Annotated in this window: 104 protein-coding genes and 2 tRNA genes (1 of these 106 running past the window's edge); 45 read left to right on the top strand and 61 right to left on the bottom strand. The window is 61.8% G+C overall.

All coding sequences use genetic code 11. From position 1 onward, the window contains the following. Window positions 1-985 carry the 3' portion of a tRNA guanosine(34) transglycosylase Tgt gene (gene tgt, locus LC343_RS14250; RefSeq protein ID WP_223477820.1) on the top strand. 146 nt of this gene lie to the left of the window's left edge, so 985 of the gene's 1,131 nt are visible here — the last part of the coding sequence; the start codon falls outside the window, past its left edge; the stop codon is at window positions 983-985. On the opposite strand, the gene LC343_RS14245 is transcribed toward tgt, so the two are convergent. Further along, entirely contained in the window at window positions 982-1,410 is a 429-nt protein-coding gene (locus LC343_RS14245) for a DUF4864 domain-containing protein (protein ID WP_223477819.1), read from the bottom strand. The two genes, tgt and LC343_RS14245, sit on opposite strands and share 4 nt — an antisense overlap. A gap of 107 nt (window positions 1,411-1,517) precedes the next feature. On the opposite strand from LC343_RS14245, the gene LC343_RS14240 reads away from it, so the two are divergent. From LC343_RS14240 to eno, 3 genes are all read left to right on the top strand, one after another. Further along, complete coding sequence (locus tag LC343_RS14240) at window positions 1,518-2,429, top strand: VOC family protein (protein WP_223477818.1); 912 nt, start codon at window positions 1,518-1,520, stop codon at window positions 2,427-2,429. Further along, the gene (gene kdsA, locus LC343_RS14235; protein WP_223477817.1) at window positions 2,426-3,256 is read left to right on the top strand and encodes a 3-deoxy-8-phosphooctulonate synthase; all 831 of its coding nucleotides are present in this window, start codon (window positions 2,426-2,428) and stop codon (window positions 3,254-3,256) included. The genes LC343_RS14240 and kdsA overlap by 4 nt, the downstream gene beginning before the upstream one ends. A gap of 284 nt (window positions 3,257-3,540) precedes the next feature. Continuing rightward, window positions 3,541-4,815, top strand: a complete 1,275-nt coding sequence (gene eno / locus LC343_RS14230) for a phosphopyruvate hydratase (protein WP_223477816.1) — start codon at window positions 3,541-3,543, stop codon at window positions 4,813-4,815. A gap of 25 nt (window positions 4,816-4,840) precedes the next feature. Here the strand turns inward: eno and LC343_RS14225 are convergent, their stop codons facing one another. Continuing rightward, complete coding sequence (locus tag LC343_RS14225; protein ID WP_223477815.1) at window positions 4,841-5,446, bottom strand: AAA family ATPase; 606 nt, start codon at window positions 5,444-5,446, stop codon at window positions 4,841-4,843. A gap of 143 nt (window positions 5,447-5,589) precedes the next feature. On the opposite strand from LC343_RS14225, the gene LC343_RS14220 reads away from it, so the two are divergent. The 11 genes from LC343_RS14220 (at window position 5,590) to LC343_RS14170 (ending at window position 14,687) form a co-directional block, all read left to right on the top strand. Continuing rightward, the gene (locus tag LC343_RS14220; RefSeq protein WP_238484313.1) at window positions 5,590-5,829 is read left to right on the top strand and encodes an FtsB family cell division protein; all 240 of its coding nucleotides are present in this window, start codon (window positions 5,590-5,592) and stop codon (window positions 5,827-5,829) included. Window positions 5,830-5,974: 145 nt separating this feature from the next. Next, the gene (gene pdhA / locus LC343_RS14215) at window positions 5,975-7,015 is read left to right on the top strand and encodes a pyruvate dehydrogenase (acetyl-transferring) E1 component subunit alpha (protein WP_223477813.1); all 1,041 of its coding nucleotides are present in this window, start codon (window positions 5,975-5,977) and stop codon (window positions 7,013-7,015) included. Between the two features lie 13 nt (window positions 7,016-7,028). Further along, window positions 7,029-7,307: a hypothetical protein gene (locus tag LC343_RS14210; protein WP_223477812.1), complete on the top strand. Its 279-nt coding sequence runs from the start codon at window positions 7,029-7,031 to the stop codon at window positions 7,305-7,307. Window positions 7,308-7,337: 30 nt separating this feature from the next. Further along, window positions 7,338-8,777, top strand: a complete 1,440-nt coding sequence (locus tag LC343_RS14205; protein WP_223477811.1) for a pyruvate dehydrogenase complex E1 component subunit beta — start codon at window positions 7,338-7,340, stop codon at window positions 8,775-8,777. 14 nt (window positions 8,778-8,791) lie between these two features. After that, complete coding sequence (locus tag LC343_RS14200) at window positions 8,792-10,168, top strand: pyruvate dehydrogenase complex dihydrolipoamide acetyltransferase (protein ID WP_223477810.1); 1,377 nt, start codon at window positions 8,792-8,794, stop codon at window positions 10,166-10,168. A 13-nt stretch (window positions 10,169-10,181) separates the two neighbouring features. After that, window positions 10,182-10,820: an SGNH/GDSL hydrolase family protein gene (locus tag LC343_RS14195; protein WP_223477809.1), complete on the top strand. Its 639-nt coding sequence runs from the start codon at window positions 10,182-10,184 to the stop codon at window positions 10,818-10,820. 75 nt (window positions 10,821-10,895) lie between these two features. Beyond that, a complete protein-coding gene (locus tag LC343_RS14190) occupies window positions 10,896-11,159 on the top strand; it encodes an HP1242/YdcH family protein (protein ID WP_223477808.1) in 264 nt (87 codons plus the stop codon). Between the two features lie 84 nt (window positions 11,160-11,243). Beyond that, on the top strand, window positions 11,244-12,689 hold the full coding sequence (gene lpdA, locus LC343_RS14185) for a dihydrolipoyl dehydrogenase (protein ID WP_223477807.1): 1,446 nt from the start codon (window positions 11,244-11,246) through the stop codon (window positions 12,687-12,689). 84 nt (window positions 12,690-12,773) lie between these two features. Continuing rightward, a complete protein-coding gene (locus LC343_RS14180; protein ID WP_223477806.1) occupies window positions 12,774-13,022 on the top strand; it encodes a GlsB/YeaQ/YmgE family stress response membrane protein in 249 nt (82 codons plus the stop codon). 22 nt (window positions 13,023-13,044) lie between these two features. After that, complete coding sequence (gene lipA, locus LC343_RS14175; RefSeq protein ID WP_223477805.1) at window positions 13,045-14,013, top strand: lipoyl synthase; 969 nt, start codon at window positions 13,045-13,047, stop codon at window positions 14,011-14,013. A 200-nt stretch (window positions 14,014-14,213) separates the two neighbouring features. Continuing rightward, entirely contained in the window at window positions 14,214-14,687 is a 474-nt protein-coding gene (locus LC343_RS14170; RefSeq protein ID WP_223477804.1) for a type II toxin-antitoxin system RatA family toxin, read from the top strand. Here the strand turns inward: LC343_RS14170 and LC343_RS14165 are convergent. Continuing rightward, complete coding sequence (locus tag LC343_RS14165) at window positions 14,684-15,235, bottom strand: CinA family protein (RefSeq protein ID WP_223477803.1); 552 nt, start codon at window positions 15,233-15,235, stop codon at window positions 14,684-14,686. The two genes, LC343_RS14170 and LC343_RS14165, sit on opposite strands and share 4 nt — an antisense overlap. Before the next feature lie 4 nt (window positions 15,236-15,239). Continuing rightward, window positions 15,240-16,457, bottom strand: coding sequence for a bifunctional 2-C-methyl-D-erythritol 4-phosphate cytidylyltransferase/2-C-methyl-D-erythritol 2,4-cyclodiphosphate synthase (locus LC343_RS14160; protein ID WP_223477802.1), 1,218 nt, complete (start codon window positions 16,455-16,457; stop codon window positions 15,240-15,242). A 162-nt stretch (window positions 16,458-16,619) separates the two neighbouring features. On the opposite strand from LC343_RS14160, the gene dusB reads away from it, so the two are divergent. The 10 genes from dusB (at window position 16,620) to hflX (ending at window position 29,577) form a co-directional block, all read left to right on the top strand. Further along, window positions 16,620-17,636, top strand: coding sequence for a tRNA dihydrouridine synthase DusB (gene dusB, locus LC343_RS14155; protein WP_223477801.1), 1,017 nt, complete (start codon window positions 16,620-16,622; stop codon window positions 17,634-17,636). Between the two features lie 41 nt (window positions 17,637-17,677). Next, a complete protein-coding gene (locus tag LC343_RS14150) occupies window positions 17,678-18,787 on the top strand; it encodes a two-component system sensor histidine kinase NtrB (RefSeq protein ID WP_223478093.1) in 1,110 nt (369 codons plus the stop codon). Beyond that, window positions 18,784-20,244 (top strand): nitrogen regulation protein NR(I), encoded by a 1,461-nt coding sequence (gene ntrC / locus LC343_RS14145; protein WP_223477800.1) that lies wholly within the window; start codon window positions 18,784-18,786, stop codon window positions 20,242-20,244. Before LC343_RS14150 ends, ntrC begins: the two co-directional genes overlap by 4 nt. 90 nt (window positions 20,245-20,334) lie before the next feature. Further along, the gene (locus tag LC343_RS14140) at window positions 20,335-22,671 is read left to right on the top strand and encodes a sensor histidine kinase NtrY-like (RefSeq protein WP_223477799.1); all 2,337 of its coding nucleotides are present in this window, start codon (window positions 20,335-20,337) and stop codon (window positions 22,669-22,671) included. Further along, a complete protein-coding gene (ntrX, locus tag LC343_RS14135) occupies window positions 22,668-24,029 on the top strand; it encodes a nitrogen assimilation response regulator NtrX (RefSeq protein ID WP_223477798.1) in 1,362 nt (453 codons plus the stop codon). Before LC343_RS14140 ends, ntrX begins: the two co-directional genes overlap by 4 nt. A 27-nt stretch (window positions 24,030-24,056) precedes the next feature. Beyond that, on the top strand, window positions 24,057-25,433 hold the full coding sequence (gene trkA, locus LC343_RS14130; protein ID WP_223477797.1) for a Trk system potassium transporter TrkA: 1,377 nt from the start codon (window positions 24,057-24,059) through the stop codon (window positions 25,431-25,433). A gap of 40 nt (window positions 25,434-25,473) precedes the next feature. Then, window positions 25,474-26,958 carry a potassium transporter TrkG gene (locus LC343_RS14125; RefSeq protein WP_223477796.1) on the top strand — a complete coding sequence of 495 codons (1,485 nt, stop codon included), beginning with the start codon at window positions 25,474-25,476 and terminating at the stop codon, window positions 26,956-26,958. 15 nt (window positions 26,959-26,973) lie between these two features. Next, window positions 26,974-27,837 carry a D-amino-acid transaminase gene (locus LC343_RS14120; RefSeq protein WP_223477795.1) on the top strand — a complete coding sequence of 288 codons (864 nt, stop codon included), beginning with the start codon at window positions 26,974-26,976 and terminating at the stop codon, window positions 27,835-27,837. Between the two features lie 130 nt (window positions 27,838-27,967). Further along, on the top strand, window positions 27,968-28,219 hold the full coding sequence (gene hfq, locus LC343_RS14115) for an RNA chaperone Hfq (RefSeq protein WP_223477794.1): 252 nt from the start codon (window positions 27,968-27,970) through the stop codon (window positions 28,217-28,219). A 68-nt stretch (window positions 28,220-28,287) separates the two neighbouring features. Continuing rightward, a complete protein-coding gene (gene hflX / locus LC343_RS14110; RefSeq protein WP_223477793.1) occupies window positions 28,288-29,577 on the top strand; it encodes a GTPase HflX in 1,290 nt (429 codons plus the stop codon). A gap of 18 nt (window positions 29,578-29,595) precedes the next feature. Here hflX and LC343_RS14105 read toward each other — a convergent pair whose 3' ends face one another. From LC343_RS14105 to LC343_RS14050, 12 genes are all read right to left on the bottom strand, one after another. After that, window positions 29,596-30,291, bottom strand: coding sequence for a hypothetical protein (locus LC343_RS14105; protein ID WP_223477792.1), 696 nt, complete (start codon window positions 30,289-30,291; stop codon window positions 29,596-29,598). A gap of 162 nt (window positions 30,292-30,453) precedes the next feature. Next, entirely contained in the window at window positions 30,454-30,672 is a 219-nt protein-coding gene (locus tag LC343_RS14100; protein WP_223477791.1) for an alkylphosphonate utilization protein, read from the bottom strand. Between the two features lie 90 nt (window positions 30,673-30,762). Then, entirely contained in the window at window positions 30,763-31,596 is an 834-nt protein-coding gene (mazG, locus tag LC343_RS14095; protein WP_223477790.1) for a nucleoside triphosphate pyrophosphohydrolase, read from the bottom strand. A gap of 69 nt (window positions 31,597-31,665) precedes the next feature. Beyond that, window positions 31,666-32,733: a D-alanine--D-alanine ligase family protein gene (locus tag LC343_RS14090; protein WP_223477789.1), complete on the bottom strand. Its 1,068-nt coding sequence runs from the start codon at window positions 32,731-32,733 to the stop codon at window positions 31,666-31,668. A gap of 72 nt (window positions 32,734-32,805) precedes the next feature. Beyond that, window positions 32,806-33,300 carry a YbaK/EbsC family protein gene (locus LC343_RS14085; protein WP_223477788.1) on the bottom strand — a complete coding sequence of 165 codons (495 nt, stop codon included), beginning with the start codon at window positions 33,298-33,300 and terminating at the stop codon, window positions 32,806-32,808. 4 nt (window positions 33,301-33,304) lie between these two features. Then, entirely contained in the window at window positions 33,305-34,126 is an 822-nt protein-coding gene (locus tag LC343_RS14080; protein ID WP_223477787.1) for an MBL fold metallo-hydrolase, read from the bottom strand. After that, window positions 34,119-34,913, bottom strand: a complete 795-nt coding sequence (locus tag LC343_RS14075; RefSeq protein WP_223477786.1) for a TatD family hydrolase — start codon at window positions 34,911-34,913, stop codon at window positions 34,119-34,121. The genes LC343_RS14080 and LC343_RS14075 overlap by 8 nt, the downstream gene beginning before the upstream one ends. Before the next feature lie 10 nt (window positions 34,914-34,923). Further along, window positions 34,924-36,462, bottom strand: a complete 1,539-nt coding sequence (gene metG / locus LC343_RS14070; protein WP_223477785.1) for a methionine--tRNA ligase — start codon at window positions 36,460-36,462, stop codon at window positions 34,924-34,926. 83 nt (window positions 36,463-36,545) lie between these two features. Continuing rightward, window positions 36,546-37,580: a DNA polymerase III subunit delta' gene (locus LC343_RS14065; protein WP_223477784.1), complete on the bottom strand. Its 1,035-nt coding sequence runs from the start codon at window positions 37,578-37,580 to the stop codon at window positions 36,546-36,548. A gap of 4 nt (window positions 37,581-37,584) precedes the next feature. Then, on the bottom strand, window positions 37,585-38,307 hold the full coding sequence (gene tmk / locus LC343_RS14060) for a dTMP kinase (protein ID WP_223477783.1): 723 nt from the start codon (window positions 38,305-38,307) through the stop codon (window positions 37,585-37,587). Next, on the bottom strand, window positions 38,294-39,448 hold the full coding sequence (locus LC343_RS14055; protein WP_223477782.1) for a D-alanyl-D-alanine carboxypeptidase family protein: 1,155 nt from the start codon (window positions 39,446-39,448) through the stop codon (window positions 38,294-38,296). The genes tmk and LC343_RS14055 overlap by 14 nt, the downstream gene beginning before the upstream one ends. A gap of 96 nt (window positions 39,449-39,544) precedes the next feature. After that, on the bottom strand, window positions 39,545-40,456 hold the full coding sequence (locus tag LC343_RS14050; protein ID WP_428982557.1) for a septal ring lytic transglycosylase RlpA family protein: 912 nt from the start codon (window positions 40,454-40,456) through the stop codon (window positions 39,545-39,547). Window positions 40,457-40,651: 195 nt separating this feature from the next. On the opposite strand from LC343_RS14050, the gene LC343_RS14045 reads away from it, so the two are divergent. Continuing rightward, window positions 40,652-40,741, top strand: a tRNA-Ser gene (locus tag LC343_RS14045). 94 nt (window positions 40,742-40,835) lie between these two features. Here LC343_RS14045 and LC343_RS14040 read toward each other — a convergent pair. Next, window positions 40,836-41,387 (bottom strand): hypothetical protein, encoded by a 552-nt coding sequence (locus LC343_RS14040; protein WP_223477781.1) that lies wholly within the window; start codon window positions 41,385-41,387, stop codon window positions 40,836-40,838. Between the two features lie 90 nt (window positions 41,388-41,477). Here LC343_RS14040 and LC343_RS14035 point away from each other — a divergent pair, with 90 nt between their 5' ends. Next, window positions 41,478-42,053: a Crp/Fnr family transcriptional regulator gene (locus LC343_RS14035; RefSeq protein ID WP_223477780.1), complete on the top strand. Its 576-nt coding sequence runs from the start codon at window positions 41,478-41,480 to the stop codon at window positions 42,051-42,053. Between the two features lie 69 nt (window positions 42,054-42,122). Here LC343_RS14035 and LC343_RS14030 read toward each other — a convergent pair whose 3' ends face one another. The 13 genes from LC343_RS14030 to chvE all read right to left on the bottom strand — a co-directional run bounded on the left by LC343_RS14030 (window position 42,123) and on the right by chvE (window position 57,840). Further along, window positions 42,123-42,869, bottom strand: a complete 747-nt coding sequence (locus LC343_RS14030) for a FadR/GntR family transcriptional regulator (protein WP_223477779.1) — start codon at window positions 42,867-42,869, stop codon at window positions 42,123-42,125. Window positions 42,870-42,935: 66 nt separating this feature from the next. Next, on the bottom strand, window positions 42,936-43,898 hold the full coding sequence (gene yjfF, locus LC343_RS14025) for a galactofuranose ABC transporter, permease protein YjfF (RefSeq protein WP_223477778.1): 963 nt from the start codon (window positions 43,896-43,898) through the stop codon (window positions 42,936-42,938). Continuing rightward, window positions 43,895-44,938, bottom strand: a complete 1,044-nt coding sequence (locus LC343_RS14020) for an ABC transporter permease (protein ID WP_338018593.1) — start codon at window positions 44,936-44,938, stop codon at window positions 43,895-43,897. Before LC343_RS14020 ends, yjfF begins: the two co-directional genes overlap by 4 nt. Continuing rightward, entirely contained in the window at window positions 44,925-46,451 is a 1,527-nt protein-coding gene (locus LC343_RS14015; RefSeq protein ID WP_223477777.1) for a sugar ABC transporter ATP-binding protein, read from the bottom strand. Before LC343_RS14015 ends, LC343_RS14020 begins: the two co-directional genes overlap by 14 nt. A gap of 111 nt (window positions 46,452-46,562) precedes the next feature. After that, entirely contained in the window at window positions 46,563-47,480 is a 918-nt protein-coding gene (locus LC343_RS14010) for an ABC transporter substrate-binding protein (protein ID WP_425420051.1), read from the bottom strand. 269 nt (window positions 47,481-47,749) lie between these two features. After that, window positions 47,750-49,255, bottom strand: coding sequence for an aldehyde dehydrogenase (NADP(+)) (locus tag LC343_RS14005; RefSeq protein ID WP_223477775.1), 1,506 nt, complete (start codon window positions 49,253-49,255; stop codon window positions 47,750-47,752). 23 nt (window positions 49,256-49,278) lie between these two features. After that, a complete protein-coding gene (locus tag LC343_RS14000) occupies window positions 49,279-50,175 on the bottom strand; it encodes an SMP-30/gluconolactonase/LRE family protein (protein ID WP_428982571.1) in 897 nt (298 codons plus the stop codon). Between the two features lie 21 nt (window positions 50,176-50,196). Further along, window positions 50,197-51,114, bottom strand: coding sequence for a dihydrodipicolinate synthase family protein (locus LC343_RS13995; protein WP_223477773.1), 918 nt, complete (start codon window positions 51,112-51,114; stop codon window positions 50,197-50,199). Between the two features lie 105 nt (window positions 51,115-51,219). Continuing rightward, complete coding sequence (locus tag LC343_RS13990) at window positions 51,220-52,164, bottom strand: Gfo/Idh/MocA family protein (protein ID WP_428982570.1); 945 nt, start codon at window positions 52,162-52,164, stop codon at window positions 51,220-51,222. Beyond that, window positions 52,161-53,903 (bottom strand): L-arabinonate dehydratase, encoded by a 1,743-nt coding sequence (gene araD, locus LC343_RS13985; RefSeq protein ID WP_223477771.1) that lies wholly within the window; start codon window positions 53,901-53,903, stop codon window positions 52,161-52,163. The genes LC343_RS13990 and araD overlap by 4 nt, the downstream gene beginning before the upstream one ends. 5 nt (window positions 53,904-53,908) lie before the next feature. After that, window positions 53,909-55,153 carry a multiple monosaccharide ABC transporter permease gene (gene mmsB / locus LC343_RS13980; protein ID WP_223477770.1) on the bottom strand — a complete coding sequence of 415 codons (1,245 nt, stop codon included), beginning with the start codon at window positions 55,151-55,153 and terminating at the stop codon, window positions 53,909-53,911. Window positions 55,154-55,163: 10 nt separating this feature from the next. Beyond that, window positions 55,164-56,681, bottom strand: a complete 1,518-nt coding sequence (gene mmsA / locus LC343_RS13975; protein WP_223477769.1) for a multiple monosaccharide ABC transporter ATP-binding protein — start codon at window positions 56,679-56,681, stop codon at window positions 55,164-55,166. 91 nt (window positions 56,682-56,772) lie between these two features. After that, on the bottom strand, window positions 56,773-57,840 hold the full coding sequence (gene chvE / locus LC343_RS13970; protein ID WP_223477768.1) for a multiple monosaccharide ABC transporter substrate-binding protein: 1,068 nt from the start codon (window positions 57,838-57,840) through the stop codon (window positions 56,773-56,775). A gap of 159 nt (window positions 57,841-57,999) precedes the next feature. Between chvE and LC343_RS13965 the strand changes: the two genes are divergently transcribed. From LC343_RS13965 to LC343_RS13955, 3 genes are all read left to right on the top strand, one after another. Next, the gene (locus tag LC343_RS13965; RefSeq protein WP_223477767.1) at window positions 58,000-58,932 is read left to right on the top strand and encodes a LysR family transcriptional regulator; all 933 of its coding nucleotides are present in this window, start codon (window positions 58,000-58,002) and stop codon (window positions 58,930-58,932) included. A 176-nt stretch (window positions 58,933-59,108) separates the two neighbouring features. Continuing rightward, window positions 59,109-59,945 (top strand): universal stress protein, encoded by an 837-nt coding sequence (locus LC343_RS13960; RefSeq protein WP_223477766.1) that lies wholly within the window; start codon window positions 59,109-59,111, stop codon window positions 59,943-59,945. A 96-nt stretch (window positions 59,946-60,041) separates the two neighbouring features. Then, window positions 60,042-62,756, top strand: a complete 2,715-nt coding sequence (locus LC343_RS13955; RefSeq protein WP_223477765.1) for a cation-translocating P-type ATPase — start codon at window positions 60,042-60,044, stop codon at window positions 62,754-62,756. A 15-nt stretch (window positions 62,757-62,771) separates the two neighbouring features. On the opposite strand, the gene LC343_RS13950 is transcribed toward LC343_RS13955, so the two are convergent. After that, a complete protein-coding gene (locus tag LC343_RS13950) occupies window positions 62,772-63,455 on the bottom strand; it encodes a Crp/Fnr family transcriptional regulator (protein WP_223477764.1) in 684 nt (227 codons plus the stop codon). A 247-nt stretch (window positions 63,456-63,702) separates the two neighbouring features. Here LC343_RS13950 and LC343_RS13945 point away from each other — a divergent pair, with 247 nt between their 5' ends. Further along, window positions 63,703-64,554 (top strand): universal stress protein, encoded by an 852-nt coding sequence (locus LC343_RS13945; protein WP_223477763.1) that lies wholly within the window; start codon window positions 63,703-63,705, stop codon window positions 64,552-64,554. Window positions 64,555-64,796: 242 nt separating this feature from the next. Next, window positions 64,797-65,765, top strand: a complete 969-nt coding sequence (locus LC343_RS13940) for a glucokinase (protein WP_223477762.1) — start codon at window positions 64,797-64,799, stop codon at window positions 65,763-65,765. Between the two features lie 31 nt (window positions 65,766-65,796). Here the strand turns inward: LC343_RS13940 and LC343_RS13935 are convergent, their stop codons facing one another. From LC343_RS13935 to LC343_RS13925, 3 genes are all read right to left on the bottom strand, one after another. Continuing rightward, window positions 65,797-66,732 carry a 1-phosphofructokinase family hexose kinase gene (locus LC343_RS13935; RefSeq protein WP_223477761.1) on the bottom strand — a complete coding sequence of 312 codons (936 nt, stop codon included), beginning with the start codon at window positions 66,730-66,732 and terminating at the stop codon, window positions 65,797-65,799. A 102-nt stretch (window positions 66,733-66,834) separates the two neighbouring features. Then, complete coding sequence (ppsA, locus tag LC343_RS13930; protein WP_223477760.1) at window positions 66,835-69,231, bottom strand: phosphoenolpyruvate synthase; 2,397 nt, start codon at window positions 69,229-69,231, stop codon at window positions 66,835-66,837. A 125-nt stretch (window positions 69,232-69,356) separates the two neighbouring features. Further along, window positions 69,357-69,671, bottom strand: coding sequence for a c-type cytochrome (locus LC343_RS13925; protein ID WP_223477759.1), 315 nt, complete (start codon window positions 69,669-69,671; stop codon window positions 69,357-69,359). 360 nt (window positions 69,672-70,031) lie between these two features. Here LC343_RS13925 and LC343_RS13920 point away from each other — a divergent pair, with 360 nt between their 5' ends. The 4 genes from LC343_RS13920 (at window position 70,032) to LC343_RS13905 (ending at window position 74,764) form a co-directional block, all read left to right on the top strand. After that, window positions 70,032-71,174: an NAD(P)H-dependent glycerol-3-phosphate dehydrogenase gene (locus LC343_RS13920; RefSeq protein ID WP_223477758.1), complete on the top strand. Its 1,143-nt coding sequence runs from the start codon at window positions 70,032-70,034 to the stop codon at window positions 71,172-71,174. Further along, window positions 71,171-71,959 (top strand): HAD-IIB family hydrolase, encoded by a 789-nt coding sequence (locus LC343_RS13915; protein ID WP_223477757.1) that lies wholly within the window; start codon window positions 71,171-71,173, stop codon window positions 71,957-71,959. The genes LC343_RS13920 and LC343_RS13915 overlap by 4 nt, the downstream gene beginning before the upstream one ends. Continuing rightward, window positions 71,959-73,482: a glucosylglycerol-phosphate synthase gene (gene ggpS / locus LC343_RS13910; protein WP_223477756.1), complete on the top strand. Its 1,524-nt coding sequence runs from the start codon at window positions 71,959-71,961 to the stop codon at window positions 73,480-73,482. Before LC343_RS13915 ends, ggpS begins: the two co-directional genes overlap by 1 nt. 61 nt (window positions 73,483-73,543) lie before the next feature. Next, entirely contained in the window at window positions 73,544-74,764 is a 1,221-nt protein-coding gene (locus tag LC343_RS13905; RefSeq protein ID WP_223477755.1) for a glycosyltransferase family 87 protein, read from the top strand. Between the two features lie 46 nt (window positions 74,765-74,810). Here the strand turns inward: LC343_RS13905 and LC343_RS13900 are convergent, their stop codons facing one another. The 4 genes from LC343_RS13900 to LC343_RS13885 form a co-directional block, all read right to left on the bottom strand. Continuing rightward, window positions 74,811-75,881 (bottom strand): BMP family ABC transporter substrate-binding protein, encoded by a 1,071-nt coding sequence (locus LC343_RS13900; protein ID WP_428982556.1) that lies wholly within the window; start codon window positions 75,879-75,881, stop codon window positions 74,811-74,813. A 72-nt stretch (window positions 75,882-75,953) separates the two neighbouring features. Continuing rightward, on the bottom strand, window positions 75,954-76,880 hold the full coding sequence (locus LC343_RS13895; RefSeq protein WP_223477754.1) for an ABC transporter permease: 927 nt from the start codon (window positions 76,878-76,880) through the stop codon (window positions 75,954-75,956). Window positions 76,881-76,892: 12 nt separating this feature from the next. Continuing rightward, the gene (locus LC343_RS13890; RefSeq protein WP_223477753.1) at window positions 76,893-77,969 is read right to left on the bottom strand and encodes an ABC transporter permease; all 1,077 of its coding nucleotides are present in this window, start codon (window positions 77,967-77,969) and stop codon (window positions 76,893-76,895) included. Further along, window positions 77,969-79,567 carry an ABC transporter ATP-binding protein gene (locus tag LC343_RS13885; RefSeq protein ID WP_223477752.1) on the bottom strand — a complete coding sequence of 533 codons (1,599 nt, stop codon included), beginning with the start codon at window positions 79,565-79,567 and terminating at the stop codon, window positions 77,969-77,971. The genes LC343_RS13890 and LC343_RS13885 overlap by 1 nt, the downstream gene beginning before the upstream one ends. Before the next feature lie 230 nt (window positions 79,568-79,797). On the opposite strand from LC343_RS13885, the gene LC343_RS13880 reads away from it, so the two are divergent. Beyond that, window positions 79,798-81,033, top strand: coding sequence for a UbiH/UbiF family hydroxylase (locus tag LC343_RS13880; protein WP_223477751.1), 1,236 nt, complete (start codon window positions 79,798-79,800; stop codon window positions 81,031-81,033). On the opposite strand, the gene LC343_RS13875 is transcribed toward LC343_RS13880, so the two are convergent. After that, the gene (locus LC343_RS13875) at window positions 80,993-81,961 is read right to left on the bottom strand and encodes an AEC family transporter (protein ID WP_223477750.1); all 969 of its coding nucleotides are present in this window, start codon (window positions 81,959-81,961) and stop codon (window positions 80,993-80,995) included. The genes LC343_RS13880 and LC343_RS13875 overlap by 41 nt on opposite strands. A gap of 121 nt (window positions 81,962-82,082) precedes the next feature. Here LC343_RS13875 and hspQ point away from each other — a divergent pair, with 121 nt between their 5' ends. Further along, a complete protein-coding gene (hspQ, locus tag LC343_RS13870; protein ID WP_223477749.1) occupies window positions 82,083-82,430 on the top strand; it encodes a heat shock protein HspQ in 348 nt (115 codons plus the stop codon). 3 nt (window positions 82,431-82,433) lie between these two features. Here the strand turns inward: hspQ and LC343_RS13865 are convergent, their stop codons facing one another. Beyond that, window positions 82,434-83,096 carry a DsbA family oxidoreductase gene (locus LC343_RS13865; RefSeq protein ID WP_223477748.1) on the bottom strand — a complete coding sequence of 221 codons (663 nt, stop codon included), beginning with the start codon at window positions 83,094-83,096 and terminating at the stop codon, window positions 82,434-82,436. Beyond that, entirely contained in the window at window positions 83,093-84,907 is a 1,815-nt protein-coding gene (locus tag LC343_RS13860) for an extracellular solute-binding protein (protein ID WP_428982555.1), read from the bottom strand. The genes LC343_RS13865 and LC343_RS13860 overlap by 4 nt, the downstream gene beginning before the upstream one ends. A gap of 223 nt (window positions 84,908-85,130) precedes the next feature. Here LC343_RS13860 and LC343_RS13855 point away from each other — a divergent pair, with 223 nt between their 5' ends. Beyond that, window positions 85,131-85,745 carry an invasion associated locus B family protein gene (locus tag LC343_RS13855; protein ID WP_223477747.1) on the top strand — a complete coding sequence of 205 codons (615 nt, stop codon included), beginning with the start codon at window positions 85,131-85,133 and terminating at the stop codon, window positions 85,743-85,745. A 66-nt stretch (window positions 85,746-85,811) separates the two neighbouring features. Here LC343_RS13855 and mfd read toward each other — a convergent pair whose 3' ends face one another. Further along, entirely contained in the window at window positions 85,812-89,339 is a 3,528-nt protein-coding gene (gene mfd / locus LC343_RS13850) for a transcription-repair coupling factor (protein WP_223477746.1), read from the bottom strand. Further along, window positions 89,336-89,626, bottom strand: coding sequence for an FAD assembly factor SdhE (locus tag LC343_RS13845; protein ID WP_223478089.1), 291 nt, complete (start codon window positions 89,624-89,626; stop codon window positions 89,336-89,338). Before LC343_RS13845 ends, mfd begins: the two co-directional genes overlap by 4 nt. A gap of 100 nt (window positions 89,627-89,726) precedes the next feature. Here LC343_RS13845 and recG point away from each other — a divergent pair, with 100 nt between their 5' ends. After that, the gene (recG, locus tag LC343_RS13840; RefSeq protein ID WP_428982569.1) at window positions 89,727-91,835 is read left to right on the top strand and encodes an ATP-dependent DNA helicase RecG; all 2,109 of its coding nucleotides are present in this window, start codon (window positions 89,727-89,729) and stop codon (window positions 91,833-91,835) included. Here the strand turns inward: recG and glmU are convergent. Both glmU and LC343_RS13830 read right to left on the bottom strand, forming a co-directional pair. Beyond that, entirely contained in the window at window positions 91,832-93,190 is a 1,359-nt protein-coding gene (gene glmU, locus LC343_RS13835; protein ID WP_223477744.1) for a bifunctional UDP-N-acetylglucosamine diphosphorylase/glucosamine-1-phosphate N-acetyltransferase GlmU, read from the bottom strand. The genes recG and glmU overlap by 4 nt on opposite strands. An 86-nt stretch (window positions 93,191-93,276) precedes the next feature. Further along, window positions 93,277-94,035 carry a cytochrome c biogenesis CcdA family protein gene (locus LC343_RS13830; RefSeq protein WP_223477743.1) on the bottom strand — a complete coding sequence of 253 codons (759 nt, stop codon included), beginning with the start codon at window positions 94,033-94,035 and terminating at the stop codon, window positions 93,277-93,279. A 208-nt stretch (window positions 94,036-94,243) separates the two neighbouring features. Between LC343_RS13830 and LC343_RS13825 the strand changes: the two genes are divergently transcribed. Then, window positions 94,244-94,319: transfer RNA gene (locus tag LC343_RS13825), tRNA-Lys, on the top strand. A gap of 179 nt (window positions 94,320-94,498) precedes the next feature. Further along, window positions 94,499-95,080, top strand: a complete 582-nt coding sequence (locus LC343_RS13820; RefSeq protein ID WP_223477742.1) for a hypothetical protein — start codon at window positions 94,499-94,501, stop codon at window positions 95,078-95,080. On the opposite strand, the gene LC343_RS13815 is transcribed toward LC343_RS13820, so the two are convergent. The 13 genes from LC343_RS13815 to LC343_RS13755 form a co-directional block, all read right to left on the bottom strand. Next, entirely contained in the window at window positions 95,077-95,844 is a 768-nt protein-coding gene (locus tag LC343_RS13815; protein ID WP_223477741.1) for a hypothetical protein, read from the bottom strand. The two genes, LC343_RS13820 and LC343_RS13815, sit on opposite strands and share 4 nt — an antisense overlap. Beyond that, the gene (locus LC343_RS13810) at window positions 95,844-96,206 is read right to left on the bottom strand and encodes a hypothetical protein (protein ID WP_223477740.1); all 363 of its coding nucleotides are present in this window, start codon (window positions 96,204-96,206) and stop codon (window positions 95,844-95,846) included. Before LC343_RS13810 ends, LC343_RS13815 begins: the two co-directional genes overlap by 1 nt. Before the next feature lie 28 nt (window positions 96,207-96,234). Further along, window positions 96,235-96,831, bottom strand: coding sequence for a hypothetical protein (locus LC343_RS13805; protein ID WP_223477739.1), 597 nt, complete (start codon window positions 96,829-96,831; stop codon window positions 96,235-96,237). Continuing rightward, complete coding sequence (locus tag LC343_RS13800; protein ID WP_223477738.1) at window positions 96,831-100,016, bottom strand: phage tail tape measure protein; 3,186 nt, start codon at window positions 100,014-100,016, stop codon at window positions 96,831-96,833. The genes LC343_RS13805 and LC343_RS13800 overlap by 1 nt, the downstream gene beginning before the upstream one ends. Window positions 100,017-100,040: 24 nt before the next feature. Continuing rightward, the gene (locus LC343_RS13795) at window positions 100,041-100,364 is read right to left on the bottom strand and encodes a hypothetical protein (protein WP_223477737.1); all 324 of its coding nucleotides are present in this window, start codon (window positions 100,362-100,364) and stop codon (window positions 100,041-100,043) included. Then, window positions 100,361-100,621, bottom strand: a complete 261-nt coding sequence (locus tag LC343_RS13790) for a hypothetical protein (RefSeq protein ID WP_223477736.1) — start codon at window positions 100,619-100,621, stop codon at window positions 100,361-100,363. The genes LC343_RS13795 and LC343_RS13790 overlap by 4 nt, the downstream gene beginning before the upstream one ends. Window positions 100,622-100,746: 125 nt before the next feature. Beyond that, complete coding sequence (locus tag LC343_RS13785; protein WP_223477735.1) at window positions 100,747-102,654, bottom strand: terminase gpA endonuclease subunit; 1,908 nt, start codon at window positions 102,652-102,654, stop codon at window positions 100,747-100,749. After that, window positions 102,651-103,247 (bottom strand): hypothetical protein, encoded by a 597-nt coding sequence (locus LC343_RS13780; RefSeq protein WP_223477734.1) that lies wholly within the window; start codon window positions 103,245-103,247, stop codon window positions 102,651-102,653. Before LC343_RS13780 ends, LC343_RS13785 begins: the two co-directional genes overlap by 4 nt. A gap of 398 nt (window positions 103,248-103,645) precedes the next feature. Continuing rightward, the gene (locus tag LC343_RS13775) at window positions 103,646-103,873 is read right to left on the bottom strand and encodes a hypothetical protein (RefSeq protein WP_223477733.1); all 228 of its coding nucleotides are present in this window, start codon (window positions 103,871-103,873) and stop codon (window positions 103,646-103,648) included. After that, window positions 103,873-104,490: a hypothetical protein gene (locus tag LC343_RS13770; protein WP_223477732.1), complete on the bottom strand. Its 618-nt coding sequence runs from the start codon at window positions 104,488-104,490 to the stop codon at window positions 103,873-103,875. Before LC343_RS13770 ends, LC343_RS13775 begins: the two co-directional genes overlap by 1 nt. Before the next feature lie 62 nt (window positions 104,491-104,552). Then, window positions 104,553-105,305 (bottom strand): coiled-coil domain-containing protein, encoded by a 753-nt coding sequence (locus LC343_RS13765; RefSeq protein ID WP_223477731.1) that lies wholly within the window; start codon window positions 105,303-105,305, stop codon window positions 104,553-104,555. 352 nt (window positions 105,306-105,657) lie between these two features. Next, on the bottom strand, window positions 105,658-106,605 hold the full coding sequence (locus LC343_RS13760) for an FRG domain-containing protein (protein WP_223477730.1): 948 nt from the start codon (window positions 106,603-106,605) through the stop codon (window positions 105,658-105,660). Window positions 106,606-107,187: 582 nt separating this feature from the next. After that, the gene (locus LC343_RS13755) at window positions 107,188-111,312 is read right to left on the bottom strand and encodes a bifunctional DNA primase/polymerase (RefSeq protein ID WP_223477729.1); all 4,125 of its coding nucleotides are present in this window, start codon (window positions 111,310-111,312) and stop codon (window positions 107,188-107,190) included. A 370-nt stretch (window positions 111,313-111,682) separates the two neighbouring features. Here LC343_RS13755 and LC343_RS13750 point away from each other — a divergent pair, with 370 nt between their 5' ends. Next, on the top strand, window positions 111,683-112,102 hold the full coding sequence (locus LC343_RS13750; RefSeq protein ID WP_223477728.1) for a head-tail joining protein: 420 nt from the start codon (window positions 111,683-111,685) through the stop codon (window positions 112,100-112,102). Window positions 112,103-112,526: 424 nt separating this feature from the next. Here LC343_RS13750 and LC343_RS13745 read toward each other — a convergent pair whose 3' ends face one another. Both LC343_RS13745 and LC343_RS13740 read right to left on the bottom strand, forming a co-directional pair. Then, complete coding sequence (locus LC343_RS13745) at window positions 112,527-112,958, bottom strand: hypothetical protein (protein WP_223477727.1); 432 nt, start codon at window positions 112,956-112,958, stop codon at window positions 112,527-112,529. Continuing rightward, on the bottom strand, window positions 112,955-113,128 hold the full coding sequence (locus LC343_RS13740) for a hypothetical protein (protein ID WP_223477726.1): 174 nt from the start codon (window positions 113,126-113,128) through the stop codon (window positions 112,955-112,957). Before LC343_RS13740 ends, LC343_RS13745 begins: the two co-directional genes overlap by 4 nt. A gap of 593 nt (window positions 113,129-113,721) precedes the next feature. On the opposite strand from LC343_RS13740, the gene LC343_RS13735 reads away from it, so the two are divergent. Both LC343_RS13735 and LC343_RS13730 read left to right on the top strand, forming a co-directional pair. Beyond that, window positions 113,722-113,889: a hypothetical protein gene (locus tag LC343_RS13735; protein WP_223477725.1), complete on the top strand. Its 168-nt coding sequence runs from the start codon at window positions 113,722-113,724 to the stop codon at window positions 113,887-113,889. Window positions 113,890-113,981: 92 nt separating this feature from the next. Beyond that, window positions 113,982-114,440 (top strand): hypothetical protein, encoded by a 459-nt coding sequence (locus LC343_RS13730; protein WP_223477724.1) that lies wholly within the window; start codon window positions 113,982-113,984, stop codon window positions 114,438-114,440. A gap of 396 nt (window positions 114,441-114,836) precedes the next feature. Here LC343_RS13730 and LC343_RS13725 read toward each other — a convergent pair. Then, window positions 114,837-115,043 (bottom strand): hypothetical protein (locus LC343_RS13725; protein ID WP_223477723.1); only part of this gene is annotated, 207 nt, incomplete at its 5' end.

Genomic DNA, 115,043 nt, shown 5'->3' with positions numbered 1-115,043 from the left:
GGTGCGCGACGCCGGCGCCGATATCATTCTGGGTAACACCTACCATCTGATGTTGCGTCCCGGCGCCGAACGGGTGGCTCGGCTCGGCGGATTGCACGAATTCATCCGCTGGCCCTATCCGATCCTGACGGATTCCGGCGGATTCCAGGTCATGTCGCTTGCCGGTCTGAGAAAGATGAGCGAGCAGGGCGTCGTCTTCCAGTCGCATATCGATGGAAAGCGCCACGAAATGAGCCCGGAACGGTCCATCGAGATCCAGGGCCTGCTCGGATCCGATATCCAGATGCAACTCGATGAATGCGTGGCTCTGCCGGCGGAACCGGACGTCATCCGCAAGGCCATGGAGCTCTCGCTTCGTTGGGCCGAACGCTGCAAGACCGCATTCGGCGAGCAGCCCGAGAGGGCGATGTTCGGGATCGTTCAGGGCGGCGATGACGAGAAACTGCGCGAGGATTCCGCGAAGGCGCTCACCGGGCTCGACCTGAAGGGCTATGCGATCGGCGGTCTTGCGGTCGGCGAACCGCAGGAAGTCATGCTCGCCATGCTGGATGTCACCTGTCCGATCCTGCCGGCAGATCGGCCGCGATATCTGATGGGGGTTGGAACGCCTCAGGATATCCTTCGCTCGGTCGCGCATGGCGTCGACATGTTCGATTGCGTGATGCCCACGCGCTCCGGGCGCCATGGACTGGCCTTCACGCGCCGCGGACGTGTGAATCTCAGGAATGCACGTCATGCCGAAGATCATCGGCCGCTCGACGAGGAGTCGACCTGTCCGGCAGCGCGGGACTATTCACGCGCCTATCTGCATCATCTGATCCGCTCCGGCGAGGCGCTCGGCGCGATGCTGCTGTCATGGAACAACATCCATTACTACCAGCAATTGATGCAGGGCATCCGGGATGCGATCGCGTCGCGGAACTACGCCGCGTTCAGCGCGCAAACCGAAGCGGCGTGGGAACGCGGCGATATCGACCCGCTCTAGGTCATGCCGGCCGCGCCCCTGCGCATCGTGACGGCATCGACCTTCCACGATCCGTCGGGCTGCATTTCCATGAAATAGGCAGCGGTGTAGTCGGATCCATCGGGGCCATTGATCATGACCTCCCAGACGAGTCGCCCGTCGGCAAGGCGTTCGACGCGGCCGAAGGCGTAGTTGCCTGGCCGCAGCACCGGCAGATAACCAGTCTGAACCATCGCCATGAAACGGTCGAGCGTCGGAAAAATCTTCCGGATATCCGGAGACGCGTAGGAATATGCCTGTTCGAAATCGCCGGACAGGAACGCTTCCAGTTGTCGCGTCACCACATCCTGCGCCTGTTGTTCATCCGCCGATTGCGCCTTGGCCGGGAATGTACTGATTGCCAGCGCCGCCATAAGCGCCAGTGCGAACCCCGATCGCGATTGCATCGCCACCTCCATTTTCACCGTCCCCGCTGCCTGTTGCATCTAGGACAGACATGCGCGGTGGTAATGAAGCGCTTGAACGCCCCCGGTAAATGATGCAAATCACGCCAATGTCGAAAGCGATCAAAAAGCCGCGCAAGGCGCGCATCCTCGACCACGCGGTCCTGCCGGTGGAAAGCCTCGAAATGGCGCGCGCGCGGTTTTCCGCACTGGGGTTCACGGTCGCGCCGGACGGCTTGCATCCGTTCGGCACCGAAAACGCCTGCATCTACTTTGCAGACGGCACGTTTCTGGAGCCATTGGGTATCGCCCAACGCGAGGATTGTGAGGCGACAGCGCGCAAGGGCAATGTCTTCACCGCGCGCGATCAGGCGTTTCGCTTTCGCAACGGCGATAACGGCTTTTCCGCAATCGCTTTTCTGACCGATGACGCGAAGGCCGATCACAAGGCGTTCCGCAAGACCGGCTTTTCCGCCGGCAAGAAGCTTTCGTTTTCGCGCAAGTTCATCAATGCCCAGGGTGATAAGGACAAGGCGGAATTCCTGCTGGCGTTCGCGGCGGACCTGCGGTCTCCCGATTCCTTCTTCTTCACCTGCGAACGTGTCGCCCAACCCAAGGTCGATCGCAGTGCGCTCGAGGTTCACGAAAACGGCGTGTCCGGCATCGTCGAGATCGTGCTCAGCGAAGCGAATCCGACCGACTTCCAGTATCTCCTGCAAGAGGTGGTCAACAACCGGGACGACGAGGCGCACTCGTTCGGACTGGAAATCGCCGCGGAAAACGCGCTCGTCAATGTGATGACCCCGGAAGGCCTGTCCGCCTATTTCGGCGTCAAGCGCTCGGTGGCCGGTCGGGGTTTGCGGCTGGAGGGGATCATCCTCTCGGTTCGCTCGCTTGCAGCTGTGCGCCGGACGCTCGAACATCACGCGACAGCGTTTCGCGAGATGCACAATCGTGTCGTCGTCGACGCCTCTGCGGGGCAGGGCTGCTTCATCGCGTTTCAGGAACAGGCGTCGGCATGACCCCCAACAGCTCCGTTACGGCCGGCAACGTCGCGTTCGGCAATGATGCGCCGCTATCGCTGATCGCCGGTCCATGCCAGATGGAAAGCCGGGACCATGCTTTCGACATGGCGGGCGCGCTGAAGGAAATATGCGAAAAGGCGGGTATCGGTCTCGTTTACAAATCGTCTTTCGACAAGGCCAACCGCACGTCGCTCTCGGGCCGACGCGGATTGGGCATCGACAAGTCCCTGCCGGTCTTCGCAGACCTGAAAGCCGAGTTCGGTTTTCCGGTGCTGACCGACATTCATACCGAGGCGCAATGCGCCGACGTGGCCGAGGTGGTCGATATCCTGCAGATTCCGGCCTTCCTGTGCCGGCAGACGGACCTGCTGCTTGCGGCGGCCCGCACGGGACGCGTCATCAACGTGAAGAAGGGGCAGTTCCTCGCGCCTTGGGACATGACAAACGTGCTCGCCAAGGTGGTCGAGGGCGGCAATCCGAATGTGCTCTTGACGGAGCGCGGCGTTTCCTTCGGTTACAACACGCTCGTTTCCGACATGCGCTCACTGCCGATCATGGCCGGGACCGGTGCACCGGTGATTTTCGACGCAACGCATTCCGTTCAGCAGCCGGGCGGGCAGGGCGGCTCTTCCGGTGGTGAAAGGCGCTTCGTGGAAACGCTGGCGCGGGCGGCGGTCGCTGTGGGTGTCGCCGGCGTCTTTGTCGAGACGCATCAGGATCCGGACAATGCGCCGTCCGATGGTCCCAACATGGTGCCGCTTGCTGATATGCCGCGCCTGATCGAGACGCTGGTGGCGTTCGACAGGATCGCGAAATCCCGCTGATCAGTCTCCGGCGACGATTACCAGTTCCTCGGCACCGACCGTATTCTGCGGCGCATGGCCTGACGTCAGCAAGCCAAGCGTGATGAAGGCGAAAGTCAGTGCTCCTGCGATCCGTGTCATGGTGTCCTCCACGGGTTGCGCCCCCAAAGCAAATGCGACGCTGGACGCCGATTCGGGCCTGACAATGATTTTCGGGATGAATTTGTTCGCCGCTCCTGTTTTACTTTGTGAGTGGCTCGGCTAAGGCACAGCCGAGATTGTTACCAGGCAAAGGGACCTTTGGCATGAGCGCTATCGTGGATATTATCGGCCGGCAGATTTTCGACAGCCGGGGAAATCCCACCGTGGAGGTCGATGTCGTGCTGGAAGACGGCACGCTCGGACGCGCCGCCGTGCCTTCCGGCGCGTCGACCGGTGCGCATGAAGCGGTCGAACTGCGCGACGGCGGTGAACGCTACAAGGGCAAGGGCGTCACCAAGGCGGTCGGCGCGGTGAACGGTCCGATCTTCGACGCGATCGGTGGCATGGACGCGACGCAGCAGGCCAAGATCGACGCGACCATGATCGAGCTCGACGGCACGGCCAACAAGGGCAAGCTCGGCGCCAATGCGATCCTCGGTGTCTCGCTCGCCGTCGCAAAGGCGGCCGCGATCTATTCCGGCATGCCGCTGTATCGTTACGTTGGCGGCACCAATGCGCATATTCTTCCAGTTCCGATGATGAACATCATCAATGGCGGTGCGCATGCCGACAACCCGATCGACATCCAGGAATTCATGATCATGCCGGTCGGCGCGGAAAGCATTGCCGACGCGGTGCGGATGGGATCTGAAATCTTCCACACGCTGAAATCGGCACTCAACAAGGCCGGGCACAATACGAGCGTCGGCGACGAGGGCGGTTTTGCGCCGAACCTTCGCTCGACGACTGAAGCGCTCGACTTCATCATGTCGGCGGTCTCGGCGGCTGGCTACACACCCGGCGAGGATGTCCGTCTCGCGCTCGATTGCGCGGCGTCCGAATACTACAAGGACGGAAAGTACGAACTGGCGGGCGAGGGCAAGTCGCTGTCGTCAGAGGAAAATGCGGCCTATCTGGACAATCTCGTGTCGAATTACCCGATCATCTCGATCGAGGACGGCATGCATGAGGATGACTGGGACGGCTGGAAGGTGATGACGGAAATGATGGGCGACAAGTGCCAGCTCGTCGGCGACGACCTTTTCGTCACCAACACGATCCGGTTGCGCGACGGCATCAAGATGGGCGTCGCCAATTCCATTCTCGTCAAGGTCAACCAGATCGGCTCGCTCACCGAGACGCTGGATGCCGTCGAGACCGCGCACAAGGCCGGCTACACGGCAGTCATGTCGCACCGCTCCGGCGAAACCGAGGATGCGACCATCGCCGACCTGGCGGTGGCTACGAATTGCGGGCAGATCAAGACCGGCTCTCTCGCGCGCTCCGACAGGTTGGCGAAATACAATCAGTTGATCCGCATTGAGGAAGAACTCGGCGCGCAGGCGGTCTATGCCGGTACGTCTATCCTGAAGGCCTAGCCAGCTTCGCGCTGTCCAGCACGCTTCATACCGCCGCCGGCCAAAGCCGGCGGCGTTTTAGTTCCTGCTCGATGAAATCCGCCCGTTCGGTAACGGTGATCCTTGGAAGGATGACCGGGAGATAGCCATGGCGGGGATAGGCCTCAGCGAGGCGCTCATATTCCCCGGCGGCGGCTTCAAAGTCGTGCTGTCGTTCGCGATCGGAGAGGAACAGTTCCTCCCAGGGCGGGGCAAGAAAGACGATCGGTGCGTAGCGGCAGCGATCGATTGCCCGGTAGTAGCATGACGGGACCGGCGATTGGGTCGTTTCGAAAGCCGCAACGGCATCGATCATCGAACGGTCGAAGAATACCGGACCCGCATTGGGTTGCGCCAATGTGTGGAAGTGAATGGCGCGAATGACGCACTGTTCCAGAAATCCGGCCATGTCGTCCCATGGCACGGAGGTGCCGCCGATCAGTTGCTGTTCGCGCACGATCTGGCGGCCCGGTTCCGCGAATGTTGCGTAGCCGCGTTGCGCAAGTTCGGCCATCAGGGTGGATTTCCCGCCGCCGGAGCAGCCCGAAATGACGATCATCCGGTCTGTGTCGCGCCCGGATTTCGAGCCAGGGCGGTAGTCGTCTTCGATCATATGAACGCTCTCCGTTTAGCGCCGCTTAACCAAAAGCGCGTAGTGTCAAAGGTCCGATCCAGGGCTTTTGTATTATGTGGACCCGTCATCGTCGCCGTTCTCCTCTCCGTCATCTCGTGTTGCCGATCTTCGCGACCGGGGTCTTGGCCTATTTCGGCCACCACGCAATCAACGGCTCATTGGGGCTGACGTCCGGGCAGCAGTATGAAGAGCGCATCGCTAAGCTCGAGGCCGAGTTGCAGAGCCTCGAGACACGTCGTGCGGCGCTCGACAAGAAGACGGCGATGCTGCGCGACGGTTCGCTGGAGAGGGACATGATCGACGAGCAAGCGCGGCGGCTTTTGGGTCTCACACGGTCGAATGAAATTGTAATTCTGCAATAGCGCCCAATTAACCGAATTTCGGTTAATTCGCATTTTATCCTGCGATTTGAGCCGCTTATCGTATGACAGCCATGCGGTTTTAGGCATTGCCTTCCGGCATTCTTACGCTACTCTATTTCCCAACAAAAAGCTAGGGAGTGAGTGCATGGCAACGCGTGCCAAAAAGACCCCCGCCGCGTCGGCGAGGGGCAAAACCTCATCAACAATCAAAGCCCCCAAGCCAGCCGAATTCAGCAAGGACGATGAACTTCTCGCCTATCGCGAGATGCTGATGATTCGCCGTTTCGAGGAAAAGGCCGGTCAGCTCTACGGCATGGGATTCATCGGCGGGTTCTGTCACCTCTATATCGGTCAGGAAGCTGTCGTCACCGGGATGCAGATGGCGGCAAAAGAGGGTGACCAGGTCATCACCGGTTACCGCGATCACGGCCACATGCTCGCTGCCGGAATGGAATCGCGCGGCGTGATGGCCGAACTGACCGGACGACAGGGCGGCTATTCCAAGGGCAAGGGCGGCTCGATGCACATGTTCTCCAAGGAGAAGAACTTCTACGGAGGCCATGGCATCGTTGGCGCACAGGTGTCCTTGGGAACCGGTATCGCTTTCGGCAACAAGTATCGCGAGAACGGTGCCGTCACGATGACCTATTTCGGCGACGGCGCCGCCAACCAGGGCCAGGTCTATGAGAGCTTCAACATGGCTTCGCTGTGGAAGCTGCCGGTCGTCTATGTGATCGAGAACAACCGCTACGCGATGGGCACCTCAGTCAGTCGCGCTTCGGCCGAAACCGATTTCTCGCATCGCGGCACGTCTTTCCTTATCCCCGGCTTCCAGGTCGACGGGATGGATGTCCGCGCGGTGAAGGCCGCTGGCGAACTCGCGCTCGAACATGCCCGTTCCGGCAAGGGGCCGATCATCGTCGAGATGCAGACCTACCGGTATCGCGGCCACTCCATGTCCGACCCGGCGAAATACCGCTCAAAGGACGAAGTGCAGAAAATGCGCTCCGAACACGATCCGATCGAGCAGGTGAAAGCCCGTATTCTCGAGAAGGGTTATGCCGACGAGGCGGAACTCAAGGCGATCGACAAGGAGGTGCGCGACATCGTCAGCGACGCTGCCGAGTTCGCACAGACCGATCCGGAGCCGGATGCATCCGAGCTCTACACGGACATTCTGCACTAGGCGGTCCGGGTCGATGCAGGCTTCGCCGGATATCTGGGTCTATGTGTTGGGGGCGGGTGTCGTCGCCCTCTTCGGCCTGTTTTTCTGGCATGTCTTCAAATCGTTCATCGGCGCCGGCCGGAAAGTCGCTGACTATCTCGACAACTCTTCGGCGCGCCGGCGTGCGGCGCTGGATCGCGAGATCAGGTTCGGTCCGGATCCGCTTTGGCTGCGCGCCATTCGTTTCATGTTCATCGCGGCGGCAGTTTGCCTCGCAGCGGTGCTGTTCTGGAAAAGATTCCGGCTCCAATAGGGCCGGCAAGAAAACACAGGTGAGGAAACCATGCCCGTTGATATTCTGATGCCTGCGCTCTCCCCGACGATGGAAGAGGGCAATCTGGCCAAATGGCTGGTCAAGGAAGGTGACAACGTCTCGTCAGGTGACGTGATCGCCGAAATCGAGACCGACAAGGCGACGATGGAAGTCGAAGCCGTCGATGAAGGTGTGATCGGAAAGATCCTCATCGACGAAGGCGCCGAAGGCGTGAAGGTCAACACGCCGATCGCGGTTCTGCTTCAGGAAGGCGAAAGCGCCGATGACATCGGCAAGTCCGCGCCACCCTCCGGCGATCCGCATGGCGAGCGAAGCGCCGATGGCGCGGCCGGCGAGGGTACCGCGACCGATGGCAATGCCGTCGAGGACATGGATGCGCGCCGGGTGCCTGCCGAAGGCAAGGTCCATCCCGAACCGTCGGCGCCGGATGTCGGTTCCGACCCGGACATTCCCGACGGAACCGAAATGGTCCCGACAACGGTCCGCGAAGCATTGCGCGACGCGATGGCCGAGGAGATGCGCGCCGACGAGACCGTCTTCGTGATGGGCGAGGAAGTCGCCGAATACCAGGGCGCCTACAAGGTCACGCAGGGCCTGCTCGACGAGTTCGGTCCGAAGCGTGTCGTCGATACGCCGATCACCGAACACGGCTTCGCCGGTGTTGGTGTCGGCGCGGCAATGTCCGGGTTGCGGCCGATCGTCGAGTTCATGACGTTCAACTTCGCCATGCAGGCGATCGACCAGATCATCAACTCCGCGGCCAAGACGCTTTATATGTCCGGCGGCCAGATGGGCGCGCCGATGGTCTTCCGCGGCGCCAGCGGCGCGGCGGCCCGCGTTGCGGCCCAGCACAGCCAGGATTATGCGGCGTGGTACAGCCACGTGCCCGGCCTCAAGGTCGTCATGCCCTACACCGCGGCGGACGCGAAAGGCCTCTTGAAGGCGGCGATCCGCGATCCCAACCCGGTGATCTTCCTCGAAAACGAGATTCTCTACGGACAGACATTCGACGTTCCGAAACTCGACGATTTCGTGCTGCCGATCGGCAAGGCGCGCATCCATCGCTCCGGGTCTGACTGCACGATCGTGTCTTTCGGGATCGGCATGACCTATGCCATCAAGGCGGCCGAGGAACTGGCGGGAGCCGGTATCGAATGCGAGGTGATCGACCTGCGCACGATCCGTCCCATGGACTTGCCGACGGTGATCGAAAGCGTGAAGAAGACCGGTCGTCTCGTAACCGTCGAAGAGGGCTTCCCGCAGAGTTCGGTCGGCGACTTCATCGCCAACCGCGTGCAGCGCGAGGCGTTCGACTATCTCGACGCGCCGGTCGTCACCATCGCCGGCAAGGATGTCCCGATGCCTTACGCGGCCAATCTGGAAAAACTGGCGCTGCCGAATGTCGGCGAAGTGGTCGACGCGGTCAAAACCGTCACCTACGCGTCCTGAGGGGGAGGAGCACTATGCCCATCAATATCACAATGCCTGCGCTCTCCCCGACGATGGAAGAGGGCAATCTCGCCAAGTGGCTGGTCAAGGAAGGCGACAGCGTTTCCGCCGGCGACGTGATCGCGGAGATCGAAACGGACAAGGCCACGATGGAAGTCGAGGCTGTCGATGAGGGAACGGTCGCCAAGATCGTCGTTGCCGAGGGCAGCGAAGGCGTCAAGGTCAATGCCGTCATCGCCATTCTCGCCGCCGAAGGCGAGGATGTGAGCGAGGCGGCGTCCTCCGGCGGTGCGTCGCCGGCACCGGCCAAGGAAGAGCCGAAAGCCGAGGCCGCGCCGGCCAAAGAGGAACCGAAGGCGGCCGCTACGCCGGCTCCGGGCCCTGCCAAGGCGGCGCAGACGCAAGCAATCCCGGATAACGTCAAGGCCGGGCCTGTGCCGGTCAAGGACGGCGAAAGGGTTTTCGCCTCGCCGCTGGCGCGTCGCATCGCCAAGTCCGAAGGCGTCGATATCACGGCGGTTTCGGGCACCGGGCCGCATGGCCGTATCGTCAAGCGCGACGTGGAAGCCGCGATCGCCGGTGGTGCGAAGGCTTCCGCCGCTGCCGACAAGTCCCCGGTCACGCCGGCGCCTGCGGCTGCAATGGCGACCGGATCGTCCACCGATGCGGTGCTCAAGCTGTTCGAGGAAGGCTCCTACGAACTCGTCAAGCATGACGGCATGCGCAAGACCATCGCGAAGCGGCTGCAGGAATCGAAGCAGACGATCCCGCATTTCTACGTCTCGGTCGATTGCGAGCTGGATGCGCTCCTCAAGCTGCGTTCCGAGTTGAACGCCGCCGCACCGCGCAAGGACGATCGTCCGGCCTACAAGCTGTCGGTCAACGACATGGTCATCAAGTCGCTCGCGCTTGCACTGCGAGACGTGCCGGACGCCAATGTCTCGTGGACCGACGAGGCGATGGTCAAGCACAAGCATGCCGATGTCGGCGTTGCGGTTTCCATCCCGGGCGGGCTGATCACGCCGATCGTTCGCCAGGCGGAAATGAAGTCGCTTTCGGTCATCTCCAACGAGATGAAGGATCTCGGCAAGCGCGCCAAGGAACGCAAGCTGCAGCCGCAGGAATACCAGGGCGGTACGACGGCGGTCTCCAATATGGGCATGATGGGCGTGAAGGACTTCGCCGCTGTCGTGAACCCGCCGCATGCGACGATCCTTGCGGTCGGCGCGGGCGAGAAGCGCGCGGTGGTCAAGGACGACGCGATCGCCATAGCACAGGTGATGACGGTGACACTGTCGACCGACCACCGTTGTGTCGATGGCGCGCTCGGCGCGGAACTCCTCGCGGCCTTCAAGGGCTACATCGAAAACCCGATGTCGATGCTGGTCTAGGGCCGATCGCGCGATGAAAACCGTTCTTGCCTTCGGCGATTCGCTGACCTGGGGCTACGATCCGGAAAGCGGGCGACGCCACCTGAGCGAAAATCGCTGGCCGGTGGCGCTCGCCGATGCACTTGGCGGGCGCGTCGAGGTGATTGGCGAAGGACTGAACGGCCGGACGACAGCGTTCGACGATCATCTCGGTGGAAGTGACCGAAATGGCGCGCGGACGCTGCCGATGGTGCTCGATACGCACAAGCCTATCGATCTCGTCGTCATCATGCTGGGCACGAACGACCTGAAGCCGTCGGTTCACGGCCTCGCCTTCACCGCGCGGCAGGGGATCGAGAAACTGGTCAGCCTCGTGCGCAATCACGACTGGTCGTTCGAGATGGAGACGCCCGCGGTCCTGATCGTCGCGCCGCCGCCATTCTGCGAGACCGCAAATCCGGATTACGCGGCGATGTTTGCGGGCAAGATATCGGAATCGCGGATGCTCGGGTCGATGTATGCGGATGTCGCGGACGATCTGGAGTGCGGTTTCTTCGACGCATCAACGGTTGCATCGACGTCGCCTGTCGACGGGATTCATCTCGACGCAGAGAATACGAGAGCCATCGGAAAGGCGCTTGCGCCGGTCGTTTCGCTGATGCTCGGACTATAAATTGATACGGATCAAGGAGGGACTGGCAACAGGGCTTAGGGTCGGATACACGACGGATAAACTGGAGGTATCCCAATGTCCCATGTCCCGCATGAACTGGCCGACGAATTCCCGGAACTGGTCGCCGAAATCCACCACTTGCGTGAGAAGGATGGCCACTTTCACCGGATCTCGAACGAGTATCACGAGCTGAACCGGGCCATTCATCGCGCAGAGACCGATATTGAACCTTGCGATGATGCGCGTCTGGTCGAGATGCGCAAAAAACGCATGGCACTGAAAGACGAAATCTACGGGATGCTGGTCAAGCCGGAACCCACCGCAGAAGACCCTGCATAAGGGGCGGCAAAAGGCTTCCACTCCCGCAACCGGTCGCCGGCGTCTCGCGCCGTCGGGCCGATATAACAAGGAGTGGAAGCGCCCATGTCGAACGTATACGACATCATCATCATCGGTTCCGGCCCCGGCGGCTATGTCGCCGCAATCCGGGCCGCGCAGCTTGGCCTCAAGACCGCCATCGTGGAGCGTGAGCATCTCGGTGGCATCTGTCTCAACTGGGGCTGCATCCCGACCAAGGCGCTGCTTCGGTCGGCCGAAGTCATGGACTTCGCCAGCCACGCCAAGAACTACGGACTGAAAATCGACGGCACGGTGAGCGCGGACGTGAAGGCCGTGGTCGATCGGTCGCGCGGTGTCTCCGGGCGTCTTAATGGCGGCGTCGGCATGCTGATGAAGAAGAACAAGATCGACGTGATCTGGGGCGAGGCGAAACTCGCCGGCAAGGGCAAGATCACTGTCGGCAAGCCTTCCAAGAAACCGATGGAGCCGCAGCACCCGGTGCCCAAGGGCGTCAAGGGCGAGGGCGAGTACACGGCGAAGAACATCATCGTCGCGACCGGCGCGCGGCCCCGCGCTCTTCCGGGCATCGAGCCGGACGGCAAGCTGATCTGGACCTATTTCGAGGCGATGGTGCCGCAGGAAATGCCGAAAAAGCTTGTCGTCATGGGCTCGGGCGCGATCGGCATCGAATTCGCCAGCTTCTACAATTCCATGGGTGTGGATGTGACGGTCGTCGAGCTTATGCCGCAGGTCATGCCGGTCGAAGACGAGGAAATCTCCAAGATCGCCCGCAAGCAACTGGAGAAGCACGGCCTGAAGATCATCACCGAAGCGAAGGTATCGAAGGTCGAGAAAAAGTCGAACTCCGTTGTTGCCCATGTCGAGAAAAAGGACGGAAAGACCGAGGCCATCGAGGCCGACCGGCTGATCTCCGCCGTCGGCGTGCAGGGCAATATCGAGAATCTCGGTCTTGAGAGCCTCGGCGTAAAGACCGACCGCGGCTGCATTGTCATCGATGGGTATGGCAAGACCAATGTCGAGGGCATCTACGCCATCGGCGATGTCGCCGGGCCGCCGATGCTGGCGCACAAGGCCGAGCATGAAGGCGTCATCTGCGTCGAGAAGATCGCCGGCGTGCCGGGCGTGCATCCGATGGACAAGTCGATGATCCCCGGCTGCACCTACTGTCATCCCCAGGTCGCATCCGTCGGTCTGACGGAAGCCAAGGCGAAAGAGGCCGGCCACGAAATCCGCGTCGGGCGTTTCGCGTTCGTCGCCAACGGCAAGGCGATCGCGCTTGGCGAGGACCAGGGCCTGATCAAGACGATCTTCGACAAGAAGACCGGGCAGCTTCTCGGTGCACACATGGTGGGCGCGGAAGTGACCGAACTGATCCAGGGCTTCGTCGTCGCGATGAACCTCGAGACGACTGAGGAAGAACTGATGCATACGGTCTTCCCGCATCCGACCCTCTCGGAGATGATGAAGGAAAGCGTTCTGGACGCCTATGGGCGCGTGCTGAACGCGTGACCCGGGTCGTCCGCAAGGCCGGTATCGGCCTTGCAATCCCGACCCCGCAAACGCATCTGTGAATTAGAATAAGGAGCAGGACAAATGGGCTTCATCATCTGGATCATCATCGGCGGCCTTGCCGGCTGGCTTGCCGGCATCGTCATGAAAAACCAGTCGGGCCTGCTGATGAACATCGTCATCGGCATCATCGGCGCTTTCGTTGGCGGCTGGCTGTTCAATGTACTCGGCATCATGCCGAGCGGCGGCTTCGTCGGCTCGCTCATTACTGCCACGGTCGGCGCCATCGTGTTGTTGTTCGTGGCGGGGCTCGTCACCGGCAAGCGTCGTTAAAAAGACAGAAAAGCAGACAGTCATGGTCACAGTGCTCGATACGACCGCGCCCGCACAAAGGGTGCGCCATCCCGAAAAGGCGCACCGGCCGGACCAGCCCGTCCAGGCGCGCAAGCCGGACTGGATCCGCGTGAAGGCGCCGACATCGGCCGGCTTCCGGGAGACGCACGGCATCGTGAAATCGCACAATCTCGTGACGGTGTGCGAGGAAGCGGGCTGCCCGAATATCGGCGAGTGCTGGGACAAGAAGCACGCCAGCTTCATGATCATGGGCGAGATCTGCACCCGCGCTTGCGCCTTCTGCAATGTCTCGACCGGCCGGCCTGCGCCACTCGATTCGAAGGAGCCGGAAAACATCGCCCATGCGGTCAAGACGATGGGTCTGACGCATGTCGTCATCACCTCCGTCGACCGCGACGATCTCGACGATGGCGGCGCGCAGCATTTCGTCGAGGTCATACAGGCAATCCGCGAGGAAGCACCGGACACGACGGTCGAGATCCTGACGCCCGACTTCCTGCGCAAGGAAAAGGCAGTGGAGAAGGTCGTCGCCGCCAAGCCGGATGTCTTCAACCACAATCTGGAAACGGTGCCGTCCAACTACCTCACGGTGCGGCCGGGTGCCCGTTACTTCCATTCGATCCGGCTTCTCCAGCAGGTCAAGGAGATCGATCCGACCATGTTCACGAAGTCAGGCATCATGGTCGGGCTTGGCGAAGAGCGGAACGAAATCCTTCAGCTTATGGACGACCTGCGCACCGCCAATGTCGATTTCCTGACGATCGGGCAATATCTGCAGCCAACCAAAAAGCACCATCCGGTCATCCGGTTCGTTCCGCCGGACGAGTTCAAGTCGCTGGAGACCATCGCGTATTCCAAAGGCTTCCTGATGGTATCCGCGAGCCCGCTGACGCGGTCTTCGCACCACGCCGGAGACGATTTCGCGCGCCTGAGGGAAAACCGGGCAAAGAGACTGGCGGCAGCCGGGTAGGCCAGGCGGGCCTTGCGAGGGCTCGCCGACCTTCTATCTCCGTTTGCCGCGCACGGAGCTCGTCTTGTGGATGCGACTACCGCGGCGTGTTTCGCTTTTCGGTGTTATCTGGCGGCGGCATTTCCGTATGCACATTGAAATTCTTTGCGGATGCGGATCGCCTACTTGCCATGTGGGAGCGTGATCCTTAGCTGTCCGGCATGCCGAAGTTTCAGGACATAACGACCGTTCCGCACAGCGCGGCGCAGATGTTCGATCTTGTTGCAGATGTCGAGCGATATCCGGAGTTCCTGCCGATGTGCGAGGCATTGCGTGTTCGCGAGCGGCGCGAACGCGAAGATGCCACTATGCTCGTTGCCGACATGACTGTCGGCTACAAGATGATCCGCGAGACCTTCACGTCACGCGTCGTACTCAAGCCCGGGCAGAATGCGATCGACGTTTCCTATCTCGAGGGGCCGTTCCGCTACCTGGACAATCGCTGGCGCTTCGAAGAGCGGCCGGATGGCGGCTGCGACGTACATTTCGCCATCGACTACGAGTTCAAGAGCCGGACGCTCGGCATAGTGATGGGCGCCATGTTCGACAGGGCGTTTCGCATGTTCTCGGAGGCATTCCAGAAACGTGCATTCGCGGTCTATGGCGATCCGCGACGTGATGACGCCACGGCCTAGTCTTCGGCTTCAACCTCGGGCTCCGCTTGGCGGTCCGGAGCGAGCTTCACCGTTTCCGTCAGGATCTCGATAGCCGTCATCACCGTTGCCTGTCGGATGAAGGCGCGGCCGTGATCCGGAAAGACCGTCTTGTGCACGAATGTCGGCGCCCAACTCGCGGCGCATCCAAACCAGACGAGACCGACCGGTTTGAGATCGGTGCCGCCATCGGGACCGGCGACACCGGTGACCGCGATCGTGATATCGGCGTCGGCGCGGGCGAGGGCGCCCTCCGCCATCGCGCCCGCCACTTCGCTGGACACCGCGCCGTTGCGCTCGATCATGTCGGCGGGAACGCCGAGCAGGTCGGATTTTGCGCCGTTCGAATAGGTGACGAAACCACGGTCGACCACGGCGGACGAGCCTGGGACTTCCGTCAGGGTGGCCGCAATCAGGCCGCCGGTGCAGGATTCTGCCGTCGCGATCATGATGTTCTTCTGTTTGCAGAGATCGAGTAGGGCGCCGATACGTTCTGCAACCTCGTCTTGCACTTCGCTGTTGTCATTCATCGCATTATTCTCCTTCCATCGGAAAGACCGCTGTCGCGGTTGCCAGCGCGACGATACCTTCTTCGCGGCCGATGAAGCCGATCTTCTCGTTTGTCGTCGCCTTGACCGAAACCCGGTTCACGCCGATTCCGATGACATTGGCGATCGACTCGCGCATGGTTTCGCGATGCGGGCCGATCTTCGGTCGTTCACATAAAAGCGTCACGTCGCAATGAGTCACGCGGCCGCCTGCATCCTGAACCAGCGTTGCCGCGTGTTTCAGGAAAACATGGGACGCCTGGCCTTTCCACTGCGGATCGCTCGGCGGAAAATGGCTGCCGATGTCGCCCTCACCGATCGTCGCCAGAAGAGCGTCGGTCAATGCATGGAAACCGACATCGGCATCGGAGTGTCCCGAGAGCATGCGGTCATGGGCGATCTCGACGCCGCAAAGGACGATCCGGTCTCCGCGGACGAGCTGGTGCGTGTCATATCCATGGCCGACGCGAACATCTGGCAGGACGGGAGCGGTCTCGTCTTTCAGCATGCGTTCTGCTTCCTCGAAATCCTGCGGCCATGTCAGCTTGATATTGCGGGAATCGCCGGCAACGACACGCACCGGCAGATTGGCCCACTCGTACAGCGCCGCGTCGTCGGTGAACTCCTCGGCCGCCGTTTTTGCCGCCTGTTTGTGAACATCCAGTATTGAGGCCAGCGGGAATGCCTGAGGCGTTTGCGCCCGGTACAGCCCTGCGCGGGGCACCGTCGCGTGTATCCTGCCGGTGTCGTCCGTGGCCTTCAATGTCTCCGAGACCGCAAGGGCGGGAATGACGCCGCTCTCTGGGGCATTAGCCAGAGACTCCGCGATCTTGTCGAGAACGGCTGATGTAATGAAAGGGCGCGCGGCGTCGTGGATCAGCGCGAATTGCGGCGCGGGATCGATTGCGGCGAGTGCTTCCAGGCCGCGCAGGACGGATGCCTGCCGCGTCGTGCCGCCGGTGACCACCGTAATCCCTTCGAGATCCCCGGAAAGCGCTTCGCGCAGCAGCGCCTCGTCATCTGCGTGGCGGACGATCACCACCGGGCATTCCGGATTCCATTCCCGGAAAGCTCCCAGTGTTCTCGCTATCACGGACTTCGCGCCGAGGCGTCTGTATTGCTTGGGACCATTGCCCGCGCCGGCGGCTCTTTCGCCGCGCCCCGCCGCGACAATGACCACTCCGTAACGCTGCCCGGTTTGCATTTTCGACTTTTCTTTCGGCACTTATGCAGGCAAAAGCGCCATGTTCCTGAAAAAACGCCTATCGGGCTCGCTTTAACACACCGCGCCGATTGCACAAGGCACGCATAGTGTCTAGTAAATAGGCATAGTGTGTATATGCCCATTATTCAGTCAAAGGCATTCATGACCGATATCCACGCACCTCTGAAGATCGGATCTGTCGAGTTGCGCAACCGGGTCTTCCTCGCTCCGATGTCAGGCGTGAGCGACTGGCCGTTTCGCCAGCGCGCATTCCGTCACGGCGCGGGGCTTGTCGTGTCGGAGATGATCGCGAGCGAAGAATACTGCCGTGCCCGCAAGGAAAGCCGGGTGCGTGCGCAGACGGACGGGTTGCCGGTGCGCATGCTGCAACTGGCAGGGCGTGAGGCGCGCTGGATGGCAGAGGCGGCACGGATCGCGCAGGGCGAGGGCGCCGATATCCTGGATATCAATATGGGGTGTCCCGCGAAGAAGGTGACGGGCGGATACTCCGGTTCGGCCCTGATGCGTGATCTCGATCATGCGCTCACCCTAATCGAGGCCACCGTGAATGCGGTCGATATTCCCGTCACGCTCAAGATGCGGCTCGGCTGGGACGAGCACAGCATCAACGCTCCCGAACTCGCGAAACGCGCAGAGGATGCGGGTGTGCGGATGATAACGGTTCACGGCCGGACACGCGCACAACTCTACAATGGTCATGCCGATTGGCGTCGGGTGCGCGATGTGAAAGAGGCGATTTCCATTCCGCTGGTTGTCAATGGCGATATTGCCCGGTTGCAGGACGCGCGTGCTGCGCTGTCGGCCTCCGGGGCCGATGCGGTGATGGTCGGACGCGCAAGCTATGGTGCACCGTGGCTGCCGGGAGAAATGGCGCGGGAGGCAGGCTTCGACGAGGCCGGAACGGTCGCCGCGCCGTCGGCGCGGGAATTGCCTGACTATGTCGCCGGCCATTACCAGGACATGCTGTCTCATTACGGGCGCGAGACCGGCGTCCGCCATGCGCGCAAGCATCTTGGCTGGTATCTCGATCGGCATGGTGTGCAGGCCGACCACACGGCGCTCCGCCGCCGGGTCATGACGAGCAACGATCCGGACGAGGTCATGCGCATGACAGGCGAGATCATCTCAAATTCCGATTTCAGGGCGGAGGCTGCATAGTGGCGTTTACATTGCGCAAAAAACAGTCCGCGCCGGATCCGATGCGCGCATTGAAGGTTCTCGATACGCTGCGCGATCCGGTGGTGCTTCTGGATGCGGAGGATACGATTGCCTTCGCCAACCTCGAGGCGGAGTACTTCTTCTCTTCATCGCAGAGCCAACTCGCCAAGTCCAAGATTCAGGATTTCGTCGCATTTTCAAGCCCCTTGCTGGCGCTTGTTCAGCAGGTGCGTGAGCATGAATCCCCGGTCAACGAGTATCGGGTCGATTTGTCGTCGCCGAGGCTTGGTGCCGATCGGATCGTCGACGTCCATGTGACGCCGGTTTCGGATGAACCCGGCTCGATGGTCATCGTCTTCCGGGAGCGTTCGATGGCCGAGAAATTCGACCGGCAGATGACCCATCGCGGGGCCGCTCGATCGGTCACCGGCTTGGCGTCGATGCTCGGTCACGAGATCAAGAACCCGCTGTCCGGCATTCGCGGCGCGGCGCAACTGCTCGAGGCTGCGGTCAGCGACGAGGACCGCGCACTGACCGGTCTTATCCGCGAGGAGACCGACCGGATCGTATCGCTGGTCGACCGGATGGAGGTTTTCTCCGACGAACGGCCGATCGAACGCGAACCGGTCAATATCCATGTCGTGCTCGACCGGGTGCACCAGATCGCGGTGTCCGGTTTCGGACGCGACATCAGTTTCGTGAAGCAGTACGACCCGTCGCTGCCGATGGTCCTGGGCAACAAGGATCAGCTGATCCAGGTTTTTCTGAACCTCGTGAAGAATGCCTGCGAGGCCTGCGAAAACAACGAGCACGCCCAGATCAAACTGCGTACCGCGTTCCGGCCGGGTATCCGCTTGTCCATTCCGGGTGCCAATGAACGCGTCGCATTGCCGCTGGAATTCTGTGTCGAGGACAACGGCTCGGGTGTTCCCGAAGACATACAGATGCACATGTTCGACCCCTTCATCACAACCAAGCAGAACGGATCGGGCCTCGGCCTGGCGCTGGTCGCCAAGATCGTCGGCGATCATGGCGGTGTGATCGAGTGCGACTCGCAGTCGAGCAAGACGGTGTTTCGCATTCTGATGCCGGCCGCGCCGGCAACACCGATCGAATTGATACAGCCCGCTAGCGGAGACAACGAACAATGAAAGGCACCGTTCTTGTCGCTGACGACGACGCCGCCATCCGGACAGTGGTCAGCCAGGCGCTTTCGCGCGCCGGTTACGACGTCCGGCTGACCTCCAATGCATCGACGCTCTGGCGCTGGGTGACCGCCGGGGACGGCGATGTTGTCGTCAGCGATGTCGTCATGCCGGACGACAATCTGTTCGATCTCCTGCCGCGCATGCGCAAGGTCCGTCCGGAACTGCCGATCATCGTGATGAGTGCGCAAAACACTTTCATGACGGCGATCCGCGCATCCGAAAAAGGCGCCTACGAATATCTGCCGAAGCCTTTCGACCTTGTCGAACTGACCGGAATCGTGGGCCGCGCGCTGGCGGAATCGCGCCGCAAGAACGGAGACGACCAAGCCTCCAAGGCCGCCGCGCAGAAAGACCATGAGGGTATGCCGCTGGTCGGACGGTCCGCGGCGATGCAGGATATCTATCGTGTGCTCGCACGCATGATGCAGTCGGATCTGACCGTGCTGATCAACGGCGAGTCGGGTACCGGCAAGGAACTTGTCGCAAGCGCGCTGCACGAATACGGCAAGCGGAAGAACGGCCCATTCGTCGCCATCAACATGGCGGCTATCCCGCGTGATCTGATCGAGTCCGAGTTGTTCGGCCACGAAAAGGGGGCCTTTACCGGCGCACAGGCGCGCTCCAGCGGCCGATTCGAGCAGGCCGAGAACGGAACGCTGTTTCTCGACGAGATCGGCGATATGCCGATGGACGCCCAGACGCGGCTTCTTCGCGTGCTTCAGCAGGGCGAATACATGACGGTCGGTGGGCGCACGCCCATCAAGACCAATGTCCGCATCGTCGCGGCGACCAACAAGGATCTTCGCTCGCTGATCAACCAGGGCCTGTTCCGCGAGGACCTCTATTACCGTCTCAATGTCGTTCCGTTGCGCATGCCGCCACTGCGGGAAAGGCTCGAGGATATCGGCGATCTCGTGACCCACTTCCTGACCAAGGTTCAGGGCGAGGGGCTTGAGGCGAAGCGGATCCTGCCGGAAGCGCTGCAACTGATGAGCCGCTATCACTGGCCGGGCAATGTGCGTGAGCTCGAAAACCTGATCCGCCGGCTGAGCGCTCTGTATCCGCAGGAGGAAATCACCCCGGAAATCGTCGCGGCCGAACTGGATGCCGGCGAGGGGGGCGAACAGTCCCCGTCGGGTCTCCTGGCCGGCGACGTGACGATCTCGCAGGCGGTCGAGCATAACATGCAGGACTACTTCCGTTCCTTTGGGGAGAACCTGCCGCCGCCGGGCCTGTATCAGCGTGTTTTGGCCGAACTGGAACAGCCGCTGATTCTCGCCACTCTGGCGGCGACACGCGGCAATCAGATCCGCGCGGCCGAGGTGCTTGGCCTCAACCGGAACACGCTGCGCAAGAAAATCAAGGAACACGGCCTGAGCGTCTTCAAGGGCGGGGCATAAATCGTTGGGGAGGGTGGCGACATGTTGTAAAGTCGCCACATTCTGTTGCATATTCAGCACTCCGATCCGTCGGATATCAGCGATTTACTCATGCCCTTTCTCCAGAGCGCCAAGGTCGCACTCGATTTCGGTATCCACGACCGGTCGAGCGCTCGCAGGGCGCAGTATCGCGGCATAGCCGTCATCATCGGCGCTCTCCTGACGGCGGGCGTTTCTTTTGCCGTCCTGATCGGGCTGACGCCGATCCAGCCTGACAATACCGTCACGCTGTCGGCCATCGTCATCAACGGGTTTTTCGTCTTCGCGCTGCTGTGGCTGATCGGCGTGGAGCTGCGGCGCATATATGTGGCACGCAAGGCCGGGAAGGCCGCGTCGCGACTGCATGTGCGCATCGTCAGTCTGTTCACGATCATTGCCGTCATTCCGGCCATCGCGATCGCCGTCGTCGCCAGCATCACGCTCGATCTCGGGCTGGACCGCTGGTTCGAGATTCGTACGAAGACAATCGTCGATTCTTCGCTGCAGGTGGCGGAATCCTATATCAACGAAAACGCCATCAACCTGCGCGACGCGACGATCAACATGGCGTTCGCCTTGGACAGCCAGCGTCGGCTCTACAACCTCGATCGCGCCGGCTTCAGCCGCTACCTGACGCAGCAGGCGCGTGGGCGCGGCATGCTGGGCGCATTCGTCATTCGTCCGGACGGCAGTGCGATCCATAGTGCGGACATAGAGGTCGAGCGCGCATTGCCGCAGCCCCCGTTGGACGCTCTCAAAACGGCAGCCGACGGAAGACCTGTCATAATCCCGCCGGGCGTGACCAATCTGGTCGGGGCGATCATCAAGTTGCGCGAAATTCCGAACGCGTATGTCTATACGATCCGGACCGTTGACGCAGATGTCCTGGAAGCGGTTCAGCTGATGCAGCAGAACCGGGCCGAATATGTCGGCCTGGAACGCAACAGGACGAATGTGCAACTCGCATTCGCAATCCTCTATTTCGGCCTCACCCTGATCATGGTCCTGTCGGCGATCTGGACCGGTATCGCGGTCGCCAACAGGCTGGTTCGCCCGATCCGGCAGTTGATCGGCGCGGCTGAGGAAGTATCCGGCGGCAATCTGGATGTTCGCGTTCCGGTCCGCGCTTCGGATGGCGACGTCGGTTATCTCGGCGAGACGTTCAATGGAATGCTTGGTCAGTTGAAGGAACAGCGCGACGAAATCCTCCATGCGACCGACCTTATCGACCAGCGCCGCCGCTTTTCGGAAGCCGTCCTTTCCGGGGTTTCGGCAGGTGTCATGGGGGTCGACGACAATGGTGTGATCACGGTCGCGAACCGATCCGCCGCTCTCATTCTCGGGACGGGAGAAACGATCGAGCCGGGGACGCAGTTGTCCGATCTGTCGTCGCATGTCGCCGAAGCACTGGACGAGGTTCGTCGAAGCGAACGCGAAGACGCGCGAAAGCAGGTGAATTTTCTGGATCGCAATGGCCGCGAACGCGTTCTCAACGTTCAGGTCACGGTCGATCGCGAAGTGGGCGGCATCCATGAGAATGCGAGCGATGAAGCCGAGGATGCGCCTGCCGAGCATACGCATGTCGTTACGATCGACGATATCTCCGACCTCGTCGAAGCGCAGCGTTCGACGGCCTGGGCGGACGTCGCGCGCCGCATTGCCCATGAGATCAAGAACCCCCTGACGCCTATCCAGCTTTCCGCCGAACGGCTCAAGCGCCGATACGGAAAGATGGTCGGCGAAGACAGTGCGGTGTTCGACCAGTGCACGGATACGATCATTCGGCAGGTTGGCGACATCGGGCGCATGGTCGATGAATTCTCGTCATTTGCGCGCATGCCGAAGCCGGTCATGGAGAAGAAGGATCTGCGAGAGACGCTGCGCGAGGCGACATTCCTGGTGGAGGTCAGCCGGAGCAATATCAGTTTCGAACGCGATTTCGATGACGAGGAACTCGTCTGCATGTTCGATGACAGGCTCGTCGGGCAAGCTATCGGAAACATTATAAAAAATGCGTCTGAAGCGGTGGAGGCCCGGCAGGCCGCCGAGGCGGAAGGCCGCGGGGACGGCCGCATCAAGGTGCGCGCCTACAGGCAGGGGTCGGAGGAGATCGCGGTCGATGTGATCGACAACGGAAAAGGGCTCCCGCGCGCGAACCGGGCCAAGCTTCTCGAACCGTATATGACGACCCGCGAGAAGGGGACGGGCCTCGGCCTCGCCATCGTCAAGAAGATCATGGAAGACCATGGCGGGCGACTCGAATTGCACGATGCGCCGGCCGATTTCGACGATGGCCGTGGAGCGCTGGTGCGCCTGGTGTTTCCCGTCGCCGCCGGAGTGGAGATAGAGGAAGTGGGGCAGAATGAGATAACGGACGACATGCGTCCGTTAGCCGAGAGGACAGTATGAAAGCGGACATTCTGATTGTTGACGATGAACAGGATATTCGGGAGATCGTCGCCGGCATTCTGGAAGATGAGGGCCATGAGACACGCATGGCGCATGACAGCGACAGCGCGCTCGCGGCAATCTCGGACCGCGCGCCGCGGCTGGTCTTTCTCGATATCTGGCTTCAGGGCAGCAAGCTGGACGGCTTGGCATTGCTGGACGAGATCCAGACGATCCACCCCGGCATGCCTGTCGTCATGATTTCCGGTCACGGCAATATCGAGACTGCAGTCTCGGCCATCAAGCGTGGCGCTTACGACTATATCGAGAAGCCGTTCAAGGCCGACAGGCTCGTCCTCGTCGCGGAGAGGGCGCTCGAAACATCCTCGCTCAAGATGCAGGTGAAGGATCTCAAGCGGCGCTCGACCGAGACGACGGAACTGATCGGCAATTCGGCAGCAATCAATTCGCTGCGCCAGACGATCGCGAGGGTAGCGCCGACCAACAGCCGTATTCTGATCTCGGGTCCGTCGGGATCCGGAAAGGAACTCGTCGCACGTTCCATCCACATGCAGTCAGGCCGCGCGGGCGGGCCGTTCGTGGTCATCAACGCGGCAGCCATCACGCCGAGCCGTATGGAGACGGAGCTGTTCGGAACAGAGCCGAATGGCGGCGAGCGCAAGGTCGGTGCGCTGGAGCAGGCCCATGGCGGCATTCTCTATATCGACGAGGTCGCCGATATGCCGCTGGAGACGCAGACGAAGATTCTGCGCGTTCTGGTCGAGCAGGAGTTCGAACGGGTGGGTGGTGTGCGCCGGGTCAAGGTTGACGTGCGGATCATCTCGTCGACGGCGTTCAATCTGGAAGCCTTGATCGAGGCGAAGACGTTCCGGCGCGACCTGATGAATCGTCTTTCGGTCGTCCCGATCGACGTTCCCCCGCTCGCCGAACGGCGCGAGGACATCCCGCTTCTGGTTCAGACATTCATGACCCAGATCAGCGAGCATACGGGTATCCGTCCCAAATTCATCGGCGACGATGCGATGGCCGTGCTGCAAACTCATGACTGGCCGGGGAACATTCGCCAGTTGCGCAACAATATCGAGCGCCTGATGATCCTGACGCGCGACGAGCCGGAAGACACGGTGATCGGCGTGGACATGCTGCCGTCGGAGATCGGAGAGAACCTGCCACGCGCGCCGACATCGGAGGACGCGCACATCATGGCGTTGCCGCTGCGCGAGGCGCGTGAGCGGTTCGAGCGCGACTATCTGCTGGCGCAGATATCGCGTTTCGGCGGAAACATCTCGCGTACGGCGGAATTCGTTGGTATGGAGCGATCCGCATTGCACCGGAAGCTCAAGTCGCTCGGTGTCTGAGGCAAACGAAACCGGACGGGGAAGCGAATGCGGGTCATAATATGCGGCGCCGGCCAGGTGGGGTACGGCATCGCCGAGCGCCTCGCAGCCGAAGCCAACGACGTCTCCGTGATCGACATGTCGGCGACGCTCGTTCAGAGGATCCGCGACACGCTCGACGTGCGCGGGTTTGTCGGTCATGGCAGCCATCCGGATGTCCTTGCCGCCGCTGGCGCGGACCAGGCGGACATGATCATCGCCGTCACGCTTTACGACGAAGTCAACATGACCGCGTGCCAGGTGGCGCATTCGCTGTTCGATGTTCCGACCAAGATCGCCCGCATCCGCTCGCAAAGCTACCTGCAGGCGCATTACAACAATCTGTTTTCGCGCGATCATCTCCCAATTGACGTGATCATTTCCCCGGAGCGGGAAGTGGGCGATGTGGTGTTGCGGCGGATTGCTTCGCCGGGCGCCAATGACATCGTGCAGTTTGCCGAGGGCAAGGTCACGATGATGGCGATCGAATGCCGGGAGGACTGCCCGGTCATCAACACGCCGCTCAGCCAGCTCACGGAACTCTTTCCGGACCTCTCCGCAACGGTGGTTGGCGTCTGGCGCGACGAGCGGCTTTTCGTCCCCCACTCGGCCGACCAGTTGCTGGCCCGCGACCTCGTCTATGTCATTTCGAACCGGAAGCAGGTCAAGCGTACGCTGAGCCTGTTCGGTCACGACGAGGCCGAAGCGCGCAGGATCATCATTGCCGGTGGCGGCAATATCGGCCTCTACGTCGCGGCCCAAATGGAGGCGCGGGACTCGCGCACCAAGGTCAAGATCATCGAGGCGGAGCACACGCGTGCGGTCCATGTCGCCGACCAGTTGCGGCGTACTGTCGTCCTGCACGGCAGCGCGCTCGATCAGCAGGTGCTGGTCGAAGCCGATATCGAGGATAGTGAGTTGATGGTGTCGCTGACCAATGACGACCAGGTCAACATCCTGTCGTCGGTGATGGCCAAGCGGCTCGGATGCCAGTCGACACTCGCACTGATCAATGATCCGGCCTACCAGGGGTTCACCGACACGTTGGGGATCGACGCGCATATCAATCCTCGTGCGGTCACGATTTCCCGGGTTCTCCAACATGTTCGCAGAGGACGCATTCGTCAGGTCCACAGCGTGCAGAAGGGGTCGGCCGAAGTGATCGAGGCCGAGGCGCTGGAGACCTCTCCGCTGGTCGGTGCGCCGCTGAAGGAACTGGATCTGCCCGAAAATATCCGTATCGGCGCGATCTACCGCGACGGCGAGGTGATCAAGCCGGACGGGACGACCAGAATCAAGGCGAAGGACCGCGTCGTCATCTTCGCGCAGTCCGACGCGGTTCGCCGCGTGGAGCAGATGTTCCGCGTCAGCCTCGAATTCTTCTGATGAAGTCGCCGGTTCCCGACAGGACGGTTCGGGGGACGTCGTGCGGACCGTAGTCTTTCTCCTTGCCTTTGCGAGCGCCCTGTTCTTCGTCTCGATGGCGGCGCCGATCCTCGTCGGTTTCGCGCATGACGAGACAGAGGAGGTGTTGCGGCTTTCCGTCCTGGCATCGACCGGCGCGTTCGTTTCGATCCTGACCATGATCGCCTCGCTCGGCAGCCGTCATGTCGTGACGCCCAATCGTCTGATCCTGTCGATGGTCTTCGTCTGGGCGGCCCTGTCCCTGCTCGGCACGCTGCCCTTCGTGCTTGCGGAGGATACGCCCTTCGAGCGCGCGCTGTTCGAAAGTGTTTCCGGTCTCACCACAACCGGCGCGTCGACCTTCACGGCACGCGAGGCAATGCCGCGCTCCATCATCTTCTGGCGGCTTCAGCTTGAATGGATCGGCGGTTTCCTCACGCTGGCGTCTCTGTTTCTCGTCCTTTCTCCGCTTGCGATCGGCGGTCTGCCCAAGCGGGCGATGGCGCCGGAATGGAATATCGAAACGGGTGGCGAGCGCGATGCGGGTGCACAGCATCTGCGGCGATATCTGCCTTTGCTCGCCTATTATGTCGCCGCGTCCGTGATTGCGTTCTTTCTCTTCATCGCCAGCGGCACCGACAGTCTCGGGGCGGCGCACCTGACGATGACGAGCCTGTCGACCGGGGGCTTCAACCCCTACGACACGGAACTGGAAGCACACCATGGTGTGCCGACACTTGCGATCATGGCGACGGTTCTGACGATTTCCGCCACCAGTCTGTTCTGGCAGCGCTATGACCTCTCCAATCCTTTCCGCGTCATCTGGCGCAACCGGGAAGCCTGGTGGGTCATGTTTCTGGTCGCTGTCATGACCATCCTCTATCTCGTGGCATTTCTGGAGATTGGCGCGGTGACGGGACGCGGCGATGCAGTGCCGGTACTGGTCGAGAGCTTTTTCGCCGCCGCGTCGATTGTGGCGACGTCTGGCCATGAGCCTCGGCCCGGCGTGATCGCGCTCTTGCCGGAGATTTTCGTTTTTGCCATCGCGTTCATCGGTGCGGCCGTCTTCTCGACCTCGTCCGGCCTGAAAATCCACCGTCTCGGCGCGATGCTGGTTCAGTCGTTCCGGGAACTCAATCTTCTGATCTATCCGAGTTCTGTCATTCCGACGCGGATCGCACGGGCGGATTATGACGAGCGTTCCATCGTCGAATCCTGGCCGGTCATGGTGCTGCTTCTTGCGGTGGTCGCGTTCGCCATGTTCACGCTTGCAGGCGGGCAGGGCAATTTCGAAGCCTCGATGCTGGCGGCAATGGCGCTTCTCGTGAATGCCGGGCCGCTCTATGACGCTTACATTCCCGTCGCCGCGACGCCCGATCTGTGGCCCGAGTACCGTGACTTCGGAAGCCTTGAACGTCTGATCGGTTGCGTGGTCATGCTTCTCGGCCGATTGGAATTCGTCGCCGTCTTTGCAATTCTGAATTTGAGATACTGGCTGAGTCGCTGAAAACCGGAGAATCGAGTGTCGCGCATTACCTATGTCAACGGCCGATATTCGCGCCACCGGGACGCCGTGGTTCATGTCGAGGATCGCGGCTACCAATTCGCCGACGGCGTCTACGAAGTTTGCGAGATCGCGCGTGGCTATATCATCGACATGACCCGGCATCTGGACCGGTTGGCGCGGTCCCTGAGTGAGTTGCAGATCGCGTGGCCTGTCGATCGCGACGCTCTCGTTGCGATCCTGCGGGAAGTGGCGCGGCGAAATAGGGTGAGCGACGGCATGGTCTATATACAGGTTACGCGCGGCGTCGCCCGGCGCGACCACGTTTTTCCTTCCGCCACCACGCGCCCGTCTCTGGTCGTTACCGCACGAAGCAGCGATCCGCAGGCCGCAAGGGCGAAGGCGGGCGAGGGCGTCGCCGTCCTGACCGTACCGGAAAGCCGCTGGGATCGCGTCGATATCAAGACTGTCGGCCTTTTGCCGAATGTCCTCGCGCGTCAGAAGGCGAAGGAAACGGGGGCCGCCGAGGCCTGGTTCGTCGATGCCGACGGTATCGTGAAGGAAGGCGCGGCGACGAATGCCTGGATCGTGACCGCCGACGGCACGCTGGTCACACGGCCTGCGGATTTCGGTATACTGCGCGGGATCACGCGCGCTACGGTGATGGACATCGCCGCCGGGCAGGGCCTCAAGGTTGAGGAGCGCGGGTTTACCGTTGAGGAGGCAAAGCACGCGCGGGAAGCTTTCATTACGGCGGCCACAACACTGGTGATGCCTGTCGTGCGTATCGACGAGACATCAGTCGCCAATGGACACCCCGGATCAGTTTCGCTTGCGCTAAGAGACGCATTCTTTGAAACAGCGGAGAAAACGCCCATTTGATCACGAAAGAGTGAGACGAAAGCCCAATTAGTTTCCGCATTGAAAAAATCACTAGGAATTTTACGTTACTCGCATTGCGGCAAAACCATATCGCGACTAATTCATTGATACCTGTACAGACGGAAAAAACATGGCTGAACGCTCCCAAAATCTGCAAGATCAGTTTCTGAATGCAGTTCGCAAACAAAAAATTCCGCTGACGATCTTCCTCGTCAATGGGGTGAAGCTTACGGGCGTCGTCACTTCGTTCGACAATTTTTGTGTTTTGCTGCGGCGCGACGGACATGCGCAACTGGTCTATAAACACGCGATATCGACGATCATGCCCGGCCAGCCGGTCAGTTTGTATGAAAACGACGACGCGACGTCCAAACCCGATTGACGAAACACTCTGAAAATCAGCACGACCCCGTCCGTGCGCGAAAGCGCAAGGGTCAGGATCATGCGCCGGTGCCCACGGTCGCCGTGGTTGTCGAGCCGGACCTGCGCCAGCAAGGGCAGGGCACGGACAGCGCACCGTTGCGCGCCGCCGCCGAGCGCCTGATCGAAGCGGAAGGCCTCGCGCGCGCCATCGATCTCGATATCGCGCACAGCATGATCGTTCCGGTCTCCAAGCCACAGCCCGCGACATTGCTTGGCACGGGCAAGGTCGAGGAGATCAGGGGCATCATAGAGGCATGTCATGCCGGGCTTGTCATCGTCGACCATTCCTTGACGCCGGTTCAGCAGCGCAACCTCGAGAAAGAGTGGAACGCCAAGGTTCTCGACCGGACAGGCCTGATTCTTGAAATCTTCGGCGAGCGTGCGCAGACCAAGGAAGGCTCCCTGCAGGTCGAGCTGGCGCATCTGAATTATCAGAAGGGCCGGCTGGTCAGAAGCTGGACCCACCTCGAACGCCAGCGCGGCGGCGCGGGCTTCCTCGGCGGACCGGGCGAGACCCAGATCGAGGCGGACCGGCGTATTCTCCAGGACAAGATCAAGAAGCTGGAGCGCGAACTCGAAGGCGTGCGCCGGACCCGCACCCTGCACCGCTCCAAGCGCAAGAAGGTTCCGCTGCCGATCGTTTCTCTTGTCGGCTACACCAATGCCGGAAAGTCGACCCTGTTCAACCGGCTGACCGGCGCCGAGGTGATGGCCGAGAACATGTTGTTCGCGACGCTCGATCCGACCTTGCGGCGGGTGCGATTGCCGGGCGGCACATGGATTATCCTTTCGGACACGGTCGGGTTCATCTCCGATCTGCCGACCCATCTGGTCGCTGCCTTCCGGGCGACGCTGGAAGAGGTGCAGGAGGCCGATGTCGTGCTGCATGTGCGCGACATGTCCGGCGCGGCCAGCAAGGAAGAGGCCGCAGACGTGGCGGAGATTCTGCGCGATCTCGATATCGACCCCGACGATGAGGAGCACGTTATCGAGGTCTGGAACAAGATCGACGCGATCGCGCCTGAAGAACGGGCCGAATTGATCACGCGGGCAGAGCGCTCTGCCACCGGCCCGTCCATCGCTGCCGTGTCGGCGATCACCGGCGAGGGGGTCGACCGGCTTCTGGCCGAGATCGAGACGCGGATCGCCGGCAAGCTCGTCGCGCGGCGGTTTTCCATTCCGCCGGAGCGCGGGGCCGATCTCGCCTGGCTCTACGACCACGGTCAGGTGCGCCGCCGCGAGACCGCGGACGACGGTACGGTGACGGTCGATATCGAGATGACAAGCGACAACGCCGCCGCATTCGAGCGTCGCTGAATTTTTCCAATCGCCGATCTATCGCTGCCCCGGCGGCTTATTCGCCCAGCCGACCAGCCCCTGGCATTCGCGCAGAATGCTGTCGACCTCATGAACGGGCCGGCCCCTGCGATAGCCGGGCGGGAAGCCGGGTCGCAGCGATGACAGTCTGCGCGGGCGCCGCCGTGTGAGCCGCCACCGGGCAAGACGTCTGGCCTGTGCCGGCAGATCGTCGAGTGCGTCGATCAGCGCCCGGACGCGGCGGCCGAGCGATTTTGCGTCGCGCGGTTCGTCGAGCCGAAAGACTTCAGAGCCGGGAAGGGCGTCAGGCTCATCTTCGTGCTCTTCTCCCTCCGTGATCCACGGATTGTCCGGCAGCGGCTTGAACGGGTCGAAAAGCTGGAATGCGGGGTCCGCTTTCGGCTTGCTGTGCGAGCCGGATTGAGTCTTTGCGCGGGTGGTTCCGTTGTCGGGGGCCTTTCGGGGGATTCCCGGCTCATCATCGAGCCCGATCGCTTCCAGAACAATGAGACGGCGCACCGCGGACTCGGCGGGACGCAGGATGCGCAGGACCCGGAAATAGATTGCGGCCGGCAGACTGTCCTTCATACCGCCGCCGGGCAGGCGGAGGACGGCGACGAGATGCGCCGCGATCCGCAGAAGCGCGTCGCAGTTCAGCTCGATTGCCCTGGCCAGCCATGCCCTGTCGTCCATATCGTCTCGCTGTCTCCGCATTCATTTTCGCGGGGCGTTCGAATGCAAGGACAAGGTGACCGATCATGAGGGTCGGTGGACAGGCGTATTCAGAGAATCAAGAAACTATAGATATTTCAGATGGATAGGAAAATTTCCTGAGATTTCTCTCACCCGGAATCGATGCCGGGCTGTCAGAAGTCGTCAGGCCTTTTTCAGAAACTCGGTGCGCAGGACGAGGCCCTTGATCTTCTCGACCCGGCACTCGACTTCGTCCGGATTGCCGGTGAGGCGGATTCCCTTGACCAACGTGCCGCGCTTGATGGTCGAGGACGTGCCCTTGACCTTCAGATCCTTGATGACCGTAACGTTGTCGCCATCGGCCAGGATCGTGCCGTTTGTGTCGCGGGTTTCATCGCTCATGGAAGCAGCCTTTCGTGGATGTGCCAAACGGCAGTAGCGGCCAGCGGGCGAAATGGAAAGAGGCCGCTAACGCGTCTCCATGTCGCGCAGCTATTTCGCTGTCTTCGCTTCCTGCCAGAGGGCTTCCATCTCGTCGAGCGTGGCGTCGGCGGGATTGCGGTCCTGTTCGCCGAGGCGGCGTTCTATGTGGCGAAAACGGGTGAAGAATTTGTGGTTGGCGGCTTCGAGCGCGGCCTCGGGTTCGACATCGAGATGGCGGCCGAGATTGACCAACGCGAAGAGCAGGTCGCCATATTCCTCGCGGACCTTGTCCTCCTGGCCAGACGCCATGACCTCGCGCAATTCGCCGATTTCCTCCTCGATCTTGTCGAGGATTGGCGGGGCGGTGTCCCAGTCGAAACCGACGCGGGCGGCTTTGCGCTGCAGCTTGATCGCGCGGATCAGGGCGGGAAGGGCGCGCGGCACATCGTCCAGAAGCGACAGGTGTTCGACCTGCTCCACGCCTGCGGCTTTCTGCGTTTCCGCGTGTTTTGCGGCCTTCTCGGCCTTTTCTTCCGCCTTGATCTTTTCCCACATGCCCTTGGCGAGCTTCTTGCCGCGCACGGAATCGTCGCCGAAGACATGCGGATGGCGGCGGATCATTTTCCTTGTGATCGCTTCGACCACATCGCCGAAATCGAACTGGCCGGCTTCCTCGGCCATGCGGGAATGGAAGACGACCTGAAGCAGGAGGTCGCCCAACTCGTCGGGCAGATCGACCATGTCGTTCCGCTCGATCGCGTCGGCAACTTCGTAGGCTTCCTCAATCGTATAGGGCACGATGGTAGAGAAGGTCTGCTCGACATCCCACGGGCAGCCGGTCTCGGGATCGCGCAGCGCCGCCATGATTTCGAGAAGCCGGGAAATGTCGCGGGAAGGGGTCATGCCAGCATACTATGCATAAGCGTGACGGGACGAATGTGCATCGTTGCTGCGTCCACAGAAACTGCGTTGTCAGCGACCAGCGCGAGCGAGACCATGCTCGATCAGGCGATCCAGCAGTTCCTCGTAGGGGATGCCGGATGCGGCCATGGCCTTGGCATACATGGATATGTCGGTGAAGCCGGGGATCGTGTTGATCTCGTTGACGAGGCATTTCATGTCGGGCGTGACGAAGAAATCGACGCGGGCCATGGCGTCACAGCCAGCAGCGCGAAAGGCGTCGGCGGCCAAGGTGCGCATTCGTGTCTCGATGTCTTCCGGCAGTTCTGCCGGGACAGTCAGGGCCGCGCCATCGGCGTCGACATATTTCGCATCATAGCTGTAAAAGCCGTGGCTCTCGGATGGGGCGATTTCGCCGGGGCGAGACACGATAAGGGTACCGTCCGGCTGTTCCAGTACGGCGAACTCGATTTCGCGGCCGTCGACAAACTCCTCAACCAGGAGCCTGCTGTCATGCCGGAAGCCTTCGGCGAGCGCCGTATCGTAGTCGCCGGCATTTGAGACCTTTGTGACGCCGACCGACGAGCCCTGGCGTGCCGGCTTGACGAAGACGGGCAGTCCCAGTTTCTTTTCGAGATCTGCGAGGGTCGGAATGTCGTCCTTTCGGATGACGACCGAGCGGGCCACAGGCACGCCGGCATCGCGCAGCAGGCGCTTGGTCATGTCCTTGTCGATCGATGCCGCCGAGCCGAGAATGCCGCAACCGACAAGTGCCACGCATGCGACTTCAGCCAGCCCCTGGACCGCGCCGTCTTCGCCGTGCAGGCCATGCAACACCGGAAAAAGCAGATCCGCCGGCGGAAGCTCTTCCATACGGTCCGTGCCGGCGGCAAGCATCCGGCCGTGGCCGCCAGGAACGAGCGCGACTTCGACGCCGCGTTCGGGCCGCGTCAGTTCGCGGTCTTCGAAGGCGGCCAGCAACCAGCGGCCGTCGCGTGTGACATAGACGGGTACGACATCATACGTCTCGGGATCGAGCGCGCGCACGACATTCGTCGCCGACATGAGCGAGACATCGTGCTCGGCTGAGCGTCCGCCATAGAGGACGAGGATACGGAGGCGTTGGGAGGAGGCGTTCATCGATTCTCCAATTCAAAGCATATCCGCGACACTCCATCTAATTGTCGCATAAGATGGATTATGGAACTGCGATTAGCCCGATACCGTGATGAGCTGTGGCTTTACGGCGTCGACCAGAGCCCTTGGATCGACGCTGAAGACGCTGTCCGGCCGCCCTGCGGCAGCCCAGACCGTCTCATAGTCCAGCAGGCTTTCGTCCAGCCATGTTGCGACTGGAGCCTTGTGGCCGATCGGTGCGACGCCGCCAATGGCGAAGCCTGTCTCGTCGCGCACGCGACGGCCGTCACATCGCTTGAGGTTCAATCCGTATCTGCTTGATATGTATTCGAGATCGGCGTTGTGCGAACCGGATACGAGCAGCAGCGCGAGCGCACCGGTATCGGCATTCTCGAAGACCAGAGACTTGACGATCTGGCCGACGGTGCAGCCGCAGGCCTCGGCCGCGTCTTCGGCCGTGCGCGTCGACTGATCCATCACGCGCAATTTGATTTGCAGTCCGAGCCGCTCGGCGTCCTGAGCGACGCGCTCCATGCTCGATCCGGGTTTCGGGACGACGGGATTGCTCATGGCGTCAGGCTCCGGTTTCGATGACAAGGCCGTCATAGGCCGGCTCGACGTGGTCAGGCGTCTCGCGCTTCACCGTTTCATAGTCGAGCGGCGTATGCATGTGGGTCAGAAATGCGCGTTTCGGCGCCAGTTCCATAATCACGGCCAGTGCCTGTTCCAGCGAAAAATGGCTCACATGCTCGCGATACTGCAGCGCGTCGATCACGAGGACATCGAGATCCCGCAGCTGGTCGAGCGTGGCGTCGGGATAGGCGCTGACGTCCGAACAATATGCGAAATCGCCGATGCGAAAGCCGAGCGAATGGATTGCGCCGTGCGTCTGGAGGAGCGGCTCAAAGCGGATCGGACCGCCCGGCCCGTTCACTTCGAATGGCGACCCGATCTCGATCGGATGGCGTCGAAGGATCGGCGGATAGCCGCTGCCCGGCGGCGTCTGGAAGCAGTAACCGAACGCATCGTCCAACCGTTCGAATGTCGAGTTGTCCGCCCATATGTCCATCAGCCGTTTCTGCCAGAGGACAAAAGTCCGAAGGTCGTCGATGCCGTGGATGTGGTCGGCATGCGGATGCGTGTAGACCACGCCGTCGAGCTGTCGGACCTGCGCGGCGAGCATCTGCTGGCGGAAATCCGGCCCGGTGTCGATAACAACGCAGGTGCGCTCGCCGTCGGGCGCGAAGCGTTCCACCAGCAAGGACGCACGCAGGCGGCGGTTTTTCGGATTATGCGGGTCGCAATTGCCCCAGTCGCCGTTGAGACGCGGCGTGCCGGGTGATGAACCGCAGCCCAGCACGGTGAACTTCATGGCGGCCGCTTGCCCGTCAGCCATCGTGCCGCGTCACCCTGGAAAACAGGCGGTAGAAGTTTTCCGTCGTCGCCATTCCGATTTCGTCCAGCGAAACGCCGCGCGTATCGGCCAGCACCTGCGCGGTGTTCTTTACATAAGACGGCTCATTGCGCTTTCCGCGATGCGGCGGCGGTGCGAGATACGGCGAATCCGTTTCCACCAGAATCCGGTCCGCCGGCATGTCTTTCGCAATGGCGCGGATGTCTTCGGATTTCTTGAAGGTCAGAATGCCCGAAAAGGAAACATAGCCGCCGAGCGATATCCCGGTTTCGGCGAGCGCGCGGCCGGACGAGAAACAGTGCAGAACGAAGGGGAAGGCCCCCTTCCCTTCGGTTTCCTCCGTCAGGATTCGCGCCATGTCGTCATCGGCATCGCGGGCGTGGATCACCAGCGGCAGTCCGGTGCGCCGTGCGGCGTCGATATGGCGGCGAAATCCTTCCGCCTGCGCCTCGCGCGGCGCCTTGTCGTAGAAGTAATCCAGACCGGCTTCGCCGATCGCAACGACCTTGTCGCCCTCGGCCAGCCGGACGAGATCATCCGCCGTGATGTCGAGTTCCTGATCGGCATTGTGCGGATGCGTGCCGACCGAACAGAAGACATCCTCATAGGTGTCGGCGATGGCGCGGATCGTGTCGAACTTCCTGACATGCGTCGAGATCGTGACCATGCGCACGAGCCCGGCCTCGCGGGCGCGCGCGACGATTTCGTCGCGTTCGACTTCGAAGTCGGGGAAATCCAGATGACAATGGCTGTCGACGAGTACGGTCATGAGCCCGCGATCAATCTTCCTTGTCCACATATCGCGGGAAAACGCCGGATGGCGCGGGCAGTTCCGTTCCGGGAACCAGCATCGCGTCGAGGCTGTCGAAATCGCGGGCGTCGGCCGGCGCGGCGACGAGATCGAGCAGTTTTCCCGTTGCGTCCGGCATGTAGGGCTGCGCGAGGATGGCGATGCGGCGCACCGTCTCGGCAACGACATAGAGAACCGTTTTCATGCGATCCGGGTCGGTCTTGCGCAGCGCCCAGGGGGCTTGCGCGTCGATGTAGCGGTCCGCGGCGGCCGCGATGTCGAAGGTGGCCTCGATCGCCTTGTGGATCGCCTGTTTGTCCATTGCGTCCCGCGCCGCAGCAAGCGCCGGTGCGCTTTCGGCCAGGAGCGCCTCGTCTTCCGGCGTGAAGGCGCCATGGTCCGGCACCTTGCCTTCGCAATGCTTGGCGATCATCGACAGCGAGCGTTGCGCCAGATTGCCGAGACCGTTGGCGAGATCGGCGTTGATCCGGTTGACGATCGCCTCGTGGCTGTAGGAACCGTCATTGCCGAACGGCACTTCGCGCATGAAGAAGTAGCGCACCTGGTCGAGCCCGTAGGCATCGATCAGCGCGAAGGGGTCGACGACGTTGCCGACGGACTTCGACATCTTCTCGCCCTTGTTGAACAGGAAGCCATGCGCGTAAACGCGTTTCGGCAGCTCGACGCCGGCGCTCATCAGGAAGGCCGGCCAGTAGACCGCGTGAAACCGCACGATGTCCTTGCCGATGATGTGCATTGCCGGCCAGTAATTCGCGCGCGGCGCATTTTCATCAGGGAAACCGGTCGCCGTGAGATAGTTGGTCAGCGCGTCGACCCAGACATACATCACATGCTTGTCGTCACCGGGAACCGGCACACCCCAGTCGAAGGTGGTGCGGGAAATGGAGAGGTCCTTCAGTCCCGATTTCACGAAGCTCGCGACCTCGTTGCGGCGTTCCGCCGGCAGCACGAAATCAGGATTGTCCGTGTAGAGCTTCAGCAACTTGTCGCCATAGGCCGACAGCCGGAAATAGTAGCTTTCCTCCTCGACCCATTCGACTTCGGACCCAAGCGGCTCGCGGCGGACACCGTCTTCGCCGAGCGTGGTCTCGCTTTCGTCGAAATAGGCTTCCTGGCGCACGGAGTACCAGCCGCCATACTTGCCGAGATAGATGTCGCCATTGGCTTCCATCCGCTTCCAGAGTTCCTGGACGGCGATGCGGTGGCGCTCCTCCGTCGTGCGGATGAAGTCGTCGTTGGAACAGCCGACGGTTTCGACCATGCGGCGGAAAACGGCGGAGTTCTTGTCGGCGAGCTCGATCGGCGCGATGCCTTCCTGCTCGGCGGTGCGCTGCATCTTCTGGCCGTGCTCGTCGGTTCCGGTCAGGAAGAACACGTCCTTGCCGTCGTGGCGGGCAAAGCGGGCGAGCACGTCGGTCGCGATCGCCGTATAGGCGTGGCCGATATGGGGAACGCCGTTCGGATAGAAAATCGGCGTGGTGATATAGTAACGGTCTTTGGCGGACATGTCGGCCTGTCTGGAATGATTGCGCGAGGTGCCCTGCTCTATCCGATTTCAATCGCTCAAGGAAAGCCGGGTTGCCGGAAAAATCACGCGTGGGCCGTCGCGCTCAGCAATTCATGCACGTCGCCGAGCAGGGACAGGAAGTCCTGCTTTCGATCGAGATTGAAGGCGTCCGACATCCGCATGCGATCCTGCAGCGCCATGTCGGCGGTTGCAATGCGTTCTGCGGCGCGCAATTGGCCGGATCGCGCGGCCTGCGTCGCACGGTCGCGAAGCCGGTCGAGAACCAGTTCGCGCAGGATGTCGCGATGGATCTCGTTCTTGCGCGCGCCGGCGATCTCGGCAAGTTTGTGGGCCTGCGCAACGTCCGGCCTTGGCCCGGACAGATACGTATCGAGCGCTTCCTTCAGCTCCAGGCCGCCGAATTGGGCAAACAACAGGGCGCGGCGCGCGCTGCCGCCGCCAAGGGCCGCGATACGCGCGATTTCCGTGTCATCGGCGCCGCCGCCCTGCTCACGGATGATCTGCTCGATTTCCTCGTCGGCCAGAGGCGAGAACTTCAGGATCTGGCAGCGTGAGCGGATCGTCGGCAGCAATCCGCCGGTGCCGTGGCCAATCAGGATAAAGACGGCGCGCGCGGGCGGCTCCTCGAGCAGCTTCAAAAGGGCGTTCGCCGCGTTGCGGTTGAGGTCGTTGACGGGATCGATGATCACGACCCGGTAGCTGTCCGCGCCCGCCGCCGTCATTGCGAAGAACCGTTGCAGGCGGCGGATTTCATCGACCGTGATCGCGGATTTGAAACCGGTGCCCTGATCGTTTTTCGGTCGCGTCAGATAGAGCAAGCCGGGATGTGCGCCCTGTGCGATCTGCCGGAAAGTGCCGGATTCCGGATCGGGCACATGGGCGGATTGGCGGTCGAGCAGCCGGTTCGCAAGGTGGAATGCCGCGGTTGCCTTGCCGATGCCGCGCTCGCCCTCGAAGATCATCGCATGGTGCAGCTTGCCGCTCGCGACTGCGGCGGAGAGAAATTCCTGCTCGCGAGGGTGACCGTGCAACGTCTTGGTGAGTTGCGGCGGATTGATGCCTTCGAGCGTGTCATGGGTTTCCGGGACCTCGATCATGTCGTCAGGCGCTGTCCTGTTTCCCGTCCGCGCCGATCTTGGCAATGCCGGACTTTCGTATCGCGCGTGAAACGACATTGAGAATTTGTTCGGCCACGTCATCCGCAGAACCGGACGCATCGATCACGCGGCATCGTTCCGGCTCATTCTCCGCGATGTCGAGAAATGCCGCGCGCCTGATCTCGTGCGCCGCGATGTCTTCCTTCTCGAACCGGTCGACCGGCGTGTCGGCCTCCCGGCGCGCATGGGCGCGGCGCAGCCCCTCCTCCGGCGGCAGGTCGAGGATAAGTGTCAGGTCCGGGACGACATTGGCGACCGCCACGCGTTCGAGCGACTTCACGAAGCCGCTGTCGAGATTTTCGGTTGCGCCCTGGTAGACCCGCGTCGAATCCATGAACCGGTCAACAAGCACGATCTCGCCGTGCTCGAGTGCGGGGCGGATCTTTTGCTCGACATGGTCGTTTCGGGCTGCGGCGAAAAGCATGGCCTCCAGATACGGGCCGAAGGGCTCGGCAGCACTGGTGTCGAGAACGACATGCCGGACTGCTTCGGCGCCCGGTGTGCCACCCGGCTCGCGCGATTCCATAACCGCGTATCCGCGTTTGCGAAGGGTTTCCGCAAGCCGATGTATCTGCGTCGATTTCCCCGCGCCGTCTCCACCCTCGAAGGTAATGAAGAGGCCACGACCGCGCGAACCTTTCGTCCGCGCCAAATCAGATCCAGCCAAGTACGAGCTCCGTCAACGCATCCAGCGCCCTGCGGTGAATCGGCCCGAGCGGCACGGATTGCGCGGCGTAGAGCGGCTTTTCCTGGGAAAGGTTGTCGCCGATCCAGACCTTCAACGTGGCGATTTCCTGGCCGGCTTCCACGGGAGCCATCACCGGGCCGGTATAGACCACCCGCGCCTTCATGCGGTCTCTTTCGGTTATCGGCAGCAGGATGATCAGGTCTTTCAGGACAGTGACCGGAACGGTCAGTTGGGCGCCGCCATAAAGCCGCACATTGCCGATTTCCTCGTCCTTCTTGAAGATTTCGTAGGGCTGGAATGCGCGCAGGCCCCATTCGAGAAGCTTGCGGGCTTCCTCGCCGCGCGAACGCTGATCGGGAAGTCCGCTCATCGCGACGATGAGTCTGCGTCCATCGCGATCGATCGAGCCGACGATGGCGTAACCGGATTCCTCGGTGTAGCCGGTCTTCATGCCGTCGGCGCCGATATCCATCGCAAGAAGCGGATTGCGGTTGCGCTGGAGGATCTTGTTCCAGGTGAAATCGCGCTGGGCGTAATATTTGTAGTATTCGGGATACTCGCTCTGGATATGGACGGCGAGCTTGACGAGGTCGCGCATCGTCACCTTCTGCTGGGGATCCGGCAGGCCGGTCGAATTCATGAAGGTGGAATTCTCCAGGCCGATCTTGCGGGCGCGTTCGTTCATCAATTGCGCGAAGATCGCTTCGGAACCCGCCATGCCCTCCGCGATGATGATGCATCCGTCATTGGCCGACTGGACGATGACACCCTGAATCAGGTCTTCTAGCCGTATCGAGGAATTCAGTTCCGCGAACATGGTCGATCCGCCCGAAACCGCCCCGCCAGTTCGCCATGCGTTTTCGCTGACGAGAAACTCGTCGTCCATGGACAGCCGGCCGGCCTTCAAAGCGTTGAAGACAACCTCCATGGTCATCAGTTTCGCGAGCGACGCCGGCGGCACTGGCTCATCCGCGTTCTTCGAAAAGAGAACGGTCCCCGAATTGACGTCGAGCAAGACCGCCTGCCCTGCCCTCGTCTCGAAAAGCTGCGCGGCGGCCGGCAGGACGAGACTGGCGAGCAGGCTCAATGCAAGAACGATGATGGAAACTGGATTTCGCATGGCGCTAGACTACACGTCGTTATCCGAAGGTACAGAGGCCCGAGGATTCAATTACCAAATCCCTTCGCCTTCAGGCAACTTCGCGGTGCGTTCTGTCTAGCGTGATTTCCAGTCGGAGGATGTCAATCCGGAAAACGGATTGTCGGCGAAAGCCGAAGCCACCCGCTGATCGGCATAGGCCGAGGAAGCGGCCGGTTCCATCCTGTCTGCCACCTGAGCGACGTCGCGACGCGGTGTCGGAAGTCCGAATGCGGAAGACAATACGCCCATCAGGCCGCGTTTCTGTACTGGACGACGCTCGGGCGTCTGCCCGTTCATGGCAACCATGACGCCGGAGCTCGGCTGGATATAGCGGCCATCGGGCGCATTTCCCGGGACACCCTGGACGGAGGCGAGCAGGAACGCGTCGTCTTGTCCGTCGAGCGGTGCACGGCCGGCATACTCGACCTTCACCTTGGCGACGCCGCTATTCGTATAGTCGAGGAGATCGGCGGCTCGCTTGGAAAGGTCGATGACGCGATCATGCGCGAAAGGCCCCCGATCGTTCACGCGGACCAGCAGCGAACGGCCGTTTTCCAGATTGGTCACGCGCGCATAGCTGGGCAGCGGGAACGTTTTGTGGGCCGCTGTCAGGTGCGCCATGTCGTAGATTTCGCCATTGGCGGTCTTGCGGCCGTGAAATGCCGCCCCGTACCAGGACGCCAATCCGACTTCGGCCCCCTTGGGGTTTTCGGTCGGATAATAGGTCTTTCCGGCCACCGTATAGGGCTTGCCGACCTTCGAGGTTCCGCCGCCGCGCGGCATGACGGCACCGGTCGCCACCCGGGGGCTCGCCGAGACACCGACCGATGCGACCGAAAAATACTCTGCGCCGGACGTCTTGCCGTTCGCCGCATAGACACCCTCGGTCTGCGAATAACCGAATTTCGGCTGAGACGTCGAACACCCCGCAAGGACCAGGCCGAGAACGGCGATCGCGGAGGCGGTTTTGACGGGTGTTTTGGGCATCTGAGAACGCATAACGGGAACCGGGATACACAAATTTGGTTAAAAGGCCAATCCCGAACGGGTGTGACACATCGCACTTCGCGCCCGCTCGCTTGGTTTGGTTAATGAAGCCATGTCAGACAGCCAACCGCCCTCTCTGCGTTTACAGATTCACAGTTGCGCGGTTTCAGGGTTTCATGCCAATACGACGCCTCCGGAGAGGTGGCCGAGCGGTTTAAGGCACCGGTCTTGAAAACCGGCGTGCGGGCGACCGTACCGTGGGTTCGAATCCCACCCTCTCCGCCACTTGCCCTCGCGAACGCGTTCTCCCGATCTTGCCCGCGCCGGTAAAGGTATGACCTTGCTGGCGGCCTGGGTGCAGACGAGCCGAGACATCTTATCAGCGAGCCGTAGGGGTGGTGCGTGCACTCAACATGCGCCTGAACAGGACCGACAGGAGACTTGCAATAACGGCAAGTATGGCAGCCGTCGTCAGAGCCGATTTCAAGATCGTCGCTGTGCTTGCGGCCTTTACCAGCGCAAGGTCTGGCTCTGGTCCAGTCAGCAGCATGAAGCTGATACCCAGGTTTTCCAGATAGTCGAATTTCGCGGCCAGGATTGCCAAGGCTCCGCCTATCCGGGTCATCAGCGTCGGCCCGAACCTGAATGAACGCCATCGAAGTGCCGAAATCAGGGTCAGCGCCAGCAATGCGGGGTAGAGCGTATCCAGAGGGATCTGCCGCGTGAGATAATAGTGGCGCCCGGTCGCACCGAGTGCTTCCAGCAGACCTACGGTGTCAGAATGTGAGTATCCTGAGGGCCGCAGATCGAATGGCAGCGCGCCTGCAAGATCGTTCAGATAACTGAGCGTGCCCAGTACCATGACAAGATAGATGATCGCGGCGCCCAGCCCGAACAGGATTGTGGCCTTGCCGCTGTGATCGATTTTCATGAGAAGAACTCCTTTCGCATTTGAAGTATGCCTAGCTGTTAGGAGCGCCTTGCCTGCGAGGCATTGTCTTTTGTTAACGGGACGCGAGAAATGCAGATCGCAAGCAGCTTTGAACGGGACCGACGGATTTTCGGTGATCTGACCGCGGCCGATGCACGCGCCTTGGCCGGGGCGTTCGAGGCGAAACGACTTCCGAAAACCGCCTTCCTCGCCCGGCAGGGTGAGCCAGATGCGATGGAATACATTCTGTTGTCAGGGAAGGCGGTCAGTCTGATCGGCGACGCCGATGGGCGCGAAGTGTGCGTTGGTTTTTTTGTTGGGCCGTGTGTGATCACGCCCAATCTGGCGCGCGCCGCCGACGGCAAGTCCCTTGTCAGCTTGAGACTGGAGTCAGATGGGCAGGCCGCTTCGGTATCGGCCGCGGCCCTTCTGGAATTGATGCGCGGTTCGTCAGCGATCGAGGAGTGGGCCAATGCAGTTCTGCGCGCCGAACTTGAGCGAAAGACAAGCCGGGAATGGAGCCTCGCGCTCAAAGCCAAGGAGCGGCTGGAGTGGTTTCGTAGCCACTATCCTGACCACGAAACCCTGTTTACTCACAGTCAGATTTCGTCGTTCCTGGGAATGACGCCCGTGACGCTGAGCCGACTGCGAAATCCGAGCAGATAGACGCAGCCTCTCTTCAGATGAGTGCAGGTTTGTGTGCTTTCGAAAGCCCTGCAAATTCGCCGCAAGACGTCATCGTGTCCCCAAGGCTTCGTCCACATCGCGGATCGAGTCGTCGAGCAGGACTTCCATGCGCTGGCGGGCGAGCTCCGGTTCCTGCCGGGAGATCGCGTCCAGCACGTCGCCATGCTGTTCGAGGCGCGCCTGCTTGATGACCGCGACGGCGGCACCGCGCCAGCTCAGGCGAAAGGTGCTGATCATCGCCGCGTGGATGAGCGCGCTGAATGCTCCGATGAAGTGATTGTGGGTGGCGAAGAGGATCTCGAGGTGAAAGCGCAGGTCGGCCTGCACCAGTTCCGCCTCGTCATGTGCCTTGACCGCCATGTCCCGGTAGGCACTTTCGATTTTCGCCAGCTCGTCTTCGCTCCTGATCTTGGCGGCGAGCGCCGCTGCGGGCGGCTCGACCATGCGGCGCAAGGCGTAGAGATCCATGGCGATCTCGTTCGGCGACTTGGTCTGCAAATGCCAACCCAGGACCTCGGGATCGAGCATGTTCCAGAATGCGGGCGGGCGAACGCTGGTGCCAACCTTCGGGCGTGCGACGATCATGCCCTTGGCGGAGAGCTTGCTGTAGGCTTCGCGCAGTGCCGTCCGCGACACGGCGTAGCGCTTGAGCATCGACGCCTCGTCCGGCAGACGCGTTTCAGGCGGGAAGGTTCCGCTGACGATTTCGCGGCCCAATCGATCGAGAACGCCCAGTCCCGCGCCGCCGTTTGGATCGGAGAGCACATAAGCGCGATCGGAGATGGCTGTATCCAAGTTCTTTTCCGAATTTAGAGTGCGTGTCCTCGCCGGGATGGCGGCACAGATTATGCCGTAGCGGAATCAGGAGGTCCCCCGCAAGTCGAACGAGCTGACGAGGAATCGGTGGAGGACGATGAAGGCGAACAGAAGGACGCCACTCGATATCAGAATCCAGGCGCTGTTCAGCGAACCGTGGAAGATGATCAATGTGGAGATCAGTCCGAGGATCATGCCACCGAACAGCGTGCCCGCGACCATGCCGACACCGCCGGTCAGCAACGTTCCGCCCAAGACGACCGCGGCGATTGCCGAAAGCTCCAGCGTGGATCCGGCAAGCGGATAGCCGGATGATGTGTAGAGCGCGTAGACGACCCCTGCGAGCGCCGAATAGAAACCACCGATCGCGTAGATGCCCACTGTCGTGCGACGGATGTTGACGCCCATCAACCTGGCGGATTCCTTGTCTCCGCCGATCGCGTAGACGCTGTTTCCGAAGCGGGTGAAATGGGCGATGAAGATCGCGAGCGCGAGGCTTGCGAGCATCACGATCGCCGAACTTCGCAGGACGCCGCGTCCGGGTAGCGGGATTTTCGCCGACGCGTAGAGATCCACGAAGTCGTGGCGGATCGGAACGGATTCGAGCGTCACCATGAAACAGAGCCCGCGCAAGAGGAACAGACCCGCCAGCGTGACGATGAAGGGCTGAATATCGCAGAAGTCGATGATGAACCCCTGCAGCGCGCCGTAGAGGATTCCGAAGCAGATCATCAGGGCGGCCGCAGCGAGCGGATGCCAGCCCATGCGGTCGAGAACGGCCATGCATACGCCGACCAAGCCGATCATCGAGCCGATCGACAAATCGATGCCGCCCGAAAGAATGACGAAGGTTGCGCCGATCGCGGCGATGATGATGAAGGCGTTGTCGGCGAGGATGTTTCCGAGCACCAGCGTCGACAGGAAGTTGTTGTACATCGCGCCGCCGGTCACGAAGAGCGCGACGAAGACGGCGATGGTGGCGGCGAGTGGCAGATACTTCTTGTTCATGACGGCTTCCTCGAGACCAGGCCGCGAATGGCATTTCGAGCATTGGCGGACTGGAGGAACAGGACGCTCAGCACGACGAGCGCCTTGATGATCAGGTTGTACTCCGGCGGCAATCCGGAGATCAGTGTCGCCGTCGTCAGCGCCTGGATCACCAGCGCTCCGATAACGGTCATGCCGAGATAGATGCGCCCGCCGGCGAGCGACCCGCCGCCGATGACAACGGCCAGGATCGCGTCAAGCTCGATGTAAAGCGCCACGGATACCGGATCTGACGTGTGGGTGTCGGCCGTCATGATGATTCCAGCCCAGGCGGAAAGTAGCCCGCACAGGACATAGGCGACGAACACGATGACCCGCGCATTGACGCCGGCGAGATTGGATGCTGCCGCGTTTCCGCCAACGGACTCGACGAACAGGCCGAGCGCGGTGCGGCGGATCAGCAGCCACAGAGCGAGAAATATGCCGGCGGCGAGGACCAGCCGGGTCGGGATCAACCAGATGCTTCCGGTCGACAATCCCTGCAGGAACGCGCTCTCGAAGCTCGGATCGGTCCCGCCGTAGAGGAGATTGATCAACATGCCGATGCCGCGCCCCGACACCATCAGGATCAGCGTGGCGATGATCGGCTGAATTCCCAGCGCGGCGACGAGGAAGCCGTTCCACATGCCGCACAGAATGCCGGCGGCAAGCGCGGTGAAGAGGATCGTGACATGCGGATCGCCCATCTTGATGCGCCACACGATCACCGCGCCCACAATGGCGATGATCGATCCGACGGAAAGGTCGATGCCCCGCGTCCCGATCACGACGGCCATGCCGAGCGCGACAAGCGCCGTCGGCACGGCTCTGTACAGGATGTCGATCAGATTTCCGAAAAGCCGACCCTCGACGATGCGAATCTCGTAGAAGTTCGGCGATATGAACCCGGCGACGATCAGGATGAGCGCCAGCGCGAGCAGTGGCCAAATGGCCCGGCTCTGCGCGATCGCCTTGACCCGACCGGGTGCGGAATGCTCCGCCGTGCTGTCAGTGCTGGCCACCGTCTTCCCCCGCTATCATCCGGATGATGTTGTCTCGCTTGATATCCTCGCCGGCGATTTCCCCGATCTTGCGGCGGTCGCGCATAACCGCGACGCGATCGGACGCTGCGACGATCTCGTCCAGTTCCGAAGACGCGACGAGGAGCGCCATGCCGTCCTCGCAGAGCCTTCGGATCAACATGATGATTTCGGCATGCGCGCCCACATCGATGCCGCGTGTCGGCTCGTCGAGGAGAAGTATCTCGGGTTTCGAGGCGAGCGCTCGCGCCAGCACGACCTTTTGCTGATTGCCGCCTGAGAGTTGCCGAACCGGCTTCTCCGCATCCGGCGTTGCGATGGCCAAAGCGTCGATCATCTCGCTGGCGAGCCGTTCCTGCTGCTTGCGCGGGACCCGGCGCAGCCATCCGTTCTTTGCCTGCATCGACAGCATGATGTTTTCGCGGATGCTCAGATCGCCGACAAGGCCCTCGGCCTTGCGGTCTTCGGGACAGAACGCGATGCCGGATTCAAGCGATTGCCGGGGCGTGTTGCGGCCGACATCCTTGCCGCCGACTTCGAGCGTTCCACTGTCGGCGCGGATGGCGCCGAGAACGAGTTTCGTGAGTTCGGTGCGCCCTGAGCCCAGGAGCCCCGCCAGGCCGACCACCTCGCCGGCATGCAGCGTGAGATCGAAGGGCTCCAGCGTGCGCTTGCGGCCGATGCCGCGCGCGACGAGCTTTTCGGTGCCCTTCTCTTCGGACGCCTTGTGGGCGAAGGTCGCCTCGACCTCTCCCAGTTCGCGTCCGATCATCATCGAGATCAGCTCCTGGCGGGAAATGTCCGAGGCCAATCCGGTTCCCACGAGTCCGCCGTTGCGCAGGACCGAGATACGGTCGGAGATCTCGTAAACCTGGTCGAGAAAGTGAGTGATGAAGACGATCGCCATGCCGCGCGATTTCAGGTCGCGAAGAATCGAAAAGAGCGTGGCGGTTTCCTGCGCATCGAGGCTCGCGGTCGGCTCATCGAGAACGAGGACGCTGGTGTCGTCGTCGAGCGCATGCGCGATGGCCACGAGCTGCTGCACGGCGACCGAAAACGTGCCTACGGGCTGCTCGATATCGATGTCCAGGTTGAGGCGCGCGAGTTTCTGACGCGCGGCCGCGCGGGCCTTGCGCCACGAAATGATGCCGAACGCGCCGTCCGAAGGGCCGAGTGCGAGGTTCTTCGTCACCGACATTGCCGGGATCAGATTGACCTCCTGATATACGGTGGAGATGCCGCTCGTCTGGGCTTCGCCCGTGGACCGGAAATCGACGGGTTCTCCGTCGAGGCGGATTTCGCCGGCGTCACGATCCAACGCACCGGTCAGGATCTTGATGAGGGTGGATTTGCCGGCGCCGTTTTCGCCAAGCAGGGCGTGGATTTCGCCCGGATAGAGCGTGAGATCGACACCGGATAGCGCGCGGACGCCCGGAAAAGATTTGCCTATCGCGTGCATCTCGACACGCGCAGCGGGACCAGCGGAAGCGTTCATTGGTTCAGTCACCTTTGCACAAGGTCGGTACGGCAGCCGCAAGATGCGGCATGCAGCGGCGCCCCGCGAACGGGGCGCCGACCTTCATGGATTCAGCGGCAATGCCGAAACCTAGTCAGCGGTGTGCAGGTCACCGGGAATGACGATCCACTTGTCGAGCTCGGTCGGGTTCTTCAGGTAGTCGAGGACCACCGGATAGATGAACTCGCCGACCGCCGAGCGCAGTTCGACCGAGGCATTGGCCTCGCCAGCGTCAAGAGCGTCCTTGATCGCGGGGACGTAGTCGACGGAGACCATCAGCACATCCTCGCCAGGCTTAAGACCGGCTTCCTTCATTGCCTGGATCGCACCAAGCTGCATGTTGTCGTTATGCGCGAAGGAAGCGCAAATGCCTTCGAGGTTGTTGGTCGACTTGATGAAGGCTTCCATCACCTTCTTGCCGCCGTCCGTCGTGAAGTCGCCAGACTGGCTTGCGACGATTTCCATCGCCGGGAACTGGTCGAGAACGGCCTCGAAGCCACCTTTGCGCTCGATGGCGGGTGCGGAACCGGTCGTGCCCTGGAGCTCGACCACTTTGCAATCGCCGAGCGATTCAGCCGCGAGCCATGCGCCGGCCAGTTTGCCCTCGAGGTTGAAGTCCGCGGAAATGCGCGTGACATAAAGCGACTTGTCCTCGACATCGACGTCACGGTCTACGAGGAAGACCGGAATTTCGGCTTCCTTGGCTTCGCGCAGCACCTGATCCCACCCGGTCACGACGACCGGCGCGATGATGATGGCGTCGACGCCCTGGGCGATAAAGGCGCGAACGGCCCGAAGCTGCTCTTCCTGCTTGCCCTGTGCGTTGGCGAATTTGAGATCGACGCCGTATTCCTTGGCGCTTTCCTGCATGTTGGCAGAGAAAGCCGGGCGCCAGTCGCCTTCCGAGCCGACCTGCGAGAAGCCGATCGTCTGCGCCAAGGCGGTACCTGACATGAAGGTGGTTGCGGCCAGCGCTGCGCCGGCAAGTGCGAATTTGCGTATCATAATATTTCCTCCCATGGATTCCGCCGGGAACCTCCTCCGAGGACAAGCCGGCGATGCATAATAATCGTATAGTAATATTATTAGACCGCCAACCGGGAATTGCCTTCCCGGGCGAAAAATCTTTCCAAATAACGTAATAAAATCAGTATATTGTTGGGAGTTCAGTCGCGCTTGGAAACGCTTCAAACCCGCGCGAAAAAATCCTTTCGCGCGGTTTGTTGAGCAGATTTCAGCGGACGCCGCCGAAGGCGGCGCCCTATGGTCTGTCTTGTCTACTTCAGGTCGTCCGGCAGCAATGCGTCCGGGATGTTCTGGAAACAGACGGGGCGCAGGAAGCGCCGAATTGACAGCGTGCCGACAGAGGTCGCTCCGAAATTGGTCGAGGCAGGATACGGGCCGCCATGCACCATGGAGTCGCAGACCTCGACGCCGGTCGGAAAACCGTTTGCGAGCAGACGGCCCGCCTTGCGTTCGAGGATCGGCATCAGTGTCTGGCTATCTGCGGTGTCCGCCGCGTCCATATGGATCGTGCAGGTGAGCTGGCCCTGCAGCGAACTGGCGATCGCCTGCATTTCGTCCAGATCCTTGACCGTGACGATCAGCCCGAGCGGGCCGAAGACCTCTTCGCCGAGGGCATGATTGGCCAGCCAGTCCGTGCCGGACACACGATAAAGGTAAGGCGTCGCGTTGCGCAGGTCGCAGGTCGAGGTGAGCAGATCCTGCACGCCCGCACTCGCGGCCACCCGGTCGCGGCCCGCGCGGTAGGCACCGGCGATGCCGTCGGTGAGCATGGTCTGCGCGCCGACCGGTTCCAATGCTTCGGTTGCTGCCTTGCAAAATGCATCGGCGTCCGGACCGTCGATGATAACGGCGATGCCGGGATTGGTGCAGAACTGGCCCGCGCCCATGGTCAGCGATCCGGCCCAACCCTTGGCGATCTCCCCGCCCCGGGCCTTTACGGCATTGGTCATCAGGAACATCGGATTGACGGAACCCAGTTCGCCGAAGAAAGGAATCGGCTCGGGGCGCGAGGCGCAGAGATCGAACAGCGCCCGCCCGCCGGCGAGCGAACCGGTGAAGCCGACGGCCCGGATCAACGGGTGGGTCACCAGCGCCTGGCCGGTCTCGCGCGTGCCGCCCTGGACCAGCGAGAAGACGCCCGGATGAAGGCCGCATTTCTTGATCGCAGCATCAATCGCCTGCGCGACGATCTCGCCAGTGCCCGGATGGGCGGAATGGCCCTTGACCACGACGGGGCATCCCGCCGCGAGCGCGGCCGCGGTATCCCCACCGGCCGTCGAGAAAGCGAGCGGGAAGTTGGACGCTCCGAACACCGCAACCGGTCCGATCGGACGCTGGATCATGCGCAGATCGGGGCGCGGCAACGGCTGACGGTCGGGCAGCGCCTCGTCATGCCGGCGGTCGAGGTAATCGCCCTCGAGAATGTGGCTTGCAAACAAGCGAAGCTGACCGGTCGTCCGTCCGCGCTCGCCTTCGAGCCTAGCCTCCGGCAAGCCGGTTTCGCTTGTGCCGATCGCGGTGATTTCCGCGCCACGCGCTTCGATCTCGTCGGCGATCGCGTTGAGGAACGCGGCCCGATCTTCCCGGCTGGAGTAGCCATAAGACACGAATGCGTCCTCGGCTGCTTTCACCGCCGTGTCTACATGCGCCGGCGTACCAACCGCGAATTCATGTGCGTCGCCATGTGCCGGTTCCGACGAGAACGTCGCGTCGCCTGATTTCCATTCGCCTGCAATAAGGTGTTTGCCTGAAAGCATGTCCTATCCTTTAATTCTTAGAGTCACGTGGCTGTCGGGAGCCGGAACTGCGGCTCCGGTCGCCCCTTGAAGCCGCCATCGATCACATAGGTGAAGCCCGAACCGGGGTCCGATGCGCGCGCGGCCTCGTCGTATCCTTCCCATGCCGTGGTCACAAGAAGGCGGTCGAGCCCCGGGCCGACAAATGCGGGGCAGCTGGTTTGCGCCGCCGGAACCTCGTAGGTGCGGACGGGTTGGCCATTGGGCGCGTAGCCGGAGACCGAGCCACCACCCCATGCGGCATTCCACAATACACCATCGGCATCCGTGACCGAACCGTCGAAATGGCCGCCGAGAGGAAGGTCCTTCTCGTGGAGAAACGGTTCCGGTTCGCCGGAGGGCAGACCCGTTCGGGCATCGACCCCTACCCGCCATATGGTATTGACTGCCGTATCCGCAAAATAGGCGGTGCGCCCGTCCGGGGCAAAGCAGATGGAGTTCGGAATCGTGATCTTGCGAAAGAGCGGGCGCAGTTCGGCGCCATCGAACCAGTAAATTGCGCCGGCCTGCCATTCGGCCCTTTTTCCCATCGTGCCGATCCACAGATTGCCCGACGGGTGTACGCGTCCATCATTGGAGCGCGTGGCGGAGTTGTCCGCCTCCAGTGGCGCCAGAAGCGACAATGCGCCGTCCGCGAGATCGCGAAGGTAGAGCCCGTCTTCCATGGCGAGCAATTGGCGCCCGTCATCCGTTCCCGCGACGACCGAAGCCATGCGCGGAAGCGCATGTTCGCTTGTCTCGCTTGTCGAAAAACGATGTTCGAACAGCGACTTGCCGACGATATCGAACCACCACGCGGTATCCGCCTGCGGATCGTAATACGGGCCTTCGCCGAGTTCGCAGCGACTGGCGGGAAGCTTCTGGGTTGTTGCCATGGTGATCGTCACGATCCCGGAACCCCTCTACTTGCCCCATTTCAGCGCGAGCACATCGAGATCGCGCGCAAGGGAAAGAAGACGATCGCGCGTGCGTTGCGACATCGGCTTGAGAGGATGGCGCACATAATCGCTGGCAATCACGCCGCCCTCCATGAACACGGTCTTGGCGGCGCGAAGGCCGCATTGGCGGTTCTCGTGGTTGATCAGCGGCAGGCAGAGTTTCCAATGCTCCAGCGCCGCCTCGTGGTTGCCCGCAAGATATTCGGTGACGATTGGGCCGATCTTTTCCGGGAACATGGCGGAGGTCATCGTTCCGGTTGCGCCCGCATCGAGATCCGCGAGAAGCGTGACCGCCTCCTCGCCGTCGAAGGGTCCTTCAATGTGATCGCCGGCAGCGTCGATCAACGCGGCCAGCTTGTCGGCGGCGAAGGGACACTCGATCTTGAAATAGGAAACGTTCTCCAGCTCACGCGCCATGCGCGCGAGCAGATCGATTGTCAGGTTCACGCCCGACAATGGTGCGTCCTGCACCATGATCGGTATCGAGATCGCGTCGTTGACCGCCTGGAAATGTTCGAAGATACCCTGCGGCGCAGCCTGCAATGCAGCGCCGTGATAGGGCGGCATCATCATGACCATGGCCGCGCCCATGCTTTCGGCATCCTTTGCGCGGCGTACGACAAGGTCGGTCCAGAAATGACTGATTGTCACGATGATCGGCACGCGACCGGCCGCGTGTTCGAGGCTTAGGCGCATGAGGAGCGCGCGTTCCTCGTCCGAAAGAAGAAACTGTTCGGAATAGTTGGCGAGGATGCAGATCGCATCGACCCCCTGGTCGATCATGCAGTCGATGACGCGGCGCATGCCGTCCTCATCGACCTTGCCGTCGGCGTGAAATGGCGTTGGCGCCACCGGGAGGATGCCGGAAAGGGCCTTTTTCAATTCAATTCTCCTGCAGTTCCGTTTGTTGCATCGGCGACGCTGAAAGATACGAGCCGGGCGGTATCGTTGCTGTCGGGTGTCGGCGTTTCCATGATCACTGCCCCGTCACCAGTCGAAAGGCTCGACGGCGACGCGGTGCCCCAACAGGAAAGCGTCGGCGACATGGATCATCGGAGCGAGATCCATATCCGTCCCGCCGGTTCGCACAAGCTCCGCCATCCTGGCGTAGAGGCGCGGATATTCTCCGTGCAGAGGATTGCCGTCCGTGTCGTTGCCGGCATGGATTTCACCATCGATCGAAAGCGTCGCGCCCCCTTCGGAAAGCACGAGCGTGCCCTCATCGGTCTCGGCTTCAATGGTCCAGATCTGGTCTCCGTCCTGTCGCCAGTCGAACACCGCGGACATGTCCGCGCCGTGCGGATGCGCGAAGGCGAGCGATGCGGCGATCGGCGTGCCGCGATTTTCGGGAAATTCGAGAACGGCTTTGGTCAGGTGAACCGGGTCCGGCAGGATTTCCGTGACGATGGACAATGCATTGATGCCCGGATCGAAGATGCCGAGGCCACCGGGATCCCAAATCCACTCCTGGCCCGGATGCCAGCGGCGCACATCCTCTTTCCAGACCACCTTGAGCGACCGGAGACGTTTGTTTTGCAGCCATTCCTTCGCCGCGCCGACCCTTGCAGCTTCGCGGGAGTGCCAGGTCGCGTAGATCGAAACCCCTGCCCTTTTCGCCATGGCGCCAAGCGTATGGCATTCGGCGAGTGTCGCGCCCGGCGGCTTTTCCAGCATGACATGCCGGCCGGCCTTCAGCGCCGATGACGCATAGGCGAAGCGCGGTACAGGCGGCAGGCACAGCGAGATGACCTCGATGTCGCGGCGCGCATCGAGGAGCGTGTCCATGTCCGTGAAGGCTTCGACACCTTCCACCGTTCCATGGCGGGACACCGTCGCCGCGAGTTCCCAGTCGGGCGACGCTTCGATCGAGGGAACGTGCTGATCGCGCGCGATCTTGCCGATTCCGACCAGGGCTATCTTCGTACTCATCAGTGCGAGTCCCTTCCGACGGGCGCGCCGCGGCACCCCCTCAGGAAGTCCAGATCCGCGCCCGTATCCGCGCCTTGCACATGGGTCTGGTGCAGCCACTCATATCCGGATGTCGGACGGTCGGCGGGTTCGGACCACTGCGCCAGGCGCGCCGCAAGCTCTTCGTCGGAGATGTCGAGGCGAATATGCCGGCCCGGAACATCGATTTCGATCATGTCGCCATTGCGAACGACGGCCAGCGGACCGCCGGTCGCCGCTTCCGGCGATGTATGCAATATCACCGTTCCGTAGGCCGTGCCGGACATGCGCGCATCGGAGATGCGGACCATGTCGGTGATCCCCTTTTTCAGGATCTTCGGCGGCAGGCCCATATTGCCGACCTCGGCCATGCCCGGATAGCCCTTCGGGCCGCAGTTCTTCAGAACGAGAATGCAGGTCTCGTCGACATCGAGGGCGTCGTCGTTGATGCGGGCCTTGTAGTCGTCGATATCCTCGAAGACGACGGCACGGCCGCGGTGCTGCAGGAGATGCGGCGACGCGGCGGACGGCTTGATGACGGCCCCTTTTGGCGCGAGATTGCCCTTGAGGACGGCGATGCCGCCCTGTTGCGTCAGGGCTTTTTCCACCGGGAGGATGACGTCCTCATTGTGGTTCACGACATCCTTCACCTGATCCCACATTGTCTCCCCGGAGACCGTGAGCGCGTCCTTGTGCAGCAGCCCGGCCTCGCCGAGGCGCTTCAGCACGACAGGCAGTCCGCCGGCATAGAAGAACTCCTCCATCAGATATTTGCCCGACGGCATGAGGTTGACGATGGTCGCGACGTCACGGCCGCAGCGGTCCCAATCGTCCAGAGAGAGGTCGATGCCGACACGTCCGGCAATCGCCAGCAGGTGGATGACCGCGTTGGTGGACCCGCCGATCGCGCCGTTGGTGCGGATCGCGTTCTCGAACGCGTTTTTGGTCATGACGTCGGAGGGTTTGAGATCGTCCTTGACCATCTGCACGATGCGCCGACCGGACAGTTGCGCCATGACCCGGCGCCGGCTGTCGACGGCCGGGATCGTGGCGTTTCCGGACAGCGCCATGCCAAGTGCCTCGGACATCGAGGCCATCGAGGACGCCGTTCCCATCGTGTTGCACGAGCCGGGCGAGCGCGACATCGAGGCTTCCGCCTCGAGAAAATCCTCGGCGGTCATTTCTCCGGCTTTCACCGCCTCGGAGAACTTCCAGAGATGCGTTCCCGATCCGACCCGCTCGCCCCGGAAATAACCATTCAGCATCGGGCCGCCGGTCACCACGATGGAGGGCATGTCGGTTGACGCGGCGCCCATCAGCAGGCTCGGGGTGGTCTTGTCGCAGCCGACGAGCAGGACGGCGCCGTCCATCGGCTGACCGCGCATCGCCTCCTCGACCGCGAGGGCGGCAAGGTTGCGGAACATCATCGCCGTCGGCCGGAACGAGCTTTCCGCCGCCGAAAAGACCGGTACTTCAACCGGGAAGCCGCCCGCCTCGTAGATGCCGTTCTTCACGCGCTCCGCGAGATCGCGCAGATGTGCGTTGCACGGCGTCAGTTCGGACCAGGTGTTCAGGATGCCGATCACCGGACGCCCGTCGAACATGTCGTGCGGGAATCCCTGGTTCTTCATCCAGCCGCGATGATAGATCTGGTCGCGGCCCGTGCCGCCGAACCATTCCTGCGAACGCAGCCTGCGGGGCCATTGCGCGGGTTTGAAACTCATACTCATCAACCCTGCTTCTGCTTGTTGTAAACATCGAAGACGACCGCCGCGAGCAACACGAGGCCCTTGATCATCTGCTGGTAGTCGATGCCGATGCCCATGATCGACATGCCGTTGTTGAGGACGCCCATCAGGAACGCTCCGACGACCGCGCCGACAATCGTGCCCACGCCGCCGGACATCGAGGCGCCGCCGATAAAGACCGCGGCGATAACGTCGAGTTCCAGCGCGAAGCCGGCTTTCGGCGTCGCCGTGTTCAGCCGTGCCGCGAAGACAAGGCCTGCCGCCGCGGCGAGAATGCCCATATTGACGAAGGCGAGAAATGTCAGGCGTTCCGTCTTGATGCCGGAGAGCTTGGCAGCCTTGGCGTTGCCGCCAAGCGCGTAGATCCTGCGGCCGATCACGGTGTTCTGGGTCAGGAATGCGTAGATGATGGTCAGCGCGCCCATCGTCAGAAGCACGTTGGGCAAGCCCCGGAAGGTCGAGAGCTTGTAGGTTATGAAGATGATCGCTGCCGCGACGATGGCGTTGCGCGCGACAAAGAAGCTGCGCGGCTCGTCGACAATGCCGTAGGAGCGGTTCCGCGCGCGCTGGCGCAGCCCGATCCAGACCAATGCGGCCGCCGCCAGGATGCCGAAGCCGAGCGCCAGCACATTCAGCCTGCGCACATCGAAGACGCCGGCCAATGCTTCACCCACGCCGGTGGGGAAAATATCGGCGACGAAGCCGTTTGCGATCACCTGGAATTCTCTCGGGAACGGCCCGACCGATTGACCTTCGAGCAGCCAGAGCGACAGTCCGCGAAAGACGAGCATGCCCGCCAGGGTGACGATGAAGGACGGTATCTTCCAGTAGGCGATCCAGTAGCCCTGGGCGGCGCCGATAAGGCCGCCGGCAACGAGGCAGACGATGATGGTCAGGAAGACAGACTGGTCCCAGTTCACGATCATCACGGCCGCGAGCGCGCCGATGAACCCCATCACCGAGCCGACCGAAAGGTCGATGTTACCCGACACGATGACCACCAGCATGCCCAGCGCCATGATGACGATATAGCTGTTCTGGAGCAGCAGGTTGGTGACGTTGACCGCGCGCAACAGGGTCCCGTCGGTGACGATCTGGAAGAACGCCATGATGGCGATCAATGCGAAAAGGAGCCCGTATTCGCGCAAATGCGAAGAGAGGTAATCGCGAACGCTCCTGCCCGACTCCGCCTTTTCGGCGCGTTCGCTGCTTTGAACCGCAGTCACGTCTTTCTCCCTACTCGTTGACAATGAGCGACATGATGCGCTCCTGGCTCGCTTCCGCGGCGGTGAGTTCGCCGACCAGCGCGCCTTCGTTCATCACGTAGATCCGGTCACACATTCCGATGAGTTCCGGCATTTCGGACGAGATCATCACGACGCCTTTTCCTTCGGCGGCGAGTTCGTTGATGATCGTGTAGATCTCGTATTTCGCCCCGACATCGATGCCGCGCGTCGGTTCGTCGAGGATCAGCACGTCCGGCCTCGTATTCAGCCATTTTGCGAGCACGACCTTCTGCTGGTTTCCGCCGGAGAGGTTGACCGCTTTCTGGAAGACCGTCGGTGTGCGTATCGCCAGCGCGTCGCGGTACTTTTCCGCGACCCGGGTTTCCTCGTTGCGATTGAGGACGCCACCCGAGGAGACACTCTCGAGATTGGCGAGCGTTGTGTTGAACCGCACGGTTTCGTCCAGCACGAGGCCCAGCGATTTGCGGTCTTCCGTGACATAGGAAATGCCCGCGTCGATGGCGCGGGGGACAGTGCCGACATCGACCGGCTGGCCGCGCAACCTTATCTCGCCCGTTATGTTGCGGCCGTAACTGCGGCCGAAGATCGACATGGCCAATTCCGTGCGGCCCGACCCCATGAGACCGGCGATGCCGACGACCTCACCGGAGCGCACGGTGAAGCACGCATCCTTGATGACGCGCCGGTCGGCGTGCTCCGGATGCCAGACGCTCCAGTTTTCGACTTCGAGCAGCACTTCGCCGGGCGAGCGCGCATGTTCGGGAAAGCGGTGCGTCATGTCGCGGCCGACCATGTCACGGACGATCCGGTCCTCGCCGAGACCATCCGCTGCATCGAGCGTCGAAATGGTGGTTCCGTCCCGGATCACGGTCACGGTGTCGGCGACATAGCCGACTTCGCCGAGCTTGTGGGAAATGATGATGCAGGTGACGCCTTGCGCTTTCAGTTCCAGCATCAGGTCGAGCAGCTTGCGGCTGTCGTTTTCCTGCAGGGCGGCTGTCGGCTCGTCCAGGATCAGCAGCTTGACGTCCTTGGAGAGCGCCTTCGCGATCTCGACAAGCTGCTGCTTGCCGACGCCGATGCTGTCGACCTTGGAGGTTGGCGGTTCGTTCAGGCCGACCTTGGCGAGAAGCTCTTCCGTTCGCCGGTTCGTCTCGCGCCAGTCGATCACGCCACGAACGGCGCGCTCGTTGCCCAGGAAGATGTTCTCGGCGATCGACAGTTGCGGCACGAGTGCCAGTTCCTGGTGAATGATGATGATGCCGCGCGCTTCGCTGTCCCGAATATCGCGAAACGCGACAGGTTCGCCCTCGAAGACGATCTCGCCCTCGTAGCTGCCGGCGGGATAGACGCCGGACAGGACCTTCATCAGCGTCGACTTGCCGGCGCCGTTTTCGCCGCAGATCGCGTGGATCTCGCCCTGCCGAACGGCGATGCTCACCCGGTCGAGCGCCCGGACGCCCGGAAACTCCTTGGTGATCTCGCGCATTTCAAGAAGTGTGCTCATGGCGCACGAAAACTCGGGATGGTCGTTGATTTTGTTTGCTCCTCCCCGCCGATCTGGACGGCGAGGAGGAGCATGCTCGTTCAGGAAGAGATTACTTGATCTGATCCATCGTGTAGTAACCGCTTCCGATCAGGATTTCTTCCCAATTGGATGCGTCGACCGACACCGGCTCGAGCAGGTAGGACGGCACCACCTTGACCCCGTTGTCATAGGTCTTGGTGTCGTTGATTTCCGGCTCGCCGCCTTCGAGAAGCGCATTGACCATGCCCACGGTGACACGGGCGAGTTCGCGCGTGTCCTTGAACACCGTCGAGTACTGTTCGCCGGCAAGGATCGACTTGACCGACGGCACTTCCGCGTCCTGACCGGTCACGATCGGCATCTGCTGGTCTCCCGAGCCGTAGCCGACGCCCTTGAGCGAAGACAGGATGCCGATGGACAGACCGTCATAAGGCGACAGGACACCATGCAACTGCGTGTCGGTGTAATGGGCCGAGAGAAGGTTATCCATGCGGGCCTGCGCCACCGCGCCGTCCCAGCGCAGCGTGCCAACCGTATCCATGCCCATCTGGCCGGATACGATGTTGATCTTGCCGTCGTCGATCAGCGGCTGGAGGACGCTCATCGCGCCGTCGTAGAAGAAGTATGCGTTGTTGTCGTCGGGCGAGCCGCCGAACAGCTCCACATTCCAGGCTTCGGCGTCCGGATAGCGTTCTTCCAGACCCTGGACCAGCGAATTGGCCTGCTGCACGCCGACCTTGAAGTTGTCGAACGTCGCGTAATAATTGACATCCGGGCTATCGCGGATCAGGCGGTCATAAGCGATGACCGGAATACCGAGCGCGGCGGCGTTTGCAAGGGCGTTGGAAAGCGTCGTGCCGTCGATGGCGGCGATCACGAGAGCATCGACCTCTTTCGTGATCATGTTCTCGATCTGCGCGAGCTGGTTCGGAATGTCGTCCTCGGCATATTGCAGGTCGGCGCTGTAGCCAGCCGCCTCGAACTGCTCGACCATCGAGTTTCCATCCGAGATCCAGCGTGCGGACGATTTGGTCGGCATCGCGATGCCGATCGTGCCCTTGTCCTGCGCAATTGCCGGAGCGGCAAGCAGACCAGCGCCAAAGGCAAGCGCGGTCATTGCGGAAAGCAGTTTCCTCATGAAATCCTCCCAGGGAATAAGTGGCCGCCGGCAGATCCTCCTCGCAGGCGACGCTGTTTCGGGTGTCGAGTAACACCCGGCGCAGACGCTAATGCATCGTGAGCTTGCGCATCAATTAATTAGATTGACAATCTGCATACCAACTTTGATATGCAAACTATGCAAAACTTGGCCAACCGCCTCCAGATACGCGATTTTCGTCTCGTCCAAGCCATCGCAAGCACCGGCCAGCTGGCGCTGGCCGCGGAACGACTGGCGATCACGCAGCCGGCCGCATCGCGCATGCTGGCCAGTCTTGAAAAGCTGATCGGCGTTCCGCTCTTCGTCCGTCACCCGAAGGGTATGACGCCGACACCGACCGGAGAGACGCTGGCCCGAAATGCGAATTCACTTCTCCACGGCCTGGATCTGACGCTCCAGGAAACCGAGGCGGCGATCTCCGGGCGCGCGGGGTCGGTCCGGGTCGGGTCGGTGACCGGTGGCGCGGTTGGTTTCGTCGTTCCCGCCATTCAGCAGCTGAAGCGGATGGCCGAGGGCGCGGACATTCACGTCGATGTCGCGCCGAGCGATGTGCTGATCGGTGGATTGCTAAGCGGGGACTATGATTTCGTCCTGTCGCGTATCCCGCCGGGAACGGATGCGCGGCAATTCGCCGTGAAGCGCGGAAGGGTCGAGATCATCCGCTTCCTGGTTCGCCGCGACCATCCGCTCACCCGCAGGGAAAAACTCACGATCGCGGATATGGAAGGATGGGAGTGGGTTATCCAGGCGCCGCATACGCCGATGCGCCAGGCTGTCGAGGAGGTCTTCTTCTCGTCCGGCACCCCCCTGCCCTCCGAAATCGTGAACACGACGTCGCTGCTGGTCATGATCGGCTATCTCGATTCCACGGATGCCGTCGCACCGATCACGCGAGAGGTGGCGGAACTCGTCGCGCCAAAGGGCGCACAGGGCCGCTTTGTGGCGCTGGATCTCGACGAGCCGATCGTCATTCATCCGTATCATATGATATCGTTGAAGAGCCACACGCTGAGCCCGTTGGCGACACGGCTTCGCGACCTGATCCTGGACGGATTGTCGCTATCCGGATAGGCGAAACGCGTTTCAGGCACCCGCTCGTCACAGAAGGGTCGCGAGGCGCGGTTTGACAGACATCAAGGCTCTTCGTGTTGTCCGCAGTCATGCTGCGGGACACCGATGAATCGGTGGTGGATGCAAGGCAGATACAGGCTCCGGCTCTCGCCACCGTTCAAGAAAGGCTGAAAGATATGGTTCCGAAAACACTTTTCATCGTGATGGATAGCGGGCAACCGACCGACAGCGTCGCGCGTGCGATTTCGCTTTGCCAGCAGAACGGCAGCCATCTTGCCGTGCTTGTCGTCGGGATTGCACTTCCCGCCAGTGCGACCGCCTATGGTGCCGTGCCGGCGGATACATGGTCCGAGGAGCGCGAAAAGGGCCGTGCCGTTGCAGTGGCGAAAGCGTCCGACATCGAAGCGTTGATGGCCGAGGCCGGCGTCTCCGGCGATGTCTCCACCTATTACTGCGACGAAGGCCAGATAGCCGATATTGTCGGCATGCGTGCCCGCTACACGGATCTCGGTCTCTTCATGCCGACTTCCGATCAGGACAAGCGCCTCTCCGACAAGGCGTTGGAAGGTTTCGTCTATCAGAGCGCCCGCCCGTTCCTCGTCGCTCCTTCCGGTTGCGACCTGACCCTGAAGCCGAAACGGGTGATGATCGCGTGGAACGCGACACGCGAGGCCGCCAGAGCCGTCCACGATTGCATGGACATGCTCGGAAGTGCCGAGACGGTCCATGTGGCCCTTGTCGATCCGGTGGCGTCCGAATTCGACCAGGGCGAAGAACCCGGCAGCGATATCGCGGCGTATCTCGCCCGTCATGGTGCGAATGTCACCGTCGATGTTCTCGCATCGGCGGGTCGGAGCGTTGCTGATGCGCTCGTTCAGCACGCGACCGATCTCGATGTCGATCTGATTGTCGCGGGCGCCTATGGGCATTCGCGCCTGCGTGAATTCTTCTTCGGTGGTGCGACACGCGACTTGCTTGCCAATGAACGTTTCACGGTACTGATGGCGCACTGACGATCCGCACTCTATGAAAGCGCACTTGCGCCGCTCCTGCGCGGCGCGAGTGTGCGTCGCATCAGGAAGAACCCGGAGTGATCCCGGACCCCGTTCATGACCATCGCCTCTTCGAACACAGACGAGACATCGCGAAATGACGGTGCCGTGCCGGAAGCGCCGTATTCCATAGCCGTTGCGGATTTTTTCCAGATGCTGGAGGTCGATCCGGCGCGCGGGCTGTCCGGCGACGAAGCTGCGGCGCGGCTCGGACGGTTCGGACCGAACGCGCTGCGGAAGAAGGCGCGCCAGAATGTCCTGATCATTCTGCTGAACCAGTTTCGAAGCCCCATCGTCTACCTGCTGGTCGCTGCCGCCGCCTTGGCGCTGCTGTTCGGCGAGACCGTGGAGTTCGTCGCCATCGTGGCCGTCTTGCTCATCAATGCGGCGATCGGGTTTATCACGGAGATACAGGCCGTCCGTTCGATGGAGGCGCTGCGCGAACTGACCAGCCGGAACACGCTGGTACGGCGTGACGGGACGATCGTTTCGATATCCGCCGAGAAGCTGGTGCCGGGCGATGTCGCGATCATCGACGCCGGCGATGTCATCGCGGCGGATATGCGCGTCGTGTCATCCGCCAATCTCTCGGCCGATGAATCCGCGTTGACCGGGGAATCGATGCCGGTCTCGAAGTCGGTAGACCCCGTGGCGTCGGAGACTGTCCTCGCCGACCGGACCTGCATGTTGTTCAAGGGCTGTGCGATCACGGGCGGAACCGGCGAGGCCGTCGTCACGGCCACCGGCATGAACACCGAACTCGGCCGGATCACCCGGCTCGTGGAGGAATCGGAGCCCGAGCGGTCGCCGCTCGAGCGGCAACTTGCGCTTCTCAGCCGGCATCTCATCTGGCTCACCCTCGTGGTCACGGCGATCGTCGCGATCAGCGGCGTTATCGCCGGTCAGGATCTGGTGCTGATGGTGGAATCCGCGGTCGCGCTTGCCGTGGCGGCCATTCCCGAAGGATTGCCGATCGTCGCCACGCTCGCACTTGCGCGCGGCATGTTGCGGATGGCCCGTCACAACGCCCTGATCGAGCAATTGTCGGCCGTGGAAACGCTCGGCGCGACAACCGTGATCCTGACGGACAAGACGGGCACGCTGACCGAAAACCGGATGCATGCCGACCGCATCGTCACTGCGAGCGGGGAGATGACATTCGACCGGCACACCAGGTCGTTTCTGCTCGACGGGCGTCCGATCCAACCGCAGCCGAACCAGGACACCGGTCTGGTCCTGCGCAACGCGGCCCTGTGCAACAATGCGTCGCTCGGGCGGGACGGTGCGGCATCGACCGGTGACCCGATGGAAATCGCGCTGCTGGAAGCTGCCTCTGCCGGCGGCTTCGACCGCGACCGCCTCCTGGCGACATGTCCCGAAACCGCCGAGCACGCCTTCGATACGCATACGCGCATGATGGCGACGCTGCATGAATGCGAAGGTCGGCAACTGGTTGCGGTGAAGGGCGCGCCGGAGGCGGTGCTAGACCACGTTGTCGATGTCGCCAATGGCGACGGGACCCGCCCGTTCGACCGCGATCAGAGACGACACTGGGCAACGGTCTGCAAGGTGCTCGCCCTGCAGGGTCTGCGCCTGCTCGCAATTGCAGGCAAGACCACGGATGATGGGACCGCGCCGGTTTACGAGGGGCTTACGCTTTACGGCATTGTCGGCTTCCAGGACCCTCCCCGGTCGGACATATCCGGTGCGATTTCCGATGCGCGGCGCGCGGGGATATCGGTGGTGATGGTGACGGGCGATCACGCGGCAACCGCATCCCACATCGCGGAGGCCGTCGGGCTGGCCGATGGCGACGATGGTGTCGTCGAAGGGCGCGATCTCAAACCCTATGACGAGATGACCGGCGAGGACCGCGACCGTGCTCGTGCAGCGCGCGTTTTCGCGCGGGTCGATCCGGAACAGAAACTCGCACTCATCAGGCTGCATCAGGAAGCCGGTGAAGTCGTCGCCATGACGGGAGACGGCGTCAATGACGCGCCGGCGCTGCGGAAGGCGGATATCGGCGTTGCTATGGGGCTGCGGGGAACACAGGTGGCGCGCGAGGCCGCGGATCTCGTTTTGCGCGACGACGCCTTTTCGACGATCATCCACGCAGTCCGCGAAGGCCGGCTGATATACACCAATATCAGGCGCTTCACGACCTATCTTCTGTCCTGCAATCTCAGCGAGATCCTGATCGTCGGTATAGCGGTCATGAGCGGGTTGCCGCTCCCTCTCCTGCCTTTGCAGATCCTGTTTCTGAACCTGGTCACCGACGTCTTTCCGGCGTTCGCGCTGGGAACGGTCGAGGCCGACCGCAATGTGCTGGCGCGCCCGCCGCGTCCGCCATCCGAGCCGATCCTTGCGCGCGGTCAGTGGATCGCAATCGTGGCGCATGGCTGTGTGATTTCCGCTGTCACGCTCAGCGCGCTGGGAATTGCCGTCTATCTGTTCGGGATGGAGGGCGATACGGTGACGACGATGAGCTTCTACACGCTCGCCCTCGCGCAGCTCTGGCACGTGTTCAACATGCGCAATTGGCGCGACAGGCTGCTGACCAGTCAGGTCACGCGAAACAGCTATGTCTGGCTGGCGATCGGACTATGCCTTGCGATTCTCGCGGTCGCCGATCTGCAACCGATGATCGCCGAAGCCCTGCGCCTGGCCGAATTGCCGGCCCGCGCATGGCTCGTGGTGATCGGTCTGAGTGTCGTGCCCGTTATTCTGCGCGAAATGGCTGCGATCGTCGTCAGGCTGAGGCGCCATCGCTAACCGTCGAAACGGCCGTCACGCCTTGAGTTTTCCGGTGCCGTACATGGATTCGAGATCCTCGCGCATCTCTCCGGTCAGTTCGACGAGCTCGGACGCGTTGACCAGTTCGAAGTGGTTGGTGTCGATCGGACGGAGGATTTGCTTGCGCACCAGCGTCTGCAAATTCCGGCTGAGCGTTTCCGGCGTCGTGCCGAGATAGGCCGCAATATCGCGACGGCCGATCGGCAGCGCGATAATGACATGAGGGATCTTGTCGCCGCTGTGGCAGAACCGGTTGTCCGAGCGTTGCGACAGGATGAAGAGAAATGTCGCGACGCGCTGCATGGTCGTATGACACGAGGTCATCGCCGCCCATTCGCGCGCGGCATCCAGTTCATCGAGCGTGTTCAGCAGAAGGGCATGTTCGACTTCGGGATGTCGGGCGATGAAACCCTCGAAAGCCTGCCTGCCGAGGCTGCACAAGGTCACGTCGGTCGCCGCCTCGTAGGAAAACCGGGATGTTTCCGCATAGGCGCGCCCGAAAAAGTCGGAGGGGAACAGGAGACCGACAATGTTCTGCTGGCCCGACATGGACATGTTGGTCAGTTTCACCACGCCGCTGACGACATTGCCGACAATGTCCGCCTCATCGCCCTGGGCGACAATCACCGTGCCCTTCTCGAAGTTGCGAGTGTGCGAAAGCCTGGACAGTTCCTGCATTGCCTCGGCGGACGCGGCGCGACAGATCGACCGATGATGTACGGGGCACTGTTCGCACTTCCCGCAAGAGCCGAGTTTCATAACTGTTTCGTTCATCGTCGCATCGATCCGTCCGCAGCCGCACCAAACCACCAGTCGCAGCGATTAAAGTCAATTGAATGAACGTTGCCGTCGCATTTGCGCTTCAACGAACGGCCGATTGATCGCGATCAATGCCCCGCACGGCAGCCGGGCGCGAGATGTGGTCTTGAGGTCGGAGCAATCGCGAGAGGCCGAAGTGTCCTACCAGAACATCCTTGCCCATCTTGAATTCGATGGCCGGTCGGACAACCGCCTCAATTACGCGACGGATCTCGCCGGCGAACTTGATTCCTATCTCATCGGTTTCACGGCAACAGCGCTCAGGCCGGTCCATGTCAGCGACATGGAGGTTGCAGCCGATCAGGCCTACCGAGATGAGGCGGATGGCCTGAATGTGCGACGGTTCAACGATCTCCGGCAGCAATTCATGGACGTCGCGGGCGACGGGCAGAACTCCGGCTGGCGGCAATCGCAAGACCTGCCGACAAAAGCGCTGCTTCTGCATGCCCGTGCCGCGGATCTTGTCGTTTCCGGCACGCCTCAAGGCGCATCGCCCGGCGACAGCTACCGGGCCGTCGATCCCGGCGAACTGGTCTGCAATGCCGGGCGGCCCGTCCTGTTCGTCGGTGAACGATCCGAGTTTCGTCACCCGTCGCTGACGATCATCGGCTGGAAGGATACGCCGCAGGCCCGCCGGGCGGTCTCTTCCGCCCTGCCCTTTCTGCATCTCTCGGACACAGTCATGGTTCTCTCGATCGGCGAAGATCACGGCGATGTCGATGATTCCGGAGCACGGGACGTTGTCCGCTACCTGCTGCGTCACGGGATCGCCGCGGAGGCGCAGGCGATCACGGCAAGAAACGCGTCGGAAGCGTTTATCGACGCGGCGCATGCGAGGCATGCGGATCTCGTCGTCGCCGGCGCCTTCGGCCACAGCCGGCTTCGCGAACGGGTTTTCGGCGGATTCACCTATGCCTTGCTGATGCAATCCGACCTCAACCGCCTCATGGTCGGGTAGCCATTGGCTGCTCAACGCGGTTATTACTCACCGGGGCGCAGGCTTTGGCGTGCCGTTGCCCGCGCTCTTGGGGCAATCCGCTCCATTGATGCCGGTCAAGGCGTCGTCCGGTCGATTTACGTTACCGATGGATCACCACGGTTCGTGCAGAGACCTGGGATGGATGATCAGAGATTGGCGGGCGGCCATGCCTGCAATTGAACGTGCCGCACGGACCGAATGAAGCAGGAGGACCGCAACTGATGCAAGCCAGCAAGCGCAAAGCAATCATCGGCGACATCGGCGGCACGCATGCCCGTTTCGCGATTTGCGATATCGACGAATTGTCGGTCGAGCATTTCGCGGTGTTTCGCACCGACATGTTCTCTTCCCTGCCCGACGCCGTTGTGCATTACCTTGAATCCATTCCGGACAATCCGGATATCGCCGGATTTTCCATAGCTGATCCGGTGGCGGGCGGGCGTATGGGCGTCGAGAACACCCCGTGGAGCTTCACGCCGGAAGATCTTCAGGCGGCCTGCGGCGCCAAGAAGGTCCATTTCGTCAACAATTTCGAAGCGCTCGCGCTCGTCCTGCCCTATCTCAATGCGCATGACCGTTGTCAGATCAACGCCGGAACCGCCATCGACGGCGCACCGAAGGTCGTGCTCGGCATCGGCGGAGAATTCGGCACCGCATCGCTGATCGAAGCGTCCGGCAAGCATATCCCGATTTCAGGTAATGCCGGACATTCCGCCTTTGCCGCGACGAATGAACGGGAGATGGCGGTCCTGTCGAAAGTCGCCGGGAATTACGGCTACGCGCCGCTTCAATCGGTGCTGTCCGGACGCGGTCTCGAAGCGATCCATGCAACCCTTGCCGACATCGAAGGACTGCCGGAGCCGGTGGCGTCGGCATCCGAGATCATCGATCTGGCCTTGGAGGACGATGACGCGCTTGCGGTCGATACGCTGGATTGTTTCGTTTCGATCCTCGCCCGCGTCACTGGCGACATGGCGCTGCTGCATGACGCACGCGGCGGCGTATATATCGGTAGAGGTATTACGCCGAAGATATTGAAATTGCTGGATAGCGACCGCTTCCGGGAAATCTATTTTGACAAGGGGGCGATGTCCGGTCTCCTCGCCTCGATCCCGGTTTACGCGATTCTCGCCAATGATGCGGGATTGCGCGGGGCGGCGATTTCGACGTCCGACGCATTCCCGATGTAGGCCAGTCGCGCTTCGGGGAAATTTCCCGCTGTCAGCCGTGCACGCGGGTCACACCGTGCTCATAGAGCATCATGACATCCTGCTTGCGGCACAGTTCCGTGCCGGGCGTCATCACGGCGGCCGAGCCGGCAGCAATGCCGAAGCGGAAGGCCTCGTGCATCGTATGTCCCTGCGACAACCACCAGACCATGCCGGCGACGAAACTGTCGCCCGCGCCGACGGCCGAGGCTTCGCGGACATGGATGGAGCGCATCCGCACGACCCCGTCCGCATTGGCGAGGAACGCGCCGCCCTTGCCCATCGAGACGGCAATGTTCTCCGCGGCGCCGCGCGATACGAGTTCGACCGCGGCATCGGATGCGCTTGACTCGTCGAGCCGCTCGCCGATCAGTTTCTCCAACTCGCTCATTGACGGCTTCAGCAGGAAGATCCTTGCATGATCGACCGTCTGGCGCAGCGCTTCGCCGGACGTGTCGAGGATGAAACGGATGCCCTTTTCATGCGCGACGGCGGCCATGCGCCGATAGGTATCGTCCGGCGCTCCGTTCGGAAGGCTGCCGCTGGCGACGATATAATCGCCATCGAATGCCTCGATGAATTCGTGCACCGGCTCTATTTCGGCCGGATCGACGGTCGGGCCTTCCGGTACGAAGCGGTATTCGAAATTGGTGGTCAGCTCGTGCACCATCAGCGCGATTCGATTGTCGCCTTGCATCGGAATGCGATGGCGGGCGATGTCGTATTGGGCGAGAAGTCCGTCATAAAGCGGACCCGTCGTGCCGCCGGACAGATAGAGAAGTTCGGCGCGTCCACCGAGTTCCGCGATCACCCGGGCGACGTTGGCCCCGCCGCCGCCGGCATAATGCTTCTGGTTCTCGGTGCGGGTCTTCAGCGTTGGGCGCACATGCTCTGCGTCGCAACTGACGTCGATGGCGGGATTGAGGGCGATTGTGAGAATTCGTTCCATGGCCGCTGCCGTTTCCTAGCGTGAAACATTACGGGCCGGAGAACCGGCCCGTTTTGCAGATGTGTATCAGACGGAAAGCACCGGGGACACCCGCCGGGTCCGTCAGGCGCCACCCTTCTTTCGGGCCGCCTCGGCCTCGGCGACCTGCTTCTTGACGGCGATGAAGCTGTCCGGCGTCACGGAAATCGTATCGATCCCGCAATCAACCAGGAACTGCGCGAATTCCGGATGATCGCTCGGCGCCTGGCCGCACAAGCCGACCTTTGCGCCGGCTGCGTGGGCTTCGCGGATGACGCTCGAGATCATCCATTTGACCGCCTCGTCCTGTTCGTCGAACAGCCCCGACAAGCGGTCGGAATCGCGATCGACCCCCAGTGTCAGCTGGGTGAGGTCGTTGGAGCCGATGGAGAAGCCGTCGAACCGGGTCGCGAATTCCTTGGCGAGAATGACGTTGGACGGGATCTCGCACATCACATAGACGAGAAGCCCGTTCTCGCCGCGTTTCAGGCCGTTTTCGGCCATCACTTCCAGCACCTTGTCGGCCTCGCCGACGGACCGGCAGAACGGGATCATCATGACGACGTTGTCGAAGCCCATCTCGTTGCGCAACCGGGCCATGGCCTGGCATTCCAGCGCGAAGCCGGGCCGATAGGCCTCCGAATAGTAACGGGACGCGCCGCGGAACCCGATCATCGGGTTTTCCTCTTTCGGTTCGAAACCCGCGCCGCCGAGAAGACCGGCATATTCGTTCGTCTTGAAGTCGCTCATGCGCACGATGACGGGTTTCGGATAGACCGTCGCGGCGATGCGGGCGAGCCCGCGTGCGAGCTTGTCGACGAAATATTCAGACTTGTCGTCATAGTCGCGCGTCAGGACTTCGATCTTTTCGCGCGTTTCCTCGTCGGTGATCTGATCGAAATGGATCAGCGCCATCGGGTGAACCTGGATCTGGTTGTTGATGACGAATTCCATGCGCGCGAGGCCGACGCCCTCCGACGGAATCTGCCACCAGCGGAAGGCCGATCCCGGATTGGCGAGGTTGAGCATGACGCGGGTTTCGGTCTGGGGAATGTCGGAGAGGGATTCGGTCTTTTCCTCGTATTCCGCATAACCCTCGTAGACGAAGCCTTCGTCGCCCTCGGCGCAGGAGATCGTCACCTCCTGTTCGGAATGCAGGACATGCGTCGCCTCACCGGTTCCGACAACTGCCGGAACACCGAGTTCGCGGCTGACAATGGCCGCATGCGAGGTCCGTCCGCCGTGATCGGTGATGATTCCCGCGGCACGCTTCATGATCGGCACCCAGTCCGGATCGGTCGTGCCGGTCACGAGGATGGAGCCGTCCGCGAACTTGTCGATATCGGCCACGTCCTCGATCAGGCAGAGCCGTCCGGCGATGACGGATCCGCCGATCGACAGGCCCTTGGTGAGCACCTTGCCCTTTTTCTTGATTTCGTAGGACTTGAAGGACGACTGGTCGCGTTGCGCCTGAACGGTTTCGGGACGGGCCTGGACGATGAAGAGCTCGCCCGTCTCGCCGTCCTTTGCCCATTCCATGTCCATCGGGCAGCCATAATGGGTTTCGATGATTGAGGCCCAGCGGGCGAGCGTCAGGATCTCGTCGTCGTCGATCACATAGGCGGCGCGCTCGGCCTTGGAGGTCGGAACGTTGCGCGTCTTCTCGGCGCCTTCCGAGTAGATCATCTTGATCCCCTTGGCGCCGACCTTCTTTTCGACGATCGGTTTGAATTTGCCGCCCTCGAGGAGAGGTTTGAAGATGACGAACTCGTCCGGATCGACCGCGCCCTGCACGACGTTTTCGCCGAGGCCCCAGGCGGCGTTGATGACGACGACCTTGTCGAAACCGGTCTCGGTGTCGATCGAGAACATCACGCCGGAGCCGCCCTTGTCGGATCGCACCATCTGTTGCACGCCGATGGAAAGCGCGACCTGGAGGTGGTCGAAGCCCTTGACCTGCCGGTAGCTGATCGCGCGGTCGGTGAACAGCGACGCGAAGCAGCGCTTGCAGGAGTCGAGCAACTCGCGCTCGCCCTTGACGTTGAGATAGGTTTCCTGCTGGCCGGCGAAACTGGCGTCGGGCAAATCCTCCGCGGTCGCACTGGACCGCACGGCGACATCGACTTCGTCGCGGCCGGCTTTTTTCGACATGTTGGCGTAGAAGTCACCGATCTCCGCCGCCAGTGCCTCGGGCCATTTGCCGCGCAGGATCATCTTTCGGACAGCGGCACCCGTTTCGGCGAGTGTTGCGTGACCTTCCTCGTAGTCCCGCATGGCGTCCGCGATGCCTGACTTGAGATCGTTGGCCTCCAGGAACTGCCAATATGCTTCCGACGTGGTTGCGAAACCGGTCGGAACGGCGATGCCCTTCGATCCGAGCTGGTTGAGCATCTCGCCAAGCGATGCGTTCTTGCCGCCAACACGCGGTACGTCCTTGCGGCTGGCGTCTTCGAGCCAGATTACAGTCTCGGAATCGGTCATTGGTGGGGTCCCTCCGCTTAAAACAAGATTGCCCAAATACAATCAGCAGGCGAAGTGGTCCGCATTGACTGACATCAAGGCCATGCCGCGCCTTTCGTCATTGGGCGGAGCAATTACCGGCTTGGTCAGCGTTGCTCTTCTTGCAGTGCCATAAGCCACGCGACGACATCCGCTTTCTCGTTGTCGAAAAGCCTGTATGTCGTCATCGGAAAGTGGTCCTCGTTCAGGAACTGCGTGAAATACGCCTCATCGCGTCCCTGGCGGCGGACGATGTCCTCGAAACGCGGCGCCATTACCGGATCGGGCGTGTCCGAGGCGCGCAGATGACACAAACGGCACCATTGCTCGACCACGGCCTCTCCGCGCGTTACCGCGTCGTCGGCCTTGGCGGGCGAAATAAGGGCAATTCCGACAAGCAGGACGGTCAGGTGCCGAATCATGGATTCCTCCTTTTGGATGCAGGATTCCGGATTTAGTCGTCATGCAGCCTATTCGGCGATGACAATCGTCAAGTCGCAATTCCCATGTGGCTTCAAGCAGTTCGCGGAGAATCACCGGCACACAGGGAACGTTTTTCGGCCCAAGCGGTTGATATTATTGATGAGCAAGTTATGTCTAAGGGTATGAGTGTGCACTGCACAATTTCATTTGGCTATCACCCGACCCCAACCGGTCCGGGTCTCTCCGGCGAAATACCCGCGCCGCGCCCGCCTGGCAAATCACTCTGATACAGCCGCGCGATCAGGGCCGAAATCGAATTGTCCGCCCTGTCTATTCGAACCCGATCCGAACGGAACAACATGACCATACCTCTGGACGACAGACAGTCCGTCATCGACGAAACACGCCCCTATCACACCATCGCCGTCATCGGCGGCGGCGCGTGGGGAACTGCTCTTGCGGCGGTCGCAAAGCGTGCGGGCCGCAACGTGACGATGTGGGCGCGTGATGCCGATCTCTGCACCACGATCAACGACACAGCCCTCAACGAAAAATACCTGCCGAACATCGCGCTTCCGGAAGGAATCCGCGCGACGACGGATATGGGAGAGGCGCTGGCCGACGCCGACGCGGTCATGATCGTGACGCCGTCGCGCACGATCCGCCGCATCTGCCGCGCCATGGCGCCGCATCTCAAGGATGGTGTTCCGGTCGCGCTGTGCGCAAAGGGCATCGAAACCGGGACTGGACGGTTGCTCGCGGACGTCGCGGCGGAAGAATTGCCGCGTCACCCGGTCGGAGCGATCTCCGGCCCGACATTCGCCCACGAAACCGCCATGGCTTACCCAACGGCGGTGACGGTGGCGTTTCCCTTCTCGCATGAAGACAGGATCAGCCCGCGCGACAGCACGGCTGCGCGCTTCGCCGTTTCGCTGACCTCCGAAGCGTTCCGCCCCTACATCTCCGACGACCTGATCGGCGTCGAAATCGGCGGTGCGGTCAAGAATGTGATCGCGATTGCGTGTGGCATGATGACCGGCGCGGGCTTTGCCGAGAACACGCGTGCGGCGCTGATCGCGCGCGGCATGGACGAGATGAAGACGCTCGCTGAAGCGCTGGGCGGTCGTCGCGAGACCGTCACCGGGCTTTCGGGCGCCGGCGATCTGACCCTGACCTGTTCGAGCCAGACATCGCGAAACATGTCGCTCGGCATCCAGCTTGGCCAGGGCATTGAACGCGAAGACTGTTTCGAGGGGCGTCCGGTTGTCGTTGAGGGCGAAATCAACTCCGTATCGGTGATGGATCTTGCACGTCGCATCGGCGTGTCCATGCCGATCTGCGAGGCCGTTCACCGGGTGCTGCATGAAGGCGCCGGGCTTCGCGAGACATTCGCGGATCTCTGGGCGCAGCCGATCATGGCCGAGCCCAAGGCTTTGGAGATCACCATCGACCACCCGCTTCAGCCCAATTCCGTCGGACGTTTCAAGGAGCCCGCGGCATGACCAGACATGAACGTATCGAGCTGCCGGACCTGTCCGAGAGGGAGTTCGTCCTGGCGACCGATCTCGACGGTACTTTTCTCGGCGGAACCGAGGAAGACCGGCGGTTGCTCTATGACCTGATCGAAGAAAACCGGCCGACATTCGGCCTGATCTTCGTGACCGGACGCGATCCCGAATTCATTGCGGAACTCTGCGACGAACGCGGTGTGCCGTGGCCGGACTACGTGATCGGCGATGTCGGCACGACGATCGCCGAGGTCACGCCCGCCCGCGGCATTTCGCCGATCAAGCCTCTGGAGGAGGATATCGCCAGCCGCTGGAACAACAGCGGAGACAAGGTTCGCGAGATCCTCAAGGATCATCCGGGGCTGCAGTTGCAGCCGACGTCGTTTCGATACCGGGTGAGCTACGACCTCGATGCCGAGAACTACGACTCGCTCGCCGAGGCGATGGTCGCCGCGCTGAATCTCGATCACCTCATCTCCGACAACCGCTATTTCGACGTGTTGCCGAAAGGGGTCAGCAAAGGCCCTTCCCTGCGCCGACTGATCAACCATCTCGATATCGGCGAAAAACGGGTCCTGGCCGCGGGCGATACGTTGAACGACCTGTCGATGCTTTCCTGCGGGCTTCCCGCTGTCGCTGTCGGCGGCGCGGAAGATGCGCTGCTCGCCAAAGTCTCCGACCTCGATCACGTCTACACAGCATCCGCCATCGGCGCAGGCGGAATACTCGAAGCCATTGAGGCGCTCGATTTCCACCCGATACCGAAAGGACAAGAATAATGGCCTCTGATCTCGTCATCGTTTACCACCGCCAGCCCTATGAGGAGGCGGTCGAAGACGGAAAAACGGTGTTCCGCGAAAACAAGAGCCCCAACGGTATCGTTCCGACGCTGAAGAGCTTCTTCGGATATGTCGACAAGGGCGCGTGGATCGCCTGGAAGGAAGCGGAGGACCCCGCCAATCCTGAATTCGAGCGCACGATCGAAATCAGCGACAGCTTCGGAGACTACACCGTTTCCCGGCTTCCGCTGACGGCGCAGCAGGTGTCGAGCTTCTATCACGTCACGTCGAAAGAGGCGTTCTGGCCGATCCTTCACTCCTTCAAGGAGAAGTACAATTACGACCCGGTCGACTGGCCGACGTTCAGGGAAGTGAACTGGGCGTTCGCGGAGGCGGCCGCGGCCGAAGCCAATCCGGGCGCGGTGGTCTGGATCCACGACTACAATTTGTGGCTGGTGCCGGGTTACCTGCGCCAGTTGCGGCCCGATGTGCGCATCTCGTTCTTCCACCACACGCCCTTCCCGGCCCCGGACATTTTCAACGTGTTGCCGTGGCGCAAGGAAATCGTCGGCAGCCTGCTGTCGTGCGATGTCGTCGGCTTCCATATTCCGCGCTACTCGTCGAATTTCGTGCAGGTCGCGCGGTCGCTTTTCGAGGTGGATGTCACAAAGCGCGAGCACGTGCCCGACGAACTGATTTCTGACGGTACGGCGCTGGTCGAGCGCTCGGTTCCGACCGAAATCTCGCATAATGGCCGGAAACTGCTCGTCAGCGCCTGCCCGGTCGGTGTCGATGTCGATTATATCGGCGAACAGGCCGAAAGCCGGGAAACGGAAAAGAAGGTCGAGCGGATACGTCGCGAGATTGGCGATACCAAGCTGATCGTTTCGGTATCGCGCACCGACTACACCAAAGGCGGGATCGAACAGCTCGAGACCTACGAACGTCTTCTGGAACGGCGTCCCGAATTGCGCGGCAAGGTCCGGCTGATGCATGTCTCGGTCAGCGCCAACCGCGCAATGACCGCCTATGGCGAAATCCAGGGCGAGATCGAGCAGATTGCCGGCCGCATCAACGGCCGCTTCGGATCGCTGGAGTGGCAGCCGCTGGCCCTTATCTCCACGGCCATTCCGTTCAAGCACCTGACCGCCTACTACCGGGCGGCGGATATCGCCTGGATCACGCCGCTCGCCGACGGCATGAACATCGTGGCCAAGGAGTTCGTGGCTGCGCGCACCGATGAGGACGGCGTTCTCGTCCTGTCGGAATTCGCGGGTGCGGCGGTCGAAATGGCGGCTGCGGTCGTCACCAATCCGTTCTCGCACAAGTCGATGGACTCGGCGATCGACCAGGCTCTGTCGATGTCGGAGACCGAGAAGCGGCAGCGCATGCAGGCATTGCGCAAGACGATCCGCAAATACGACATCAAGGCCTGGGCGGATGAGCAGAGACGGCTTTTCGAAGCTTCGAAGACCCTGAACGGCGAACCGAGCCCGTCCGGTCACGTGCTTTCGGCAGCCTGAGAGGGTTAACCTCGCTTAAAACACGGCAGACTAGAATTGCGCGCCATGGAACGGAGCGAACATGGCGCGCATTCTTGACAGCTTACGCTCGGGCGACTGGCTGCAGCAGGACCGGCTTCGGGTCTATCCGCTGGTAATCGTCAGCGTCTCGATCATCGCGACCGCTTATGTCCTGTTCGCCCATGGCGGTGTTCTGCCCAATGGCTCTCCATTCGGCTCGGATTTCGTCAGCTTCTGGGTCGCCGCGCGAGAAGCGCTGTTGGGTCGTCCGGAGGTTCCGTATCTGGCCGCCGATTTTGCGCGGGCACAGGATGCGATATTCGGCGACGGAAATTTCTACGCCTTCTTCTATCCGCCGCATTACCTCGCCTATGTCCTGCCGTTCGGTTTGCTGCCCTACTACGCGGCGCTGGCGGCGTGGTTGGGTTTGGGGTTGCTCGCCGCGGTGTGGGTCATCACGGCGATTGCCGGGCGACGGCCGGAGGTCGTGCTTCTCGTCCTGGCCTTTCCCGCGACATTTCTGACAGTCGCGCATGGCCAGAATGCCTTCCTGTCCGCGGCGCTGTTTGGGGGCGCGCTGCTGTTACTCGACCGACGCCCCATCATCGCCGGTATCCTGTTCGGCCTTTTGACCTTCAAGCCGCAGCTGGGACTTCTGATCCCGCTTGCGCTTCTTGCCGGCGGCTATTGGCGTACGATCTTTTCGGCAATTGCAATGACGCTCGCCGTCGCCGCTTTATCGGCGCTGCTTTTCGGCGTGAACACATGGGCGTTGTTTATCGCCCAGGGTGCCGACGCGATGGCGACGCTGAGCAATGGATATGTCGAGTGGAGCAAGATGATCTCCACCTATGCGATGCTTCGCGTCGGCGGTTTGGCACATGTGCCGGCGATGGCGGTTCAGGCGTGCGTATCGGTCGCGGTCGCTTGCGTGGTTGTCTGGGCGTGGCGGCCGCGAAATGCCGTGGCGTTCGCGTTTCGCGCGGCCCTTCTCCTGACAGGCGCGTTGCTCGCGACCCCGTTCGGCCTCAACTATGACCTGTTCGTTCTGGCGCCGGCCATCGCATATGCGGCGGCCCTCGGCATGCGCCACGGTTTCGCGCCGTGGCTGAAATCCCTGCTGGCTTTCGCCTTTCTTTCGCCTGTCGTGATGCTCTGGCTGACGTCGCTCAAGATCGCCGTTGCGCCAGTCGTCCTTGCCTCTCTTTTCGTCCATTTCGCGGTTTTGGCCTTTGCGGGAACCACGCGTGGCCAGACCGCGCTACCGGCCGCGGCCGAATGAAAAAGGCGCCCGAAGGCGCCTTTCCCTATGCTCTTCAAAGAACCGCTTATTGCGGCAGCTGGTCGTCGACACCGGCAACGTAGAAGTTGAGGCCGAGAAGCGTGCCGATATCGGCCTGTTCGCCTTCGGCCAGCCATTCCGAGCCATCCTGCTTGGTGATCGGACCGGTGAAGGGCTCCAGTTCGCCACTGGTGATCGCGGCTTCGGTCTCTTCGGCCATCGCCTTCACATCGTCGGGCATGTTGGCATAGGGCGCCATGACGACGTTGCCGTCAGCCATGCCGTGCCAGACATCGACCGACTCGTAGGTGCCGTCCAGAAGCGCCTGGACGCGTTCGATATAGTATGGACCCCAATCGTCGACGATCGCCGTCAACTGGGTTTCAGGACCAAAATTGATCATGTCGGACGCCTGGCCGAAGGCCTTGATGCCACGCTCGGCCGCAACCTGCATCGGTGCTGTCGAGTCGGTGTGCTGGGTGATGATATCAACGCCCTGGTCGATCAGCGCCTTGGCGGCGTCGGCTTCCTTGCCCGGATCGAACCAGGTGTTGGCCCAGACCACCTTCACGGCGAAGTCCGGATTGACCGACTGTGCGCCGAGCATGAAGGAGTTGATGCCGCGCACGACTTCGGGGATCGGGAAGGACCCGATGTAGCCCGCCACGCCGGCTTCCGACATCTTCGCGGCGATCTGCCCCTGAACATAACGACCCTGGTAGAACTTGGAGTTATAGGTCGAGACATTCGGCGTCTCGCGCTTGTAGCCAGTGGCGTGTTCGAACTTCACGTCCGGGAACTTGGCCGCGACCTTGTTGGTCGCGTCCATGTAGCCGAAGGACGTCGTGAAGATGATGTTGCAGCCGGAGCGGGCAAAACGCTCGATCGCACGTTCCGCGTCAGCGCCTTCCGGCACGCTTTCGAGATAGGCGGTTTCGACCTTGTCGCCGAGCGCTTCCTCGAGCTCAAGCCGGCCCTGGTCGTGCTGGTATGACCAGCCGAAGTCGCCGATCGGGCCGACATAGATGAAACATGCCTTCACATCGGCCGCCTGGGCCTGCGCGGCCATGCCAAAAGAGGCGACGGCGGCGAGCATGAGTTTGGTTGTGTTACGCATAGAGATGCCTTCCTGTTTACGCGTGGAATGAATCGGTACGGTTCTGGTGCCGTGTTTATCCCGCCTGAATTCCTACCGTTCGGGCACGAACGGCTTGCCGAGCGATGCCGGCGTGTTGCGCATCGTCATCCGCCTGTTAGAGGAAATCAAGACAAGAACGACGATGGTCGCGAGATAGGGCAATGCCGAGAGGAACTGCGAGGGAATGGCGATTCCCTGCGCCTGGGCGTGGAACTGGGCGATGGTGACCGCGCCGAAGAGATAGGCCCCCGCGACGACCCGCCATGGCAACCATGACGCGAAGACGACGAGAGCCAGCGCAATCCAGCCGCGCCCCGCAGTCATGTTCTCTACCCATTGTGGCGTGTAGACCAGCGACAGCTGGCCTCCGGCAAGGCCGGCGCATGCGCCGCCGAACAGCACGGCGAGATATCGGATGCGAATGACGCGAATGCCGAGCGCGTGCGCGGAACCATGGCTGTCGCCGACTGCGCGCAAGGTCAGTCCTGCTCGCGTCCGGAATATGAACCACCAGACGCATATCGTCAGGAGGATCGATATGTAGAAGATCGGATCCTGCGCGAACAGGAATTTGCCGACCAGCGGTATCTCCGAAAGGCCCGGGATCACCCAGGACTGAAGCTTCAGACCCGGCGTTCCGATGAAGGATTCTCCGATCATGCCGGACAGGCCGAGCCCGAGAATGGTCAGCGACAGGCCGGTCGCGACCTGATTGGTCGCAAGGCTCAGCGTCAGAAACGCGAACAGCATCGAGAAAACCGCGCCCGCCACGATCGCGGCCAGCACACCGATCCATGGCGAGCCGGACAGCTGCGCGGCGGCGAAACCCGTCACGGCGCCCATGACCATCATGCCCTCGACACCGAGATTGAGCACGCCGGAGCGTTCGACGACGAGTTCACCAAGCGCCGCAATCAACAGCGGGGTCGCTGCGGTTGCGATGGTCAGGAGGATCGCTTCGGCCATTTCAAACGACATGATCGCCCTTCCCTATTCCGCCCTTGCCGGTCCGGCGATGCGGATCCGGTAGTGGATCAGCGTGTCGCAGGCCAGCACGCTGAATAGCAGGATGCCCTGGAACACGTTCGACACCTTGTTGGAAACGCCAAGCGTGATCTGCGCCGCCTCGCCGCCGAGATAGGACAGGGCGAGCACGAGACCGGCCGCCACGATGCCCAGCGGGTTGAGCCGGCCGAGAAACGCGACGATGATCGCGGTGAAGCCATATCCGGGCGAAATCACCGGCCGCAGCTGGCCGATCGCGCCCGAGACCTCGCTGATGCCTGCAAGACCGGCGAGTGCGCCGGCGATCAGGAAGGTGGTGATGACCGTCGTGGTATAGGAAAATCCGGCGAAACGTCCGGCGCGCGGGCTCTGCCCCAGAACACGGATCTCGAAGCCCTTCAGTGTCCGGTTGAGCGTGAACCACACGACGAGCGCGGCGATGATCGCGAAAACGAAGCCGTAATGCGCGCGCCCGGACGAAGACATGATTTCCGGCAGGATGGCATCGGCGTGGAAATTCCGGCTCTCCGGGAAGTTGAAGCCTTCCGGGTTGCGCCACGGACCGCGCACCAGCCAGTCGAGGAAAAGCTGCGCCACGTAAACGAGCATCAGGCTCGAAAGGATTTCGTTGGTGTTGAAACGGGCCTTGAGCACGGCCGGGATCGCCGCATAGGCCATGCCGCCGAGCATGCCCATGATCAGCATTGCCGGCAGGACCAGCGGTCCCTGAAAATCCGGCGCCAGGATCGGCAAGGCCGACCCGGCGATCGCGCCCATGATGAACTGACCTTCCGCACCGATATTCCAATTGTTCGACAGGAAGCAGACCGACAGGCCCACCGCGATCAGGATCAGAGGCGCGGCCTTGATCAGCAATTCGTGGATCGACCACACCTCGGTCAGGGGCTCGATGAAATAGGAATAGAGCGCCAGATGCGGCGCTTTGCCGAGAAGCGCGAACATGACCGCGCCGAGCGCGGCGGTGATCGCCAACGCGAGCAGCGGCGACAGGGCGCTGTAGAGTGCCGAAGGATTGGGGCGTCGCACGAGTTCGATACGCATTACTCTTGCCCCGCCTCCATCGTCGCGACCCGCTCCTCGTGGTGTTTCTCGGGTGTCGCCCCGCCCATCATCAGCCCCAGCGTCTCACGCGTCACCGTCTCCGCGGGTACGGTTTCCGACAATTCGCCATCGGACATCACGGCGATGCGGTCGGCGATTTCGAGCAATTCGTCGAGGTCCTGGCTGATCACCAGAACGCCGGCCCCGTTGCGCGCGAGGTCGATGATTTCCTGGCGAATGCGCGCCGCGGCGCCCGCATCGACGCCCCAGGTTGGCTGGTTCGCGATCAGCAAGGCCGGGGACCGGTCGAACTCCCGCCCGAGAATGACCTTCTGCAGATTGCCGCCAGACAATGAACTGGCCGCCGGATCATAGCCGGATTTTCGCACATCGAGCGCTTTGACGATGCGTTCCAGCGTCTTGGTCAGCGCGCCGCGGCGGATCGTCCCAAGCGGGCCGATATAGGCCTTCCGGTCGGATGCGTGCCGGCTGAGCAGCAGGTTTTCCGAGAGCGAGAAGCTGGGCACGGCGCCGTGACCAAGACGTTCCTCCGGCGAGAATGCCGCGCCGATCCGGCGACGGCCGCTCGGGCCAAGGCGTCCGGCTTCATTGCCGCGGATCATGACACGGCTGCCCTTGTCCTGCAGCCTTTCGCCGCTGATCGCCTCGAAGAATTCGGATTGGCCGTTTCCGGCGATCCCGGCGATGCCGACGACTTCGCCCGGCCGGACCGACAGCGTGATGCCGGACAAGGGAACGGAGAATGGACTGCTTGCCGGCTGACTCAGCCCGTCGATCACCATGACCGGCTCTTCACTGCTCGGGCCTGCCGAAATTTCGCTTCGCTCGATACTGTGGATGTCCTCGCCTACCATCATCGCGGCAAGGCTCTTGGCGGTCTCGTCTCGCGGATTGCAGTGCCCGACCACCTTGCCGTGGCGCAGGACGGTGGCGCGGTCGCAGATGCGCTGCACCTCCTCGAGACGGTGCGAGATGTAGAGGATCGACTTGCCCTCCGCGCGCAGCTTGTCGAGCGTCGCGAACAGTTTCTCGGCTTCCTGGGGTGTGAGCACGGAGGTCGGTTCGTCGAGAATGATCAGTTCTGGTTGCTGCAGGAGGCAGCGCACGATCTCGATTCGCTGGCGTTCGCCGACCGACAATTCGCCAACCAGCCTGTCGGGATGAATCGGAAGCCCGTATTCGTGCGAGACACGCGTCGCTTCCGCCGCGATTTTCGACAAGGTGACGTCACCGCCCAGAGACAGCGCGATGTTCTCGGCGGCGCTCAGGGATTCGAACAGCGAGAAATGCTGGAACACCATGCCGATGCCGAGCGCCCTCGCCTGCATCGGGTTGGTGATGGAAACCGCGCTGTCGCGCCAGTAGATCGTGCCGCCGTCGGGTTGCAAGGATCCGAACAGCATCTTGACCAACGTCGATTTGCCGGCCCCGTTTTCTCCGAGCAAAGCGTGGATTTCACCGGGTACGATATCGAAATCGACGCCGTCATTGGCCTTGAGCGTACCGAAAATCTTGGTGATACCCTCCACTTTCAGGAGAGTTTCCGACGCGACCTTCTTGCCCCCGGCATCCGTCAATACATTTTACCCGCTGATAAAATCTTGCAATTCGAAACTAAGCGCATTCCGGCGAAGCAAGCAAATGCGAAAAGATCGAATCCCGTTGTTTTTCCGGGATTTCCATAATTTGAATTCGGATCGTGCGTGCGGTGCATCAATTGGTCTCGGGCGAAATCGCGCTTGACACTGGACACACGCGCAGACCTCCGCCACATGACTCTCATCTGTATACCCGAAAGGAAAAGCCCATGATCGAGTGCGATATCGTTGTCGTCGGTGGCGGACCGGCAGGCATGGCGGCGGCTTTGCAGTCCGCGAAGTTCGGTTATTCGGTCGTTCTCGTTGCGCCTTCCGGCACTTTCATCGAGAGCGACGATCGCACGACCGCGTTGATGATGCCGGGGATCGATCTTCTGAAAGACATGGGCGCCTGGCCAAATCTGGAAAACGACGCCACGCCGATGAAGACGATGCGCATTCTCGATGGATCGCATCGCCTCGTGCGCGCGCCGACCGTGACTTTCCGGGCGCATGAAATCGACGAGCCGGCATTCGGATACAATATCGTCAATCGCGCGCTGAACGCCGCGCTGTCGGCCGTTATCGAGGATGTGCCGGCGATTCGGCAGATCGATTCCATGGCGAGCTCCGCGGCCTACGGGCCGGACGGGGCGACCGTTTCGCTTGCAAACGGCGAGACGGTCAACGCGAAGCTGGTCGTTGCCGCCGATGGCGTAAACTCCATCCTGCGCGAAAGCGCATCGATTGGCACGCGCAAGTGGAGCTATCCGCAAACGGCCGTTGTCCTGACATTCGCGCACACACGCGATCACGGCTTCACGTCGAGTGAATTCCATACGGAAACCGGGCCGTTCGCGCAGGTGCCGATGTCGGGCAAACATTCCAGCCTTGTCTGGGTGGTGCAGCCCGATGAGGCGGAGCGCCTCGCCTCCCTCGATGGCGATATACTCGCCGGGATGATCGAGACGCGCATGCAGTCGATGCTCGGCAAGGTCAGCGACGTCTCGAAGCCGCAGTGCTGGCCTCTGTCCGGCATGATCGCACATCGCTTCGGCGCAGAACGGCTCGTTCTTGTCGGCCAGACGGCGCACATCTTCCCGCCGATCGGCGCACAGGGCCTCAATCTCTCGCTGCGGGACATCGACGATCTCGGCAAATGCCTCCAAAGCGCCGGGGTCGATCCGGGTTCGTCCGGCGTCACGGGACGCTACGACCGGATGCGGCGTGCTGACGTGACGACGCGGACCGGCACGGTCGATCTTCTCAACCGATCCCTCCTGACCGGGTTTCTCCCGGTGCAGTTGGCGCGCGCCGTCGGACTTGGCGCGATCGCGGCGATCCCGCCCTTGCGCAACATCGTCATGCGCGAAGGCATGGCGCCGGGCTACGGTTTGCGCAGCCTATTCGAGCGCGGCAAACGTCTCAGGGAAAGAGATCGGGCGGAAGCCAGCCATTCGTCATAGCAAACAGCAGCGCCGTCACGGTCGCGACCGAGGCGGTGGTGGTTATCAGGACCGAGGCGGAGGCGCGCTCGACCCACACGCCGTATTGCTGCGCGATCACGAAGACATTCGTTGCCGTCGGCAGCGCGGCGAGCAACACGCCGGAATAGACCCAGATCGGCGGGAAATTACCGATCCAGCTCAGCAGCAGGTAGACGATAATCGGATGGACCGCGAGCTTGATCGCGACGATGAAGACCATGTCCGAAGGTACGCGCCGCAACGGCCGTAGCGCCAGGGTCACGCCCATCGCGAAGAGCGCGCAGGGCGCGGCGGCATTGGCGAGATAGTTCAGCAGCGTCTGTATCGCGGCCGGGGGCTGGAACGAGACGACCGCCGCACCGACACCGACAATCGTCGACAGGATGAAAGGGTGAGTGAACACGCGCTTCACCACGCCGAACGCCAGTTGCAGCGGCGACTGGTGGCTCGCATCGCGGCCGGACAGAGCCATCATCAGCGGCGCCATCACGAAATGCAGCGTGTTGTCGAAACAGAACACAAGCGCCACCGGAACGACCGCGTCCTCACCGAACGCCAGAAGGGCCAATCCGGGTCCCATATAGCCGATATTGCCGTAGGCGGCCGCGAGCGCCTTGACCGTGCTTTCGGCGACATCGCCGCCGGAGCGCAGCACCGCGATCACGAACATCAGCGAGAAAACGATATAGGTCCCGAAGGTCGCGCCGAGCACAAAACGCCATTGTGCCAATTGCTCGACGGGCGTGCGCGACAGCAGATTGAAGAACAATGCGGGAAGCGCGACATAGATGATGAACGTGTTCATCCATCCGAGCGCGTCGAGGGGCTGACGGGTGATCCGCGCGGTGACGAACCCCAGAAGGATCAGGCCGAAAAACGGCAGTACCAGGCCGATGACGTTAGCCACTGTCCCCTTCCCCGCGCGGCGTCGAACCTCTGCACCTATTGGCGCATTTCCCCTTGGTCAAGCCATGCGATCCGGATTTCAAACCCTTGAATTTTCGGGCAATACAGCACAAATCATAGGCATGGAAAAACATTCTGCAAAAACGGTCACTGCGCGCTACGCGATCGGGGAGCTCGTGCGTCACCGCATGTACCCCTTTCGGGGCGTGATTTTCGACGTCGATCCCGAATTCGCCAATACCGAGGAATGGTATGAATCCATCCCGGAGGAATTGCGCCCGCGCAAGGACCAGCCGTTCTATCACCTGTTCGCCGAGAACGCGGACACGGAATATGTCGCCTATGTTTCGGAGCAGAACCTGCTGCCGGACGAATCCGGCGAGCCCGTTCGTCACCCTCAGGTCCCGGAGGTGTTCGACTGGCTTTCCGACGACCGGCGTTATGCGATCCGCGCCGGGCTGGAACATTAAAGACTAACCGGCGGCCGGCTCTGTTTCGGCCGCCAGTTGCCGGATGGCGTCGGCGATGGTCTTTGGATCCTGCGCGCCCATGATCGCGTATTTGTTCTGCAAAATGAAGCAAGGTACGCCCGTGACGCCCATCTGCTGGGCGAGCGCGATTTCACGCGTCACGGCCTCCCGGTCGGAATCCGACGCCAGCAGCGTTTCCACAATCGGGGTATCCATGCCGCATTCGCGCGCGACCTCGATCAGCACGGCATGATCGCCGATATTCGCGCCTTCGAGAAAATACAGTTCGAACAGTCTTTCCACGACGCGGCCCTGCACGCCGTCGCCCGCAGTCTGCGCCCAGCGGATCAGCCGATGGGCGTCCAGCGTGTTCGGCGATACCGCGATGGAGTCGAACCGGAAAGGAATCCCCACGCCCTGCCCGGCCTGTTCGATATTGCCATAGAGCTGGCGGGCGCGCTCGATCCCGCCGAACTTTTCCGCGAGATAGGTATCCCGATCCTTGCCCTCGGGCGGCAGGGTCGGATCGAGCTGGAACGGACGCCACGTGACGCCGACCTCGATATCGGGATCAAGCGTTTCGAGAGCCTGTTCGAACCGTTTCTTTCCGATATAGCACCATGGGCACATCACGTCGGAAACGATATCGATCGCGATACGAGTCACTTCTCTGACCACCAGACCGGAAGTTGGTATCCGTAGAGCGGCGTTTTCTCCGGGTATTTGATGTGCGCCCAATGAGCGACCCAGGATTCGCGAATATGATAGAGCGGGATCACGTAGTGACCGGAAATGAGTATCCGGTCCAAAGCCCGCACGGCGGCTGCGAAATCCTCGCGTTCGCGGGCGTTGACCAGCGCATCGATCATTGCGTCGATTGCCGGATCGGATGCGCCGGCATAGTTGAACGTTCCCTCGACATCGCGTGAACGCGACCCCCAGCGCCAGATCTGTTCCGCGCCCGGCGAAAGCGACGAGGACAGCGAGGCGGCGGTCATGTCGTAGTCGTAGGTCTGGCGGCGTTTCTGAAACTGTGCGTCATCGACGGTTCTCACCGAAACATCGATTCCGAGCGTATCGGCGGTGCGCTTGTAGGCGAGCGCCATTTTCTCCTCGTCCAGATTCGACGTCATGATCTCGAAGGAAAGCTGTTTGCCGTCCTTCATCAATTTGCCGTCGGATATGGCGTATCCGGCCTCGCCCAGTTTCTCGAGCGCCGCACGCATGACGGAGCGGTCGCGGCCGGACCCGTCGGTTTCGACCGGCGTATAGGTTCCGTCCATGACCTCGGGCAGCACAGCGTCGGGATAGGGTTCGAGCAGCGCCTTTTCGCGTTCGTCGGCTGGACGGCCGAGCGCGGACAATTCATCGGAATTCTGCCAGTAGGAACCGGTTCTCGTGTAACGATCGCCGAAGAGGTTCTTGTTCACCCACTCGAAGTCGAACAGCATCGCCAGCGCTTCGCGGACCTTGGGATCGGCGAACTGCTCGCGGCGCGTGTTGAAGAAGAAACCGAGCATGGATTCCGGCCGGTTCGATACGAAGGACGCCTTCTTGATCCGTCCGTCCTCGACGGCCGGGAAGTCATAGGCTGTTTCCCATTTTACCGGATCGCTTTCGGGGTAAATGTCGAAGACCCCCTTCTTGAAGGCCTCGAACAGCGCCGTCTGGTCGCGGAAATACTCCACCGTGACGCTATCGTAGTTGTCGAAGCCGCGCTTCGACGGGATATCCTTTGCCCAGTAGTCGGGATTGCGCTTGTAGGTAATGCGCGTTCCCGGCTCGATACTGTCGACCAGATAGGGACCGCTGCCCACCGGCGGCGTCAGTGTCGATTGTTCGAACGTCTCGACATTCGTCGCGTGCTTGGGAAGCACGGGTGTCAGCATGACAAGCAGCGGAAATTCGCGGTCGGCGTTCTCGTTGAAGGTGAATTTGACCTTGAGGTCGCCGGTTTTCTCGATCTTGTCGATATTGTTCATCCTGCGATTGTAGGGAGGACGTCCCTTCTCGGTCAGGATTTCATAGGTAAAGATCACGTCTTCGGGCGTTATCGGAACGCCGTCCGACCACTTGGCGTCGGGGTTGATCGAGAACTCGGCCCATGTGCGTTCCTCGTCCATATCGACCGTTTCGGCGATCAGGCCGTACATGGTGAAGGGCTCGTCGCGCGAACGCAGCATCAATGATTCGAAAACCAGATTGCCGAATTCGGGATCCCAGATGCCGCGTGCGGTCGTTCGCATGCTTGAAAGGACGAAGGGGTTGAGACTGTCGAATGTGCCGCGAACACCGTATTTGACCGAGCCGCCCTTCGGCGCGTCGGGATTGGCATAAGGGAAATGCGTGTAATCGGATGGCAGAGCGGGTTCGCCGTGCATGGCGACGCCATGGGAGGGCTCGGCCTGCGCGCCCGTTGCAAAGGCAAGCGCGAGTGCTACGGCCGCGCCGATGCTCTTCCTGATATGAAACCGCATTCAATGTCCTCCATCGTGTGCCGATCGCAGAATCGAAACCTATCACGGGCTCGTCGCAAATTCAGCATAAGCAGGGAAATTGAAAGGAAATGCGGCGCGGGGCTGGAATTGCCGCCGGTGCGTGTGTATCACACCGCGAAATCGGGCACGTCATGGTGTAGCCGCAATTGAATACCACCGGTTCGCCCTATCGAATTATGCACCGCAAAGAGGACGCAGCTTCATGCGCACCAGTTTCAGCAAATCCATTGCCATCATGATCTCCGCCGGCATTGCCGCCGCAGGTTTCGTTTCCAGCGCTTCGGCACAGCAGCAGGCCCCTCAGGGCTGGTTCAAGGTCTGCAGCAAGCAGGAAGACAACGATATCTGCAACGTGCAGAACATCCGCACGGCCAATACCGGCCAGTTGCTTACCGCCGTGAACCTGATCCAGATCACCGGCAAGGTGAACCGCGCCATCTTCCAGATCGCCGTGCCCACCGGCCGCATCATCCCGGCTGGCATCGGCATGCAGATCGACGGCGGCCAGGCCCAGAAGATCGACTATGCGATGTGCCTGCCCGATCGTTGCATCGCCGAGGCTCCCCTCACCGAGGCGCTGGTCGCTTCGCTGAAGAAGGGCGGCGAGATGTCGCTGACTTCGATCAACTTCCGCAACCAGCCGAACCCGATCAAGATTTCGCTTAGCGGTTTCACCAACGCTTTCGACGGCGAGCCGCTGAAGCAGTCGGAAGTCGAAAGCCGCCAGCAGCAGTTGCAGGAAGCGATCGAAAAGCGCCGGGAAGACTTCCAGAAGCGCCTTCTCGAAGAGCAGGAAAAGGCCAAGCAGGGCAACTGATCCTGCCGCAAAGATCCGAGATGCATGACGGGGCCGCGAGGCCCCGTTTTCTTTTGCGCTGAATATTTACGCCGGCTTGGCGTTTGCCGCATCGGCGAGCTTGGCCAGCTTGGTCGCGAGCACGGCGCTGCCTGTCAGGCGTTTCGCCGGCGTCGGCCAATCCCGTGTGAACAGGAGCGACTGGTCGGGCCGTATCTTCGCAAGCGAGCCTTGTTCGCCGATATAGCCGATGAGGCCCGCCGGATCGGCAAACTCCTTGTTGCGGAACTGGATGACAGCGCCCTTCGGTCCGGCGTCGAGCTTCTCGATATTCGCCTTGCGGCACAGCGCCTTGATGTAGACGACCTTGAGCAGGTGCTCGACTTCCTCGGGCAGCGGGCCGAAACGGTCGGCCAGTTCCGCGCCGAATGAATCGATGTCGGACACTTCTTCCAGTTCCCCCAGCCTGCGATAGAGCGACAGGCGCAGTTGCAGGTCGCCGACATAGCTCTCCGGGATCATGACGGAGGTGCCGACCGCGATCTGCGGCGACCACTGGCCATGGTCGTCCACGGCCTCGCCCTTCATCTCCAGCACCGCTTCTTCCAGCATCTGCTGGTAGAGCTCGAAGCCGACCTCCTTGATATGACCGGACTGTTCCTCTCCGAGGAGGTTTCCGCCACCGCGAATGTCCAGATCGTGACTGGCGAGCTGGAAGCCTGCGCCGAGCGAATCGAGCGACTGCAGTACCTTCAGCCGGCGTTCGGCCGTCTTGGTGAGCATCTTGTTTGCGGGCAAGGTAAGCAGCGCATAGGCGCGCAGCTTGGACCGGCCGACGCGGCCTCGTATCTGGTAGAGCTGGGCGAGACCGAACATGTCGGCGCGGTGGACGACCATGGTGTTGGCAGTCGGGATGTCGAGCCCGGATTCGACGATGGTGGTCGACAGCAGCACGTCATAACTGCCGTCGTAGAAGGCGTTCATCGTGTCGTCGAGCTCACCCGGCGCCATCTGGCCGTGCGCGACGGCGACCTTCAGTTCCGGCACGTGTTCGTCAAGGAACGCCTTCACCTCGGCAAGGTCCGAAATTCTCGGACACACATAGAAGCTCTGTCCGCCGCGATAGCGCTCGCGCAGCAGGGTTTCGCGGATCACCAGCGGATCGAAAGGCGAGACGAACGTCCGCACCGCGAGGCGGTCCACCGGCGGCGTGGAAATGAGCGACAATTCGCGAACGCCGGTCAGCGCCAGTTGCAGCGTGCGCGGGATCGGTGTCGCGGTCAGCGTCAGCACGTGCACGTCGGATTTCAGCTCCTTGAGCCGTTCCTTGTGCTTGACGCCGAAATGCTGCTCTTCGTCGATGATCAGCAGTCCGAGATTCTTGAATCCGATGCTCTGGCTCAGCAGCGCATGCGTTCCGACGACGATATCGACGCTGCCATCCGCGATACCTTTCTTCGCCTCGTTCAGGGCCTTCGGGCCGGCAAGGCGAGACGCATGCGCGATATTGATCGGCAGGCCGCGGAACCGCTCGGAAAAGGAGCGGAAATGCTGGCGGGCCAGCAAGGTGGTCGGGACCACGACGGCGACCTGCAACCCGTTCAGCGCGGCAATGAAGGCCGCACGAATGGCAACTTCCGTCTTGCCGAAGCCGACATCGCCGCACACCAGCCGGTCCATCGGCCGCCCGGCGACAAGATCGCCCACGACGGCGTCGATCGCCGAAAGCTGGTCCTCGGTCTCGTCATAGGGAAAACGCGCCGCGAACTCGTCATAGAGCCCTTCGGGCGGGCGCAGTGCGGGAGCGGTTCGCGTCTCGCGTGCGGCAGCGATCTTTATCAGCTGGTCCGCCATGTCGAGCAGGCGCTTCTTCAGCTTCGCCTTGCGCGCCTGCCATGCGCCGCCACCGAGCCGGTCGAGCACGGCCCCGCTCGCGTCCGAGCCGTAACGAGACAGCAGTTCGATATTCTCGACCGGGAGAAACAGCCGGCCCTCGTCCGCATAGACGATCTCCAGGCAGTCATGCGGTGCCCCGACGGCCTCGATGGTCCGCAGTCCGACGAACTTGCCGATTCCATGGTCGACATGGACGACGATATCGCCGGCAGCGAGCGCCGATGCCTCGGAGATGAAGTCGGATGCCTTGCGCTTGCGGCGATGGCGGACCAGCCGGTCGCCGAGAATGTCCTGTTCCGCGACAAGCGCGAAATCGGCTGTCTGGAAACCATGTTCGATGGACAGCACTGCAGCCGGTATCTTCGTCCGGTTGAGCGCCATCGCGACGCCCGCGCCGCTGACGGTTTCGATCCCGCCGAGCGAGTGTTCCTCGAGAATCTGGATCAGGCGGGCCAGCGATCCTTCGCTCCAGCCGGCGAGAAACACCTTCTTCTTGTCGGCGCGCAGCCCGGCGATATGGCGCGCGGCCATCTCGAAGACGTTGGTATCTTTCTCGGCACGTTCGAGAGAGAAATTGCGTCCGGCGGCAATGCCCAGATCGAAGACCGCGACATCCGACATTTCGGGTACGCCGAATGGCGACAGGTCCACCGTCAGGCGGGTTCGCGCGCGTTCGAGGACTTCGTCGGGCGTCAGGTAGAGCGCGTCCGGCGGAAGCGGCTTGTAGGGAACGCCGTCACCGCCCAGCACGCCCTCGGATTGCCCCATGCGCGCATCGTAATGATCCTCGATCATGGTGCGACGCTCGGACAATGCCTCACGCGTCAGGTGCTCCATGAGAACGGGCGCATCCGGCAGGCACTCGAAGATTGTCGTCAATTCCTTGTGGAAGAGCGGCAACCAGTGTTCCATGCCCGCGAAACGCTGCTGGCTGGTGATCGAGGCATAGAGCGCGTCATCGCGGGTCGGTGCGCCGAATGTCGAGAGATAGCCCTGGCGGAAGCGGGCGACGCTGTCTGCCGTCAGCGAAATCTCGCTGGCCGGCTGCAGCACGAACTCGTTTCTCTGTTCCGTGGTCCGTTGCGTTGCTGGATCGAAGGCGCGAACGGTCTCCAGCGTGTCGCCGAAAAAGTCCAGCCGGATGGCTTCCGGCGTTCCCGGCGCGAAGATATCGAGTATCCCGCCGCGCACGGCATATTCGCCGACCTCGCGAACGGTCGGAACACGCTCGAACCCCGCTGACGCCAGTGTCGCGGATATGTCGTCCATGCGAATGTTCTGGCCGGGTTTCGCGATGATCGTCTCGGCCGAAATGTCTTCTGCGCGGGGCATGCGCTGGAGGACGGCGTTGACCGTGGTCAGAATAACGGCCGGCGCCGGGTTCCGCCGCAACGCGGCGAGGCGGTTCATTGCCGCAAGCCGGCGCGCGGAGACATCCGATCCGGGCGACACGCGGTCATATGGCAGGCAGTCCCAGGCGGGAAAGTCGATGATCTCGATGTCCGGCGCGATGAATGCGAAGACCTGCGCCCAGTCGGCGAGCCCCGAGCCGTCGCGTGCAACATAGATCAGCGGCCCGCCTTGCGCCGCCGCCTTGCCGGCAAGCGCGTTGACGACGAACGGTTCCGCGCCCGCGGCAACGCCGGAGAACACGACACGCCCGGCATCGGCCGGGATATCGGGTACGCCGATCCAGGATTTGCCCGCTTTGCCGCTCATGCCCGCGTGATCCCGTGATGGGCGCAGATCGCGCGAAACAACGGCGTGTCCTGCTCGGCGGGAACGGGCCCCTCGCCCGTGAACCATTTGAAGAGATCGCGATCGAGGACTTCGAGAAGCGATTCGAACGTGTCGAGGTCATCCGCGCCCATCGTGGCGACATGCGCGTCGGCATACTGGCCGAGCAGCAGGTCCATTTCCTTCATGCCGCGGTGCCACGCCCGAAATTTGGCGCGGCGGCGGCGGGAATCGAGTTGGGAGTTGGCATCCTGCGTGGACAAGGGCATGGCCGGACTTTTCGGGGTAAAGGAACGCGGGCCGGTATAACGCCGGTCACTCGCCTTGTCAGCCTTGATCGCCCCATCGGCGGCATTAAAGATGCGCGACATGCGTCCGCCGGTTCTCGATCCTCTTTTTGCGCCTGTCAGCGTTGTCGACGGGATTGGCCCGCGTATTGCGAAACTGCTCGGCAATCTCTTGCCCGTTCCCGATGCGATGGACGAGCCGCGCGTGCTCGGCCTCGCCTTCCATCTACCCCATTCGATCATCGATCGGCGCAAGCAGCCCGGTATCGCGTTCGCGCCGGAAGGTGGGATCGTTACGCTGAAGGTTCGCATCGACCGGCATCAGCCCTCGCCGCGTGGCCGTTCGAACGTGCCGTACCGTGTCTTCGCTCATGACGAGACTGGCGAGATCGCGCTTGTGTTCTTTCACGCCAAGGCCGCATGGCTCGAGAAGTCGCTGCCGGTGGGCGAAACGATGCTGGTGTCGGGGCGCGTCGAATGGTTCAACGGCCGGCCGAACATGGTGCATCCTGATCACATGGTTTCGGAGGCAAATGCCGCCGACCTTCCCCTGGTCGAGCCGGTTTATCCGCTGACTGCCGGGGTAACGCCCAAGGTGTTGCGCAAGGCTGTGCTCTCCGCGCTGGAGCGGGTGCCCGATCTGCCGGAATGGGACGATCCGCATCTGGCGAAACGGCAGGGGTTCGAGCGATTTCGCGCCAGCCTCGTGAATTTGCACGCGCCGCGCGACGAGGCCGATGTCGATCTGCAAAATCCTTTCCGCCGGCGACTGGCCTATGACGAATTGCTGGCGGGCCAACTCGCTCTCGGCATGGTGCGGCGAAAGATGAAGAAATCCGCAGGTCGTGTCTTCAAGGGAGACGGCGCCATCGCCGAGCGGATTCGCAAGGCCTTCGGCCACGATCTCACGGAAGCGCAGGAGCGTTCGCTTCGCGAAATTTCGGTCGACCAGGAAAAGCCGGAGCGGATGCTTCGGCTGCTGCAAGGCGATGTCGGCTCGGGAAAGACGATCGTCGCGCTGCTCGCGATGGCAAGCGTGATCGAGACCGGCGCACAGGCGGCGATGATGGCGCCGACGGAAATCCTCGCACGCCAGCATTTTACCTCCATCGGGCCGCTCGCCGAAGCGGCGGGACTTCGAATTCGCATCCTGACGGGACGCGAGAAGGGCAAAGCCCGCGAGGAGACGCTTGCCGCGTTGCACGCCGGCGAGATCGACATACTGGTCGGCACGCATGCCCTGTTCCAGGACAGCGTACAATTCCGCGATCTCGGCCTTGCGGTCGTCGATGAGCAGCATCGCTTCGGTGTCCATCAACGGCTGCTTCTGTCCGCCAAGGGACAGCACTCCGACATGCTCGTCATGACCGCGACGCCTATTCCGCGCACGCTGGTGCTGACGGCCTATGGCGACATGGATGTCTCTAAGCTCGACACCAAGCCGCCTGGCCGGAAACCGGTGCATACCGTCACGGTGCCGCTCGGGCGTCTCGACGAGGTGGTGGAGCGGGCAAGAAACGCTGTCGCCGCCGGTCAGAAAATCTACTGGATCTGCCCCCTGGTCGAGGAGAACGAGGATCTGAAGGTGGCATCCGCCGAAGAGCGGTTCGATGCGTTGAAAAAGGTGATCAACGCGCCGATCGGCCTCGTGCACGGTCGCATGAAGGGCGAGGAGAAGGACGCGGTCATGCGGGCCTTCAAGCAGGGCGACCTTCGGCTGCTCGTCGCGACGACCGTGATAGAGGTCGGCGTCGATGTCCCGGATGCCACGATCATGGTGATCGAGCACGCCGAGCGCTTCGGCCTCGCGCAGTTGCACCAGCTGCGTGGCCGTGTCGGACGCGGCAGCGATCACTCGAGTTGCCTCTTGCTCTACAAGGAGCCGCTCGGCGAGATCGCCCATGCCCGCCTCGCCATCATGCGCGAAACGGAGGATGGCTTCCGGATCGCCGAGGAGGATCTTCGCCTGCGGGGCGAAGGCGAGATATTGGGAACCCGCCAGTCTGGCGCGGCGAACTACCGGCTTGCCTCGCTCGCCGACCATGCCGACCTGCTGGAAATCGCCCGCGACGACGCGCGGCTCATCATCGAGACAGACCCGGACCTGCAATCCGAACGCGGCAAGGCGCTGCGCACCCTGCTCTATCTGTTCGAGCGTGACGAGGCGATCCGGCTGCTGCGCGCGGGCTAGGCTTTCTTCGCGGCTTCCTTGGCGGCCTTGAACCGGGCGCGGAGTTTCGGTGCGAGACCATCCTTGTTGACCTGGTGGGCCCGCCCGAAGGCGACGGCGTCGTCCGGTACCGCCTCGGTGACAACGGACCCGGATGCGACATAGGCATTGTCGCCGATCCTCACCGGGGCGACGAGCGCCGAATTCGATCCGATGAAGGCGCCCTGCCCGATTTCGGTGAGATGCTTGCCGTAGCCGTCATAGTTGCAGGTGATGGTGCCCGCGCCGATATTCGCGCCCGCGCCGATCACCGCATCGCCGACATAGGTCAGGTGGTTGACCTTGGCGCCTGCGCCGATTTCCGCCTTTTTCACTTCGCAGAAATTTCCGACCTTGGCCTTGTCGGCAAGATCGGCGCCCGGCCGCAACCGCGCGAACGGGCCGACCTCGGCATGCGCGCCGACGGTCGCACCTTCCAGATGGGAGAACGACCGGATCCGAGCGCCACCCGCGACGCGCACGCCCGGCCCGAAAACGACGTTCGGTTCGATGACGGTATCCGGCTCCACCGCCGTATCGTGATGGAAGTAAACCGTGTCGGGCGCGGTCATCGAAACGCCGTCATCCAGCATCCGCTCGCGGGTGCGGCGCTGCCAGATCGCCTCGACGGCGGCAAGGTCGCGCCGCGTGTTGACGCCGACGACATCCTCGACCGGCGCCTCGATGGCAACGACTTTTTCACCGCGCTCCCGGGCGATCTCGACCGCATCGGTCATGTAGTATTCGCCCTTGGCGTTGTCGTTTCCGATCGCGTCCAACAGGTCGAGAATCAATCGACCTGAAAGCGCCATTATCCCACCATTACAATAATTTATGGATCGTTCCTCATCCGACGCATCACGATGCTCGCGGATCGCGACGAGCGTATCGTCGATCTCGATCAAACGGCCATAACCGGTCGGATCCTCCGGGCGGAACCCGACGACTACAACTGAAGCGCCATCGCCCAGTCGGGCGCGGGCCTCCTGCATCACCTCGGGGCGGACCAGAGGCGTATCGCCGAACATGACGAGGACGTCGTCATAGCCTTTCGCAATGGCGTCTCGCGCCGCGAGCACGGCGTGGGCCGTGCCCAACTGATCTGTCTGCTCGTGGAATGTCGCGTTCCCCAGCATCCCGGAAAGCGCTTCGCGCACGGCGTCGCCGCCATGGCCGACGACGATCGCGGTCGCGTCGCTGCCGGCAGCATTGGCCGTCGCCACGACATGTGCCGCCATCGGCAAGCCGGCGACCGGATGCAGCACCTTGGGCAGCGCGGACTTCATGCGGGTGCCCTGGCCCGCGGCGAGAATGATGGTGAGGCATGTACGCGCCATGGGAAAAGCTCCGAACGGCTGTGAGTTCACGTCACGATGCGCATAGCGGGATTCCCGCGCCAATGCCACACATGACAGGCCGGCCCTTAGCCGAGCGTGCCGAGGACGGGGAATCGTTCAAGCAGCCAGAACGACATCGATTGCATGCCGCCTGTCAGGAACAACACGCCGGCCAGAACCAGCAGGCCGCCAATCACCTTCTCCACCGTACCCAGATGGGTGCGGAAGGACTGCATGAAGCGCATGAAGGCGCCCGAAAAGACGGCAGCCAGCAGGAAGGGGATTCCGAGACCCGCCGAATAGACCGCCAGCAGCGCCGCCCCCTCGCCCACGCTGTCACGCGCACCGGCCAATGTCAGGATCGGACCGAGAACCGGCCCGATGCAGGGCGTCCAGCCGAATGCAAAGGCAAGCCCCATCACATAGGCCGCGAACGGATTGGCCGGGGTGCCCTGCGCCTGGAAACGCGCCTCGCGCGAGAACAGCGCGATTCGGAAAACGCCGAGGAAGTTCAGCCCCATCAGGATGATGACCACACCCGCGGCCATCGCCAGCCAGTCCTGATAGGCGCGCAACACGCCGCCGATGGTGGAAGCCCCCGCGCCGAGCGACACGAACACCGTCGAGAAACCGGCCACGAAGGCCAGTGACGCGATCAGCAAAGGCAGTCGCACGGGCGCGGCGGCGACGGCCGCGCCGCCCTGTTGCGGCTCGCCACGGAACTGGTCGATGGACACGCCCGCCATGTAGCACAGGTAAGGCGGCACGAGCGGCAGCACGCAGGGCGACAAGAACGAGATCGCGCCTGCCCCCAGCGCGCTCAGATAGGAAATGTCGACGGCCATGTGTGCTCCGCTCGAATGCAATTCGTCGTCCGGCGGCTATGCCGGGACGCGCGTGTCATAGGACATATGAACTTCACGGCAAAATCACCAATTCGCGTGGCGGCGAATTGCCACGTTTTTCAGGCTTGAGGCGGTAAATAGCGGTTGACCGTATCGGACGCCGTCCCTATGAACGACCCGTCTTGACGGCAGGCCACCTGCCGCTCGGGAGCGCGTAGCTCAGCTGGTAGAGCAACTGACTTTTAATCAGTAGGTCCAGGGTTCGAACCCCTGCGCGCTCACCAAATAAATCGAAGCAAAAACAATAGATTGAACTTCGCAGGCGCAACCTCAAAGGTAGTCGGTTTCGCATTCTGTACGGATTCTGTACGGAATTTGGCGTAGAACGATGACTCTGTACGCGCGATTCGGCTTGATCGACACGGTATTTATCACCAGCTGGTGGAGACCGGAGGGCCTATGAATGGAAGCTTCATCGGGAATTGGTTGGCTCACGCCAGAGGCAGTCTGCTCCGCAATTGAGGGGCTTAAGACCATTGGTTTGGTCGCGATTGGCGCTATCGCATCGTACCTCAGCGCGGGAGCCGCACGGCGCGCGGAGGCTAGATCGGCGCGCAGGTCGCTTGCGCAGGCTCTCGCTGCCGAGGTGGAGTCGTACGTCCGAATAATGGAGGTGCGCGCGCATGTGGAAGCCGTCGAGGCAATGATCCCTCAAATCAAAGCGGCACCTGCGGGTGCGTTTTCTGTTCAGGAACTGCTGCCTCAATTGGCACCGATGAACAGCAAGGAACGGGCAGAGGAGCCAAACCCGATCTTCATAGCGAATCTCGGAGAGGTTGGCCGGTTAGGCGATGTTTGCGGTGATCTCGCACAGTTCTGGGCCAAGGTGCGCGGTGTGCGCGCAACGATCACTAATGCTTATGAAGGACTCTATGACGGAACTCCTGCGGCGCGGCTCACACCGATGATGGAGGCCGACGCAAGACTCTGGCGTGAAGCCATGGGCATGGCCCCCGGCATCATCAGCCGTCTGCGCGCCCTTTAACCCATTACCCGCTCGACGGAGCGCACCTCTACAGCGGTGAATCCGGCTTCGCGAAGCACTTTTCGCAACAGGTCGATTGCCTCCTCGGCGGTGGAGGCTGCGCCTTTCGATAGAACGGCCTGCCGGGCCGGGCCTTTGATCTCGGCGGCTTCGTACGCCGCGCGGTAGTCGAGCGCCCACTCTCCTATTTCCGGCTCGCAGCTGGCGAGCGCCCGCGCCGTGGAAGGCGAGCCGACGATCTCGGGCGCGATGCGGACTGCATCCGCGGGGCATCTCGTAAAAAATCCAAGCGTGCGCTGCATTCGTTGCGCGCGGTGATGGCGGTCGCCCTCAGCGTGGGTCGCGACACCGAACTCGCGCTCGATCCATTCGCACAGTGCACGCGGTGCCGAACCGGTGATCGCCGGATTGAAGATCACGCGCGACGCTACTGCAGGGACCAGCTCGGTGCGCAGGCGGATGATCAGCCAGCCGGTTACAGCCGGCGGGGCGTGACGGAGATAGGTCGCGAAAATATCCGCCTGATATCCGCGCCGGACGAGGTCCGGATAGAAGTACGGAGCCACCTTGCCGAGCGGGACAAGTCCGCGGGCGATCATCGCGTCGAGGGCGGCTTGTGGGTCGAACGGTGCGCGGAGGGTCCCTGCAGGTTGCTCAGCTGGCGCGAGAGCGCGATCAAGTGCTCCAGCCGACCGCGAGGAACGCGCAAGCATGGCGTCGATATCTGCGCCACTGAGGGCGCGGGGAGCGAGTGTGATGGCCATCACGCTGCCTCCGAAAACGTGAGCGCCGTGCGCTCTATCGACCGACGGTCGCGGGGCGGCAACAGAATTGCGTCGGGAATTGCGACCCGCAGGCACTCAACAGCCTCGTCAAGAGAGGAGGCAAGAACGATGGCTGACGTGTTCCCAGTGATGCCGCGGCCGGGTTTGGGTCGCAAAAAGCGCAAGGTGTGGATGCCCTCGCCGGCTATCGCGAGATTTGCGCGGTGGACCGACCAGCTCCACTCCGGTACACGCCCGATCTCCGGCGCCAGCCGGATGGCCTCAGTGCGAGATAATGGCAATACCCCAACGTGCTCGAGGAGGTCGACCATGGCTTGGTGGGCTTCTTTCTTTGTGGTCATGCGGTTTGTGACTCCTCGGTCTTGGTGGCTATAGGCCGCGGGCGCGGAAGGCAGAATTTGTATGGCGGTCGAAGCGCTTGCCGAGGCCGTCTCGCACGGCGTTGAAGAACCGCTCGCGCGTCGGTTCGATAACCGACTTCGCGCGCATGACGGTGCCGACCGACGGGCCGGAGAAAGTCTTGAGCGGATACCGGCCGGCACCCTGCCGACCGAGTACGACGGCGATGCCGCTGGTGCCGCTGCGGACGAACGCCGACTGATTTTCGAAGATCCGATAGTCACGGCCGAACGCCCCGTGAATTGAAACACCGTGCCCACGATAGTTGGCGAGCGGATCGCGCGGCTTAGCCCAGTGTGTGAGGCGTTCAAACCGACCGGAGCCTTTGATCTCAGCCGACATCGGGCTGGTAGTGTAGCCACGGATCGATTTACGGACTTTGGCGCTGAGCGACGGTCTGGCGCGATTGAACCCACCTTCACGGATGGTCTCGCGGCGCGCAACCGTCTGGGCGCGGCGGATGCCGTCCCCGAACGATTGATGCATGACCTTTTCACCAAGGCCGGCCTTGATGTCCTCGAGCGCGCGATTGAGTTGGGAGAGGCTCTTGGCGTCGATCCTGATCATCAGAAGCCACCTCCGCCTGCAACCGCCGGATCAGCCATGCCGCCAGAGGAGACGGGGCGCGGCCGAACGGCACCGGTAGGTGGGGTATTGGAGTTTATCGCCTTCCACGGCAGCGCGCCGGCGACGCCGCTGGAAATGGCACCTGGAAGCGCTTGCAGGGCTGCGTTGAGCACCGCGGTCTGGTGATCGATTTTCTGCGCGACTACACTGGAGCCCTCGCGTGTCGCCTGCTCTGCTGACCGGAGGGCGAAGATGGATTCACTGGCATCTGTCGGCGTGCCGGCGCCGACCTTCGGCGCTGCCTGGTCGGCCTTGCCGATACCGAGAACATCCGCCCACCCACGCAGGACTTCCAATCCTTGCCCGAAAAGGCTCTTTGACTGGAAGTCGGCCATGGCAGCCTCAGCATCCCGGACAGCTTCCTCGCCGTGTATGGCAACTCCGATTCCGCGCGCGACCTTTCCGGCAGCCCAATCGCCGGCCATCTGGACTCCGATGCCTTTGAAGAACGCGGCGAGGTTCCATGGCTTGAATAGCGCCTCGAGCATGTCCCGCATACCAGCGACAGGCGTGGCCTTGCCGTCAGAGAGGCGAACAGCGCCCTTGGCGGCTTTCGCTACCTCGCGAGCCTCCCCTTCTGACAGGTCACTGTATAGCCGAGTCATCGGCTCGATTGCCTTTGCCAACTTCTCGAACCGCGACGAGAACGATTTCAGGACGGTCTCGGCACCGCGCAGGTTGTCATTAGCTGCCTTGGGCGCCTTGCCGGCGATTTTGGTGAGGCCGAGCTTGGTGGCTTCGGCCGAAATCGCACTGCCGAGCCGCCCGATGCTGGAGACAAGGTCTTCGATTGCGCCGAGGGAGAAATTCGACACAGCGTCGATGAAACGCTCGATGCCGAGCGAGATCAGGGTGAACCGCCAGAATGACGCGCCCTTGATCGCCGCGAAGACGCCGCGCAGGCCAGCTGCAAGGCTGGCGGATTTTGCAGCCGCGCCAGCCGCAGCGAGTCCACCGCCGGCACCCAGAAGCGCGAGGAGCGGCTTGAGCCCACGGAACGCGACGACGACACCGGCGAGGCCGGCGGCTATAGTGCCGAGATTCACCCCCTCTAGGTCGACGAACGCATCGACGACAGTTCCGACCGTCAAGGCGAGCGCGACCAGCTTCACCGGGCCGATGTTTTTCAGCGCACCGGCCACGCGGGCTGCGGCACTACCACCGAAGGCAGCGAGACCGTATGCGCCTGCACCGGTGATCAGGGGGTTCTCGACAGCAAACTGCCCCATCGCCTTGAGCGTCCCCTGATCGATGCGAGTTTTGTTGAACCGCTCGATAGCAGCCGCGAGTCCGTCGATTGCCGATGCCAGCGTATCGACGATGGTGGCTGCGCTGTCGAATGCACCGTCAACGAATTTCTGCGCGAAACGCTGCAGCGCATTGCCGGCGTCATCGATCGAGCCGTCGCTTGGGAAGATGGCCGTAAACAGTCGGCCAAGGCTGTCGGCAAGCCCACCCAGCGCCTCGCGGTATTTGGCGAAGTTCGGCGCCCATCCGTCGACGGCGGCGAACGCTTTCTGCAGTTCAGCCCATGCCGCCGCGCCGATATCGCGCGAGATGTCGACCAGTACCTCGAGACCGGTGCGAAACGCGGTCCAGGCTTTCGACCAGTCGCCGGCCATGGCGGAGTCGAATGCTGTCTTGAACGCGTTGCCAGCCCACTGCAGGCGGCCGTCGGAGACGATCTCGCGGAGCTTGTCCCACGACTGATAGAGCGCATAGACCGCGGCGCCGGCTGCGGCGATCATCGGGACGCGGAACAGGAAAGTGCGCGCCAGCGACGCCTGCGCGACACGCGCCGTCTTGCCACTGCCGAGCAATGCGTCGGTCACGTTTCCAAGCAGGCCTGTGACCATGGTCAGCGGGCGCGTGGCGAACGCCAGCACCGAAAACAGGCCGGAGAGCGCGAACGCCGCAGGGCCTGCAGCTGCGCCAAGCAGGAGCGCCTGTGCGGCGAGGTTTGCGATCGCGGGATTGTCGTCGACAAAGCGCGCCATGCGCGTGAGCGCAGCAGTCGCGGCGTTGAACGTCGGCACCAGCGTCTCGCCGATGGCGGTGCGCATCGCGGTCGCCGCAGCGTGCATGCGGTCGAGGGCGGCGCTTGCGGTGTTGAACTGGCGCTCTGCTTCGCGGCCGACGCTGCCGGCCTCAATGTCGTTTCGCAGGTCATTGTAAGAGGCGCGCACGTCATCGAGCCGGTCGACGAAGCCGGCGACCACGGTGGAGCCTTCGAGGCCGAAAATTTCGGTGAGGATACTGAGCCGTTCGGCGGAGTCTTCGATCTCGCCGACGCGGTCGAGGACATCGAAAACTGTGCCGTCCTGGTCGAGAGAGAAGCTGCTCGCAATATCGCTCGCGGACAGCCCAAGCGCTGCGAGAGCGTTCTTCTGGCGCGTGGTCGCCGCGGTGCCGGCGGTCATGGTGGTGAGCACTTTGCGCCACGCGGTTTCGACGCGGCTGGCGTCGTGGCCGGCAGCGGTACCGGCGGTTGCGAATGCGAGCATCGCGTCGGTCGACACGCCCGCCACGCTGGTGAAGGCCGACATGCGCAGGCCTGCGTCATTCACCGCAGCTGCGGAGGTCGCATGCGTGTCAGCGAGGAAGTTCACGGAGTCGGCGTATTCGCGCAGCCCCTCACTCGAGAGCGTGAGATTGTTCTGCACCCGCGCGAGCGTCGTGGATGTCTCATCTTCGGCAATGCCCCACGCAACGGACGAGCGCGTCGCGAGGTCGAGGAAACCCGCAAGCTCTGACTGAGCGACGCCATACCGCAGAGCAGCCGCGCCGGCATTGAGCATCTGCGCTTCGGTGCGACCGAGTTCGAGTCCGGTCGCTTTAAGCTCCTCGCGGAAGTCCTTCAGCGCCGCACCTTCGAGCGGCGAAAATTTCTGGATTTGGGCGATAGCCGAGTCGAGATCGACGATGTCGTCCTTTATCGAACGCAACGCCAAGCCGGCGGCAATCGACGGAGCACTGAAGGCCACGCCGATGCGAGCCATGCTCGCGGACGCACCGCGCAGGCTGTTATGCAGACCGCGCGTCGCCTTCTGCATGCCGGCCACAGCGGAGTGAAAGCCGGCAGCGACGCCGTCGAATTTGATCAGGGCTGTTGCGACTGCGGCCATGGGTGGCGAGTTCCTTGTGGTCTATCAGGTGACGGCGGCGAGCGCCGGATTGCGTGGCGCGATGGCGATGCCGAGGGCGCGCTCATAGATGCGCTGCGCGCTGAGTTCGCCGACGGTGAACAGGTCGAGCATGTCGGCGCTCACGAGCGCCTTGTTGATGTTGAGATTTGCCTCGGTCTCGGAGGCGCGGTCGGCGCGCACGACGATTGCCAGCGTTTGCATCAGCGGCGCGACAGGCACCCGCGTGCCGGTGGCCTTGGCGATCTCCTCGACCTCACCGGGGAACGGCGGCCGGAGGCGGTGCGCGCGGCTCGGGTGCGCGTTGAAGAATTCGAGGTCGTTAATCATGCGGCCTGCTCCTGCTGGTTCTCGGCGAGCATCGCCGTGAAGTCTTCGAGCGCTGCGATCATCACAGCAGCCTCGAGGCGGTCTGATCCCAATGCCGAATAACCGAAGGTCGAACGACACTCGGCGAGTAGGTTATGTGCCGCCATGCGCGTCTTTTCGGCGCTATGGTTAGCGATCTCGGCGAGTGGCTGCGGAAAGCCGGGGGGCGCTCCTCGGCGCGCGAGTTTTGGTGCGGGTGCGGCGCGGCTGCGCGGCATCGGCTATCTCCGTTGTATTGTTTGTTTCCACTGGCGACGGCGGCGCAAATGGCGCGGCTCAGTCACGGTTGAGCGTATTGTGGCCGCCAAATCTTAAACTTCTGTGTTCTTGTTATGTTCGTGAGCTAAAACACAGAAGTGGTGCCACTGCCCAAGCGCTCTCCTAGGGCTCGGAAGCCGCCCGCCCCCTTCGATTCGCTACCATGTTGCACAGTTAGGTCGTCACGGAGGCGGTCCCAGTTCGCTTCACCAAGCGAGTGGTGAGCGGCGAGTGCATAGACGGTACAGTCGAGCAGCTCCGAGCGTACTGTCGAGTTACGAGGAAACCACCGCACGCTGCGCCGGCCGCTCGAGGCGACATGTCGCCGCTCCTCGGCAATAAGCTGCTCAATGATGTCGTCTGCGAGGTGATCGGCGATCTGCAAATAATTTCCGGAGAGGTCGTCGTGATCCATGATCCGTGTGGCGATCCATTCCTTGGCGGAGTCGACCCCAATCAGAAACAGGTGCGCGTCGAACCTCGCGGAAGGCTTGCTCTTCGACTGCCGCCAAAGCGGCTTGGCGGGACCGTCGACGCCTTTGATTGCGTACCAGGTGGCGCGCTTTGCGCACTGCTCGTAGACGGTCTGTGCCATGTAGCCGGAGTCCACTGCTACCGCGTCGATGTAGAGCGTGCCGCAGAGGTCGGAATTGAATCCCTTCGCTGTGTAGTCCTCGAGGCGCGACCAAAGCTCAGAGCCAGTTGGATCTCCATGCATGCGCTGATGGTCAAGGATAACGAAACCGTTGTCGCTCGCACCGAGGAGCGCGATCTCGAGCCTGTTCTCCTGCACGTCGACGCCCGCGGTGAGCCGCAAGGCCTGCGTGTTGCTGATCAGGGTGAGGTTGACCGGCCGGCAGTGCAGCTTCACCGCGTCGAGCGTGAGTCCCTCGTCGATTGCCGAGGAATATGGGCGCCCCCACAGGGTGTTGACGACGACGCGCTCGTCGGCAGGCTTGCCGTTGGCGCGCATCCACTCGGTCGCCAGCGTGTGCCATGCCGCCGACGGCAGCAGCGACACCAGCGCATTTGAGCGGAAGCTGACAACGCCGCGCTCACCCTTTGCGGTGGCGCGCCAGTCGCCATTGTTCACCATCCAGCGCTTTTGCCGCTCAGGAATGAACGAGCCGCAGTGTGGGCAGGCGTGCTCGACTTCGAAATCCTCCGGCAGTTCCGCGAGGTCTTTGGCGTTCATATTCAGGACCGGCCTGCCGTCGATGTGAAGGCCTTCCGGCTGCAACTCGAAGCGGCCGGCGCACTCGGGGCAAGGCACCTCGTAGATGCGCTGGTCGCCCCGCTCATACTGCGCCTGGATTTGGGAGAGGCCCTCCTCCACCGGCGTGGAGGTGTGAAAAATGCGCGGCATGGCAGACGCACTGACACGCTTGCGCAGGAGGTCGACGACGTTGCCCTCCTCGGTTTCGGATTCAGCTGTTTCCGCCTCGTCGAGGATGATGGTGTCGAGTGAGATACGACGCGCACTGGCGAGCGAGGTGTAATTGAGCAGTCGAATGCTACCGCCGTTGCCGAAGCTCTTCTGCAGGAGAGTGTCACGGTTGCTGGAGCCGCCTTGCGCACTCGACAGGATGTCCGCTACCGGTTTGCAATAATCGATCGATGGCGCGAGTACGGTGGCGGAGTAGTCGCGGCAATCGCTTTCGCGGCTCATCGCGAAGCCGACGCGCCGACCCTGTGAGATGTCGTGCAAGGTCACCGCGGTGCCGATCATTGAGCCGCCGACGCGGGCAGACTTGATCCATGCAACTTCGCGCACGGAAGGGTCGCCGAGCGAATCGAGGATTCCCGCCTGATAGGCGAATGGCCGGATACCCTCGCCCTGCTCATTCGACATGTTGGCGCGCACCCACCCGGAGAGGGTGAGCTTCGGCGCGGGCTTCCATATCGCAAGCAGTTCGGCGAGCAGGCGCGTCTCGTCGATCTCCCATTCGTGATCGACAGGCGCCGACTCTGGGATGTGGAATGGCGCGCTCATTCGGTGTGCTCCTGCATCACGACGCGCTTGGCCGCTTCCGGCATGTCCGCCGACAGGTCGTCGAGGATGCCGCGGGCGATATCGTCGAGCGTGATCATGTCATCGCGGGTAAGGCCCGGAATCTGCGTAGCGACCAGCGACGGCAGCGCGGTGATCTTTGACTTCGCGGAAGCGATCACCTGAGCGAGCGCGGTGGTAACGCGGTCTCGGCGGATCAGTGAGCCATCGAGCGCGGCGTTCTTGATTTGTGCGGCGCGCGTCTGCTCGATGGCAAGCTGCCGTTTCTGGCGGTTGAGAAGCGCGGCTTCTCTTGTTGGATCGACAGTGTCGCCATCTTCGGTTTCGACTTTTCGGTTCGCCGCGACCTGTCGCAAGTGTTCGACGACGGCCGGCACGGCTAGCTCAAGAATATATCGGGTCCCGCTGCGGTGCTCGGGCGCAATGATCCCCTTCTCCTCGAAGCGCCCGACGGTGCGCGTGTTGCAATTCAGGACGCGAGCGAGCGCGCCCCGCGCGACCAGGGTTCTTGAGGTGGCGGTTACCTGCAGCGAACCTGTCGCCTTACCCGCTGTTTTTACTGCACTTTTTGCCATTTTTCCGGTGTCCGTTTTCAGCCTGTTTTAGGGGCGGCTCCCCCTTGGGAATATATCCCTCATTTCGCAGAGTATGCGCTGCGCCCGCCTCGTAAGTAAAAAGTGAAGGTCACAGGACCCAAACGATTTGAAAAATTGGCTTATGTACTCTGATCTGCAGCAGTATGGCCTTGTTCTAATCTTGTATTTTGGGCTTTATGCAAAATGATACGAAATTGTATCGATCCGTTCTATCGCTTGCCTTACTTGCGCCATGCTCTGCCTTACTTCTGCCATGATCTGCACTGCTGCCATGCGCTGCAGGGTGGTGGGTCTGTTGTGGGCGCCATGTGTGAGCGCAATGCCATCCGAGATTTTGCCATCGGGCGGTATCATAGGAGTGGTGCGCGAGGCTGCGCTCAGGCAGCCCCTCCCTGCTCTGCCGGCAGCGGTGCTGCTGCGCTCTCGATAGCATCCTGCAACAGCGTGCGCTCGTGCTCGCTCAGCGTGAGCGCTGCGTTTGCGAGCATGCCCTTGGCAGCGGCCACGGTGTCAGCGCCGATAGCCTCGTCGCGCTGTTCCATGCGCTGCCAGGCGGCATACCCCAACGCATCGAGCATGTGCTCCACCTTGCGAGAGAGATGCATCAGCGCCGCCCGTATTTGGCTGCGGCCATGGCGCGAGCAGCTGCGATGTGTGCTGGCACAGGTGCGCTGGCGGCTGGCGCGGGTTTGGTCTGAGCGGCTGGTGCGGGCTTGCCAAACATCGCGCGAGCGGTGGCGACTGCAGCCTTGTGCAGCTTGTTCTGAGCGTTGCGTTCCTGATCGCGCTCAGCTGCGGCGCGGATTTCGGCTTGGTCTTCCGCGGAAAGGCCGGACACTGCGAGCCTCTGCTCGAAGGTCGCATTGGTCGGCTTCACGTTGGACTGAGCCGGGGTTGTCGCCTTGTTGGTGCTCACCGCAGTAGCGGCGGGTGCCGGAGAAGGTTTTAGCGGGATCACGTTTGAGGTGGCGATGTCCTTGGCGCTTGAGGTGGTCGAGATAGCGCTAGCGACGATGGCCGACATGCTACGCTCGACACCCACGCCGAGGATTGCGCACAGGCGCGTGCGGTCGCCAGCCTCGTAGAGGTGCGCTTCGAGCATACGGTGAAGAGCTTTGCGGGGCGTGAGTCCACCAGTCCGCGGATAAGGTTCATCGCCCTTGCCCGCCTGGATCAGTTTGGCGTGACTTTCGGCCTTGCGGAGGAGTAGAGCGTCGCTCATGGTTCGTTCCTGTGTTTGAGTTGGCGCAACTGCCGGGTGATTTCGAGCGGTGGAGCGCCGGCTTATGCCGACGCTGCCTTGACCCACTCCTTGCGCTCGGAGTCGTATTCGAGGTGCGGCGTCTGGCGCTCGGTGGTGGTCAGATTGTGCTGCATGCGCGAGAAGCCGGTCGGTGTCGCAGATGGCTTGGAGTCGAGGCGTTCGTCGGCGTACGGGGCGCGATTGGCTGCAAGGAAGTCGCCAGCAGCAACCAGCTGCAGCTTCTCGCGGGCCTTGCTCACGCCGACGGCGATGTTTTCCTTGGCGCCGGAGGCGTCATCGCGCGCTGCCATGGCGAATGCCGCGGCGACAGCGTCGCGGGCCTCGACGCGGAGCATGTCGAGCGCAGCGATTGCCTCGACCAGCTTCTCGGCTTCCTTCTGAGCGGCTGGCAGGGCTTTTAGGGTGTCCTTGGCGCGCTGGACAGCGGCGGCATTCTCCGCCTCGCGCTCTTCGGCCGCGGCCTCGGCTTCGAGAGCCGGCAGGGCTGCCTTGAGATCAGCGACCAGCTGATCGGTGGCTTCGAGCAGGCGGCGCGCCTTGGCGAGTTCGGACTCGGCCTTGTCGAGCGCGTCGTTTGCGCCCGCTTCGCGCAATGCGGCGTTGGTTGCGGCCTCGCGGGCCTTCGCCTCGAGTTCGACGATCTCGGCAGCCTGGTCGGCGGCCTGAGCCTCGAGTTCGGAGAGCTTTGCCTTGGCGGCGGAGAGTTTGTCGGTGGCGGTGTTGGCGGCTTTGTCGGTGCCTTTGAGCACGCGGGAAATGATGCTGTTCAGCATGGGTGATCCTTCTCTCGGTATTTATACTGGGGTGTGGTGGCCGCCGGCAGGTGACAATCGAAGACACCGGCGGCGCGCCTCTCGGTCGCCGCTTGGAGCAGTGCCAATCGTTTGGCGACCTGATCCTCATTTTGGGGCTGGGTTCTAAAAGATCGGTGAATCTGTTCTTGATATGTTCTGGCGCGAAGTCGGGTGTGCTAATCCAAGAAATCCACCGGACGAAATCTCAGTGGAAATGAGTGGTTGCCATGTGCTGGATATTGCGGCCAAATGAGACAGGCCCCCGATGATGGGCCTGAATACTGGCGGCGGAGCTGATATATAATTCACTCACACGGAGCGCCGACATAGCTCAAACCCTCTGGCCCGCCTTGATTTTATCGGCTGTTCTTTCCAGACTCGGGAACAGGGTTTCCTTATTGACCCCGATGCTATTGAGTTCAGCCATGATCCCGCCTTTGTGTTTCGGACTAATATAGAGCTCCTCGGTATCGAAACTCTCGAACAAAAAGTTGAATTTGGTTTCGTCGGACTCTGGATTGAATAGTCCGTATACGAGGAACGCTCCGCTTTGCGCCGCTATTCTCTTGTCGAGTCTCCGAGGGAGAACCATAACGATATCGGCGAGATCCCTAGGCCGGATGCTGTCCCCGACGCTGGAATTATCCTTTCGAACAAGACGAACGAGTTCTCTCACGCTCGGATGATTGTTGAACTGTTTAGTGAACATGTCATCGAGCGCTTGAGGCGTTGTCGTATTGGTCTTCGCCTTCTCGTAACAAGTGAGGAGGTGCTTTCGGATTTCCTGCTTCGCGTCACCATCAAGGTAGGTTAGGTTGCAGAGCGCAGCGACCACTTCGCTATCGAAGAAACGTTTCCTGAGATTGTCTGGAAAAAAGACTACAACCTCGCCGGTAGGCCGAGGAGCTCGAGGATTGCCGTTCGGTTCTGGGGGGGGGCGTGACTCGTTTTGCTTTTCCGATGGAGCACACGCGAAATAGAGAGCGACCAGCGGATTGCTCGTGATGTCAAGTAACCGTGTCGGGAGACCGTAGTGCTGCGCACGCGCCAACAATTCAAAAGTGCTCGTGTCCTGTGCAAACTCTGTAGGATGTTGGGCAAGGACCTGCCGAAGCATTGTGTGTTCGTTTTTTCGCCAAGCTCGGCTGCGAAAAACAGACGGTTCCGCCTTGTACTTTTTACTGCGGTGTCCGCGAAACAAGAGCTCTCCGCCGGCAGTGCGCTTACGTAGCTTTGATAGTTCGTGGATAAACTCCGGCAGGTTTTTCACGTAGGTCATGTTGTATTTTCGCTTGCCAACATAGCAACGGCGCTCCGATGCTATCACCCTTGGCATAGGTCTTCGACGGGATAAAGAAGATAAGACTGTCGCGCGGTTCGATCTTGCTCATCACTTGGAGATGTCAACAACTTAAGACACATTCACTAAATCTAAGTACGGATCGCTTCCGTCGCCATCACCACACACCCCGGCGAAGGCACGCGCCATCAATCCCCGCGCCTGGACGAGCGGTGCGAATGCCTCCTGTATTCCCCGCACAGGCCACGCCATGCGCTGGATGGTGGGAGAATTGTCTCGGAGCAGCGCTACACGCTCTCCTGCACGCTCCACGGCCTCGCTGGTGCGTTTTGTGTCGATCTCCGCCGCCTCCGCTGCCCCTTATGGGTGCCGGCGGTGTTTTCGGGTCTACCACACCGCCACTTTGGGGTCTTGGATGGTTTCTAAATCGTTGAAAAATCCGAGTTGCTGTCGTTAAGCTGAAAACCCCTATATATTAATAGAAGACCCTTCGGGCAGAGTTCCTTATAGGGTTTTCACCCTAACGACAGTAACTTTTTGAACGCGTTTATATTCTAATTTTCAGTCACTTACGGTCAATTCATGAACTGAAGACACAGGCACGCCTTCATAGGCGGGAATCGCCGTTTCCGGGTCTATATTCAAAGCCACAAGCACCCGTTTCATCCGCCCGTGCGGGCTTCCATCCTGCTTTGTCCGCCGGTAACCGAAAACACGATACTGCCCACCCGCAATGAGCCCCGCCACCAGAGTCCGCGCTTTTCGCGGCGTGTCGGCGAGGTGGCTCAGCCGCGCTGCCAGCTCCTCAGGATTCATCGGAATCACGTTTTCCCTTGGCAGGCTTCCACCGGCCACGACTCGGGCATCCTCACCGAGCTTCGACTTGATGAATTCCTCGACCTCGTCATCAGGCGTCACGGTCGGATCATAGGTGAATTCAGACGGCCTACCCCGGCCATCTGCCGAGATCGTATAGCGCACCGTCCTTGTGACAAACGCCAACGCCGGTAACGGCTGCCCCGGCTCGATTTCCGCCAACTTGCGCGACAGCCGACCAGCCTCCGCGAGGTCGAATTCATCTCTGTAGGCAATCGCAAGGTGCTCAGGGTTCTGGAAATAGCCGCCCCACCGCAGCACCTGTTCATACTGGTTGCGCGCCGACTCCGGTGTGCCGGCAATGCGAACCGCGTCCCAGTGGATCACCGTATCGACACCCACCTCAGCGACCGGCTCGCTCGATACGATGTGAACCGCTTGAGGGTATCCTTTCCACTGATCCGGCCGCACCCTGTATGCCGCCTGAGCAATACCCGATAGCGCCGTCCAGGCGTAAAGCTCATCGGCGATGGCGTGGCCATACACAGGACGCCTCACAGCGCCCTCTGAGCCATCTCGACCGCGCGATAGGCCGTTCTCCCACCTGCCCTGATCGAAGCCCTCCCAGCGCCCTGAGACAGCCATGGTGCGTAGCGGCATCACGAGCGGTCCCGGGCGCGCATGATCCATCACGATCACAGCGCCATATTGCTCGTACGCGTTCACGCCGCTCGACTTGCCGCGTTCCAGCAAATCGAGATTTGCCAGACCTCCGTGCTCCGCCTGATGCCAATCGATCCACTCACGCAACGCGCCTGAGCCGACCAGCAACACCCGGCGAGCTTGAGTATAGTCCTCCTCGCCAAGCCATTCGCGATTCTTCTCCGCGTTGGCCGCTGCATCCCGCAGTGCAGTCTTGATCAGGCGCATCAGTTCGCGCCGATTGAACCGCCCGCGCGATGGATCTTCCTTGCCGAGCTTCGCGTCGCGCAGGCCAACCTTACTGGCCTCGACGGGAGCGCCGACATACTGAATCACCATGTTCTTGGCCGGCCGTTTAACTCGCACATGATCCATGTGGATGAAGCGAGGCCGGCAGTGCACGCGTCGCCCCTCCTCCAGAGGGTGCGGAGCCCAATGCGAAAGCACCTCCTCGACCGCCGCATCCGGCTCAGGATACGCGTTGAGGAGCAACACGGCCTTGTTACGCACCCACCCCGGCGAGACTTTGTCGACACCCTGGACGCCAACCGTGAGCACACCGTCGCCACTTCGCGACATGATTACCCGACCAGACCGCAGCACCTGTAGCCCAAGCAGGTCGCGGACAGCGTCTAGAAGCTCAGCGCGCTTTCGCGCGGTGTTGACTATGGCCTGAATTTTCCGAGCGCGAGCCCCCACCTGCTTGTCATCAATCGTCGCGGAAAATGCGCTCTGTAACTGCTCCACTTGACTTTTAAACAGCGAGGCGACTGTGGATAGGTCTTCACGCGTGACTCCGGCGAAGTGCTCGCCGAGCGCGCCGCACATGCTGCCAAGCGCTGCATCGTCGGACCATGACGCCTCCAGACCAGCAGCCACCTCACACATGACTCGCTCGACAAGGTCGCGCTTCTGTTCGGACTCCTCGTCGCGCACAAGCGCCATAGAGTCACCGCGCGCCACCGTTTTGAATTCCGGCACATCGAGCAGGTCGGCGACCGCGACAGCCGCGCGCGAGTCGAATGTCTTGATCCTGCTCGTCGCGAAAGCCTCGTCGATCACCAGAAATTCATGATCAATCGGACCGGCCATGCCATCTGGCATCAGTGCGGCGCCGAAATGTTCCGGCTTCCCGCGCATCAGGTGCGCATGTGTGACCGCATGGCTGGTGTGCGTCATTGCTTCGCCGCGGTTCTTGATGAAGGGGCAGTTGGCGTAATGGGGGCAAAGTTCCTCTGCATTGGCGAGCCTGCCATCCTCGTCGAATCTAGCCGAGCCGCACAGGCTCACTCCCGGAAGTCCTAGCTTCGAGACCTCGCGCACCGCGTCGATACGCCGGCAGATGGGCTCACCATCGGCGCCCTTGGACTCCTGCCCAAACACTGCGAGGACATCCGTCGACTCTTCCTCGAATTCACGACCGAGCATATTGGTCGGCTGAGCGATGACGCCGTCAAGTGAACCGTCGAATAGGCACTCGCGCACAGCGCGCGTTTTTCCGCCTCCTGGTGGCGGGGAACACACCCACACGTCGAAGTGCGATGCAGCGTCATCGATACGGCGCAACAGCCGGGCGAGTGCCTCCTCGGCGCGCAGGATGGCGCGGTCGAGGTCGATGATCTCCACATAATGCGGATTCACATGGCCGTCGCGGTGGGGCGTGGTGATATCGTACAGGCGGTCTTCGGAGCGCATGAGCGTCTGCGCAATGTCGCTCTGCTCTTCTTCGCTCAACCCCTCATCAAGGGCGCGCTCGAGCTTCGTAGACAAGATCGCGACATCGATGCGCAGGTCTCTCGACTCGTTTCTGTGGTCCTTGTAGGCGGCTTGAAGGCGAGCGCGTGCGTCCGCGATGTCCTGCCTTGCCGCCTCTACCAGTATTGGTGCCTCCTGCAGGAGCTTCTCGCGGGACCGCGCTTTGGCGATGCCCTCGCCCTTGTACAGACGCACGAAGTCGGCCGCGCGGTCGCGTACCTCTTCGATTGGTAGCTCAGGCGTTTCGCTATCGGTGGCAACTCCACTGGGACGCGGCTGCCAACCTGTGACAACCTCTTGCCCCGACAGCCACTCCACCTCGCTGAGCGACAGCCTGCTCGCGAGCCACCTGATGGAGTCGGGAAAAGCCCAGCCGGTGCTAGCCATGATCGCAGACAACGCGGAGTATCCCTCGCCGCTGCCAAAGTCGCGGATGCCGTCTACGTGAAACGAGAGATTGCGCTTACGCTTTTCCAGCGGTCGACCTGTCGACGATGGGCGCCAGTGCGCAACGCAAGCGAATGATCCGTCGCCCCGCTGTTGCAGCCTAGTGAATCCAAGCTCTGGCGCTGGCACCCAGTCGGAGAGCCTGTCGAGCGCAACATTGTTGACATGGTCGGCGAAAGACTCCGCGTCGCGACGCTCTCTCGGCTCACTACGCTCTCGCGCTGTTGATACAGATACGCCCTCGCCGACATGGTCGCGGATGATCGCCTGCAGCGTTTCGATGTGCGCCACCGTGATGAGTGGGAGAGCATCGAGCGATGTGTCTTCTAGCGTGTCGTCGGTGAGCCAATGATACGGCGCCCCGGTGTCCGGGTGGATAGACGGTGGAACGACCGACTGCTTGTCGGCGGCGAGTATGTCGACGATGCGCGACCGGTCTGGCGCATTTACCGCGCCGGATTTAACGCTGCCGTCGCTGCGGAAGTAAGCGGCGAACCCCTTGCGGCCTCGGCGATGCACTGGTGTGCCGTCGAGCGTGTACAGGTAGGCACGCACTTTATGCTCGAGGTCGCGGTCTGAGTGATCGTAATCGATGGCGACAAAATGAGGACCATGGCGCACGCCGATGCCGAATGCCCCCGGCATTCTTGCCCATGCGTCGACACGGTTTTCAGTGATGTCGCCAATTTGCCAGCGATGCATGGCGACAGCGACCGGCAAGCCGACCTCAGGCTCAGGCAGACCTGCTTCACGCGCATGGGAGAGGTCGAGTGGTCCCGCGCCGTGGCTATAGCGCCCCGGCGCCTTACCGTCCGGTAAGATAGGCAACGGCGAATAGCCGTTCTCGAGGTAGGTGTGCGCAAAACGCGCGTAGATCGATAGCACCCTGGCCCGCACCTGCGGCACTGTTGTGTTCTTTTTTTGTTCTTTAGAAAACTGAAACCCGTCGGGGCGATGATGGGTCATCGCTGGCGCACTCCTGTTCAATGCGTTGCTGAATTGGCCCGGTTTCGTCCACCGGAAGCGTTCTCACCTGAAGCCCTGCACGTTTGCGCGTGTGGGGCTTTCTTTTCTGCGTCGGATGAGAACCGCTCGCCGCGCCTGTATCGCGGCAACTGCACCCACCAGTATCCTAGTCGATTCTTTCCGAATTACTGCGTACCCGCGGGTACGCCTCCCGCGCCCGCCTCTCCGGCAATTTGCTCAATTTGCCCCCGGTCCCGCATACTGAAGGCGCATGCCTGCATTCTCTCCAACTTCGGCCGGTGCCTTCTCCAACAGGCTGCCGGCCTTTTTTTGCAATGCATGCGACACAACCGGGAAAGGACGAAATCACATGCTTGCATCCGACGAGTTTGACGCGGAGATCCAAGGCGCGCTTAACGCCGAATGGGGAGAGGTCATAACCTACACCCCCATGCGACAGCGTCCGAACAAGGGTCCTGTTCGCGACCATGGTCGAGGCCCGGCCTTCGTAGTCTGCGCGATCTACACCGCGCCTAGCCGCGCCAAGCCTGAGAGCTTCAACAACCGCATGTACCAGACCGGAATCAGCGTTCAGAACCCTGTTTTCGAAATCCGCGTTTGCGACCTGCCGGACGGCTTCGCGATCAAGCAGGGCGACACGATCACCCGTGTCGATGGCACCCTCTTTGAGGTCGTCGAGCCCCGCCACAATGGTCATGCCGTCGTGTGCTGCGAGGTCGTCGCCAAGGGGCAGGTTTTCCCCGCGCCGCGCGGTCCCGCATCCGCGTAAGCGATGGGCGGCACCCATAGAGCGCCGCCCCTCCTGATCAGCCAAAGCTGTATCCGAGCATCATACTCGCGACGGCCACCACCGGCATGGCTGTGATGGTAAATACAGCCAGTTTTACCTCGAATGCGCTCATGGTTTGTCCTCTCTTGTGAGCGTTGTGGGGCGGCGGTTTCCCGGTCGCCGCCCCTTCCCCGGCCTTCGCTGCCGTTCGCCTTTTCTCAACTCCCACGCCGCCTCATCATCAACCACACTGTTGTCACCATGATAAGCGGCCAGAATGGAACACACAGTGCGAGTGTGAGTCCCATGGCGGTATTGCCCTTGTCGGCAAAACGCTCGGGCTCGCGTTGAATGGCAACTCCAGCAAGCGATGCCATCGCGAGACCCGCGATTAAGTACGTGAGGCTGATTTCGAACATGGTCATCAGTGGAGAGTGCGCACAGTGTCGCCCGTTTCCGCCTCGGACTCGTACTCAGCGCGCAGGCGGGCCAGCGTCTCCTTGACGTCCGCGCCATCCGGCCATGCTTCTGGCGGAAGGATTGCGGCTTCGACATCACCCGAACCAACCTGCAAGATTTCGAGCGCACTGATCACGATGTCTCGTGGATCGCGCCAGTCGGCAGCCAAGCCGCGAAACACTTCCACATTCTGATCGGTTGCTACGTCACGGAGGATTGCGTCGCCTACAACCGTGACCGCGACCTCAAGCAGCGGTTCGTCAGAATAGCGGACAATGACAGCGCCATCCGTTTCGGCAGTCGTGAGCTTCGCCCGTTCCTCGGGGAGGAGCGGCGCTGTCTGCAGTGCGTCGGTGAAAACGCACAGGGGACAGGCGCAGTTCTTCGCCGCACTCATCGCCCCGTCTCCTGCTCGGCCTTGAGTCCAGCCTGGAGTAGCGCCTCAACGGTTGCGCTACGGGTCTGGTCGCGGCGCATAAACCGCGCATTCTCGACGCGCTCGAATAGCTCCTTCGGTACCACCACTGTCATGCGTACCCGTTCGCCGCCGGCGGTCTTGCCTCTCATTTCATTCACTCCTTTCGCCTGGAAAATCTCTCGCAGTCGTCTGCGATATCCACATCATCTCAGGTGAAAAGATGAAGAGTCAAATCTGTATTTCTATTAGAAAGAAACAAAAATGCCCGCCAAGATTTGTGGAATAGGATTTCTACTGAAGAAAGAAACAAGTTTTCTTCGGTACAAATTATGAATAGGAATTCTACTGAAACCTAAACTGGGAGCGGATGTGCTTGACCGACAAGCGAGCAATTTACACAAGCCAGCACTTCGACGACTTGCGCGCACGCGCATTCCGAGTAGATCGCACCACCGAGGAGGTGCTTCGTCGAGCGCACCAACGGCCTTGCCTGCACCACCGGACGCTCCCGCGAGCATATGTTCCGTTCATCGCGATCAAACCGGCGGCCAATCGCCGAGAATAGCCCGCCTACGCCCATGCGGTGGAGAATCGAAACGCACACCGGCGGCACCTGATACGCGCCTGAGCCGTCTACGCTTACGCCGCAGGGCTGCAATGCCGATTCACTGATGTTTTAGGAAAGCGCCGTATAGTTGGCTGCAGCAAAGGAGGCCCCTGACCATATAGGAGTCTCCGCGCCATGGCGCTCACAAATGAAAATCCCGGTAGCAACGACCACGCGGTCAGCTACGCTGTCGAGTACACCTCCGGTCCCTCGACCCTTGCTCGCAAGGCAACGCGTCAGCCTGGCGCCGACCAGTGCCTGCGGATCGTCTCCGACGGGATCACGATCGAGGAGGCGCCATAATAGACCAGAGCCCCTCAACACCCCTCACCAGACAAAACAAGGGAGCCGGAACTACCGGCCGAGCAAAGGAGACAAGAGATGAGAACGCACACATGCAACACGACCTTACCCCACACGATGCCGCTGCTGTCGCGGCAGCCCTGAACACAGTCTACCGCTACGATTGCCCAACCGGCGACCCACACACGGGCCTCGCGCACGCCTGCCTGCTCGACGAGCTAGAAGCCGCCCAAGCTGAGCTCCGCGCCAGCCCGGATGACCGCGCACTGCGCGAATACGTCGTCGGCCTTTGGCATGATGTCGCCGAAATCCTCACCGGACTGCAGGCGAACGCCGCGAGCCGCGCCATATTCGAAGGCGAGGACAATGCCCGCGACATAGCCTCCGCGCCAGTGCCGTGGATCGATCCCCGCGCCACGATCGAGGCCGCCTCCGGCTATGAGGAACCGTGGCTAGGCTATATTCGCTTTCCCCTCGGGTGTGCAGAGCGAGCCGGGGCGCAGGTCGCAGCAGAAGCGCCGGCAATCCCAGCAAGCGCGGTGGCCGTCTGAGCAGCTTCCGGCGGCCCATTTGCCCCGTTGGCATCGACGAACGGCGTCATCAGCATGTCGGCCACGTTGTCGATCATGGTGACGATCATATCGCCAACATGCCGATGATCGTCCGCGGTGGTGTCTCAGTTTGAAATTTGACCGCTGTCTTGTCGCGTCCGACTTAGGCTTACTGTATGCTTAGCGTAAAGCATGGGAGGCGCGATTGCCTAGAAGACAGATCACCAGCGAGGAACGAGCGGAGGCTTTCCGGCGAGGTCACGCAGAGGGTGCCAAAAGATATCCGGGGCAAACCGTTTCCGTTCAGGTCGAAGAAATGACAGACGAAAATGAGAACGTCCTTTACACAATTCGACCGGCTAAACAGGGATGAATGATATCAAACGAACCTAAAGGTCAGAGCCATCCATCAATGATGGATTCGAGCAGGTCGTTGAAGGCGCGACAGAGATAACGCTCGACGCATTGAAGCGCTCGCTCCATGCTTAATCCAAGCCCCGTGACAATCGGCGACCTGCGCTCAGCTTGAACCGCCCCGGGTTTGCCGGAGGCTCCAACTCCTGAGTAGGATGGAGCATCATGAGCAAGACGACGAACAAGTAT

It is taken from the genome of Oricola indica, from assembly GCF_019966595.1.
Taxonomy (GTDB): Bacteria; Pseudomonadota; Alphaproteobacteria; order Rhizobiales; family Rhizobiaceae; genus Oricola; species Oricola indica.
Note: the sequence above shows the minus strand (reverse complement) of the source record. Positions and strands in the feature narration are given on the sequence as shown.

Bases quoted from the DNA above. Each gene is read 5' to 3' on its own strand.
- LC343_RS13805 (WP_223477739.1), bottom strand. From the start codon at position 96,831: ATGATCAGGATCGACGCCAAGAGCCTCTCCCAACTCAATCGCGCGCTC.
- hspQ (WP_223477749.1), top strand. From the start codon at position 82,083: ATGGAAAAACATTCTGCAAAAACGGTCACTGCGCGCTACGCGATCGGG.
- LC343_RS13900 (WP_428982556.1), bottom strand. From the start codon at position 75,881: ATGCGTAACACAACCAAACTCATGCTCGCCGCCGTCGCCTCTTTTGGC.
- LC343_RS14065 (WP_223477784.1), bottom strand. From the start codon at position 37,580: ATGATCGAGGTCCCGGAAACCCATGACACGCTCGAAGGCATCAATCCG.
- LC343_RS14240 (WP_223477818.1), top strand. From the start codon at position 1,518: ATGTCGAAAGCGATCAAAAAGCCGCGCAAGGCGCGCATCCTCGACCAC.
- LC343_RS13730 (WP_223477724.1), top strand. From the start codon at position 113,982: ATGCAACACGACCTTACCCCACACGATGCCGCTGCTGTCGCGGCAGCC.
- recG (WP_428982569.1), top strand. From the start codon at position 89,727: ATGCGTCCGCCGGTTCTCGATCCTCTTTTTGCGCCTGTCAGCGTTGTC.
- hfq (WP_223477794.1), top strand. From the start codon at position 27,968: ATGGCTGAACGCTCCCAAAATCTGCAAGATCAGTTTCTGAATGCAGTT.
- lpdA (WP_223477807.1), top strand. From the start codon at position 11,244: ATGTCGAACGTATACGACATCATCATCATCGGTTCCGGCCCCGGCGGC.
- LC343_RS14190 (WP_223477808.1), top strand. From the start codon at position 10,896: ATGTCCCATGTCCCGCATGAACTGGCCGACGAATTCCCGGAACTGGTC.
- chvE (WP_223477768.1), bottom strand. From the start codon at position 57,840: ATGAGGAAACTGCTTTCCGCAATGACCGCGCTTGCCTTTGGCGCTGGT.
- LC343_RS14210 (WP_223477812.1), top strand. From the start codon at position 7,029: ATGCAGGCTTCGCCGGATATCTGGGTCTATGTGTTGGGGGCGGGTGTC.
- LC343_RS13965 (WP_223477767.1), top strand. From the start codon at position 58,000: ATGCAAAACTTGGCCAACCGCCTCCAGATACGCGATTTTCGTCTCGTC.
- LC343_RS13780 (WP_223477734.1), bottom strand. From the start codon at position 103,247: ATGGCAAAAAGTGCAGTAAAAACAGCGGGTAAGGCGACAGGTTCGCTG.
- glmU (WP_223477744.1), bottom strand. From the start codon at position 93,190: ATGGCGCGTACATGCCTCACCATCATTCTCGCCGCGGGCCAGGGCACC.
- LC343_RS13895 (WP_223477754.1), bottom strand. From the start codon at position 76,880: ATGTCGTTTGAAATGGCCGAAGCGATCCTCCTGACCATCGCAACCGCA.
- LC343_RS13815 (WP_223477741.1), bottom strand. From the start codon at position 95,844: ATGGCCATCACACTCGCTCCCCGCGCCCTCAGTGGCGCAGATATCGAC.
- mmsA (WP_223477769.1), bottom strand. From the start codon at position 56,681: ATGAGCACACTTCTTGAAATGCGCGAGATCACCAAGGAGTTTCCGGGC.
- LC343_RS13740 (WP_223477726.1), bottom strand. From the start codon at position 113,128: ATGAGAGGCAAGACCGCCGGCGGCGAACGGGTACGCATGACAGTGGTG.
- LC343_RS14200 (WP_223477810.1), top strand. From the start codon at position 8,792: ATGCCCATCAATATCACAATGCCTGCGCTCTCCCCGACGATGGAAGAG.
- LC343_RS13905 (WP_223477755.1), top strand. From the start codon at position 73,544: ATGGCGCGCATTCTTGACAGCTTACGCTCGGGCGACTGGCTGCAGCAG.
- LC343_RS14160 (WP_223477802.1), bottom strand. From the start codon at position 16,457: ATGCAAACCGGGCAGCGTTACGGAGTGGTCATTGTCGCGGCGGGGCGC.
- LC343_RS14005 (WP_223477775.1), bottom strand. From the start codon at position 49,255: ATGCTTTCAGGCAAACACCTTATTGCAGGCGAATGGAAATCAGGCGAC.
- ntrC (WP_223477800.1), top strand. From the start codon at position 18,784: ATGAAAGGCACCGTTCTTGTCGCTGACGACGACGCCGCCATCCGGACA.
- LC343_RS13960 (WP_223477766.1), top strand. From the start codon at position 59,109: ATGGTTCCGAAAACACTTTTCATCGTGATGGATAGCGGGCAACCGACC.
- LC343_RS13920 (WP_223477758.1), top strand. From the start codon at position 70,032: ATGACCATACCTCTGGACGACAGACAGTCCGTCATCGACGAAACACGC.
- LC343_RS13775 (WP_223477733.1), bottom strand. From the start codon at position 103,873: ATGCATCTCTCTCGCAAGGTGGAGCACATGCTCGATGCGTTGGGGTAT.
- LC343_RS13800 (WP_223477738.1), bottom strand. From the start codon at position 100,016: ATGGCCGCAGTCGCAACAGCCCTGATCAAATTCGACGGCGTCGCTGCC.
- LC343_RS13955 (WP_223477765.1), top strand. From the start codon at position 60,042: ATGACCATCGCCTCTTCGAACACAGACGAGACATCGCGAAATGACGGT.
- LC343_RS13765 (WP_223477731.1), bottom strand. From the start codon at position 105,305: ATGCTGAACAGCATCATTTCCCGCGTGCTCAAAGGCACCGACAAAGCC.
- LC343_RS13845 (WP_223478089.1), bottom strand. From the start codon at position 89,626: ATGCCCTTGTCCACGCAGGATGCCAACTCCCAACTCGATTCCCGCCGC.
- kdsA (WP_223477817.1), top strand. From the start codon at position 2,426: ATGACCCCCAACAGCTCCGTTACGGCCGGCAACGTCGCGTTCGGCAAT.
- LC343_RS13810 (WP_223477740.1), bottom strand. From the start codon at position 96,206: ATGACCACAAAGAAAGAAGCCCACCAAGCCATGGTCGACCTCCTCGAG.
- mfd (WP_223477746.1), bottom strand. From the start codon at position 89,339: ATGAGCGGCAAAGCGGGCAAATCCTGGATCGGCGTACCCGATATCCCG.
- LC343_RS14100 (WP_223477791.1), bottom strand. From the start codon at position 30,672: ATGAGCGATGAAACCCGCGACACAAACGGCACGATCCTGGCCGATGGC.
- yjfF (WP_223477778.1), bottom strand. From the start codon at position 43,898: ATGAACAAGAAGTATCTGCCACTCGCCGCCACCATCGCCGTCTTCGTC.
- LC343_RS13735 (WP_223477725.1), top strand. From the start codon at position 113,722: ATGGCGCTCACAAATGAAAATCCCGGTAGCAACGACCACGCGGTCAGC.
- dusB (WP_223477801.1), top strand. From the start codon at position 16,620: ATGACCGATATCCACGCACCTCTGAAGATCGGATCTGTCGAGTTGCGC.
- LC343_RS13755 (WP_223477729.1), bottom strand. From the start codon at position 111,312: ATGACCCATCATCGCCCCGACGGGTTTCAGTTTTCTAAAGAACAAAAA.
- LC343_RS13890 (WP_223477753.1), bottom strand. From the start codon at position 77,969: ATGCGTATCGAACTCGTGCGACGCCCCAATCCTTCGGCACTCTACAGC.
- LC343_RS14090 (WP_223477789.1), bottom strand. From the start codon at position 32,733: ATGAACGCCTCCTCCCAACGCCTCCGTATCCTCGTCCTCTATGGCGGA.
- LC343_RS14050 (WP_428982557.1), bottom strand. From the start codon at position 40,456: ATGCCCAAAACACCCGTCAAAACCGCCTCCGCGATCGCCGTTCTCGGC.
- LC343_RS14150 (WP_223478093.1), top strand. From the start codon at position 17,678: ATGCGCGCATTGAAGGTTCTCGATACGCTGCGCGATCCGGTGGTGCTT.
- LC343_RS13935 (WP_223477761.1), bottom strand. From the start codon at position 66,732: ATGGAACGAATTCTCACAATCGCCCTCAATCCCGCCATCGACGTCAGT.
- LC343_RS13830 (WP_223477743.1), bottom strand. From the start codon at position 94,035: ATGGCCGTCGACATTTCCTATCTGAGCGCGCTGGGGGCAGGCGCGATC.
- LC343_RS14105 (WP_223477792.1), bottom strand. From the start codon at position 30,291: ATGCGGAGACAGCGAGACGATATGGACGACAGGGCATGGCTGGCCAGG.
- LC343_RS14195 (WP_223477809.1), top strand. From the start codon at position 10,182: ATGAAAACCGTTCTTGCCTTCGGCGATTCGCTGACCTGGGGCTACGAT.
- LC343_RS14035 (WP_223477780.1), top strand. From the start codon at position 41,478: ATGCAGATCGCAAGCAGCTTTGAACGGGACCGACGGATTTTCGGTGAT.
- lipA (WP_223477805.1), top strand. From the start codon at position 13,045: ATGGTCACAGTGCTCGATACGACCGCGCCCGCACAAAGGGTGCGCCAT.
- LC343_RS14055 (WP_223477782.1), bottom strand. From the start codon at position 39,448: ATGCGAAATCCAGTTTCCATCATCGTTCTTGCATTGAGCCTGCTCGCC.
- ggpS (WP_223477756.1), top strand. From the start codon at position 71,959: ATGGCCTCTGATCTCGTCATCGTTTACCACCGCCAGCCCTATGAGGAG.
- eno (WP_223477816.1), top strand. From the start codon at position 3,541: ATGAGCGCTATCGTGGATATTATCGGCCGGCAGATTTTCGACAGCCGG.
- LC343_RS14225 (WP_223477815.1), bottom strand. From the start codon at position 5,446: ATGATCGAAGACGACTACCGCCCTGGCTCGAAATCCGGGCGCGACACA.
- LC343_RS13880 (WP_223477751.1), top strand. From the start codon at position 79,798: ATGATCGAGTGCGATATCGTTGTCGTCGGTGGCGGACCGGCAGGCATG.
- LC343_RS13750 (WP_223477728.1), top strand. From the start codon at position 111,683: ATGCTTGCATCCGACGAGTTTGACGCGGAGATCCAAGGCGCGCTTAAC.
- LC343_RS14075 (WP_223477786.1), bottom strand. From the start codon at position 34,913: ATGACCGTACTCGTCGACAGCCATTGTCATCTGGATTTCCCCGACTTC.
- LC343_RS14180 (WP_223477806.1), top strand. From the start codon at position 12,774: ATGGGCTTCATCATCTGGATCATCATCGGCGGCCTTGCCGGCTGGCTT.
- LC343_RS13760 (WP_223477730.1), bottom strand. From the start codon at position 106,605: ATGACCTACGTGAAAAACCTGCCGGAGTTTATCCACGAACTATCAAAG.
- LC343_RS14140 (WP_223477799.1), top strand. From the start codon at position 20,335: ATGCCCTTTCTCCAGAGCGCCAAGGTCGCACTCGATTTCGGTATCCAC.
- pdhA (WP_223477813.1), top strand. From the start codon at position 5,975: ATGGCAACGCGTGCCAAAAAGACCCCCGCCGCGTCGGCGAGGGGCAAA.
- araD (WP_223477771.1), bottom strand. From the start codon at position 53,903: ATGAGTTTCAAACCCGCGCAATGGCCCCGCAGGCTGCGTTCGCAGGAA.
- LC343_RS13950 (WP_223477764.1), bottom strand. From the start codon at position 63,455: ATGCAGGAACTGTCCAGGCTTTCGCACACTCGCAACTTCGAGAAGGGC.
- ppsA (WP_223477760.1), bottom strand. From the start codon at position 69,231: ATGACCGATTCCGAGACTGTAATCTGGCTCGAAGACGCCAGCCGCAAG.
- LC343_RS13925 (WP_223477759.1), bottom strand. From the start codon at position 69,671: ATGATTCGGCACCTGACCGTCCTGCTTGTCGGAATTGCCCTTATTTCG.
- LC343_RS13785 (WP_223477735.1), bottom strand. From the start codon at position 102,654: ATGAGCGCGCCATTCCACATCCCAGAGTCGGCGCCTGTCGATCACGAA.
- LC343_RS13940 (WP_223477762.1), top strand. From the start codon at position 64,797: ATGCAAGCCAGCAAGCGCAAAGCAATCATCGGCGACATCGGCGGCACG.
- LC343_RS14080 (WP_223477787.1), bottom strand. From the start codon at position 34,126: ATGGCTGACGGGCAAGCGGCCGCCATGAAGTTCACCGTGCTGGGCTGC.
- LC343_RS13820 (WP_223477742.1), top strand. From the start codon at position 94,499: ATGGAAGCTTCATCGGGAATTGGTTGGCTCACGCCAGAGGCAGTCTGC.
- LC343_RS14015 (WP_223477777.1), bottom strand. From the start codon at position 46,451: ATGAACGCTTCCGCTGGTCCCGCTGCGCGTGTCGAGATGCACGCGATA.
- LC343_RS13790 (WP_223477736.1), bottom strand. From the start codon at position 100,621: ATGCCGCGCAGCCGCGCCGCACCCGCACCAAAACTCGCGCGCCGAGGA.
- LC343_RS13860 (WP_428982555.1), bottom strand. From the start codon at position 84,907: ATGCGGTTTCATATCAGGAAGAGCATCGGCGCGGCCGTAGCACTCGCG.
- LC343_RS14170 (WP_223477804.1), top strand. From the start codon at position 14,214: ATGCCGAAGTTTCAGGACATAACGACCGTTCCGCACAGCGCGGCGCAG.
- LC343_RS14245 (WP_223477819.1), bottom strand. From the start codon at position 1,410: ATGCAATCGCGATCGGGGTTCGCACTGGCGCTTATGGCGGCGCTGGCA.
- LC343_RS13915 (WP_223477757.1), top strand. From the start codon at position 71,171: ATGACCAGACATGAACGTATCGAGCTGCCGGACCTGTCCGAGAGGGAG.
- ntrX (WP_223477798.1), top strand. From the start codon at position 22,668: ATGAAAGCGGACATTCTGATTGTTGACGATGAACAGGATATTCGGGAG.
- LC343_RS14205 (WP_223477811.1), top strand. From the start codon at position 7,338: ATGCCCGTTGATATTCTGATGCCTGCGCTCTCCCCGACGATGGAAGAG.
- LC343_RS13770 (WP_223477732.1), bottom strand. From the start codon at position 104,490: ATGAGCGACGCTCTACTCCTCCGCAAGGCCGAAAGTCACGCCAAACTG.
- metG (WP_223477785.1), bottom strand. From the start codon at position 36,462: ATGTCCGCCAAAGACCGTTACTATATCACCACGCCGATTTTCTATCCG.
- LC343_RS13745 (WP_223477727.1), bottom strand. From the start codon at position 112,958: ATGAGTGCGGCGAAGAACTGCGCCTGTCCCCTGTGCGTTTTCACCGAC.
- LC343_RS13795 (WP_223477737.1), bottom strand. From the start codon at position 100,364: ATGATTAACGACCTCGAATTCTTCAACGCGCACCCGAGCCGCGCGCAC.
- trkA (WP_223477797.1), top strand. From the start codon at position 24,057: ATGCGGGTCATAATATGCGGCGCCGGCCAGGTGGGGTACGGCATCGCC.
- mazG (WP_223477790.1), bottom strand. From the start codon at position 31,596: ATGACCCCTTCCCGCGACATTTCCCGGCTTCTCGAAATCATGGCGGCG.
- LC343_RS14085 (WP_223477788.1), bottom strand. From the start codon at position 33,300: ATGAGCAATCCCGTCGTCCCGAAACCCGGATCGAGCATGGAGCGCGTC.
- LC343_RS14165 (WP_223477803.1), bottom strand. From the start codon at position 15,235: ATGAATGACAACAGCGAAGTGCAAGACGAGGTTGCAGAACGTATCGGC.
- LC343_RS14040 (WP_223477781.1), bottom strand. From the start codon at position 41,387: ATGAAAATCGATCACAGCGGCAAGGCCACAATCCTGTTCGGGCTGGGC.
- LC343_RS13855 (WP_223477747.1), top strand. From the start codon at position 85,131: ATGCGCACCAGTTTCAGCAAATCCATTGCCATCATGATCTCCGCCGGC.